104 protein-coding genes, 3 tRNA genes and 1 other RNA gene (1 of these 108 only partly in view) are annotated in these 115,343 nt (G+C 44.4%); 54 read left to right on the top strand and 54 right to left on the bottom strand.

The genetic code is table 11. The features are described 5' to 3' along the window. Together adhP and exaC are read right to left on the bottom strand one after the other, a co-directional pair. Window positions 1–242, bottom strand: partial view of an alcohol dehydrogenase AdhP gene (gene adhP, locus JMY03_RS03925; RefSeq protein ID WP_201601233.1) — the start only. It extends 787 nt beyond the left edge of the window; 242 of the gene's 1,029 nt are visible here — the first part of the coding sequence; its start codon is at window positions 240–242; its stop codon lies beyond the left edge, outside the window. Between the two features lie 100 nt (window positions 243–342). Beyond that, the gene (exaC, locus tag JMY03_RS03920; protein WP_201601230.1) at window positions 343–1,869 is read right to left on the bottom strand and encodes an acetaldehyde dehydrogenase ExaC; all 1,527 of its coding nucleotides are present in this window, start codon (window positions 1,867–1,869) and stop codon (window positions 343–345) included. A gap of 266 nt (window positions 1,870–2,135) precedes the next feature. Here exaC and JMY03_RS03915 point away from each other — a divergent pair, with 266 nt between their 5' ends. From JMY03_RS03915 to JMY03_RS03905, 3 genes are all read left to right on the top strand, one after another. Next, on the top strand, window positions 2,136–4,079 hold the full coding sequence (locus JMY03_RS03915) for an AAA family ATPase (protein ID WP_201601227.1): 1,944 nt from the start codon (window positions 2,136–2,138) through the stop codon (window positions 4,077–4,079). Window positions 4,080–4,204: 125 nt separating this feature from the next. Then, on the top strand, window positions 4,205–5,404 hold the full coding sequence (locus tag JMY03_RS03910) for a type I glyceraldehyde-3-phosphate dehydrogenase (RefSeq protein WP_201601224.1): 1,200 nt from the start codon (window positions 4,205–4,207) through the stop codon (window positions 5,402–5,404). 62 nt (window positions 5,405–5,466) lie between these two features. Next, window positions 5,467–5,557 (top strand) — tRNA-Ser (locus tag JMY03_RS03905). A 128-nt stretch (window positions 5,558–5,685) separates the two neighbouring features. Here the strand turns inward: JMY03_RS03905 and JMY03_RS03900 are convergent. From JMY03_RS03900 to JMY03_RS03880, 5 genes are all read right to left on the bottom strand, one after another. Next, on the bottom strand, window positions 5,686–6,414 hold the full coding sequence (locus JMY03_RS03900; protein WP_201601221.1) for a hypothetical protein: 729 nt from the start codon (window positions 6,412–6,414) through the stop codon (window positions 5,686–5,688). 317 nt (window positions 6,415–6,731) lie between these two features. Beyond that, entirely contained in the window at window positions 6,732–7,064 is a 333-nt protein-coding gene (locus JMY03_RS03895; RefSeq protein WP_201601218.1) for a CopG family transcriptional regulator, read from the bottom strand. 573 nt (window positions 7,065–7,637) lie between these two features. After that, a tRNA-Asn gene (locus JMY03_RS03890) sits at window positions 7,638–7,713 on the bottom strand. Window positions 7,714–8,035: 322 nt separating this feature from the next. Continuing rightward, window positions 8,036–8,111, bottom strand: a tRNA-Asn gene (locus JMY03_RS03885). 303 nt (window positions 8,112–8,414) lie between these two features. Next, entirely contained in the window at window positions 8,415–9,617 is a 1,203-nt protein-coding gene (locus JMY03_RS03880) for a pyridoxal phosphate-dependent aminotransferase (protein WP_201601215.1), read from the bottom strand. 373 nt (window positions 9,618–9,990) lie between these two features. Between JMY03_RS03880 and JMY03_RS03875 the strand changes: the two genes are divergently transcribed. The 7 genes from JMY03_RS03875 (at window position 9,991) to JMY03_RS03845 (ending at window position 17,734) form a co-directional block, all read left to right on the top strand. After that, the gene (locus JMY03_RS03875) at window positions 9,991–10,731 is read left to right on the top strand and encodes an SDR family NAD(P)-dependent oxidoreductase (RefSeq protein ID WP_201601212.1); all 741 of its coding nucleotides are present in this window, start codon (window positions 9,991–9,993) and stop codon (window positions 10,729–10,731) included. Between the two features lie 69 nt (window positions 10,732–10,800). After that, window positions 10,801–12,531, top strand: coding sequence for an NAD(P)/FAD-dependent oxidoreductase (locus JMY03_RS03870; protein WP_201601209.1), 1,731 nt, complete (start codon window positions 10,801–10,803; stop codon window positions 12,529–12,531). Window positions 12,532–12,542: 11 nt separating this feature from the next. After that, entirely contained in the window at window positions 12,543–13,547 is a 1,005-nt protein-coding gene (locus JMY03_RS03865; protein ID WP_227675472.1) for a DUF1365 domain-containing protein, read from the top strand. Window positions 13,548–13,707: 160 nt separating this feature from the next. Beyond that, the gene (locus tag JMY03_RS03860) at window positions 13,708–15,156 is read left to right on the top strand and encodes an SAM-dependent methyltransferase (RefSeq protein WP_201601203.1); all 1,449 of its coding nucleotides are present in this window, start codon (window positions 13,708–13,710) and stop codon (window positions 15,154–15,156) included. A gap of 223 nt (window positions 15,157–15,379) precedes the next feature. Next, complete coding sequence (locus JMY03_RS03855) at window positions 15,380–15,805, top strand: DUF2177 family protein (RefSeq protein WP_201601201.1); 426 nt, start codon at window positions 15,380–15,382, stop codon at window positions 15,803–15,805. A 166-nt stretch (window positions 15,806–15,971) separates the two neighbouring features. Then, the gene (locus tag JMY03_RS03850; RefSeq protein WP_201601198.1) at window positions 15,972–16,541 is read left to right on the top strand and encodes an acyl-CoA thioesterase; all 570 of its coding nucleotides are present in this window, start codon (window positions 15,972–15,974) and stop codon (window positions 16,539–16,541) included. 125 nt (window positions 16,542–16,666) lie between these two features. Further along, complete coding sequence (locus JMY03_RS03845; RefSeq protein ID WP_201601195.1) at window positions 16,667–17,734, top strand: cation diffusion facilitator family transporter; 1,068 nt, start codon at window positions 16,667–16,669, stop codon at window positions 17,732–17,734. A gap of 102 nt (window positions 17,735–17,836) precedes the next feature. On the opposite strand, the gene dps is transcribed toward JMY03_RS03845, so the two are convergent. Then, complete coding sequence (gene dps, locus JMY03_RS03840) at window positions 17,837–18,319, bottom strand: DNA starvation/stationary phase protection protein Dps (protein ID WP_201601192.1); 483 nt, start codon at window positions 18,317–18,319, stop codon at window positions 17,837–17,839. Window positions 18,320–18,780: 461 nt separating this feature from the next. Between dps and uvrB the strand changes: the two genes are divergently transcribed. Both uvrB and JMY03_RS03830 read left to right on the top strand, forming a co-directional pair. Further along, on the top strand, window positions 18,781–20,892 hold the full coding sequence (gene uvrB / locus JMY03_RS03835) for an excinuclease ABC subunit UvrB (RefSeq protein WP_201601190.1): 2,112 nt from the start codon (window positions 18,781–18,783) through the stop codon (window positions 20,890–20,892). A 217-nt stretch (window positions 20,893–21,109) separates the two neighbouring features. Beyond that, on the top strand, window positions 21,110–21,490 hold the full coding sequence (locus JMY03_RS03830; protein ID WP_307833133.1) for a hypothetical protein: 381 nt from the start codon (window positions 21,110–21,112) through the stop codon (window positions 21,488–21,490). A gap of 129 nt (window positions 21,491–21,619) precedes the next feature. On the opposite strand, the gene JMY03_RS03825 is transcribed toward JMY03_RS03830, so the two are convergent. The 3 genes from JMY03_RS03825 to JMY03_RS03815 all read right to left on the bottom strand — a co-directional run bounded on the left by JMY03_RS03825 (window position 21,620) and on the right by JMY03_RS03815 (window position 23,639). Beyond that, the gene (locus JMY03_RS03825; protein ID WP_201601188.1) at window positions 21,620–22,411 is read right to left on the bottom strand and encodes an alkaline phosphatase D family protein; all 792 of its coding nucleotides are present in this window, start codon (window positions 22,409–22,411) and stop codon (window positions 21,620–21,622) included. Between the two features lie 164 nt (window positions 22,412–22,575). Beyond that, window positions 22,576–22,962, bottom strand: a complete 387-nt coding sequence (locus JMY03_RS03820; RefSeq protein ID WP_025646382.1) for a hypothetical protein — start codon at window positions 22,960–22,962, stop codon at window positions 22,576–22,578. 161 nt (window positions 22,963–23,123) lie between these two features. After that, window positions 23,124–23,639, bottom strand: coding sequence for a hypothetical protein (locus JMY03_RS03815; RefSeq protein WP_201557089.1), 516 nt, complete (start codon window positions 23,637–23,639; stop codon window positions 23,124–23,126). Between the two features lie 269 nt (window positions 23,640–23,908). Between JMY03_RS03815 and recJ the strand changes: the two genes are divergently transcribed. Continuing rightward, entirely contained in the window at window positions 23,909–25,750 is a 1,842-nt protein-coding gene (recJ, locus tag JMY03_RS03810; protein WP_201601186.1) for a single-stranded-DNA-specific exonuclease RecJ, read from the top strand. 4 nt (window positions 25,751–25,754) lie between these two features. Here recJ and JMY03_RS03805 read toward each other — a convergent pair whose 3' ends face one another. The 6 genes from JMY03_RS03805 to JMY03_RS03780 form a co-directional block, all read right to left on the bottom strand. After that, entirely contained in the window at window positions 25,755–26,417 is a 663-nt protein-coding gene (locus JMY03_RS03805) for a trimeric intracellular cation channel family protein (protein WP_025646379.1), read from the bottom strand. Between the two features lie 25 nt (window positions 26,418–26,442). Next, on the bottom strand, window positions 26,443–27,078 hold the full coding sequence (locus JMY03_RS03800) for a trimeric intracellular cation channel family protein (protein ID WP_201601184.1): 636 nt from the start codon (window positions 27,076–27,078) through the stop codon (window positions 26,443–26,445). 80 nt (window positions 27,079–27,158) lie between these two features. After that, a complete protein-coding gene (locus JMY03_RS03795; RefSeq protein ID WP_201601182.1) occupies window positions 27,159–28,319 on the bottom strand; it encodes a multidrug resistance efflux transporter family protein in 1,161 nt (386 codons plus the stop codon). A gap of 143 nt (window positions 28,320–28,462) precedes the next feature. Then, on the bottom strand, window positions 28,463–29,194 hold the full coding sequence (gene queE, locus JMY03_RS03790; protein ID WP_201601179.1) for a 7-carboxy-7-deazaguanine synthase QueE: 732 nt from the start codon (window positions 29,192–29,194) through the stop codon (window positions 28,463–28,465). Window positions 29,195–29,663: 469 nt separating this feature from the next. Further along, window positions 29,664–30,485 carry a 2,3,4,5-tetrahydropyridine-2,6-dicarboxylate N-succinyltransferase gene (gene dapD, locus JMY03_RS03785; RefSeq protein ID WP_201557083.1) on the bottom strand — a complete coding sequence of 274 codons (822 nt, stop codon included), beginning with the start codon at window positions 30,483–30,485 and terminating at the stop codon, window positions 29,664–29,666. Between the two features lie 184 nt (window positions 30,486–30,669). Continuing rightward, the gene (locus JMY03_RS03780; RefSeq protein WP_201602122.1) at window positions 30,670–31,611 is read right to left on the bottom strand and encodes an alpha/beta fold hydrolase; all 942 of its coding nucleotides are present in this window, start codon (window positions 31,609–31,611) and stop codon (window positions 30,670–30,672) included. Between the two features lie 373 nt (window positions 31,612–31,984). On the opposite strand from JMY03_RS03780, the gene JMY03_RS03775 reads away from it, so the two are divergent. The 5 genes from JMY03_RS03775 to JMY03_RS03755 all read left to right on the top strand — a co-directional run bounded on the left by JMY03_RS03775 (window position 31,985) and on the right by JMY03_RS03755 (window position 36,732). Further along, window positions 31,985–33,196 (top strand): FAD-dependent oxidoreductase, encoded by a 1,212-nt coding sequence (locus JMY03_RS03775; RefSeq protein WP_201601177.1) that lies wholly within the window; start codon window positions 31,985–31,987, stop codon window positions 33,194–33,196. A gap of 236 nt (window positions 33,197–33,432) precedes the next feature. Further along, window positions 33,433–34,410, top strand: coding sequence for an arsenosugar biosynthesis radical SAM (seleno)protein ArsS (gene arsS, locus JMY03_RS03770; RefSeq protein ID WP_025646373.1), 978 nt, complete (start codon window positions 33,433–33,435; stop codon window positions 34,408–34,410). A 57-nt stretch (window positions 34,411–34,467) separates the two neighbouring features. Then, on the top strand, window positions 34,468–35,289 hold the full coding sequence (locus tag JMY03_RS03765) for a DUF547 domain-containing protein (RefSeq protein ID WP_201601175.1): 822 nt from the start codon (window positions 34,468–34,470) through the stop codon (window positions 35,287–35,289). Window positions 35,290–35,298: 9 nt separating this feature from the next. Then, window positions 35,299–36,009, top strand: a complete 711-nt coding sequence (locus JMY03_RS03760) for a TIGR04283 family arsenosugar biosynthesis glycosyltransferase (protein WP_201601173.1) — start codon at window positions 35,299–35,301, stop codon at window positions 36,007–36,009. Window positions 36,010–36,093: 84 nt separating this feature from the next. Beyond that, window positions 36,094–36,732 carry a TIGR04282 family arsenosugar biosynthesis glycosyltransferase gene (locus JMY03_RS03755; protein WP_201601171.1) on the top strand — a complete coding sequence of 213 codons (639 nt, stop codon included), beginning with the start codon at window positions 36,094–36,096 and terminating at the stop codon, window positions 36,730–36,732. 68 nt (window positions 36,733–36,800) lie between these two features. On the opposite strand, the gene mtnP is transcribed toward JMY03_RS03755, so the two are convergent. The 4 genes from mtnP to JMY03_RS03735 all read right to left on the bottom strand — a co-directional run bounded on the left by mtnP (window position 36,801) and on the right by JMY03_RS03735 (window position 40,045). Then, window positions 36,801–37,697 carry an S-methyl-5'-thioadenosine phosphorylase gene (mtnP, locus tag JMY03_RS03750; RefSeq protein WP_201601168.1) on the bottom strand — a complete coding sequence of 299 codons (897 nt, stop codon included), beginning with the start codon at window positions 37,695–37,697 and terminating at the stop codon, window positions 36,801–36,803. 111 nt (window positions 37,698–37,808) lie between these two features. Next, window positions 37,809–38,282, bottom strand: coding sequence for a GFA family protein (locus JMY03_RS03745; protein ID WP_201601165.1), 474 nt, complete (start codon window positions 38,280–38,282; stop codon window positions 37,809–37,811). Between the two features lie 182 nt (window positions 38,283–38,464). Further along, window positions 38,465–39,508, bottom strand: a complete 1,044-nt coding sequence (lipA, locus tag JMY03_RS03740) for a lipoyl synthase (RefSeq protein WP_025646366.1) — start codon at window positions 39,506–39,508, stop codon at window positions 38,465–38,467. A 117-nt stretch (window positions 39,509–39,625) separates the two neighbouring features. Further along, window positions 39,626–40,045 carry a carboxymuconolactone decarboxylase family protein gene (locus JMY03_RS03735; protein ID WP_201601161.1) on the bottom strand — a complete coding sequence of 140 codons (420 nt, stop codon included), beginning with the start codon at window positions 40,043–40,045 and terminating at the stop codon, window positions 39,626–39,628. 390 nt (window positions 40,046–40,435) lie between these two features. Here JMY03_RS03735 and acnB point away from each other — a divergent pair, with 390 nt between their 5' ends. Both acnB and JMY03_RS03725 read left to right on the top strand, forming a co-directional pair. Then, window positions 40,436–43,039 (top strand): bifunctional aconitate hydratase 2/2-methylisocitrate dehydratase, encoded by a 2,604-nt coding sequence (gene acnB, locus JMY03_RS03730; protein ID WP_201601160.1) that lies wholly within the window; start codon window positions 40,436–40,438, stop codon window positions 43,037–43,039. Window positions 43,040–43,256: 217 nt separating this feature from the next. Then, window positions 43,257–43,703, top strand: a complete 447-nt coding sequence (locus JMY03_RS03725; protein WP_201601158.1) for a PACE efflux transporter — start codon at window positions 43,257–43,259, stop codon at window positions 43,701–43,703. Window positions 43,704–44,246: 543 nt separating this feature from the next. On the opposite strand, the gene JMY03_RS03720 is transcribed toward JMY03_RS03725, so the two are convergent. After that, complete coding sequence (locus JMY03_RS03720; RefSeq protein WP_201601156.1) at window positions 44,247–45,044, bottom strand: enoyl-CoA hydratase/isomerase family protein; 798 nt, start codon at window positions 45,042–45,044, stop codon at window positions 44,247–44,249. Window positions 45,045–45,373: 329 nt separating this feature from the next. On the opposite strand from JMY03_RS03720, the gene JMY03_RS03715 reads away from it, so the two are divergent. After that, window positions 45,374–46,195, top strand: coding sequence for an alpha/beta fold hydrolase (locus JMY03_RS03715; RefSeq protein ID WP_025647436.1), 822 nt, complete (start codon window positions 45,374–45,376; stop codon window positions 46,193–46,195). 42 nt (window positions 46,196–46,237) lie between these two features. Here JMY03_RS03715 and JMY03_RS03710 read toward each other — a convergent pair whose 3' ends face one another. From JMY03_RS03710 to JMY03_RS03695, 4 genes are all read right to left on the bottom strand, one after another. Next, window positions 46,238–47,293 carry an HpcH/HpaI aldolase/citrate lyase family protein gene (locus JMY03_RS03710; protein WP_201601154.1) on the bottom strand — a complete coding sequence of 352 codons (1,056 nt, stop codon included), beginning with the start codon at window positions 47,291–47,293 and terminating at the stop codon, window positions 46,238–46,240. An 86-nt stretch (window positions 47,294–47,379) separates the two neighbouring features. Further along, window positions 47,380–48,543, bottom strand: coding sequence for a cysteine protease StiP domain-containing protein (locus JMY03_RS03705; protein WP_201601152.1), 1,164 nt, complete (start codon window positions 48,541–48,543; stop codon window positions 47,380–47,382). Window positions 48,544–48,557: 14 nt separating this feature from the next. Next, a complete protein-coding gene (locus JMY03_RS03700; protein ID WP_201601150.1) occupies window positions 48,558–49,388 on the bottom strand; it encodes an HAD hydrolase family protein in 831 nt (276 codons plus the stop codon). Then, complete coding sequence (locus JMY03_RS03695) at window positions 49,385–50,647, bottom strand: phosphoribosyltransferase domain-containing protein (protein ID WP_201601148.1); 1,263 nt, start codon at window positions 50,645–50,647, stop codon at window positions 49,385–49,387. The genes JMY03_RS03700 and JMY03_RS03695 overlap by 4 nt, the downstream gene beginning before the upstream one ends. 439 nt (window positions 50,648–51,086) lie before the next feature. Here JMY03_RS03695 and JMY03_RS03690 point away from each other — a divergent pair, with 439 nt between their 5' ends. Further along, entirely contained in the window at window positions 51,087–52,283 is a 1,197-nt protein-coding gene (locus tag JMY03_RS03690) for a sugar transporter (RefSeq protein WP_201601145.1), read from the top strand. Between the two features lie 34 nt (window positions 52,284–52,317). Here the strand turns inward: JMY03_RS03690 and JMY03_RS03685 are convergent, their stop codons facing one another. Next, a complete protein-coding gene (locus JMY03_RS03685; RefSeq protein ID WP_201601141.1) occupies window positions 52,318–53,445 on the bottom strand; it encodes an ATP-grasp domain-containing protein in 1,128 nt (375 codons plus the stop codon). Window positions 53,446–53,684: 239 nt separating this feature from the next. On the opposite strand from JMY03_RS03685, the gene JMY03_RS03680 reads away from it, so the two are divergent. Further along, a complete protein-coding gene (locus JMY03_RS03680; RefSeq protein ID WP_201601138.1) occupies window positions 53,685–54,953 on the top strand; it encodes a TerD family protein in 1,269 nt (422 codons plus the stop codon). A 95-nt stretch (window positions 54,954–55,048) separates the two neighbouring features. Here JMY03_RS03680 and JMY03_RS03675 read toward each other — a convergent pair whose 3' ends face one another. The 3 genes from JMY03_RS03675 to JMY03_RS03665 form a co-directional block, all read right to left on the bottom strand. Next, window positions 55,049–55,660, bottom strand: a complete 612-nt coding sequence (locus JMY03_RS03675; protein ID WP_201601134.1) for a TerD family protein — start codon at window positions 55,658–55,660, stop codon at window positions 55,049–55,051. 115 nt (window positions 55,661–55,775) lie between these two features. Continuing rightward, on the bottom strand, window positions 55,776–56,528 hold the full coding sequence (locus tag JMY03_RS03670; RefSeq protein WP_025647414.1) for a TIGR00266 family protein: 753 nt from the start codon (window positions 56,526–56,528) through the stop codon (window positions 55,776–55,778). Window positions 56,529–56,704: 176 nt separating this feature from the next. Further along, entirely contained in the window at window positions 56,705–57,280 is a 576-nt protein-coding gene (locus JMY03_RS03665) for a TerD family protein (protein ID WP_025647412.1), read from the bottom strand. A gap of 330 nt (window positions 57,281–57,610) precedes the next feature. On the opposite strand from JMY03_RS03665, the gene JMY03_RS03660 reads away from it, so the two are divergent. Beyond that, complete coding sequence (locus JMY03_RS03660; RefSeq protein ID WP_201557054.1) at window positions 57,611–58,276, top strand: 7-cyano-7-deazaguanine/7-aminomethyl-7-deazaguanine transporter; 666 nt, start codon at window positions 57,611–57,613, stop codon at window positions 58,274–58,276. A gap of 140 nt (window positions 58,277–58,416) precedes the next feature. Here JMY03_RS03660 and JMY03_RS03655 read toward each other — a convergent pair whose 3' ends face one another. The 6 genes from JMY03_RS03655 to JMY03_RS03630 form a co-directional block, all read right to left on the bottom strand. Beyond that, window positions 58,417–59,487: a DUF475 domain-containing protein gene (locus JMY03_RS03655; protein ID WP_201557053.1), complete on the bottom strand. Its 1,071-nt coding sequence runs from the start codon at window positions 59,485–59,487 to the stop codon at window positions 58,417–58,419. 339 nt (window positions 59,488–59,826) lie between these two features. Further along, window positions 59,827–60,402, bottom strand: a complete 576-nt coding sequence (locus tag JMY03_RS03650; RefSeq protein ID WP_025647405.1) for a TerD family protein — start codon at window positions 60,400–60,402, stop codon at window positions 59,827–59,829. 182 nt (window positions 60,403–60,584) lie between these two features. Next, a complete protein-coding gene (rlmKL, locus tag JMY03_RS03645; RefSeq protein ID WP_201601131.1) occupies window positions 60,585–62,873 on the bottom strand; it encodes a bifunctional 23S rRNA (guanine(2069)-N(7))-methyltransferase RlmK/23S rRNA (guanine(2445)-N(2))-methyltransferase RlmL in 2,289 nt (762 codons plus the stop codon). 150 nt (window positions 62,874–63,023) lie between these two features. Further along, on the bottom strand, window positions 63,024–64,211 hold the full coding sequence (locus JMY03_RS03640; protein ID WP_201601128.1) for a mechanosensitive ion channel family protein: 1,188 nt from the start codon (window positions 64,209–64,211) through the stop codon (window positions 63,024–63,026). Window positions 64,212–64,321: 110 nt separating this feature from the next. Then, on the bottom strand, window positions 64,322–65,827 hold the full coding sequence (locus tag JMY03_RS03635; protein WP_201601126.1) for a dihydrolipoyl dehydrogenase: 1,506 nt from the start codon (window positions 65,825–65,827) through the stop codon (window positions 64,322–64,324). Window positions 65,828–66,111: 284 nt separating this feature from the next. Further along, complete coding sequence (locus tag JMY03_RS03630) at window positions 66,112–66,612, bottom strand: peroxiredoxin (RefSeq protein WP_025647397.1); 501 nt, start codon at window positions 66,610–66,612, stop codon at window positions 66,112–66,114. Window positions 66,613–66,909: 297 nt separating this feature from the next. Here JMY03_RS03630 and JMY03_RS03625 point away from each other — a divergent pair, with 297 nt between their 5' ends. The 12 genes from JMY03_RS03625 to JMY03_RS03570 all read left to right on the top strand — a co-directional run bounded on the left by JMY03_RS03625 (window position 66,910) and on the right by JMY03_RS03570 (window position 74,150). Then, a complete protein-coding gene (locus JMY03_RS03625; protein ID WP_201601124.1) occupies window positions 66,910–68,280 on the top strand; it encodes a tyrosine-type recombinase/integrase in 1,371 nt (456 codons plus the stop codon). A gap of 37 nt (window positions 68,281–68,317) precedes the next feature. Continuing rightward, the gene (locus tag JMY03_RS03620) at window positions 68,318–68,593 is read left to right on the top strand and encodes a hypothetical protein (RefSeq protein WP_201601122.1); all 276 of its coding nucleotides are present in this window, start codon (window positions 68,318–68,320) and stop codon (window positions 68,591–68,593) included. Window positions 68,594–68,731: 138 nt separating this feature from the next. Then, window positions 68,732–69,505 (top strand): hypothetical protein, encoded by a 774-nt coding sequence (locus JMY03_RS03615; protein WP_201601120.1) that lies wholly within the window; start codon window positions 68,732–68,734, stop codon window positions 69,503–69,505. Between the two features lie 143 nt (window positions 69,506–69,648). After that, complete coding sequence (locus JMY03_RS03610; protein WP_201601118.1) at window positions 69,649–69,888, top strand: helix-turn-helix domain-containing protein; 240 nt, start codon at window positions 69,649–69,651, stop codon at window positions 69,886–69,888. A gap of 2 nt (window positions 69,889–69,890) precedes the next feature. Continuing rightward, window positions 69,891–70,127, top strand: coding sequence for a helix-turn-helix domain-containing protein (locus tag JMY03_RS03605; protein ID WP_201601116.1), 237 nt, complete (start codon window positions 69,891–69,893; stop codon window positions 70,125–70,127). After that, entirely contained in the window at window positions 70,124–70,399 is a 276-nt protein-coding gene (locus JMY03_RS03600) for a hypothetical protein (RefSeq protein WP_201601113.1), read from the top strand. The genes JMY03_RS03605 and JMY03_RS03600 overlap by 4 nt, the downstream gene beginning before the upstream one ends. Next, entirely contained in the window at window positions 70,386–70,535 is a 150-nt protein-coding gene (locus JMY03_RS03595; protein ID WP_201601110.1) for a hypothetical protein, read from the top strand. The genes JMY03_RS03600 and JMY03_RS03595 overlap by 14 nt, the downstream gene beginning before the upstream one ends. Next, the gene (locus JMY03_RS03590; RefSeq protein ID WP_201601107.1) at window positions 70,528–72,621 is read left to right on the top strand and encodes a DUF3987 domain-containing protein; all 2,094 of its coding nucleotides are present in this window, start codon (window positions 70,528–70,530) and stop codon (window positions 72,619–72,621) included. The genes JMY03_RS03595 and JMY03_RS03590 overlap by 8 nt, the downstream gene beginning before the upstream one ends. Window positions 72,622–72,916: 295 nt before the next feature. Next, on the top strand, window positions 72,917–73,432 hold the full coding sequence (locus JMY03_RS03585; RefSeq protein ID WP_201601105.1) for a hypothetical protein: 516 nt from the start codon (window positions 72,917–72,919) through the stop codon (window positions 73,430–73,432). Window positions 73,433–73,440: 8 nt separating this feature from the next. After that, complete coding sequence (locus JMY03_RS03580) at window positions 73,441–73,698, top strand: hypothetical protein (RefSeq protein WP_173240227.1); 258 nt, start codon at window positions 73,441–73,443, stop codon at window positions 73,696–73,698. Further along, window positions 73,688–73,954 carry a hypothetical protein gene (locus JMY03_RS03575; protein WP_201601103.1) on the top strand — a complete coding sequence of 89 codons (267 nt, stop codon included), beginning with the start codon at window positions 73,688–73,690 and terminating at the stop codon, window positions 73,952–73,954. The genes JMY03_RS03580 and JMY03_RS03575 overlap by 11 nt, the downstream gene beginning before the upstream one ends. Next, on the top strand, window positions 73,935–74,150 hold the full coding sequence (locus JMY03_RS03570; RefSeq protein ID WP_201601101.1) for a hypothetical protein: 216 nt from the start codon (window positions 73,935–73,937) through the stop codon (window positions 74,148–74,150). The genes JMY03_RS03575 and JMY03_RS03570 overlap by 20 nt, the downstream gene beginning before the upstream one ends. Before the next feature lie 547 nt (window positions 74,151–74,697). On the opposite strand, the gene JMY03_RS03565 is transcribed toward JMY03_RS03570, so the two are convergent. Together JMY03_RS03565 and queC are read right to left on the bottom strand one after the other, a co-directional pair. Continuing rightward, on the bottom strand, window positions 74,698–75,027 hold the full coding sequence (locus JMY03_RS03565; RefSeq protein ID WP_025647395.1) for a hypothetical protein: 330 nt from the start codon (window positions 75,025–75,027) through the stop codon (window positions 74,698–74,700). Between the two features lie 285 nt (window positions 75,028–75,312). Beyond that, complete coding sequence (gene queC, locus JMY03_RS03560) at window positions 75,313–76,092, bottom strand: 7-cyano-7-deazaguanine synthase QueC (protein WP_025647393.1); 780 nt, start codon at window positions 76,090–76,092, stop codon at window positions 75,313–75,315. 277 nt (window positions 76,093–76,369) lie between these two features. On the opposite strand from queC, the gene ttcA reads away from it, so the two are divergent. Continuing rightward, the gene (ttcA, locus tag JMY03_RS03555) at window positions 76,370–77,497 is read left to right on the top strand and encodes a tRNA 2-thiocytidine(32) synthetase TtcA (RefSeq protein ID WP_201601099.1); all 1,128 of its coding nucleotides are present in this window, start codon (window positions 76,370–76,372) and stop codon (window positions 77,495–77,497) included. 114 nt (window positions 77,498–77,611) lie between these two features. On the opposite strand, the gene JMY03_RS03550 is transcribed toward ttcA, so the two are convergent. The 6 genes from JMY03_RS03550 to ccoN all read right to left on the bottom strand — a co-directional run bounded on the left by JMY03_RS03550 (window position 77,612) and on the right by ccoN (window position 83,468). Beyond that, window positions 77,612–78,196: a FixH family protein gene (locus tag JMY03_RS03550; protein ID WP_201601097.1), complete on the bottom strand. Its 585-nt coding sequence runs from the start codon at window positions 78,194–78,196 to the stop codon at window positions 77,612–77,614. Window positions 78,197–78,346: 150 nt separating this feature from the next. Further along, the gene (gene ccoG, locus JMY03_RS03545) at window positions 78,347–79,759 is read right to left on the bottom strand and encodes a cytochrome c oxidase accessory protein CcoG (RefSeq protein ID WP_201601095.1); all 1,413 of its coding nucleotides are present in this window, start codon (window positions 79,757–79,759) and stop codon (window positions 78,347–78,349) included. Between the two features lie 306 nt (window positions 79,760–80,065). Then, a complete protein-coding gene (gene ccoP / locus JMY03_RS03540) occupies window positions 80,066–81,160 on the bottom strand; it encodes a cytochrome-c oxidase, cbb3-type subunit III (protein ID WP_201601092.1) in 1,095 nt (364 codons plus the stop codon). Beyond that, a complete protein-coding gene (locus JMY03_RS03535; RefSeq protein ID WP_194197257.1) occupies window positions 81,157–81,339 on the bottom strand; it encodes a cbb3-type cytochrome oxidase subunit 3 in 183 nt (60 codons plus the stop codon). The genes ccoP and JMY03_RS03535 overlap by 4 nt, the downstream gene beginning before the upstream one ends. After that, window positions 81,339–81,977, bottom strand: a complete 639-nt coding sequence (ccoO, locus tag JMY03_RS03530; RefSeq protein ID WP_201601089.1) for a cytochrome-c oxidase, cbb3-type subunit II — start codon at window positions 81,975–81,977, stop codon at window positions 81,339–81,341. The genes JMY03_RS03535 and ccoO overlap by 1 nt, the downstream gene beginning before the upstream one ends. Window positions 81,978–81,986: 9 nt before the next feature. Further along, a complete protein-coding gene (ccoN, locus tag JMY03_RS03525) occupies window positions 81,987–83,468 on the bottom strand; it encodes a cytochrome-c oxidase, cbb3-type subunit I (protein ID WP_201601086.1) in 1,482 nt (493 codons plus the stop codon). Between the two features lie 1,129 nt (window positions 83,469–84,597). On the opposite strand from ccoN, the gene JMY03_RS03520 reads away from it, so the two are divergent. Further along, window positions 84,598–84,987: an alkyl sulfatase C-terminal domain-containing protein gene (locus JMY03_RS03520; RefSeq protein WP_025647379.1), complete on the top strand. Its 390-nt coding sequence runs from the start codon at window positions 84,598–84,600 to the stop codon at window positions 84,985–84,987. A 194-nt stretch (window positions 84,988–85,181) separates the two neighbouring features. Here the strand turns inward: JMY03_RS03520 and JMY03_RS03515 are convergent, their stop codons facing one another. Further along, window positions 85,182–86,150, bottom strand: a complete 969-nt coding sequence (locus JMY03_RS03515; protein WP_201601084.1) for a hypothetical protein — start codon at window positions 86,148–86,150, stop codon at window positions 85,182–85,184. Between the two features lie 516 nt (window positions 86,151–86,666). Between JMY03_RS03515 and JMY03_RS03510 the strand changes: the two genes are divergently transcribed. From JMY03_RS03510 to JMY03_RS03500, 3 genes are all read left to right on the top strand, one after another. Beyond that, entirely contained in the window at window positions 86,667–87,905 is a 1,239-nt protein-coding gene (locus JMY03_RS03510; RefSeq protein WP_025647377.1) for a lipoprotein-releasing ABC transporter permease subunit, read from the top strand. Window positions 87,906–88,056: 151 nt separating this feature from the next. Beyond that, complete coding sequence (gene lolD / locus JMY03_RS03505; RefSeq protein WP_201559660.1) at window positions 88,057–88,737, top strand: lipoprotein-releasing ABC transporter ATP-binding protein LolD; 681 nt, start codon at window positions 88,057–88,059, stop codon at window positions 88,735–88,737. Between the two features lie 190 nt (window positions 88,738–88,927). After that, complete coding sequence (locus JMY03_RS03500; RefSeq protein ID WP_201601081.1) at window positions 88,928–89,233, top strand: hypothetical protein; 306 nt, start codon at window positions 88,928–88,930, stop codon at window positions 89,231–89,233. A 22-nt stretch (window positions 89,234–89,255) separates the two neighbouring features. On the opposite strand, the gene JMY03_RS03495 is transcribed toward JMY03_RS03500, so the two are convergent. Then, complete coding sequence (locus tag JMY03_RS03495; protein WP_025647371.1) at window positions 89,256–89,831, bottom strand: DUF2062 domain-containing protein; 576 nt, start codon at window positions 89,829–89,831, stop codon at window positions 89,256–89,258. A gap of 327 nt (window positions 89,832–90,158) precedes the next feature. Here JMY03_RS03495 and JMY03_RS03490 point away from each other — a divergent pair, with 327 nt between their 5' ends. The 4 genes from JMY03_RS03490 (at window position 90,159) to JMY03_RS03475 (ending at window position 96,982) form a co-directional block, all read left to right on the top strand. Next, window positions 90,159–93,296, top strand: a complete 3,138-nt coding sequence (locus JMY03_RS03490) for a ComEC/Rec2 family competence protein (protein ID WP_227675471.1) — start codon at window positions 90,159–90,161, stop codon at window positions 93,294–93,296. Window positions 93,297–93,680: 384 nt separating this feature from the next. Next, window positions 93,681–94,742: a signal peptide peptidase SppA gene (sppA, locus tag JMY03_RS03485; protein WP_201601078.1), complete on the top strand. Its 1,062-nt coding sequence runs from the start codon at window positions 93,681–93,683 to the stop codon at window positions 94,740–94,742. Between the two features lie 457 nt (window positions 94,743–95,199). Then, the gene (locus JMY03_RS03480; RefSeq protein ID WP_201601075.1) at window positions 95,200–96,093 is read left to right on the top strand and encodes an alpha/beta fold hydrolase; all 894 of its coding nucleotides are present in this window, start codon (window positions 95,200–95,202) and stop codon (window positions 96,091–96,093) included. 67 nt (window positions 96,094–96,160) lie between these two features. Further along, complete coding sequence (locus JMY03_RS03475) at window positions 96,161–96,982, top strand: CPBP family intramembrane glutamic endopeptidase (RefSeq protein ID WP_227675470.1); 822 nt, start codon at window positions 96,161–96,163, stop codon at window positions 96,980–96,982. Window positions 96,983–97,078: 96 nt separating this feature from the next. On the opposite strand, the gene dusA is transcribed toward JMY03_RS03475, so the two are convergent. The 3 genes from dusA to JMY03_RS03460 all read right to left on the bottom strand — a co-directional run bounded on the left by dusA (window position 97,079) and on the right by JMY03_RS03460 (window position 101,438). Beyond that, window positions 97,079–98,050, bottom strand: a complete 972-nt coding sequence (gene dusA, locus JMY03_RS03470) for a tRNA dihydrouridine(20/20a) synthase DusA (protein WP_025647362.1) — start codon at window positions 98,048–98,050, stop codon at window positions 97,079–97,081. Window positions 98,051–98,290: 240 nt separating this feature from the next. Next, the gene (locus JMY03_RS03465; RefSeq protein WP_201601072.1) at window positions 98,291–99,592 is read right to left on the bottom strand and encodes an MFS transporter; all 1,302 of its coding nucleotides are present in this window, start codon (window positions 99,590–99,592) and stop codon (window positions 98,291–98,293) included. A gap of 145 nt (window positions 99,593–99,737) precedes the next feature. Beyond that, window positions 99,738–101,438, bottom strand: coding sequence for a phospholipase D-like domain-containing protein (locus JMY03_RS03460; protein WP_449314254.1), 1,701 nt, complete (start codon window positions 101,436–101,438; stop codon window positions 99,738–99,740). Between the two features lie 536 nt (window positions 101,439–101,974). On the opposite strand from JMY03_RS03460, the gene JMY03_RS03455 reads away from it, so the two are divergent. The 4 genes from JMY03_RS03455 to JMY03_RS03440 all read left to right on the top strand — a co-directional run bounded on the left by JMY03_RS03455 (window position 101,975) and on the right by JMY03_RS03440 (window position 105,779). Next, window positions 101,975–103,168, top strand: a complete 1,194-nt coding sequence (locus JMY03_RS03455; protein WP_313884530.1) for an O-succinylhomoserine sulfhydrylase — start codon at window positions 101,975–101,977, stop codon at window positions 103,166–103,168. A gap of 74 nt (window positions 103,169–103,242) precedes the next feature. Next, complete coding sequence (locus JMY03_RS03450; RefSeq protein WP_201601067.1) at window positions 103,243–103,572, top strand: YbaB/EbfC family nucleoid-associated protein; 330 nt, start codon at window positions 103,243–103,245, stop codon at window positions 103,570–103,572. 152 nt (window positions 103,573–103,724) lie between these two features. Beyond that, on the top strand, window positions 103,725–104,318 hold the full coding sequence (gene recR, locus JMY03_RS03445; protein WP_201601064.1) for a recombination mediator RecR: 594 nt from the start codon (window positions 103,725–103,727) through the stop codon (window positions 104,316–104,318). Between the two features lie 147 nt (window positions 104,319–104,465). After that, window positions 104,466–105,779 carry a ribonuclease D gene (locus JMY03_RS03440; protein ID WP_201601061.1) on the top strand — a complete coding sequence of 438 codons (1,314 nt, stop codon included), beginning with the start codon at window positions 104,466–104,468 and terminating at the stop codon, window positions 105,777–105,779. Here the strand turns inward: JMY03_RS03440 and JMY03_RS03435 are convergent. The 3 genes from JMY03_RS03435 to JMY03_RS03425 form a co-directional block, all read right to left on the bottom strand. Continuing rightward, on the bottom strand, window positions 105,769–106,458 hold the full coding sequence (locus JMY03_RS03435; RefSeq protein WP_201557709.1) for an alpha/beta fold hydrolase: 690 nt from the start codon (window positions 106,456–106,458) through the stop codon (window positions 105,769–105,771). The genes JMY03_RS03440 and JMY03_RS03435 overlap by 11 nt on opposite strands. 125 nt (window positions 106,459–106,583) lie before the next feature. Continuing rightward, complete coding sequence (locus JMY03_RS03430) at window positions 106,584–107,420, bottom strand: UDP-2,3-diacylglucosamine diphosphatase (RefSeq protein ID WP_201601058.1); 837 nt, start codon at window positions 107,418–107,420, stop codon at window positions 106,584–106,586. A 171-nt stretch (window positions 107,421–107,591) separates the two neighbouring features. Continuing rightward, on the bottom strand, window positions 107,592–108,104 hold the full coding sequence (locus tag JMY03_RS03425; protein WP_025647344.1) for a peptidylprolyl isomerase: 513 nt from the start codon (window positions 108,102–108,104) through the stop codon (window positions 107,592–107,594). Between the two features lie 336 nt (window positions 108,105–108,440). On the opposite strand from JMY03_RS03425, the gene JMY03_RS03420 reads away from it, so the two are divergent. From JMY03_RS03420 to JMY03_RS03405, 4 genes are all read left to right on the top strand, one after another. Further along, window positions 108,441–110,192, top strand: coding sequence for a glutamine--tRNA ligase/YqeY domain fusion protein (locus tag JMY03_RS03420; protein ID WP_201601055.1), 1,752 nt, complete (start codon window positions 108,441–108,443; stop codon window positions 110,190–110,192). A 288-nt stretch (window positions 110,193–110,480) separates the two neighbouring features. Next, the gene (locus tag JMY03_RS03415; RefSeq protein ID WP_201601052.1) at window positions 110,481–111,119 is read left to right on the top strand and encodes a peroxiredoxin; all 639 of its coding nucleotides are present in this window, start codon (window positions 110,481–110,483) and stop codon (window positions 111,117–111,119) included. Window positions 111,120–111,440: 321 nt separating this feature from the next. Further along, window positions 111,441–112,094: a glutathione S-transferase family protein gene (locus JMY03_RS03410; protein WP_025647338.1), complete on the top strand. Its 654-nt coding sequence runs from the start codon at window positions 111,441–111,443 to the stop codon at window positions 112,092–112,094. A gap of 175 nt (window positions 112,095–112,269) precedes the next feature. After that, window positions 112,270–113,211 carry an META domain-containing protein gene (locus JMY03_RS03405; RefSeq protein WP_227675469.1) on the top strand — a complete coding sequence of 314 codons (942 nt, stop codon included), beginning with the start codon at window positions 112,270–112,272 and terminating at the stop codon, window positions 113,209–113,211. 134 nt (window positions 113,212–113,345) lie between these two features. Here the strand turns inward: JMY03_RS03405 and ruvC are convergent, their stop codons facing one another. Next, the gene (gene ruvC, locus JMY03_RS03400) at window positions 113,346–113,930 is read right to left on the bottom strand and encodes a crossover junction endodeoxyribonuclease RuvC (RefSeq protein ID WP_201601049.1); all 585 of its coding nucleotides are present in this window, start codon (window positions 113,928–113,930) and stop codon (window positions 113,346–113,348) included. A gap of 188 nt (window positions 113,931–114,118) precedes the next feature. Between ruvC and JMY03_RS03395 the strand changes: the two genes are divergently transcribed. Continuing rightward, complete coding sequence (locus tag JMY03_RS03395) at window positions 114,119–114,748, top strand: FxsA family protein (RefSeq protein WP_025647331.1); 630 nt, start codon at window positions 114,119–114,121, stop codon at window positions 114,746–114,748. Between the two features lie 208 nt (window positions 114,749–114,956). Here the strand turns inward: JMY03_RS03395 and ssrS are convergent. Next, window positions 114,957–115,152: non-coding RNA, 6S RNA (ssrS, locus tag JMY03_RS03390), on the bottom strand. Window positions 115,153–115,343 lie beyond the last annotated feature (191 nt).

Genomic DNA, 115,343 nt, shown 5'->3' with positions numbered 1-115,343 from the left:
ACGTGATGGACGTTGTCGCCGACAGAGGTGATGATACCGACGCCTTCGTGTCCAGGGATAAATGGTGGACTTGGTTTGACTGGCCAATCTCCTTCAACGGCATGAAGGTCCGTGTGACAGACGCCTGAGGCCTCCATTTTTACTAAGATCTGACCGGCACCTACGGTTGGGATGTCTACTTCTTCAATCTGTAGCGGTTGATTAAACTCATGTAGGACAGCTGCTTTCATTTTATTAGCCATGTTACTTACTCCTTGAAACTGCTTTATAGATTAATGCTTTATAAACATTAATCAGTGAGGCGCTTTATGGGTTTAATCATAAAGCGCTGTGAACAAGTGTTTAAAAGAAGCCCATCGCTTTAGGACTATAAGAGACCAGCATGTTTTTGGTTTGCTGATAATGGTCGAGCATCATTAAGTGGTTTTCGCGTCCAATGCCGGATTGCTTATAACCGCCGAATGCAGAATGCGCAGGGTAGATGTGATAGCAGTTGGTCCATACGCGTCCAGCTTGAATACCACGTCCGAAGCGGTAAGCTTTGTGTACACTACGCGTCCAAACGCCAGCGCCCAGGCCGTATAGCGTATCATTAGCGATACTCATCGCTTCTTCATCGTCTTTAAAAGTCGTGACCGCAAGTACGGGACCGAAGATTTCTTCTTGGAACACACGCATGTCATTAGTGCCCTCAAAAATAGTCGGCTGTACATAGTAGCCATCGCCAAGATCGCCGTCATGTTTGGCACGCTCGCCGCCGACCAATACTTTTGCGCCTTCTTTTTTGCCGATATCTAAGTAAGATAAGATTTTCTCTAATTGATCAGAGCTGGCTTGCGCGCCAATCATAGTATCGGTATCAAGTGGGTTGCCCATCTTAATGGCTTTGACGCGCTCAACACAGCGTTTGATAAACTCATCATAGATACTCTCATGCACCAGCGCGCGTGAGGGACAAGTGCAGATCTCGCCTTGATTGAGCGCAAACATCACTAGACCTTCAACGGCTTTGTCTAAGAAATCATCATCTTCATCCATGACATCGGCGAAGAAAATATTAGGGCTTTTGCCGCCTAGCTCCAAGGTGACTGGAATGATGTTTTCACTAGCGTACTGCATGATTAGGCGACCGGTGGTAGTCTCGCCGGTAAAGGCGACTTTATTAATACGCGGATTGGAAGCCAGCGGTTTACCGGCTTCAACGCCAAAACCATTCACTACGTTGAGGACGCCTTTTGGCAAGATATCGGCAATGCCAATGGTCTCTAGCATAAATAGGATAGAGGCGGGGGTTTGCTCGGCAGGTTTTAGGACAATGCAGTTACCCGCAGCGAGAGCCGGAGCCAGTTTCCATACCCCCATCAGAATCGGAAAGTTCCAAGGAATGATTTGACCGACTACGCCTAAAGGCTCATGGAAGTGGTAAGCGACGGTATCTTCATCAATTTGGCTGATACCGCCTTCTTGCGCGCGAATGGCGCTGGCAAAGTAGCGGAAATGATCAATCGCGAGAGGGATATCAGCGGCTAAGGTTTCGCGCACTGCCTTGCCATTCTCATAACACTCAGCAATGGCGATGGCTTCAAGGTTCTCTTCCATCTTGTCGGCGATTTTGAGTAGTAGATTAGCGCGCTCAGTGACGCTGGTTTTGCCCCAAGCGTCTTTGGCCGCGTGTGCAGCATCTAAAGCTTTTTCGATATCGGCTTCTTTTGAGCGTGCCACTTGGCAGATGGTTTTACCATCGATAGGACTAGGATTATCAAAGTATTCGCCATCGACTGGTGCGACCCATTCGCCATTGATAAAGTTATCGTATTTGTCGCGGAATTGAACTGGGCTATTTTCAGTATTAGGGGTGTCATATAACATGGAGCTTTCCTTTTTATGAGTGAATAAATCTTCCTGATTTTAGCTATTGCTATCTATCTATCGTACTGAGATTTCACAAGAAGCGATAGCAACTTTTAATACTAATGGTTTTGCGTTCATATAACTTTTGGTTTGTTAAGCTTGCCTCGTTAAAATAGTTTGCAAAGCGTGCGTAGCTGTTATAATTGCTGCCAAACATTTGGCTCCTTGTCGGCCCAAAGCTGCTTATCGAGTCTTTTTTATCTTTTGTTAATTGGTCTAGGTTTATGCGTCAATCTTCTGCTCTTAATATTCTAAAAACCGGTAAGAACGTGTTTTTGACCGGCTCAGCAGGCTCAGGTAAAACCTATACGCTTAACCAATATATTCATTACTTACGTGCGCGCCGCGTACCTGTAGCGGTGACAGCCAGTACAGGTATTGCAGCCACTCATATGAATGGCATCACCATTCATAGTTGGTCGGGCATCGGTATCAAAGATGAGCTGACGGAGCGGGATTTGAGTAACTTGGCGCGCAAGCAGTTTTTGGCCGATAGACTCAAAGACACCGCGGTACTTATCATCGATGAGATATCTATGCTGCATGCCAAGCAGCTCAATCTAGTCAATCAAGTGCTCAAACACGTCCGCAAAAATGATAACCCCTTTGGCGGGATTCAGGTCGTCGTCGCAGGCGACTTTTTTCAGCTGCCGCCCATAGGTAGTAAAGGCGAGAGTAATCGCGATAAGTTCGCTTTTATGAGTGAAGCATGGCTCGATGCAGGCTTTCGCATCTGCTATTTATCTGAGCAGCATAGACAAAAGAGCGCGGCTGCCGATGGTGGTCTTGATTTGGACGATATCTTAAATCAGATCCGCCGTCAGGATGTCAGCTTTGAAGCGATTGCGGCGCTTGAGAACACCTTTGATCAAGACGTCGATATCAAGCGCACGCGGCTATATACCCATAACCTCAACGTCAATAAGATAAATGACAAGGAGCTTGCGGCACTAGAGGGTGAGACGAGACGATTTGAAGCCTCGTCTGTGGGTGAGAGTAAGCTGGTAGATACTCTAAAGAAGACCGTACGCACGCAAGATGAGCTGATCCTAAAAGTTGGCGCGAAAGTGATGTTCATTAAGAATAACAACGAGCTTGGCGTCTCAAACGGTACGATGGGGGAGCTGATTGGCTTTGCGGCGGTAAAAGTCGATGACAGCAAGGCTAAAGATAAAGCCAAAAGTGATGCCAAAGCGGATATGGCCGAAGATGACACGATTGCTATCGACGATGAAGATAGTAGCAAAACAGCAGATAAAGATAAAAAAGGCAAAGCCAACACCAAAGATAAGTCCTCAGCCGCGCCAAAAATGCCAGTGGTTAGGCTGAATTCAGGGCGCGAAGTCATCGCTGAACCAGAAGAGTGGATTATTGAAGATGAGACAGGCGATGTGCTCGCTAGCTATGAGCAAGTACCATTGTGTCTGGCGTGGGCGATTACGATTCATAAATCGCAAGGCATGACTTTAGATGCCGCAGAGATTGATCTGTCGCGCACTTTTGAGTTAGGTCAAGGCTATGTAGCTTTATCGCGATTGAAGTCTTTAGAGGGACTGAAGCTGCTAGGCATGAATACTATGAGCTTGCAGCTAGACCCGTTAGCCCGCGGCGCAGATAAGCGTTTCTTAGAGCTCTCAAATGAGGCGGACGCTAACTATGCTATGCTCGATGAAAAAAGCCTACAGCAAAGTCATGATAAGTTTGTACTTAAATCAGGGGGCACGACTAGTCAAGCAGTGATTGAGGCGTATGCTAAGCTACAAAAAAGACGCCGTGAGCAAGATAAAGCCCAGCAAAATAAAAAACAGAAACTGGGCAACCAAGTCGCCGATAAGTCTGAAGCAACCTTACTCGCGACAAAAGCGCTGTTAGAAGAGAGCCTATCTATCATTGAGATTGCGCAGACGCGAGAGCTAGCACAATCGACGATTATGCGTCATATTAGCGAGCTTAAAGCGCAAGATCCGAGTCTGGCCTGCGATCATCTGCGTCCTGATGATGAGGTTATGACCGCCGTGGGTAATGCCTATGTCGCCATAAAAGTTGCCAATAATCCTAATGACTTCAATGATGATGGTAGCATCAAGCTTAAGCCTATTTATGAGCAGCTCAAGCAAACGATAGACTATAATACGATACGTTTGGCGCTGATATTTATCACGCCGTAGTCTAGATACGATGCTACTCTAGAAACCTCGCAAATCTAGTCATCAACTCAGCTATTACTTAGACTCAGTCGTCAGCTGAACGGTTTAAAGCCACTCTATCTTCTATATTTATAGCGATATTATTTATGTCTGATGTAAAGCCTAAAAGCCAAAACAAAACGCCGCAGACCAAGGCGAGCTTAATAGAAAGTACCAGCGTGCGTAAACGGCCGCTCAGAGTCGCTATTAATGGTTTTGGACGTATAGGACGCAACGTACTGCGCGCACTGATAGAGCGCTTTGAGGTACTTGGCAATGCCATCCATTTGGTGGCTATTAATGATTTAGCGCCGGCTGATACGCTGCTGCACCTACTTAGATTCGATAGCACTCATGGACGTTTAAGTGCCCTTGGCGTTAGTGCTGAGATTATAACCAATACTGATAGGCACAGCGATACTGACACACACAGCGATACTGAGACTCAGCTTTGTATCACAAAACACACTCGGACTTACTGTATTCGTATGCTCTCAGAGGCCAATCCTGAGCAGCTGCTATGGCAGACCTTAGGTATCGATGTCGTGCTAGAGTGTACTGGCCATTTTCGCTCTTATGAGCAGGCTTACCGGCACATTGATGCCGGAGCAAAGCAGGTCATTATTGGCGCGGCTCCTTTCGATGATGTCGAGGCGTGCATTGTGATGGGCGTCAATGCTGAACAGTTGACCAATGATCTTCCTATTGTTTCAAGCGTTTCTTGTACCACTCAGGCGCTAGTACCTTTGATTGACACTTTAGACCAAGCCTTTGGCGTGCGCTCTGCAATGATGACAGAGATACATGCCGTCACCGCTGATCAGACCGTGCTGGATCAAGCGCACCGCGATCTGAGACGTGCGCGTGCTTCTGGGCACAACATTATTCCAACCACTTCTAGCAGTATCGCCGCCACTGAGCGCGTATTGCCTGCTATGGCCGGTAAGATTAATGGTCATTCTATTCGCGTGCCTACTATTGATGTTGCCGCTATTGACGTCACCTTTGTCTTTGACAGTGCAGACGTCAGTATCGATGCGATCAGAGAAGCTCTGCAGACGGCTAGTGACGGATCGTTAATAGGCATTATGGCTTATACTGATGAGCCGTTAGTCTCTAGTGATTTTATCCATCAGCCTGAATCACTGATTATTGATGGTCAGCAATTAATGCAAGTTGGCGACCAATACAAGGTGTTTGCTTGGTACGATAATGAATGGGGCTATGCCAATAGACTGCTAGATATGTGCCTGCATTTGGCGAACACCAACGTCTGCGCGCGCAAGAAACGCCTATGGTTAAAATAATATAGTTTTTTTTGCTTCAGCTATTGCATTTTTATTTGAGGTCGCTATAATGTTGCACCTATGGAGACGTGGCAGAGCGGTTGAATGCACCGGTCTTGAAAACCGGCAAGGGTTCATAGCCCTTCGAGAGTTCGAATCTCTCCGTCTCCGCCAAATTTGTTCTATGTGAACATAAAAGCCCTTATCTGAATGGATAAGGGCTTTTTTTATGGCTACGTTTTACGAATATATTTTTATAAACGTATTCAGTCTTTTTGCAATATCAATGCATTTGACAATGACTATTCTAAGGCTTTATCGAATTCGAATATTTGTCCATCAGTGAGCGTCAAAGTCCCTTCATGAATCTCTATCGTCACATCTTGTGCGTTTCTAATCGCGCGCATAACATTGATATTCTCGATACTTGTTTCGATAATTATCTTGCCTGACTGTTCAGGCTCGATAGGAGTGACGAATTGAGTCAAGGGGACATTGAACGCTTTACCTTCTTTTAACTTAGCGTCTTTCATCAGTAACGAACCCTCAAAGCTCTCGATAGGGGTATCACCATGGTTGGAGAGCATAAATTGTAGCTTGACCTGGTTTAGGCTATCGCTATCGCTGGTCTTAACGGGTAATAGCGCTATAGGATAAGTCTGGGCGTTGATACCAGTGGGCTGATTCGTGGCGACTACAGGGCTTTTTTCGCCAGTTGGGTTATTAGGGTGCAAGCGTTCATACTCGCGCTGTTGTAACAAAGCTTGCCTGATTGTCGTGCGCGGCATCGCTCCTGAATCATAAGCATCACTGAGTTTCATACGTAGCATATAGCGGCTTAGCAGCTGTCTATCGCTTTCAGATAATTGCTCAAAAGTTTTGCCTAGTTTTTTTTGCCATTGATCAGAGTCGGTAGGAATAGTCTGTTTCGTTGGGTCGTTTTGCGGCATTGAGCAGCCGTTGATGACCGGTATGCCTAGTGACACTGTGAAGAGTACAACGGCTAACTTCCTTATTTCTCTCTTGTTCATCACCTCTCTCCTTATAGCGTTTAGTTGGATAGTTATTATTTTCAGATCAGTGAAGGCTATTTAGCTTTAATATACCTTGTTTATGTGCGCTGTGGGTTTAATATCTTTGTTTATCAAAAGCATTTTGCGATAAAGAGTCTGAGAAATTAGAAAAAAGGGTGGTGTTTAGAGGGGGTGAGACTAAAGAGTTGTCAGTCCAAGGATAAATGATCAAGAATATGACATAAAAAAAGCTAAGCGCGATTAAGCAAACTTAGCTTTTTTTGAGTCTTTGAGTAGGCGTTAACGATATCGTCTAACGATAGAGGTCGCTCTCATCACTTATCATTGTCTTGTAGCTCAGATAGAGGATGGGTGATATTGTTATTATGAGTCACCACAATAGCCTCATCGATAATACGCTGACTAACGCCGCGCTTACGTAAGGACTCAATAAACACCTCATCATGCGCCAAAGTATAGTCTTGATGGTCGCGATCCAACCCTTGGCGTATATACAAGCGAATCAGCCCCTGAATGCGCTTAAAGCCAAGCTCTGAAGAGGTAGACTGTAATAGCTCAATCATTTCCTCAGAGAGGCGAATGCTAATCGGACGCATGATTTTTTGGGGATGATCAGAGAATTTATTTTTTATGCGTACAGGTATCATAATAAACCATTACTTTTAGTGAGTAGGAATAATAGGGCGTGTTGAACATTCGACCACGGCACTGACAGAGACTATTTTTTAGGCGATTTGCAGATAAAAATGGTAAGTTTAGTCGTTCTAAGCGTCTATTTTTATCAATAAAACGGCAAAAAATAGTCCTGTCCCTGTTGTTGTAGTAAGGGCTGATGCTAAAATCGCCCTAGTCGTTGCGACTGTTTAAATAAAATCAGCTAGCCGATGCAATAAGCATTACCTGCAATTTTCACTTAGACTAGAACTATTTTAGCGATCAGCAGTGCGCATTTGTGAATGTTCAACACGCCCTAATATTAAGAAAAAAGATAGCCAACTTTAAAGTGTGCAATGCTATAAGTGCGCTGCGCTATTCATAATGGCAATCAGTATATAGGAGTCATCAGCACTAGCAAAAAAGCTCTCTAAAACACGCTATCTAAATAAACCAGCTATCTGTCTTACCATACAATAAAATAGCGCAAAAAAATAGCTAAGCCAGAAAATAACGCACATAAAAAAGCCCCCATCACATCATGATGAAGGCCTCTTTATATAATATGGCTCCTCAACCTGGGCTCGAACCAGGGACACACGGATTAACAGTCCGACGCTCTACCAACTGAGCTATTGAGGAATAAAAGGGTATAACTTTAAACTTAAATTAGCAGTGTTTGCTAAGTAGTTCGCGTTATGTGTGGCACATTTTAGCCAAGTCACCTGAGACTGTCAACCTTTAAGCGCAATATTTTTGAATTCTTTAAACCTCGTCTAAAGTCTCTAGCGATTTGCGTAAAAGCTCAAAAATGTAAGATATCAGTCATAAAAAAACCCTTATCAAAAAGATAAGGGTCTTGGCAAATGCCATAATTGAATCAAAGTGATTCAACAAAACAGATTAGTTGGTCATTAAGATATTCGTAGATAACCAGCTAACGATTGACTAACAGTCAAAAATTTGGCTCCTCAACCTGGGCTCGAACCAGGGACACACGGATTAACAGTCCGACGCTCTACCAACTGAGCTATTGAGGAATAAGCTATGAGTGTTTATGCTCATAACGAGCTTAACAACGACTTGTTTAGACAATGAGTTGCTGCTAAGTGGAGCGTATTCTAGCAAAGATAAAAAATACGTCAAGCCTTTTTTATTTTTTAATGCAAATTTTAGCTAAATTGGCAAAATTAAGGCTTATTCTTCTTCTGACAGCTAGGATACGCTCTAGCGTTGGACACTATTGGCGAGTATGCCGTAGCCACAAAAAAGACGTCTTTAATAGACGTCTTTTTGCTAAATCATCAAATTTGCTCAATGCTGCTCGCGTTTAGATTGGCTAATTACTCTGCAACATCCAAATCAGCAACCGCCGATTCAATACGCGACAGGGCATCTTTTAAAGTCGCTTCATCAGTGGCATAAGAGATACGCATAAAGCCGCCTAAACCGAATGCATCGCCAGGGACTACCGCGACGCCAACTTTCTCAAGCAACCATTCTGAGAACTCGGTGCACGAAGATAGACCAGCTGCTTTAATCAAAGGCTTAATATTAGGATAGACATAGAAGGCACCGTCAGGGCGCAGGCAAGTAATACCCTTAATCGCATTTAGACCGTCGACAACTAAGTCGCAGCGCTTCTCAAACGCATCTACCATAGGCGTTAGGACACTTTGATCGCCGCTAATAGCGGCAGCTGCTGCTACTTGACTGATAGAGGTTGGGCAAGAGGTCGACTGCGATTGTACTTTTTTCATCGCGCTAATCAGCTTGGCAGGACCACCGGCATAACCGATACGCCAGCCGGTCATGGCATACGCTTTTGATACACCATTTAAGATAATCGCGCGCTCTTTTAGCTCAGGTGCGGCGTTTAAGATATTATAGAACTTATCTCCCGTCCAGCGAATGTGCTCATACATATCATCTGAGGCCACATAAACTTGCGGATGCTTTTTCAATACTTCCGCAATGGCTTTTAACTCGTCTAAAGTATAAATCATGCCAGTTGGGTTGGAGGGGCTGTTTAGCACCAGCATTTTGGTTTTGTCAGTGATGGCAGCTTCTAATTGCTCAGCGGTGATCTTGAAATCTTGCTCAGCAGGGCATTCTACGATGACCGGCTTACCTTCAGCGATAAGTACCATGTCAGGATAGCTGACCCAGTATGGTGCTGGAATAATGACTTCATCGCCTGGATTAATAAAGGCTTGCGCTAAATTAAAGAACGACTGCTTACCACCTACCGATACTAGGATCTCATTTGGCTCATAGCTGATGTCATTATCACGCTTGAACTTGTCGATGATGGCTTTTTTTAGCTCAGGCGTACCGTCAACGGCAGTGTATTTAGTAAAGCCATTATTAATCGCTTCAATCGCCGCTTGCTTGACGTGCTCTGGGGTATCAAAATCTGGCTCGCCTGCACCCAAACCGATAATGTCTTTACCAGCCGCTTTTAGCTCTTTGGCTTTGTTGGTAATAGCAAGAGTTGGTGAAGGTTTGATGCCATTAACGCGGTCAGATAGTTGCAGCTCGCTCATAAAAAATCCTTAATAAGTCTGAATAGAAAATAGAGATAGGATAGAAACGCCGTTATTAAATGGTCGTTATTAGAAGTGTCACTATAAAAGTAGAATTATCGCCGTGCCCACGCGCCTCAATAAGCGCGAGTAGCGGCTTTATTGTAGCATGTAGACGGTAGGCTGTCCTACCACACTAGTAACAGAAAATTTATGGTCTTTGGCAAAGTCAGACTATGAATAACCATATCTAAATTTTATTTTACGTTTGCGAAGTTACAACAATAACGATAACTTTTATTTGTATTATTTAGCTATTATAAACTCAAGTATTGCTAAAACAACTATGGGTTAATAGTGAGAATGCAATCATCATTAAAAAGGGACTAGTGTAATGGCAACAACGACTGAAAGACTGCATATTGTAATCACAGGTGCGACCTCAGGTATAGGTATGCAACTCGCAAAAGACTATTTAGCAAAGGATCAGCACGTCTATGCGGTAGGGCGCGATGATGAGGCTTTAGCGGAACTCAAAAGTTTAGGCGCGACGTCCATAGATTTGGACTTGATGGATAGAGAAGCGGTCATCGCGGCTTTTGAGAAGCTAGATACCATTGACCTAGCAATTTGCTGCGCGGGGGCTTGCGAGTACTTAGATATGCCGAACTTTGACAGCGAAAGCTTTATGAAAGTGATGTCAATCAATATGGGCACACTCTCGCACGCTATCGAAGGCGTGCTACCTAAACTTATCGCCTCAAAAGGTCGCCTAGTCGGTTTAGGCTCGGCCTCTGCTTATGTGCCCTTTGCTCGCGCAGAAGCTTATGGCAGCTCTAAGGCGGCGATTCATTATCTTATGAAAACGTTGCAAATCAGTCTTGCACCATTTGATGTCGCGGTCAGCTTAGTTGTGCCAGGGTTTGTCGATACGCCGATGACTGAGCAAAACGATTTTCCGATGCCGTTTTTGCAGACTCCTCAGCAAGCCAGTCAAGCCATTCGTGATGGTATCGAAGCTGAGCACGAAGTCATTGAGTTTCCAAGAAAACTAACTTTGCCACTAAAAACTTTAGGCACTCTGCCTGATATGGCGTGGCAGCAAGTCAGTAAGCAGCTGTACAAAAAGTCATAAGTGAGTCGCTAGAGAGCTACGTACATCAAGACAGTCAAATAGATTAAAAAAGTTTAAAGGATAATAGGCATGCCGTTGTTTCGCCGTAACGCTGTAACCGCCGCACAGATTAGGACTAGCGATGATAATCGCCAAAAGAATGGTAAAACTAAAAAACATATTGCCATTATCGGTTCAGGCGTCTCAGGACTCACTTGCGCGCACTATTTAGTAGAAGAGCACGACGTTACCGTCTTTGAAGCTAATGATTATATCGGTGGTCACGTCAATACTATCGATGTGGCATTACAAGACGGCAGAAAGTCAAAGTCTAGGTTTAGTAAAAAAAGTCAGGTAGAAAAAAGTGCGATTGATACCGGTTTTATCGTCTTTAATGAGCGCACTTATCCGAATTTTTTTCGTCTGTTGCATGAGCTGCAAGTGCCGTTTCAATCGACAGATATGAGCTTTTCGGTCAAAAACGTTGCCCGCAACTTTGAGTATAACGGTCATACCATCAATACCTTGCTATCGCAGCGTAAAAATATCATCAGCCCGAAGTTTTGGCGCTTTGTGCAAGATATATTGCAATTTAACAAGCAGATGAAGCAGCTGCGTCAGGATTTTGAAGCGGCTCGCAGCAATGGCGAAGCGGTCACTCGCTACACTCAGCAAACCTTGAGCGAGTATTTAGCCAGTAAACGTTACGGAAAATTATTTACTGATAACTACCTGCTGCCTATGGTGTCAGCTATTTGGTCAACGAGCTTAGAAGACGTACAAGATTTCCCGTTAGTCTTCTTTGCGCAGTTCTTTGATAATCATGGTCTGCTAGACGTGGTCAATCGCCCGCAGTGGTTCACGATTAAAGGTGGCTCTAAGCAATATGTTAATAAGTTGGTGACGCGTTTTGTTAAAAAAGGCGGGCAAGTGCGAGTCAACTCTCCCGTACAGTCGGTCACTCGTAATAAGGACAACAAAGCTGACAGTACTGACGCTAAAGTGACTTTGAAGATGAGTAATGGCAAGAGTATAGAAAGTTTAGACTTTGATGAGGTGATTTTTGCGTGTCACGCCAATACTGCTTTAAAGATTTTGCAAGATGCGACTAGCGATGAGACTGAGGTCTTAAGTCATTTTCGCTTTACTTCTAACACAGCTGTGTTGCATACCGATACTAGCGTCCTGCCCAATAAGCCATTGGCTTGGGCGAGTTGGAACTACTTGCTTGATGCCGATGGCAAGACGCATAACACAGTCGAGCAAACTTCTGCGAAGCCAGTACTGACGTATCATATGAATATCTTACAAAGACTGACGAAGCAGCACAATTATCTGGTCACGCTTAATCATAAGATTGACCCTGCACAAATTATCAAGTCGATTGACTATAGCCATCCGGTGTTTGACAAGCCGATGATAGAGGCGCAAAAGCAGTGGTCAACCATCTCTAGTAGTGGTTTGCACACGCACTTTTGCGGCGCTTATTGGTTCAACGGTTTTCACGAAGATGGCGTGCGCAGTGGCTTGCGAGTTTGTCAGTCTTTAGGTAGTCAGATTGACATCAAAGACGAGGTTGACGCCAGTCATTTGCCAGATGGTGAGTCGGCGCATACGCCCTTTGTCTATAAAGACATACCAGTCAGAGCGGATAAATCTATGCACAAATTAGACAATCGCCAACTGCTTAGTGCGGAGACCAATCAAGAATTGCTTGCTTATATCGCATCGATAGCAGCTAAGCCTAAAGTTCTAACCGCTGCTAAAACAAAAAAGCACGGTCTGTTGGCTAGAGTCCTTCACAGCAGTAAACATAAATGAAAGAGCGCTTAATGCCTAAAAGAGACCACTCGTCTAATAGTCAATTTACCCATCAGCTGTTTCATGGCACAACGTGGCACAGTCGCCTATTACCGAGTGTGCATAAATTTATCTATCCGTACCGTTATTGGGGCGTCAATATTAGCGCTTTGGCAGCAGGTGATGGATTACCAGAAGTCGCAAGCATGCAGCTTCAAAATAACCATACTCATAGCGCAAAACTGTTCAATAAACTTCCCTTTGGTGCAGCAATTATCAAAGGCTTGCCGATATTTTCAGCGAAACATAAAGCGTTACAGCAGTTTTATGCCGATGACTACTTGCAAGGTTTGCCATTAGATCAGGCGAATCAAGAAATAGCGACTGATGCTAATGTCGATACTAGTGCTGATGCTAATGTTAAAAGTATAGAGGGATTGTTGCAGCGTTTAAATGCTGTCTTTAAAGATAAAACGGGCAGCACGCCGACAGGCGAAATTATTGGTTTAGTAGTGTGCCGCAATGTTGGTGTTTATTTTAGCCCAGTGAACTTTTATATCGGTTTTGATAGTGAGCAAACGCCCACCCATTTACTAGCAGAAGTGTCTAATACACCGTGGGATAAGCGTCACTATTATGGTTTTTTATTAAAAGGCGCGGAGACGGAGCTTTGTCATGATAAAGATTTTCATGTCTCGCCCTTTAATCCTATCGATCAGCTCTATCGCTGGCAGGTCAGCATCAAACCACAACCGTCTAAAAGCAATAAGGCTAATAAAAACGATATTTTTGATATTCGGATAGCGATCAATATCAGTGACAAGCGCGGTGAAGTACTCAAAACGGGCATAAAAATGAGTGGAGAGCCGATGACCCACGAGAGCATCCGCCAAAGCTTAAAACAAAACCCATTGATGAATTTCACCTCACTCACTCGTATCTATTGGCATGCTTTTAAACTCTATGCATTCAAAAAAGTACCTTATATCAATTACGATGAGAAGCTAGCAGATAGTGAGCAGTCAGTAAATAATTAACAAGTAATCACTCAGCCGGCTAAAACTGAGCTGATGTAACAGATCTAGACCATAGTTTTAACGACATAAAAGCTTTGAACAACAGTAGTAAAGAAGAATATTAATATTGAGCGTTGATCCATAGGCGACTCTCTTAAACGGACAAAAGGATACCACCGCGATGCCAGCCCGACCAACCGACCGCCAGCCAAGCAGTAGATTAGAGAAAATCAATGCCCGTTTGAATCAGACTTTAAATGATAGCGCTCTTTTGCGACCTGTGAGTAACGGCGTTAATGCTGTAGCTAGAAAGGCGATATTTCAAGCGTTAAAACGAGTACAGTTTGGCGGTATCACTATGATAGAGGATTATACGTCACAGACGCAAGCATATAGCTTTGGTAGTCAGGCTATCAATAGCAAAAGTAGCTCTGCTATCGGTCGTCATTTTCTACATGTAACCCTCACGATTCATGATATCAGTGTCTATCGTCAGCTGCTTTTTGGCGGCTCTATAGCGCTTGCCGATAGCTACATTAATGGCGAGTGGGATACCGATGATTTGACAGGCTTGATACGCTTGGCGGCGCGTAATCTAGCAGTGCTCAATAAGCTTGAGAACCGCTTTGCCGGTATAAGCAAAGCCTTTGAGAAGGCCAATCATCAGCTGCGTAGTAACGACCAGTCAGGCTCTAAATCCAATATCTTAGCTCACTATGACTTGGGCAATGATATGTATCAGCGTTTTTTAGATGAGACCATGATGTACTCCTCGGCCGTCTACAAAAACCCAGAGGCCACCCTTAGCGAGGCTCAGCAGCATAAGCTTGCGCTTATCTGTCAGCGCCTGCAATTGACTGCCGATGATCAAGTGATCGAGATTGGCACTGGCTGGGGCGGTTTTGCCATTTATGCTGCGAGTCATTACGGCTGTCATGTAACGACCACAACCATATCCGATGCGCAGTTCGATGAAGCACAGGCGCGCATTGACGCGGCAGGGCTGTCTGACAAGATAACTTTACTCAAAGAGGACTATCGCAATCTGTCAGGACAGTATGACAAGCTAGTCAGCATTGAGATGATAGAGGCAGTCGGTTATGAGTATTTGCCCACCTTTTTTGCTAAATGCAATGATTTGCTTAAGCCTACGGGACTAATGGTATTACAAGCCATCACTTTTAACGATCAAAACTATCAAGACTATATTGATTCAGTGGATTTTATTCAGACTCATATCTTCCCAGGCGGCTGTCTGCTCTCCAATCAAGAGCTGAATAATCAGTTTACCCAGCAGACGGATATGGTTATTAAGCAACTGCATGACTATGGCTTTGACTACGCGCATACTTTGCGCGATTGGCGTATTGCCTTTATGTCGCAGCGCGAGGAGATTAAAGCGCTTGGTTATGATGAGGCCTTTATCCGTCTGTGGGAGTTTTATTTTTGTTACTGCGAAGGCGGCTTTTTGGAGCGCACCATTGGCGTTGTCCAACTGACTGCGGTGAAACCTGACAATATCGATATTTTACATTTCTCTGATTCGCCTGTAACTGATGTGATAAACAAGCCCATGGGCAGTACTATTAATCAGCGTAGCGCTTCTAGCATTGCGGCTGCATTTGGCTAAGGATAAGAGGTCTAAAATTAAACTAGTGATCGTGGTAAGGACTTTATAAATGAAAGACACTTTACAATTAAGTTACCTAAAGCCATAACGATTACTAAATCTAAAGACGTTATATTGAAGTACAGTTAAAGCATGGTAGTAAGTCTAATAGATTACGCAAATAAAATAGGCTAGACATAGGGGCAGTGAAAATCTATGTGTAGTATGATAAAAGGATATTATTATGGGCTATACGTTTGTTTATCTCGTTGCTGTTGCTATGTTTTTGGGCGTGGATTTTGTCTGGCTGTCAACGATGAAAGGGCTGTTTTATGAAGAGCGTATCGGTCATCTTTTAGCGAATGAGCCGAATATGATGGCGGCGGCTGTGTTCTATATGTTCTATATCCTAGCTTTATGTATTATTGTTCTTTATCCGCAAATAAAAGCAGAAGCTTCTGTCGGGCATATCTTCTTATTGGGCGGCTTACTTGGCTTAATGGCATACGGTACTTATGACTTTACCAGTTTGGCCTTATTTAAAGGCTATACGCTAGATACTGCCTTGGTAGACTTTACTTGGGGCGGTTTTTTAACGGGTTCAGTCAGTGCAGGCACAGCTTGGTTAGCATATCGTTTTCGCTGGCTAAATAAAGCGGCTACAGCTTAATTTTTTGAGCGATTAATAACGGCGGTTTAACTTAGGTTAAGCCGTTTTTTTGGTTTTATCGATTTGCACTAAATAATCGCCTACTGTATAAATGACAAATAAACTTTGCACAACAAACCACAATGACACTTTCACAATGACTCCCGCACAGTAACTAAGGATCACTATGGCTCAGTACAACACTAGCTCCACTGCAAAAAGAGCACCACTCAATCACGAACTTTATATGTCGATACTGATGACCCCAGACATGGCCAACTTCATCGGTAATGTCCACGGTGGTGACTTGCTCAAAATGCTCGATCAAGTCGCTTATGCCTGTGCCAGTCGCTACAGTGGTAGCTACGTTGTCACGCTATCGGTCGATCAGGTGATGTTCCGTGAGCCTATCTATGTCGGCGAGCTCGTCACTTTTGCCGCTAGTGTTAATTACGTCGGTACCACCTCAATGGAGGTCGGTATTCGCGTTGAGGCCGAAGATGTACGCGCGCGGACGATCCGCCATACCAATAGCTGCTACTTTACCATGGTCGCGATCGACGATAACGGCAAGCCTACGCCTGTGCCGCCGCTAGAGATCAAAAACGAGAGCCAACAGTGCCGCGCTGATGCAGCATTAGAGCGAAAAGAGATGCGTATGCAAAGCGCACATCGTCCTAGTTGCGATATCAGTAAAGAAGTCGGAGAGTTGACCCGCACAGCTGAAAATACGCAGACCAACCCAGAATCTAAGTAACATTGTCAAAAGTTACCATCAGTTAACGGATGGGCTACTGTAAAACAATAACGGTTAATTTATTTTAGTCTAGATAATAATTATGTTTAGCCTTTAAACTTTTAACCCATATTATAGAGTTTTTTATGAGTCTAAAACCCTCCGTCGCCAACCCGCAATTACACTTAGGTGGTCCAGAGCTGACGCGTCATAAACCAAACGCGCAAAAGCCTGAACCAGATCCTGATAATAAAGACAAAAAGTCCAGCTCGGTGATTACGGTTTTGATTGCTATTGGCGCTAACTTTTTGATCGCTATCGCTAAGTCCGTTGCCGCTTTTATCACCGGCTCTGCGTCTATGGTAGCGGAGGCGGCGCACTCATGGGCGGATACGGGCAATGGTGTTTTTTTATTAGTCGCTGAGCAAAAAGCCGTCAAACCTGCGGATAAAAGTCATCCGTTAGGCTATGGTAAAGAAGCTTATGTGTGGTCGATGATAGCGGCTTTTGGCGTGTTTATGGCAGGCTCCATTGTCTCTATTTATACAGGTATTACCGAATGGAATGCACCAGAAGCTGAGACCAATTATACGATCGCTTTTATTATTTTGGCAGTGGCTTTTGTACTTGAGGGCTTCTCGTTAGTGCAAGCTTATTTGCAAAGTAAAAAGCAAGGTCAGGCTATCGAGGTTAGCGCTATTGGTTATGTGGTTGAGACTTCTAACCCCACTTTGCGCGGGGTGTTTTTTGAGGACTTAGCGGCGGTTACTGGTCTAGTTATCGCGGCAGCGGCAATGGGCATGCACGTCTATACCGGGCAGGCTTTTTGGGATGCGTTAGGTTCCATTATTGTCGGTATATTATTAGGGGCAGTGGCGATATTTTTGATCAGTCGTAATCGCGACTTTTTGGTGGGGTATAAAGTTTCAGATAGTACGCATGATTATGTATTAAGCGAGCTTTTGAGACATGAAGGAGTCGATAGCGTCTCTTACTTACATTTAGAATGGGTGGGACCAAAAAAGATATTTATGGTAGCGGCTGTAGATGTCAGAGGTAATCAAAGAGAAGAGAGTATCGAGCAGATCTTTGAGAGCATCGAGAGCCAGTTTCGTGCCAATAAGATATTTCAAGAGGCCATCCTGACGCTATCTGCGCCTAATGCCAAAACCATAGCGCCACATAAAAGCACTCCAGATCCAGTGCGAAGCTAAATAACTCTAGTATCAAACCAAAAAAAGTATCAAACCAAAAAAATCGCCTAGATGGCGATTTTTTTGTATTCTATAACTTAGCAAATAACAGCGATAGAAATATTATTTTTTAGGCGCATTAGCACCGATGAACCAAGCATCTTTATCGATAGTACGGCTAACTTCGGTTAATAAATCCGCAGTATCTTCGTCGCCTGCATCACCAGCTGTATCGATACCTTCACGTAGTGAAGCTGCAATAGTCTTATAACGGTTGGTCAGCTCACGAACATGCTGCTCAACTTCAGTAATGTCAGTTGGGTAAGTTTCTAAAATAGAATCTTCAACGACACGCTTAGAGATACCATTTGCTTTGCCGCCCAAGATGACAATACGTTCAGCGACAGTATCAAAAGCTTCTGTCAGACGCTCATAAGTTTCATCTAATAACTGATGCACCCCGATAAATCCAGTACCTTGTAAGTTCCAATGGCACTGCTTGCTATCCATACTCAAATCAATCAAGTTGGCTAGATTAGAGTTTAACAGCTCAATCATTTTCTTAGCAGTATCATCACTTATACCACTTGCATAACGTTCTCTCATAGATTACTCCATTTTTGATTATATTTAATTGTTATCCAATGACCGACTAAATTTTTAGACTCTTAGTTTAAAGCTCTTAGTCAGCGTTTTCTTATCAACTTTCGATACTAATAATAACAGCTTATTAGAGGTAGGGAACCCATGAGCGTTAGGCTTTATTAGGTGGTCATGTAATGGCTTTGTTAAGCATGAAAAGCTTTGTAAATATAACAGGCTAAAACAAGTCTTATAGATAATCTTTGATTACCTAAGCGGGGCAGCAGCCTTTGATTTAATAAAGTATCTTAATGAGCTTCTTATCAATACTCACTCATAACTGATAGCTGAATATCAGCTTTGATAGTCAGTGATTATGGTCTGTAATTAACACCAAATTACTAGCATCAAGGCCAGCAAATAACCTTTAAAAACAGGCATAAAGCCCCCACATAATTGTAAACTTAAAAAAGAAGAAAGCTAATATGCGTATGCCCGAACCGCGCTCGTCGCGCCAGTTAAATCAATTAGCCACTCAGCTACAAGGCGAAGCTGAGATCAGTGGTGTCAATGCGTCAGGGACGCAAATATCAAGCCGCGCCTTTGAGATGGTCACCGACTTTGAGCCTGCAGGCGATCAACCGCAGGCGATTGAAAAGCTCGTTAAGGGTGTCAATGCTGATATGGATGAGCAGCTGCTGCTTGGCGTGACGGGTTCGGGTAAGACTTATACCATGGCTAAGGTGATTAGTGAGTGCCAGCGCCCAACGATTATCATGGCTCATAATAAAACTTTGGCGGCGCAGTTATATGGCGAGTTTAAAGCCTTTTTCCCGAATAACGCTGTTGAGTATTTTGTCAGCTATTATGACTATTATCAGCCCGAAGCTTATGTCGCGGCTAGCGACACCTTTATCGAAAAAGACAGCGCTATTAATGATCATATTGATCAGATGCGTCTGTCGGCAACGCGGGCATTGCTTGAGCGCCGGGATGCTATTATCGTCGCATCCGTCTCTTGTATTTACGGTCTGGGCGATCCGGAGAGTTATCTGAAAATGCTACTACACGTTGTGGTCGGTGACAAGATCGATCGTACCGCGACCATCAAACGTCTGGTCGAGATGCAATATACCCGCAACGAGCTAGATTTTGGCCGTGGTACGTATCGCTTGCGCGGGGAGCTACTTGACATCTATCCTGCGGAGTCTGAGCAGTTGGCGATTCGTATTCACCTGTTTGATGACGAGGTCGAAAAGATCACTTGGTTCGATCCTTTGACAGGCAAAACCGTACGCAGCGTGCCACGGATTACCATTTATCCCAAGTCGCATTATGTGACACCGCGTAATCGCCTCGAGGCCGCCAGCGAGACCATTCGTGCTGAGCTTGAGCCGCGTCTTGAGTACTTTCGTGATAATAATAAACTGATTGAAGCGCAGCGCCTCAAAGAGCGCACGCAGTATGATCTAGAGATGATTCAGCAGCTCGGCTACTGTAATGGTATTGAGAACTACTCGCAGCATCTATCTGGTCGTCCTTGGGGTGAGGCGCCGCCGACGTTGTTTGATTATATTCCAGAAGATGCGCTGCTGTTTATCGATGAATCGCATGTGACTGTCTCGCAGGTCGGCGCGATGTATAAAGGCGATAGGTCACGTAAAGAGAACTTGGTGAATTACGGTTTTCGCCTGCCAAGCGCGATGAATAACCGGCCGATGAAGTTTGAAGAGTGGGAGCGTATCAAGCCCAAGACCATTTATGTTAGTGCGACCCCTGCACAATATGAGCTTGAGCACAGCGAGCAAGTCGTCGAGCAAGTGGTACGTCCGACGGGGCTGATTGACCCTGAGATTGAGATACGCCCTGTGCTCACGCAGGTCGATGATGTGCTCTCAGAGATTACCAAACGCCGCGAGCTGGATGAGCGCGTATTGATTACCACTTTGACCAAACGCATGGCGGAGGATCTCACCAGCTATCTCAAAGAATACGATATCAAGGTGGCCTATTTGCACTCCGACATCGATACCGTTGAGCGTATGCAAATCATTCACGAGCTGCGTACGGGTGTTCATGATGTACTCGTCGGCATTAACCTGCTGCGTGAAGGGCTCGATATGCCAGAAGTGTCATTGGTGGCGATATTTGATGCCGATAAAGAAGGCTTTTTGCGCTCTGAGCGCTCCCTTATTCAGACCATTGGCCGCGCTGCTCGCCACCTAAACGGTAAAGCGATTCTTTACGCCGATAGTATGACGCCAAGTATGGAAAAGGCGATAGAGGAGACCGATCGTCGCCGCGAAAAGCAAATCGCCTTTAATGTGGAGCATAACATCACGCCAAAAGGCGCGCGCCGTAGTGTCACTGATAAAATCGATACCGGTGAAGAGCTTGATGCTAACGACAATCAAGCGATTCCAGTTAAGAGCAATCTGCCGGATGTCGATATCAGTATACTCAGAAGCCCTGATCTGCTGGCTAAAGAGATCAACCGTCTTGAGAAGCTAATGAAGCAGTTCTCGCGTGACCTCAAGTTTGAGGATGCTGCTAAGACACGCGATAAAGTGCTAGAGCTCAAGGCGCATTTGATTTAGAAGTATGCGAAGCTGAAAACACGATATTTCGATATAACGAAGAGCGGCTATTCTTACTAACTATAAACGCAGTTTTACATTTTTCACCTTAAAAATAGCGAGTTCATTTTATAGAATAAATTAATAAAGTATCGTTTGATAAAGTTAGCTAAAGCCTTATACAGACTTTAGCTAAAAAATAAGATTTTCAATAAATTATTCTAGGAGTATAACCATAGTGGACGTCAAATCGTTATTTAAAAAAGGAATCGAAAAAGAGTTACTCGATGTCGATGATTATATTTTTACGCCGCAGCGTTTCGATATGATGATTGATGAGGGAGAGCTGATTTGTGTGCTAAATAGTGACGGTAGTGTCAATGTGTTTTATAGCAAACAAGGCATTACTGATGTCAGAGCGGCGGCGCGTAAGCATCCCTTTACTGATTTTGAGACTGAGCTGCATCACGGTCTTTATGACGACGTGATTGAAGATCTCATCGATGGTGTTAATGAGATCATAAACACGCATTCTAAGTATTTCCGCCGTAGTAAAGTACTACCGATGGCGGCAGCTGTAGGTCCTGATACGGTTATTACTGATGCAGATAAGCTCTAAGCGCTTGAAGGTTTTAGAGTAGCGTTGTTTAGAGAGTTTCTATAGAGTCTACAAAAAAGAGGTGCACTAATTGTTTAGTGCACCTCTTTTATTGTGACTTGATCGTCGCTTGGTGTTAATACACTCGAATCAAACCGTTTTTACTGCGACAGCTTTGTCTTTGGAGGCCAGAGCGGGTGAGTCCATAATAGCTCGAGCTTGTGAGCTATCTACCAAATGATTCGTTGATGTTTGCGTGACTAAGCCTTTGGCAAAGCGAGTGCTATCGTTGCGCTCTTTTAAGGTATCGGTATAGTACCATTCACAGCCGAAGGCTTGCTCAGTGATATCAAGAAGCATGTAGCCATGATCAACTTGATTATTAAATTTTTGGTGCGGATTGGCTTCTGGGCCTGAGTTTTCCTCAGGCAAAGCTAATGACGTTAAAGCCGGACAGACGAACTCTACCGCCAGCGAGCCTTCTCCAGTGTCTGGATTATAGCTGCTAGGCTCAAAAGGGTTTTTGGCGACATCAAAGGCAAAAGAGGCGTGATAGTCCCCCGTCAACACGACGGTGTTTTTGATGTCGTTATTGTCGATATAGTCTAATAGGCGATCGCGCGCACTGGCATAGCCGTTCCAAATATCACCAGAGTTGGTTGCAGACGCTCCCATAAATGGCGCTAAAATTACTTGCTGACCTAGCACTTGCCAAGCTGCGCCGCGATTTTTACCATCCATTAGGTTTAGATAGAGCCAGTTTTCTTGCTCAAGTCCAAGTAGTTGACGCTCAGGCTCATTACTAGCAGAGGCGTCAAGCTTCTCACGGCCAAAGATACGAGTGTCTAACATATTTAAGTCAAACAGCTTACCAAACTCAAAACGTCTATAAATACGCAGTTGACTATCTAGCTCATTGCTATCATCATCGCGAATCGGCATCCACTCTTACGATAGCTTAGACTGGTTGCTATCAAAACTCTCTACTATCAAAAATAAGAATGCTTTATAAATAAAAAATAGCTTATCCACAATTTATATGAATAAGCTATTTTAAACAATTACTACGCCTAGTTTATTTGCACAATGACGCGGTTTGTAACCGCTTAGCCAACGATGCTGCCATAGCAGCTTTGTAGCGATTTTGCGACGACTCGAGTGACCAGTTGCGTACGATAGCTTGGATCTATTGCCGCATTACCTAATTCAACGAGAGTCACTTGCTGCGGTGCTTGCTCACTGACGCAGCCGCATACCCGAGATTTAACCGCTTCTTCTTGCTCATCACTCATCGCCGCGCTAGCAATACGCCACGCATTTTGGTTTTCGATTTGGCTGCGGCATTGGTTATCAATAGCGGCTTTGAAGACATTCATACCGATCTCATTGGCCGTACCGATAGCATCGCCTGAATTACTAGTAGCGCCAGTAGAAGCGCAGCCTGTTAGAGCAAGAGCCGCTAGCATAGTAGTGGAGAGTACAAGTTTTTTCATTATTTAGTCCTTTAAGCTGAATTTGTAATAGGCAAAATAGCACGACTGGTTTTTAATTCATAGTGGCAAGCTTTATACATGAGATATAAAAAACCAGCTAAGCGACGCTTAACTGGCGATATGGTTGCAAGTATCTAGTCATTAATGATTTAACTGATGGTTTAGACGTTTTTGCTGCTTTGTTTTTGCTGAATCTCTTTGGCAAGTTTGTAGCAATCCTCAACATGATCAGAGGCAATTTTTTTGAAGATAGTGTAGCCCATAGTCGCTGCAACGAGTTGCCCGCCTAATGGTACAAACTTCGTCACTTGTTTTGCTGCGATACGGCCGCCGAAGCCTTGAATGGTCTTTTTGACGATACCGCGAGTGGCCATTAAGCCTGCGAAGTCAACGGTCCGATCTCTGATAGCGCTCCAGTGTACCTCACGCGACTCTAGATCAATGGCTGATTCGCGGTCTTCGATGAGGCCAAAACGCTCACTAATCTCAGGGATGAGCTGAGTGAGCATACCTGCATCAACGGCAACATCAAAAAACGGTACAGGCACAACCGCTACACCGGCTGAAAGCTTCGCGCGTTTTTTGACTAATTTTAAGCACTCTTTTCTGACTTGTTCGAGGTCTAAGTTGGGATCAATAGTGTTAGGAAGTTTTTCAGCTTTTGGCGTCGTTTTCATAAATTATCCTTATAATTGGGTGAATAATAATAGGGTGAATAGTTAAAAGTGGAAACAAAAAAGTTAATTTATAGTTTAAGGAAATATCTGCACTGTACAATCATAGCTTTGTAGCAAATTGCAGAAAAGTAGCGCAAAAATGCACGGTTTTTGTAACTGCTATCATAAGTTTTTCTCTAAAAGCTATGCAGCAGACTATTCAAACGATAAGTGGTCGTAAGATAAAAATTAATATTGTGACCCTCTACTAAAGCCAGTAGAATACCGCTATGCTAAATTTAACTCCTCGCTTTACTGGTACTCGTATCGACGAGCTACCCATCGCGCTGCAAGCGCTCGCTGCTCAGTCTTTCACCCTGGCTCGGTTATATGCCGGCCGAGGTATCATGCAGCCTGAAGAGCTTGAGACTCAGCTTTCAGGTTTGCTGCCTGCTGAAGACTTGCATGGCGTCACACAAGCAGTGCGTTTATTAGATGCAGCTATCGATGAGAGCAAGCGCATTTTAATCGTCGGTGACTTTGACTGTGACGGTGCAACGAGTACGGCGCTGATGATGCGTGCGTTAACTCAGATGGGAGCGCAAGTCGATTTCTTAGTGCCGGATCGCTTTAAGTACGGCTATGGGCTAACGCCTGAGATTGTCGAATTAGGCATTGAGACTTATCAGCCTGATTTGATTGTTACCGTTGATAATGGTATCTCAAGTCATGAGGGCGTTGCACGCGCGCAAGCGGACGGTATCACCGTTATCATTACCGATCATCATCTAACGACCAAAGCGACGCCGCCGGCTGAAGCTGTGGTCAACCCTAATCAGCTAGACTGCAGCTTTGATAGTAAGGCTTTGGTGGGAGTCGGCGTGGCTTTTTATGTCTTAGGCAGGCTTGCAAAGCTTAGACGTGAAGCGGGTAAACCGGCGGTGCAAGTCAGTCAATATCTAGACTTAGTAGCGCTCGGCACTATCGCTGATGTCGGTGTACTCGATAAAAATAACCGTATCCTTGTTCATCATGGGCTAAATGCCATTCGCCAAGGGCGCTGCTGCATCGGTATTTTAGCCTTGCTTGAGCAAGCAGGACGTGACCCTAAGCAGCTGCATGCGCAGGACTTTGGCTTTGTATTGGGGCCACGGATCAATGCAGCGGGACGTATGGACAATATGCGCATCGGTATTGAGTGCTTATTGACCGATGACTGGGGGACAGCCCAGCGCTTAGCACATGAGCTTGAGCGACTTAATCGCAGTCGCCGACAAGTCGAGGGCGAGATGCGGGCGCAGGCTGATCAAATTATTAAGGATTTAGAGAATGATAGCGCAGCTGACAATACTCTAGAGACTGATCTAGAAGGCAGCGATGATACTATTATCGCCTCTACAGTCAAAACAAAACCAACCGAAGGTGCTGGGCCAGCCACTGCTACCAAGCGCAGCTTAGTGCTCTATCAGGACGACTGGCATCAAGGCGTCATCGGTATCGTCGCAGGCCGCCTAAAAGAAAGCCACTATCGGCCAAGTATTGTCTTTGCTCCTGCAGATACCGAACGTACGGGAGACGACGACGCAATCAAAGGCTCGGCGCGCTCCATCGCTGGGGTGCATATTCGCGACGCTATTGAGCAAGTCGCTGAGCAAAACCCCGAGCTTATTACCCACTTTGGTGGTCATGCGATGGCCGCTGGCTTGACGATTAAACGTCGCAATTTTGATGAGTTTGTCATCGCTTTTGATGAGGTTCTGGCGGAGCTGGATCAAGAGGTTTTCGCTGAACAAAAATTCACCGATGGTGAGCTGCAAGCAAGCGACTTTAGCTTATGGTTCGCTGATGAGTTGGCCGACGCGAGTATCTGGGGACATGGCTTTGCCGCGCCAATATTCGATGGCGTCTTTGAAGTATTAAGCTTTAAGATACTCAAAGACAAGCATCTCAAACTCTCCTTACGCTATCCTGGTGTGCAGTATCCTATCGATGCTATTTATTTTAATTTTGATACCGATGTCTGGGATTACCGCGCCGAAAAGGTACATATCCTCTTTGAGCTCGATGTCAATGAATGGAATGGTAAACGCAGCTTACAGCTGATGGTCAAAGATTTGGCTTTAGTAAACTAAGAGTCTAACGCCGCCATTCTAAGGAAGGGAACTGCCAATCGTAGCGAATAGCTAACATACGAATGCTAAAGATAGCACTCATAGTACAGATATCTGCAACCCAAACTGCTACCCCCAAATTGTACAAGGCGAAGTACAAAATACCGCCAGCTAAAGCGGCACTGATATAGATCTCTTGTTGTAGTACCAACGGGATCTCATTACAGATCATATCGCGGATGATGCCACCGACAATGATCGTAATAACACCTAATAGCAAGGCTACGGGCACATTAGCGCCCATGCTATCGGCAACTTTGATACCGATTAGCGTAAAAGCTGATAGCCCAATGGTATCAGTGAGTTTTAAAAACTTATCAACCCGCCTTGAGTTGGGATGAAAAAATATCTGCGTCGTTATAGAAGCTATGGTAATGACTGTCAGATAGCTCATATCCATCATCCAAAATAGTGGATGCCTATCTAAGATCACATCTCGCACGGTACCACCGCCAATCGCTGTGACAATTGAGACCAATAAACAGCCAAATACATCGAAGTTTTTGTGCTTGGCCAAAATCGTTCCAGAAACACTGCACGCAACGATACCTATCATATCGAATAAATATAATAACGAACGCGGGTTAAAAGTAGTGATTAAGGTTGTATCTAAAGCAATGTTTAACATAAGCGCGGCTAAGTGGTTATTAGTATCAATCAACGAGACGAATGGAAGGCAGATGCCAGTCAAACTTTACTGCTAACATACGTACGGCAAAGATAACACCGAGCATAATAAACTCGTTAAGCCCAGGGTTTAGGCCTAAATAGTCGAGCAATAGATAAGTCACGGAACCTGCGATACTCGCGGTGATATAGATCTCTCTTTGCAGCACAAGCGGTATCTCATTGCAGATAATATCACGTAGTAAGCCACCAATAATAGCCGTCCAAACGCCCATCATAATGGCAATCAGAGGCGATATATCTTGATGAAGAGCGACCTTAAAGCCAATAACGCTAAAGGCGGCAAGCCCTATTGCATCAAAGAACCTCAGCGCATTGTCGATTTTATGATACAGATGAAAAAACACTTGTAGGGTAAGGGAGGTTGCGGTGATGACGATGACATAATTGAGATCGGTCATCCAAAATAGCGGGTGGCGATCCAAAGCCATATCGCGCAAAGTTCCGCCGCCAATCGCATTCACCATAGAGACTAAGATACAACCGGCGATATCAAAGCCTTTATGCTGAGCCAGCAAGGTGCCGGCGATAGCGCAAGCAATCACCCCAACCATATCTAGCAGATATAATAAAATATCAGGAAAAATCAAGTCATTAACCATTGTTATGTTTTTCCATGCTGACGGCTCTTTATGGTAGATAGTTAATTATATTCAATAATAAATAAAAGCTTGCTTTGTGGTTAACCGTCTTTAGCAAATAGTATCAGCCCGATAATGATCAAACCAATACCGAGCAAACCCATCGCTGAAGGTACCGAGTTACCCAGTAATAATATCCCACCGATAAGGGCAAATATCACCTCACTGGCTTGGGTGGCATCGACGCCAGCCACTTCGCTTGAGGTCACCGCCTGACCGCGCGCGTACAAAAATATAGTAGTAGCCGCCACCCCGGCCAACAAAGCCACCAGCAATGTATTGAACACTTGTATGCTATCGGGCAACTCGGGTCGCACTATCATGCCCAAAAGTAGCCAAAATGGCAAACTCCCCAGAGTCATTAGCCAAACTTTGTTAAAGGCATTGTGTAGTAAGGTAGTCTCAATCGAGGGAATACGATGGATCAGAGTTTGCAGTAGTGACGGCGCAGGTGCGGCGGCAGGCAGAGCATTTAGAGCGGTGCTGGTGGTATTAGTGTCATATAAAGTAGGCGGCAGATCATAAGCTTCAGAGGTGAGTGGCTCGTCATGGGTGTCGGCAGTGCCAGATACGGCGTGCGACTGATCTGCCAAGTCAGCGGGTAACGCTGGCGTGCGGGAGTTATGAGTGACTTGCCAGACCAACTGATTGCCAATCGGGTAGCTAAAGGCGGCAATAAGGGCGGGCAGTGCGCCATAGAGCAGCATCTGTGCCATAGGGACGGCATGGGCAATATCAGTGTCGGCAAGTGCAGCGGCGTGCAAGCCCTCACTGACATTGACCATCACCACGCCAACAAACACCAAAAGGGCATAAAGGATGAATTTTTTATCAAAACGCTGGCCAAAGACCATCAGCACCAATAAGCTGGTAACGACGGTAAACATAAAGGTCGCCGCGACCACCCAGCCTGCCACATGATCGGCGGCATAGCAGATACCTGCATAAAACAGCCCAAAGCCAATACTGCCTGTGAGGCACCAAAAAACCCAGTGCTGACAAAAGACCGCTGTCAAAGCTTTGAGGCGCCCCATCCCTTGCTGAAACAAGATGATGCCGGTGATTATCAGCCACATAAAGACATAGCGCAGACTCGCCGACCAAAACCAGTGGCCGCCTGCCGCGCTCATCATCTCATTTAAAATAAATGTCGAGCTAAAAAACGCCCCTGCTAATAAGCCGAGTAGTATTAGCTTGATCATCTTTGTGCCCTTATACTTATTTCCGTGTCGTGTGAGCGATTTATACCGTTTTTCTTGTGCTCTTGATACAGCTGTTTAGCTGTTTATGATAACGCCGAGGCGATGTCCTATCGTTATTTGCCTTTTCACTGTTTGCCTTTTCACTATTTACCTTTGGCATCTGCCCAAATGATTTTGTGCAATTGCAGCTGAAAGCGCACTGGCAGGGCGTCGGTCAGTATCCATTCGGCAAGCTCGCGGGCAAGCACAGGCACCTCTGGACTGACCGCGTCATCGATATCATCTGCAACAGTAAACATCGGCGAAAACCAAACCGTGCCGACGCGTTTATCCAGCTGATGCTCAATGAGTGTGGCTTTTGCCCAGTCATAGTCAGTGCGGTTCATAATGACAAACTTAATCTGATCATGCTGGGTTAAGTGGTCAAGATTTGACCAAAGGTTTTTATCAGCTTCGCCTGAGCTTGGGGTTTTGAGATCCATGACTTTGCTGACCGCCGCTGGTACGTCTTTGACACTCAGCGCCCCTGCCGTCTCAAGGGAAATCTCATAGCCATCTCTGAGCAGGCGTTGCATCAGCTCGATGGCATTGGGCTGCGCCAATGGCTCACCGCCCGTCAGACAAATCCGCTTGCACGGATAGGTTTTGATCGTCGCTATGATGGCATCTAATGACTGACGCTCGCCACCTGTAAAGGCATACTCAGTATCGCAGTAGACGCATCTGAGCGGACAGCCGGTTAAGCGGACAAATATGGTCGGTAAGCCTGAGGTCAGCGCCTCACCTTGTAGCGAGTAAAAAATCTCTGTCAAACGCAGACCTGCGCTCGGGTCGGTGACAGGGATGGCGGCGGTGCGTAACGGCGACTGGTTCATAATGGTTTCAAATACAATATAGTTTCAACGACAATTAAGAGCTGATAAGGCGATAGGGTAATAAAGCGCTCGGCGATAAGCTTGTGCAAAAAGTCAGGTCGTAGGTGCGACCGCTTTATGCGAGGATAGCGCAAAAAATCACGGTGAATTATAACGTAACCAATGATATTACGCTGCGGCTAATACATAAAAAATTAAAATATAAAAAAAGATGCTGAAGCCATGCTCCAGCATCTGTATATAAAGTTATTTTACTAGGGCGTGTCCTCATTTTAAAAATGGTGATAAAAATGAGATAAATCGCAGTCAAACAAGGAAGATATCGCAAGTAATATCGAGATATTAGTCAGCTATTTGACACCGTTTGGCCAGATTTAGCCATTTTTAGCCCATTTAGATGGCTATCGATTGAATTGAGGACACGCCCTAAAAACGGTTTGGTACAAAAATCAACGTATACGCGAGCAGATTAGTCTAAGCGTAGCAGCTCATTAACCGCTGTTTTTGCACGCGTTTGCGCATCGACTTTTTTTACGATAATTGCAGCGTACAGGCTATGGGTACCGTCTTCTGATGGCAAGCTGCCTGGAACGACGACTGAACCTGCAGGGACACGGCCGCGATGGATCTCACCGGTTTCGCGGTCATAAATGCGTGTAGATTGACCGATATAGACGCCCATAGAGATGACTGCGCCTTCCTCAACGATAACGCCTTCGACGATCTCAGAGCGCGCACCAATGAAGCAGTTGTCTTCGATAATAGTCGGGTTGGCTTGTAGCGGCTCAAGCACACCGCCGATACCCACGCCGCCTGATAGATGGACGTTTTTACCGATTTGCGCGCAAGAGCCAACGGTCGCCCACGTATCGACCATCGCGCCTTGATCAACATAAGCGCCGATGTTGACGTATGATGGCATCAGTACCGCGCCTGCTGCGACATAAGAGCCTTTACGAGCGACTGCTGGTGGCACGACGCGTACGCCTGCTTCTTTAAACTGCGCCTCACTCCAATCAGCAAATTTGGTCGGTACTTTGTCATAGAACTGCACATGCTCGCCGGCAGCTTGCACATAATTGTCATTGAGACGGAACGAGAGTAGCACTGCTTTTTTGGCCCACTGATTAACGACCCATTCGCCGTCTTTTTTTTCTGCTACGCGCAAGCTGCCATTGTCTAATTGCTCAAGCACTTGCTCGATAGCATCACGGACATCTTGTGGCATATTGGCTGGGCTGTACTCGTTACGATTTTCAAAAGCTTGTTCGATGGTTTGTTGTAATGACATAAAAATTCCTAAAAGTTAATATTCAAAGTACGATAAAGACAGAGCTATCACTTGCTGCTGGTATTGTCGCCAATTTTATAGGTTTTAGCAAATCATGGGCTTTTAGTCAGCTCAATTTGGCAATGACACTTCAGACAGATTCGCTTGATTACATAGTGACTCTATAGCTTGAGAGTAGTTGCTGCTATACAGTGTTGATATGACTATTTATCCAGTCCAAGATGTCTTGATAAACCCTCTGTTTTTCAAGTTCATGCAGTGGCTCGTGACGCATATGCGGATATAGCTTGATGTCCACCTCACTAAAGCTTTGCTCATTTAAGCGGTTGACCACTTTGCGTACGCCTTTGCTCATATTACCCACAGGGTCATTTTGTCCGCTGATAAACAGCATCGGAAAGTCTTTATTAATAGTCGCGGCCCAGTTTTTGTTTAGACCAGATTCCATTAAGTTAAATAGTGTTAAATAACCATTATTAGTAAAGTCAAAACCGGTTAGAGGATCGGCTTCATACGCTTCGATACTGGCTTGGTTTTCGGTTAGCCAAGCAAACTGTGAAGAAGAAATACGATTATTCAGCTTACTATTAAAGATTTTATTCATGATGTTAGCAAACACGGCATTTGGCTTTTTGGGAGCGATTTTGGCGAGCGCTTTATTAATAGGTAAAATAACCTTGGCTAAAGGATCAGTATCAGCGCTACCCATCAAGATCGCACCAGCAAAACTGTGCGCATGATGCTTCATCACCGTACGCACAATAAACGAGCCCATCGAATGACCCATAATAAAGTGTGGCACGTCCGGATACTTCGCCTTGAGGCTATCGGCCATGATAATTACATCTTTTAGCAACGACTGCACTGGGTGCTCTTCACCAAAGAAGCCAAACTCACTCTCTGACTTGACCGTTTTACCATGACCGAGCTGATCATAAGTGGCAACAGCGATACCGTGATCTGCTAAGAACTGCGCAAAATCGCTATAACGACCACTGTGCTCCGCCATGCCATGAACGATTAGTAGGGTGGCGGTTATATCTACCGAGCTGTCTTTTGGCGTAAAGAAAGTATGATGCAAATAATGGCTGGTATTCGATGAAGTAATTTGCTCAGTATTGCTCATAGCAGTATTCATATAAGGGTCCTTGATAAGTTAAATAGTTAATATACAGCCTGTTTATAATATAGTCGAACCACTATTAAAGTGTTACAGCGTTAGACTCGTTTAGCCTACTACTGTAGTACTTGCACTCGTCTGCCTTGTACCACTTTTAATATTGATTGACTATAGTACGGCCTATTGCGCGCTTGCATTGGCCTTAGCGCGATCATATATCGTTTTGCCTTCCTTGATGGTTTTTACGACTTCGATAAATTATTCTTACTATATTAATGGCCAAACATTTTATCCATCCTACAATAGACTGACTTAAAATTATATTAACTTATGTTGTAATCTTAGCGATATTTTCTAATCATCCATAAAAGCCTAAGTTATGAAAAAGCTATTCCCTAAAAAACAGCGCCCGAACAAAAAACTACTGCTCGCTGGAGCAGGGCACGCTCATATAGGTTTGCTACGTAGGCTTGCCCGTAAGCGTTTAGATACTCTTCAGGAGGTAGAAGTAAGCGTGATTACTGAGCATCCGCAGACGATTTATTCTGGTATGTTGCCGGGCTGGATGGCTTCTCATTATAAGCGTAGTGAGATCAGTATCAATATCGCTGCGCTGTGCAGACGTGCTGGCGTGACGCTAATACAGCGACCTATCATCGCGGTCGATGCGGATACTCAAACGGTTATTACTGTCAAAAACGCTAAAGACGCTAAAAACGCTAAAGACGAACGTTTTGATTACGAGCTGCTGTCGCTCAATACAGGCGCAGATACTGATATGACTTGGCTTAATACAGACGGCCTAGTTAATGAAGACTTAATAGATAAAGATTTGGCAGATAAAAATCTAAAGAATACCGTAATTCCCGTAAGGCCCATATTCAATTTCGTCGAGCAGTGGCAGCAGATCCTTAAGCAAGCTGAGCAAGTGAGTGATTATAAAGTTGCAGTAGTCGGAGCAGGCGCTGCAGCAACGGAGCTGGTGATGGCCGCGCAGTTTGCTTTGCAGCAAATTAATCCTAGTCATCAAGCTTATTTGGTTTGCGGTGAGCAGCTGCTATCAGGCTTTGATGCAGGCTTTCGCTCTCGCGTCATCAAGCAATTACAGCGCCGTAATATTGAGATTATCTACGAGCGCGCCAAAGGTTTAGCTGGTGGTAAATTAGCGACCTCTAAGCAAACGCTAGCGGCCGATGCGACTATTGCGGCTACTGGGGTGATGGGTTCGGCGTGGGCCGCGCAGACTAACCTTGAAACGGTAGATAAGGGCTTTATTGCGGTCAATGATAAGCAGCAAAGCACTTCGCATGATAATGTCTTTGCCGTAGGCGATGTGGCGTCACGCGTGGATCGAGAGATGGCACATTCTGGGGTGCATGCAGTATTTGGTGGCAAAGTGGAAGCGGATAACTTACTGGCTTATTTAGTAGGAGATAAGTTAAAAAGCTATCGACCCAAAAACCGCACTTTGTATTTGCTCGCTTGCGGTGACAAGTACGCAATCGGCAGTTGGGGCAATTTCAGCGCGCAGGGACGCTGGATTTGGTATCTTAAGCGCTATATCGACAAGCGTTTTGTCAACGCAAAATAAGTAGAGGCTGCACGAACCACATTAAAGATATTAATTTATAAAACAATAGCTTAGCACTATTGATTATTTAGTTACACTGACTACCACTGCGCGTTACAATAGAATAATTAAACAGTGTAATAATAAATGAGTTAACACTCAAAAAAGCTATTCATCTTTAAATTATTCCTATATTCTGCTTGTATACGCAGCAAATATCAAAGATTAAAACCATTATCATCCAAAGGTCATACGCTATGAAATCCACTATTGAATTGCTTGAACATACGGATTTTCCTGCTATTAAGCGCCGTAAATTAACCACGCTGCAAGTCAATCTAGGGTACCTGTGCAATATGTCCTGCGTGCATTGTCATGTGGCAGCAAGCCCTTATCGTACCGAGATGATGTCGCGCGAGTTGGTTGAGCTGATTTTAAAAGTACTGCAAGCGCAAAATATCGATACGCTTGATTTGACCGGCGGCGCACCCGAGATGCACGACGATTTTAAATACTTAGTCGTCGAGGCTCGTAAACTTGGCGTTAAAGTCATTGATCGCTGTAATTTGACGATCTTGATGGAAGAAGGTTTTGAGGATACGGCGCAGTTCTTAGCGGATAATGGCGTCGAAGTGGTCGCCTCACTGCCTTGTTATTCACTTGAGAACGTCGATAAGCAGCGCGGCAAAGGCGCGTTTGACGACAGTATTTTAGGGCTACATAAGCTTAATGCTTTGGGTTATGGACGTGCAGATACAGGTCTGACTTTAAATCTAGTATATAACCCACAAGGCGCGACCTTACCGCCCAATCAGCAGATGCTAGAGGCGGACTATAAACGTGAATTAAAAGAGCACTTTAATATAGAGTTTAATCAGCTTTTTGCGTTGACCAATATGCCGATTCAACGTTTTGGTGCGGTACTATTGGCTAAGAACGAATTCCATCCTTATATGGATTTGCTCAAAGATAACTATGATGCGGGGAATCTTAAAGAGGTGATGTGCCGCTCGACTATTAGTGTTAATTGGCTCGGCGAGCTGTTCGATTGTGACTTTAATCAACAGCTTGAGATGCCTGTACCCAATAAATCGCGCCAGCATTTGCGCGACCTGCTCACCCAAAATCCTACTGGTGACGATATCGCTATCGGTGACCATTGTTACGGCTGCACAGCAGGGCAAGGTAGTAGCTGCGGCGGCGCTTTAGAAGACGAAAAAGTAAGTGTGGCTTAGAGCTAGTTCTAAGCATTTTGATTTAAAAAACTTATCAGCATTAACGGAGCTCATCTCATGCTTATAACTAAAACTTCATTTTCTAAAGCTTTAACGACCAAAGCCCTTATTGCCGCAAGTCTTATGCTATCAAGCGCTGCCTATGCTGATTTTAATCACAGTACTTGGGATAGCTTATTAAATAAAAACGTCACTATGACCAACGGGGGCAAAGCATCTGTCGTTAATTACAATGGCATGAAAGCGGACCAAAGCAAGCTTGATGGCTATTTGGCAGCGACGGCTACGGTCAGTCGGTCTGAGTTTAACCGCTGGAGCAAAGATGAGCAATTGGCGTTTTTAATCAACGTCTATAATGCGGGTACTGTGGATTTAGTGCTGACTAAGTACCCTAATATAAAGTCGATTAAAGATATCGGCGGTATATTTAGCTCGCCTTGGAAACAAGACTTTGTCAACGTACTGGGTAAAAAGCGCTCGCTTGATGATATCGAGCACAACCTGATTCGCGGTTCTGGGCGCTATAATGAGCCGCGTATTCACTTTGCGGTGAACTGTGCCAGCATTGGTTGTCCTGCATTGTTGGATGATGCTTACACAGGCAGTAAACTCGATAAACAATTAGAGCAAGTCACCCGCAATTTCCTCGCCGATAGTAGTCGTAACCGTCTCAAGGGCAGCACACTTGAGATCTCGCCAATATTTAAGTGGTATAAAGAGGACTTTGAGAGTAATTGGCGCGGCACTAAAGATTTAGAAGGGTTTTTGGCTCGTTATAACTCACCGCTCGGTCTTAATAAATCACAAACTGCTGACTTAAAAAGCGGCAAGACTAAGATCAGTTATACCAATTATAATTGGAATTTGAACAAGAAGTAGTGAGATAGCATGTCCACGGTTTCTATTATCGTTCCTATACTCAATGAGGCAAATAATCTGCCTCATTTGTTTACTCATATCGCTGGGCTAAACCCATCACCGCAGCAAATTATCTTGGTTGATGGCGGTTCAAACGATGATTCCTTCGAATGGGCACAAAAGTTTATTGCAGATTTAAATAACAGTAATCAGTCAGCTATTAATTGGCAAGTGGTTAAGTCACAAGCAGGTCGTGCGCGGCAGATGAACAAAGGCGCGTCCTTAGCAACAAGCGACATACTACTATTTTTACACGCTGATACTGAGCTGCCCACTCACGCTGTTGCAGATATCCAAACCGCTATGCAAAAATCAGAGTGGGGGCGTTTTAACGTTAAGTTAAACAGTCGTCAGCCGATGCTTTGGGTGGTCAGCCATATGATAAACTTACGCTCACGACTCACAAGTATCGCAACTGGTGATCAAGCGATTTTTATTACCCGTAAGCTTTTTGAGCAAGTTGGCGGCTATCCTCAGCAAGCGCTGATGGAAGATGTTGAACTATGCAAGCAGCTTAAAGCAAAGTCTAAACCTGCTTGTCTAAAGACTAAAGTCATTACCTCGGCGAGGCGCTGGGAGCAGCATGGCACTTGCCGCACGATACTGCTGATGTGGCAGCTGCGTTTTGATTATTGGCGCGGCGTCTCGGCGGACAACATTAAAGCGCGTTATTATAAGTAATATAGATAAGCCTAAATCAGAATAATACAGCTATGCTAACACTGGGTTTGTTGTATAGTGGATTAAATATAGAAAACTCTTAATATGACTCAAGAACAAAATACCTGCATTATCCTATTCGCTAAATTCCCTGCTAAAGGCATGGCAAAAACCCGCTTGCAACCTGCGCTTGGCATTGATGGTGCAGCAAAAATGGCAAAGCAGCTATTACTACATAGCGTAGAGCAAGCGTTAGCAACGGGCTTTAGCGTTGAATTATGTGTCAGTCCCCCTCCTAATACTCCTTGCTGGCAAACGCTGAATCTACCAGAGTCATTGACATGGTCAGCACAAGCCGATGGTGATTTAGGAGAGCGTATGTACACGGCTAGTACGCAAGCTTTGGCAAAGTTTAAAAAGGTGTTGTTAATAGGAAGCGATTGTCCCAGTTTGACGGCGGCAGTGATTCAAGATGCCGCGCAGCAGTTAGACAACTTAAATAGCGTCATGATTCCTGCTTTTGATGGTGGTTACGTACTGCTTGGCTTTAGGCAAATAAACGCGCACCTATTTACCAATATGACGTGGAGCGTCAGTGATGTGGCAGCAGTGACTAAGCAGCGTATTAAAGATCTAAATTGGTCATTAGCTTCGCTACAACCTCTACCTGATATCGATGAGCCAGAGGATTTACAATATCTGCCTGCAGGATGGCTTGATGGTTATGAGCTTAAGGATTATTAATTTACGATTATGACAAATGCAAAAGCCATCAACTATTTGATGGCTTTTTTTTGTGATAGAGGTCGATATTACTTGGGCAATAACGCATTAAGCTTGGTCTTAACCTCAATACTCATCGCCTCAATAGGGGTGACTAACGCTTGCGCTAGCGCGGTATGAGCAATAGAGTCAGGCTGCTCGCTGGCAAGTAAAGCCACGGCTTGTTTGACCACTTGCTGCGCGTTATCGGCGTTTTTCATAAGGTTTTGAATCGCATAATCAGCGCTGACATCTTCCTCACTTGGATGCCATGAATCAAAATCTGTCACTAGCGCAAGCGTAGCATACGCCATGCTCGCTTCACGTGCAAGCTTAGCCTCTGGCATATTGGTCATGCCAATGATGTCAGCATTCATCTGTCGATACCAATTGGACTCAGCGCGAGTAGAAAATTGCGGCCCTTCGATACAGAGGTAAGTCGCGGTACTATGACATTGGCCTTCGCTAATATTTGCCTGACTATAAGCGCGCTTTAACACCCCACCAAGCGCCACACATAAAGGATCGGCCATTGCTACATGCGCCACCGCTCCCTCACTAAAAAAGGTACTGGCTCGCTGTTTGGTCATATCGATCATCTGATCTGGAATGACCATATCTAAAGGTTTGAGATGCTCTCGTAGTGAGCCTACCGCTGAGACTGAAATGACATAGCGTACGCCCAAAGTTTTTAGCGCATAGATATTAGCGCGGTAGGGAACTTCTGACGGGCTAAATCTGTGCCCTTGACCGTGGCGGGTCAAAAAAGCGACAGTTACGCCATTTAGCTCACCCATGACAATGTCATCAGATGGCTTACCATAAGGCGTTGAGATTGTTACCTGACGCTTATTGCTTAGCGCTTGCATCTGATATAAGCCGCTACCGCCGATAATGGCAATGTCGGCGGATAAATGAGCGGTGTCTTCTACTAAGGTTGAAATCATATCAGTCCCAGATGGAGGAGTTAAAAACGAGTCATTATAATTATCAGTAACGCTTGTCTTTTAAGATAAAATAGCGATTAAAATACTAAACCGAGCGGTTGACGATAACCATTAGCGTTTGGTAACTCTTTTATACAGCCCTTGAGCCAACTCCTTAACCACCATGCTTTGACTTTGTACAAAGCCTTCGTATTTAGGCAAGTTATCATCCACGTCTCTGATACGGCGATTATAAAATAGGTGCATAGCAGGCTCTGGCAAGGCCGCTTTATCAGGATAATTATCAGTAGGGATTAATACCAGATTGCCGCCTACCGCCGTCTCTATACTAGGCTTATGACAACGCTTACACAGTCCGCGGCTGATATTAGGCGGCATTTTCCAACTACGAAAGCGGGTTTTATCAATCTGCACTTCGCTAAGGTCTGACTTTAGTAAAACCGTCACATCATTATAAGCTTTACCGGTATAGTCCTGACAAATCGTGCAGTGACAAATAAAGCGAGCCATAGGAGTATGGTTGATGGTATAAGTATTGCTATAGCAGGAACAAGAGCCTTCTTGCGGGGTGAAGTCGTCACTCATAAGGTAGTCCTTTTTTATAAAATTAGCGGTAGGTATCTATGAAATTCATTAAGACAAAATATAGCATTTTCTGTATCCGGCAGTGTAGTGGCTTTAAGTAGAGTTGCTAAGGACTTATGCTAATCATTAGCATAAAAAAAGAGACCCAAGCCGGGTCTCCATTTTTTATTATCAATCCATTCTTAACAGCCAAGCTTACCTTCCGCCTCAAGCGCCTTTTTACTACGAATCGGCGCAGGGCAATCTTCACCGTAATACTGGCGATCGGCAAAGTAGCTTGAGCGTACCATGGGACCGGCCCAAATGCTAAAGAAGCCGATCTTTTTGCCATAGTCCATATAGCGCTGAAACTCGTCCGGATGCACATAGCGATCGACAGGAGCATGATTTTTACTCGGCTGCAAGTATTGACCCACCGTAATCATATCGACATCATGCGCTTTGAGATCATCAAGTAGCGCATAGACCTCTTCTTCGGTCTCGCCGAGGCCAACCATAAAGCCGCATTTGGTCGCGATATCAGGGCGACGTTCTTTATAAAGCTTGAGCAGATCGAGCGAGTGCTGATAATCAGAACCTGGACGGAAGGCTTTGTATAGACGTGGCACGGTTTCGATATTATGGTTAAACACATCAGGAGCTGTTTCGGTGAGTAAGTCTAAGGCAATATCCATACGGCCACGGAAATCAGGCACTAAGATTTCGATCAGGCAGTTTGGGCTTAGCGCCCGTGATTCGTTGAGTACTTCGACAAAATGCTGCGCGCCGCCATCTTTTAAATCGTCGCGATCGACTGAGGTGATCACTGCATATTTGAGCTCAAGACCTTGAATAGTCTCGGCGGTATGACGCGGCTCATCCTTGTCTAGCTCATTAGGGCGACCATGACCGACATCACAGAACGGACAGCGGCGAGTACAGATATCACCCATAATCATAAAGGTGGCGGTGCCGTCACCAAAGCACTGCGCAAGATTCGGGCAAGCGGCTTCTTCACAAACAGTATAGAGCTTTTGTTCGCGTAGTTTGGCTTTGATACGCGCCACCTCAGCAGGTGAGGACATTTTTACTCGAATCCAATCCGGCTTTTGCTTCGCTTCGACTGTCGGGATTACTTTAATCGGGATGCGCGCGACTTTATCGTAGCCACGCAGCTTTTCACCTTGAATGGCTTTTTTAGGTTTTACTCTTGGCGCAGGAACATGGGTTTGTACGGCAGTAGTCATAATCAATGATCTCTTAACCCTTTATAGTATAAGGGTTTATGGAATTATCAGTATGCTTTAAAGGTGTCTTTATTATAGCAGATATTGCGCTCAGGGTTTATTATTCAACCCTTTGTGCTATGGCTTTTTGTTTAAGTTATCAATATCTATACCCATCTCCTTAAACACTTCGATAGCCGCGCGAAAAGCCTCTTGGGTAGCAGGCGCGCCGCAGTAAGGCAGGCTGTGCATGAGTACCTCACGAATCTCGGCGACAGTTGCGCCATTGTTAATCGCGCCTCTGATATGACCTTTTAGCTCATTTGGGCTCTTTTGCGCAATCAAAAATCCTAAGGTAACCAAGGAGCGATACTTACGCGGTAAGACGCTATCGTCTTGCCAAGTGGTGCCCCAAGCGTGCTCAATGATCCAATCTTGTAAGGGCTGAGTAAAGGCTGTGGCGGCATCGAGTGAGCGCTTAACGTGAGCCTCGCCCATGACCTCAGTGCGCACTTTTAACCCTTTTTTATAGTTTGAGTGCTCATTATTATTGCTCATTTTATTATCCTTAACTTTTAAAATTGAATCGGAACCGTTCGCCGAGTCGGTCTTGATATTATTTAATGTCATGATGCTATTTAATATAGAATCATGAGTTAATATTGAACCATGAGTTAATATTGAATCGTTAGTTTTCGAGTGCATTGAACTTATATGTCTAATATTTACTCTAGTAGCCACTACTATTTTTATAATAAATATTGAATATGGCTTGATTCTACGCCTTTTGCAGCCTAAGCCATTAACTTTTTGAGCGTTTTAAGCTATCATTGCAGCACAAATATTTCAATGACCACATTCCCTTAATTATTTCCTATAGTGCATCGACGAAGGCAGTCATTCTGACTACTCACGCAATGTACTAGCCCAACTACGAGGACAATTATTGTGTTAGAAGCTTATCGTAAACATGTCGAAGAACGTGCTGAGCTAGGAACTGTACCGCTTCCACTAAATGAAAAGCAGGTAGCCCAGTTGGTTGAGCTACTAAAAAACCCACCAGCGGGCGAAGAAGCGTTCTTAATGAACCTGCTAGAAAACCGTATTCCAGCTGGCGTTGACCAAGCCGCTTATGTAAAAGCTGCATTTTTGGCCGCTATCGTTAAAGGCGAGGCGAGCTCACCACTTATCGATAAGAAAAAAGCGGTTGAAATTCTAGGCACCATGCAAGGCGGCTACAACGTACAGCCATTAGTGGCAGCATTGGATGATGAAGAAGTTGCTCAAGATGCGGCAGAAGCGCTTAAGAAAACTTTGCTCGTATTTGACGCGTTCAATGACGTGACTGAAAAAGCCGAAGCCGGTAACGACATCGCAAAAGAAGTGATTCAGTCTTGGGCTGACGCTGAGTGGTTTTTGAACCGTGACGAGGTACCAAAGAAATCTACTTATACAACCTTTAAAGTCACAGGCGAAACCAACACTGATGACTTATCTCCTGCGCAAGACGCGTGGAGCCGTCCTGATATTCCACTGCACTCGCTTGCCATGCACAAAAACTCTCGTGACGGCATTACTGCTGACGAAGAGGGCGTGCGCGGTCCAATGAACCTTATTGATGAGCTAAAAGAAAAAGGCCATCCACTTGCGTACGTTGGTGACGTCGTCGGTACCGGCTCTAGCCGTAAGTCTGCGACCAACTCAGTGCTATGGCTGATGGGCGAAGATATTCCAAACGTACCAAACAAACGCGGCGGCGGTCTGGTACTGGGTAACAATATCGCTCCTATCTTCTTTAATACGATGGAAGATTCTGGCGCCTTGCCAATCGAAAAAGTAGCTGTCGATAACCTAAACATGGGCGATGTGTTTGACATCTACCCACATGACGGCAAAATCACTAAGCATGACTCAGACGAGATCATCTCAGAGTTCAAACTAAACTCGCCAACGCTACTTGACGAAGTGCGTGCTGGTGGCCGTATTCCATTGATCGTTGGTCGTGGTCTCACTAACCGTGCTCGTGAGTACATGGGTCTGGGTCATTCAGACGTATTCGCCAAGCCAGAAGAGCCAGCCGATACTGGTAAAGGCTTTACACTCGCGCAAAAAATGGTCGGTAAAGCGTGTGGTCTACCAGGCGTACGTCCGGGCATGTACTGTGAGCCAAAAATGACTACCGTTGGCTCTCAAGATACCACAGGTCCAATGACGCGTGATGAGCTAAAAGACTTGGCGTGCCTAGGTTTCCAAGCAGACCTCGTCATGCAGTCATTCTGTCACACCGCTGCTTATCCAAAGCCAGTTGACGTTGAGACTCAGCACACGCTACCTGACTTTATCATGAACCGTGGCGGCGTCAGCTTACGTCCGGGCGATGGTATCATTCACTCTTGGCTGAACCGTATGCTACTGCCAGATACCGTTGGTACTGGTGGTGATTCGCACACGCGTTTCCCAATGGGCATCTCGTTCCCAGCGGGTTCTGGTCTGGTAGCCTTTGCTGCAGCCACTGGTGTGATGCCACTAGATATGCCTGAGTCTGTGCGTGTGCGCTTCGTCGGTGAGCGTCAGCCTGGTATCACGCTACGTGACCTAGTCCATGCTATTCCTTACCAAGCGATCAAAGAAGGTTACTTGACGGTCGATAAAAAAGGCAAAATCAACGAGTTCAACGGTCGTATCCTTGAGATCGAAGGTCTAGAAGACCTAACTGCTGAGCAAGCGTTTGAGCTATCTGATGCCTCAGCTGAGCGTAGTGCTGCCGGTTGTACTATCACGCTATCTGAAGAGTCGGTGACTGAGTACCTAAACTCAAACATCACCCTACTTAAGTGGATGATCTCTGAAGGTTATGGCGACGCGCGTACCATCAGCCGCCGTATCGAGCAAATGCAAGACTGGCTTGCCAACCCAAGCCTGATGCGTGCTGATGCAGACGCTGAATACGCCATCGATATGACTATCGATATGAACGAGATCAAAGAGCCAATCCTATGCTGCCCGAACGATCCAGACGATGCCAAGACTCTAGCAGACGTGGCTGGCGACACCATTGACGAAGTATTTATCGGTTCGTGCATGACCAACATCGGTCATTTCCGCGCGGCAGGTAAACTGCTACAAGACGTCCCAGCGGGTAGCCTGAAGACTCGTCTATGGATCGCACCACCAACTAAGATGGATGCCCGTCAGTTGATGGAAGAAGGTTATTACAACGTCTACGCACAAGCCGGCGCTCGTACTGAGATGCCAGGCTGCTCACTATGTATGGGTAACCAAGCACGTATCGCACCGAAATCTACTGCGGTATCGACGTCGACTCGTAACTTCCCGAACCGTTTGGGTCAAGGCGCAAACGTTTATCTTGCGTCAGCTGAGCTTGCTGCAGTCGCTGCAGTACTGGGTAAACTGCCAACTAACGACGAATACCAGCAGTACGCTGGCATGCTTAACAGCATGGGCGAGGAAGTGTATCAGTACATGAACTTCGATCGTATGGAAGAGTACACTGAAGAAGCGGATAAAATTAATGTTGCTCAGTTGACTTAATCTTGCTTTCAAGCTAATTAATAAGATAAAAAGAAACCCCGTATCAAAATGATGCGGGGTTTTTCGGTTTAAACACACTGGCTGATTTCTCTCACTACCTTCTGTATAATATAAAGGCAGGCGGAAACCGTGGCTCTGCACTTTTTTACTTTTTCTATCTCGGGACGGACCGAGACTTTAATTATGCACTTATCATTTAGGTGCTTTGGAGTCTCGGTTGATTACTTTATCCCCTCTCAAACGTCGCATCGTCTATGTGACTGTCTTTGAAATCATCGCGATTATCTCATCCACTTGTATATTGATGATGCTCAGTGGTAGTGATACCGCAGAGTCTTTGCCAGTGGCGGTGATAGTATCATTGGCTGCTGTGATTTGGAATTTTATATTTAACACTGTCTTTGAAGCTTGGGAGCAGCGCCGGCAAGTGGCTAAGCGCACGTTACTGATACGCAGCATTCATGCACTAGGTTTTGAGGGCGGCTTGGTATTGGTTTGCTTGCCGATTTATATGACTTGGTACGATGTCGGTTTGCTCAAAGCCTTTACGATGGAGGCGGCGTTACTGCTGTTTTTCTTGGTATACACTTTCATTTTTACTTTAATCTTTGACAAGGTTTTTACTCTACCGCATCAATATAAAAGCGCTTCTACTTTTCAATAAATCTTACTGTATAAAATCATTATGAAGCATCTTTTATTTATGAGAATTTAGAAGAGTAAAAGGCTACCTAATGGTAGCCTTTTTGGTTATATAGTCGAACCACTATTAAAGTGTTACGGCGTTAGACTCGTTTAGCCTACTACTGTAGTACTTGCACTCGTCTGCCTTGTACCACTTTTAATATTGATTGACTAGGGCGTGTTGAACATTCACAAATGCGCACTGCTGATCGCTACTAGTTTATCAAAGCTGTGTTCTAGTCGTCGTTAAAATTGCAGGTAATGCTTATTGCATTGGCTAGCTGATTTTATTTAAATAGTCACAACGACTAGGACGATTTTAGCATCAGCCCTCACGATAACAACAGGGACAAGACTATTTTTTGCCGCTTTATTGATAAAAATAGACGCTTAGAACGACTAAACTTACCATTTTTATCTGCAAATCGCCTAAAAAATAGTCTCTGTCAGTGCCATGGTCGAATGTTCAACACGCCCTATATTAAAACTACTAAGGTGTAAAAAACAAACTAAACTAGACGTTTTACTTCCCTTTATAAACCGGCTTGCGCTTTTCCATAAACGCTGTAATCCCTTCCTTAAAATCATCAGTCTGAGCCATGATGTTTTGTTGCTCGACCTCCATGCCTAGCGCTTCATTAAGTCCTGAAAACGCATGAATGTTGATCATATGCTTCATAGAGGCCAGCGCCTTACCCGGTAGTTGGCTTAAGCGTGTGGCTAGGACGTTCACTTCATTGTCAAGTTCCTCGGCGCTGACCACTTTATTGACTAAGTCTAATCTTGCGACGTCATCGGCTTTAAGCTTATCACCAAGCATCACAAGCTCGGTCGTTTTCGCCGCGCCAACCAATTGATTGAGTAAATAAATACCGCCTGCGTCAGGGATTAGGCCGATATTGACAAAGGCTTGCACAAATTTGGCATTATCAGCTGCGATACGAAAGTCACAGGTCAGCGCTAAGTTCATACCTGCGCCCGCCACCGCGCCTTCTAATTTGGCAATGATAGGTTTATGGATATTACGCAACTTTAGGCTGACCTCAGCAACTTCGCGCAGCATAAAATCAAGCTTAGCCACGAGCGCTTCTGACTCCATACCGTTCTCTAGCATCTCGCCGATATGACCACCACTAGAGAAGTTATTGCCGCTGCCTTGTAAGACGATCACGCGTACTTCATTATCTTGATCTGCCTTATCAAGCGCTTCCATAATCGCACCTTTCAACGGCGTACTAAAAGCGTTCAGGGTTTTGGGATCGTTCATAGTGATAGTGGCGATGTGGTTGGTTACTTGATAATCGACAAGCGCTTGTGACATAAGGGTCATCCTTGTAATCGTTAGGGGTTAAGTAAATCTAACTGACTGGCAATGAGCTAACCAATAGCTCAATGCCAGTTACTAATGCTACGGCTAATACTCAAGCTAATTACTATAGCAGGTTAGGGGGCGCTCTAAAATATGATTTAGTGCACCTCTGCGCCATCTTTAGTAGTCGATACAAGCTACTATTTACAAATATCACTACTAAACTTAGGCGTTGTAAATTATGCTAATTATACGAAGTTAGACATAATGATATGCTCATTTGAACATTCGTATAGAGTTACGCATAGATTCAACAGTCACCACATAAACAAGGAAGAGTTATGCCAACGATTACAGTAAATAATGCCGACATTTATTATGAAGACAGCGCGCCCAATGATCATCAAAAGCCCGTAATTGTCTTCGCTCATGGGCTGCTTTGGAGCGGTAGAATGTACGACAAACAAGTCGAGCATTTTAAAAAGGACTATCGCTGTATTACCTTTGATTTTCGCGGACAAGGGCAGTCGCAGATTACCAAAGACGGCTATGATATGGATAATTTAACTAAAGACACCATTGGCTTACTTGACGCTCTAGATATCGATAAGTGTCATTTTGTTGGCTTATCTATGGGCGGGTTTGTGGCGCAGCGTATCGCGATACACCATCCTGAGCGCTTATTGTCGCTATCTTTGCTTGAGACTTCAGCGGATGCTGAGGATCCCAAAAACGTCCCTCAATACCGTAAATTAATGAAAGCGATTCGCTGGCTTGGTATGAAGCGGGTCAGTCAAAAGGTGATGCCGATTATGTTTGGCAGCACCTTTTTACAAGCCAAAGAGCGTAAGGCCGATCGCAAAGCATGGTTATCTATGCTGCAGAGTAATCGTAAAGGCGGCACGGTTAAGGCAACAACAGGCGTAATCGATCGCAAAGGAGTCTATGAGCAGTTAGGCAGTATCCAAACGCCGACTTTGATCATCGTCGGTGACGAAGATGCGGCAACCCCTTATGATAAGTCGGAGCGCATGCACTTTGCTATCGATGGCTCTAAGCTTGCAGTGATTAAAGGTGCGGGTCATACCTCAACTGTTGAAGAGCCTGAGCAAGTCAATAGAGTATTAGGTGAGTTTTTGGATAAGATTGAAGGCTGGTATTAATCAGTTAGGCTACCGCTTCTCAGTTAGAGCCAATTACAGCCGTTAGCTATACTCTGTATTGTTATTATTGATGGTGCCAAATACTTTTGCACGATTAATAATCTCTGTCGCCCAAGCGCGGTGTGTGGCTGGCTCCAGCATAGTATTGTTATATTTAAATACGGCTTTGGCCTCGCTATGGAGTATCGCTTGCGCCTCATCTAAGGTGCTCGCCGGTACGCAATACGCTTGCTGTACTAAGGCAATTTGATTGGGATGAATGACGGTTTTACCCACCAAGCCTAAGCTGACATCGCGAGTCAACTCTTGCATAAATAGCGTAGGCTGGTCTAAGTACTCAAATACCGGCGCGGTCAAATAAAAGCCATGCGGTACAAAGCAGCCAAGCAGCTGATAAGCCAAAGTACCGATAGGAGTGTCATAGACGATACTGTTCTTAGGACGGCGCAGACGTAACGCGGCAAATAGGTCATTACCGCCGATACGCAAAGCAAAAACAGGCTGACTGAACGCTTCTTTAAAGCCAATGGCCAGCTCTTGATTATGATGCGGATTAAACAGCGCCGCTGTCTCCAAAGTCGGCATTAGCAGCTGGTCGGTGCTGAGGTTCTGACAAGCCATGCGCCAATTAGATAAGCTGCACATATCTACCTTTGGCATCACAAAACCATCGAGCAGTTCAATATGCTTATAATGAGCCAGCTTTTGTAGCATCATCGGATTACGCGGACGCACAAACACTAAAGGACGCGTCGGCTGCTCTTGCTTATTGTTCTGAGGCGTCGAAGGATCATTGATACTATCAATATGCGCCGCCCAAGTGTTGAGCAGCTCTTGCAGTCTTTGTAGTGCTAGCTCCACATCATCATGGCTGACGGCGTCCTCAACACAAATAATAATACTATTAATCGTCGGTAATTTATCCCGCTTGATGACTTGCCAGATATCTTGCCGAGTCGCTGGCATATATAAGCTTGCGCCTAACTGATAAGGGTGATGAGTATGCGGCTTTAGCAAAGCGTGGCGCTCAGTGATGAGGTGCTCATAAGACTGCGTGTAATTATATAGGTTTGACTCATTATTAGAATTATCTGGCATAGTCGGTATCATAATTAGTTAAAGAGAGTATAAGGGGTAAGAGAAATCGCGGAAATACAAAGCGCTGAGGTGCTGACACGTTAAGCCTAGCTAATGCGCTTTTTGATAAGGGTAATCGCTTGATAAGGTAATATTTTAGCACCTAATATGCTGATTTCAATGTCTCTATCATGGCATAAGTGTCGTAATAATGTGGTGTCAGGATGATCGGCGCTCGCCAGTAAGATACGGTCAGGATCGCGGCGTAATATAGCGCGAGTCGCCTCGGCTATCGTCGGTTTGATGCGGTTGCGGTTACCGATATTGTATTCCTTGGCTATTTTATCGACAATGCTTTGGGTGCTATATCTAGGCTGCGCAAAGGTCGCTAAATGCTCAGGTGTTGTCGTTAAGAGGTGCCGCGCTGACTCAATATGCTCGATAAAGGCTAAGCTGTGATCGATAGCGACAAAGTTATCATAAAAAATAGCGCGATGTAGACCTGACTTTGGATCAGTATAAAGCGAGCGCGAGATCAATCCAGATACCGTACTGTTTAATAGTCCAGATGGTATCAGCCAGTCCTCCTCGCTCGCAGCTAACCAAGCGACGCCAGCGGGATCGGCAAGGGTAAGTAGCGGTATAACACTCTCACCTTGATGAAAAATGTTAGCAAAGTTGACGTGGTTATCATCATTAAATGGATTCAGGCTACGCGCTAGCTCTTGATAGATAGCGCCCTTGCCGGTCCAACCATCAACGAAAACGATAGGGCTATGAGGATGGCTGTCCAATATGAGCTGCAAGGCGACTGGATCAAGACCACGATCGCGAATGATACTCATGCCATAGTGTTTAGATGGCAAGGCATAAGCGCTATTGGTATCCGCTAAAGCGCGCTGTAATAGCACACCAATAGGCAGTCCGGCTCTGACTAAACTGACTAATATTAATGGGTTTTCGCTACTAACGGTTTGTTTAAAAGTCTGCTGTAAGGAGTAAGCCAAATTAGCAATATCGCTAGCCATGCGCACTTTACCTTGCTCAAGCGCTTGCAGATATAGCTGCTCATGCTTAGCAGTTGGTGCTTGCTCTAAGGTGAGCATATCGGAGTAGTGCCGCTGCCCGCTTTGGATCAGCGCTTCTTTTTTGCTGACCGGTACATCAGCGACCGCGTCTTTGTCAACGACATCTAGGAGCACCGTGACATCATCAGCTAAATAGCTGCCTGAGCCAAATCTCTGTAAGTCTTTTGTTCTAGCTTTCGTCATTGCAGGCTCTATAGTTATTTTAAATGTTGAGGATTATATTGATCATGTAGCTGACCATGATTGGGCATCCCGTACCAGTCTAGTAGCTGCAAAAACGGCAAATCGGCTAAGCTATCACCAAAGCCAAAGCTTGGCCTGCTGCTCTCTAAGTGCTGCTCTAGCAAGAACTCTACCGCATGACGCTTGTGCACAGCATGCGGCAAAATGGCTAAGTTATTTGCATTGACATGCACATAGAAGTCTTGATCAAAGTTTCGTATCAATTTAGGCAACTGCTCAGCGAGCTGTATCAGAGCTTGATGATTTTTTTGCGCGTGTTTGATAGCAAGATAGATGGTCAGTTCTTTATTTTCAGTGCCGTTATTAAAATGATCTTTATGCGCGGTAAACTTTAAATGGCTGTTGTCGCTGCTGCTGTGCTGCGTAAATAACTGGCTTAGCTGCCCCAGCTTCTCCTGCAATGGCGCAAGCTTGCTATACATGCGCTGCTGCCACTGCGTCTCAAGCTTGCCTTCTTGAGTTAAAACAATCGCCCCATGAGTCAATACCTGCCAACTATCAAAGGGCAGTCTCACCCGTTTGATCTCTTTGCGATCGCGGGCAGTGACCACTATCAACTCAGTACTCGCTAATAACCAATTAACAAAGCTTGCTTGTCGCTGACTCATAAAGCTCAGCGGCTCGCCCTGTTTATTGACACTCGCACACACTAAGTTTTCAGCTTTGGACGTTGGCAAATTCCACGCATCTATTTTGCGCTGCGTCTGAAATAGCGTATCGTCTAAATCCATGAGCGCGTAGGGCTTTATTATATCAGGACTCGCTTGAAAGAAAGAGATAGTCATAGATCTGCCCCTACAACCAATACATTATCTAAACCTTGCCACATACTATCCACGCTATCGCTAGCGGTCTCCACACACAGCACAATCAAGCCCCAGTCTTTTGGCTCAACATTATAGACAAAGTTTGTCATACCAAGGCCATAGTTATCATGGAAGCTGAGCATCGTGTGAATAGCGCCACCTAACGCAATGGGCGAGCGCGTTAATGCGCTGAATTTAACCGTTGAATTTTGGCTGACCTCTTTGGTTTTAGCCTCCAGCCACTCGGCTAATAAAAACGGTAACCAGACAAACTCATTGCTGCCTAATACTAAAATCCGCTTGGGTAGCTTACCTTTATCAAAATTCCGCTTATCATCGAAGTATGCAAAAGCTTGCTGGAAACGCTCTAAGTAACCGTCAAAGCCATCCGTACTATCCAATGTTGGAAATCGTCCCCAATTGCCTGTATTACCCAACGGCTGCGAGCCTGCCTCGGTGGTATCGACTACAGGCATAGTGATAGGCTCAGGGTTCGGCGCGTCTGTCCACTGCCAAGCGCCTGATAATAAATGATGACGTTGAAAGTCGATATTAGGCATGCGAGTAGAGATGTGGTCATCGTCGTCAGTTACCTCTTGGTCAGTTGCCTCTTGATTGAGTGACCAATCCACCAAAGTCGTCAGATGCACTTGTTTTAACTGGCTTAGACCAGCGTGACGTAGTGCGGTCACTACATTGACGCAGGTATTACCAGTTGAGGCTTCATCATCGACCATGATTAAGGTTCTGCTGGCGAGGAGCTGCGATTGTATGTTTTTATCGCGACTTTGATAAATCAAATGCTGGCTGGCATGACTATGATCTTCGCTAAAGGTAGTGAATAACGCTTCGTCATTGTCTTCGTTATGCTGAGCGTGACGGGTAGAGTTTAGTAGTAAAGCATCTGGGTAGCGCGTTTGTAGCGCTTGATGCACGCCTGCCGATAGTCCTACCGCTGTTTCTGCCATACCAACGACCAAAATAGGCTCAGGCAGATTATCCGGTACTAAGTTTGCCAAATCGGTAAAAGCGCCGCGCATGATGCTAGGCGCGACAGGAATATGGCGACCTAAGACCTTGGAGACGAATAAGAATGCTCGTTTGGGATTGATCCGCTGCGCAAAGCCAAGCAAGTCTTTGAGCTGATATGTATTATCATTTTTGTTATGAGTCTGATAAGTGAGATCTAGTGCGCCGCGAGGCAGAGTAATGGTCGTACTTTGTGGTTTAGCTGACATTCATATTCCTTAACCTAACTATTTAAAGCGGTTTTTATAGTCGAGATTTTGTCCCATTTATCTAAGGGTTTGATTTCTTATTTAACGGCTTGTTGAAGTGCTTTTTGACTTATCACTACTGCTTACAAATCGTCGTAACTTTGTTTACTAAATTAAGCTTGCTTAGTGACGAGATTACGATTAAATTCCCCTAAAAAAGTAGCTGTTTTTAGCGTTCACTTTTACTCTAAACTCTAAACCAAAAGTATATTGGCTCAGCATTTCTTATCAACATATATCAATTACCAATAGAATGTCACAGTGTTGGTGTTTTTTACAATAGTAACGAAAGAGATGATAGTTCGGTGATGCTATAAGCCTAACGGTCTATCTTCCTTGCGCTATTCCTTTACTTATTGGGCCAATATTACCATTTTGGCTCCCCTATAGAGTAGATTCTATGGAACCCCCTCCAGAGCCCAATTCCGCTTCTCGCCGAAGCAAATATTTTCAAGTGATATTAATGGGGGTGAGCGCCTTTGTCGTCAATACGACTGAGTTCGTGCCTGTGGCGCTATTGAGTGATATTGCTCAAGATTTTTCGATTACGACTGCAGAGACAGGCTGGATGCTGACGCTCTATGCTTGGGTGGTTGCCGCTATGTCTCTGCCACTCATGCTGCTGACCACTCGCCTCGAGCGTAAACGTTTGCTGCTTGCTCTATTTGCTGTATTTATCGCCAGTCACGCGCTATCAGTGTTTGCTTGGAGCTTTAACGTACTGCTCATTAGCCGCGTGGGTATCGCACTCTCGCATGCAATATTTTGGGCGATTACGGCTGCGATAGCCCTGCGAGTCGCACCGCAAGGCAAAAAAGCCTTAGCACTGAGTATATTAGCGACTGGCACATCTTTAGCGCTTGTATTAGGAGTGCCTATAGGACGCATACTAGGTCAATGGTTTGGCTGGCGTACCACTTTTGCAGGTATCGGTATCATCGCTTTTATCGTCTTTATTTTGCAAGCTAAGCTACTGCCAGATCTGCCTAGTATGTTCGATGGCTCCTTTAGTAAGCTGCCTGAGCTGCTCAGAAACCCGCTGCTCATTTGTCTTTATTTATTCTGTTTTGTGGTGTTCACTGCTGACTACGCCGCTTACTCATACATCGAACCTTTTATGAGTAAGATCGGCACTATTAGTGAGAACCAAGTCACCTTTATATTACTCTTGTTCGGCGGTGCTGGCCTTATCGGTAGTTATATCTTTAGCCGCTGGAATGAGCGCTCAACCACAAGGCTTATGCTGATATCTACCGTATTGATACTGGCGGCGATGATGCTGATGTTGTGGGCGGTCAGCTCGATCTGGCTACTGAGTATCGTGACGGTGGTTTGGGGCACAGCGATGATTTTGTTGATGCTAACCATTCAGTCTAAAGTCATCGAGATTGATGTTAATGCGCAAGATATGGTCATGGCGATGTTCTCAGCGATTATCAATTTAGGCATCGGAATGGGCGCGCTACTTGGCGGCTACGCGGTGACTTATATCTCCTTATCGAGCGTGGGCTTTGTCGGTGCGGCGATAGCAGCCCTTGCTCTAATAGTGATGGTATATATGGTTAGGCGCTTTCCTGAGCTGAGTCATAATAGCTGAGATAGTTTATCTTTTTGCAAGCACGCTACTGTCCTTATACGTCTGTTTCAACCTTGACGCTCGTCACGATAGAACGTATCTGACAAGGAGTGATTTGCTCAATACTATCACTAAGTTTTGGCTTGTCGGTTAAGCCGAGCCAATAGCCAAAGCCGATTTGGGTTAGATCGATACCACTATGGGCGGTGTAGCCAATACCGCCAGAGGGGCGAGAGTTAATCTCTAACACACAGTGCTGCCCCTCGTCATTCTGTTTGGTTTGTACGCTGACGATACCATCACAGTTAAAGGCTTTTATGAGCGCAGTGACGACTTCCATCACAGCCTTGTCGTAGCCTATGTGCTGAATTTTGCCCTCTTTGTAGCGGGTGACTGCCGCCAGCACTTCGCCATATTCACAGACCACATCGATAGAATACTCGCGCCCTGATAGATAGGGCATAAGCAACATAGGAATAGGGCGCTTGTGTACCATTTGACTATTGGCGTAAGCGTTGACAAATTGCTCAGTGCTAATCTTTTTGCTGTCGGTGAAGTATAAATGCTCAAAGCTATCGTACTGACAATCGCTATCGAAACCTGCGTCTAGTCGCCAAAATCCTTGCGCGAATATGCCCGTCACAGGCTTTACGCATAGTCTTTGTTGGCTATGTTTAGCGAGCAGGGCTTCGAGCTCAGCGGTCGTATCAAAGCGCCAAGCGGTTGCCACAGGAATGTTGTGTGCAAGGCAGTGCTGCATAAAAGCAAACTTATCATCGATAGTCTCAAGTGCCGTAACGCTAGTGGCTCCGGTTAGTAGCCGGATACCAGCTTGGGTAAATAAGTCTCTATGCACCTCATAATCGCGACTATTGCGGCCAGTCAGCAGTACTTTGACATGGTTTTTCTTAGCCTGTTCTAGTACGAACTGCCAACGCTCAGCAGGGGCTGGGTTGATGCTTATCTCTTTACTGGTTGCTGCTTTATAAGGCTCACGAAAGATAGTATCAGCAAACTCAAATATCTCAGGACGGTCATGGCGATGTGAAGCGATTATGGTGAAAGGTGTTATAGATTGCGCCTTAAGCGCTTGCAGACTCTCAAGCATATCGCGCTGGCTCGATTGTCCTTCAGCAAGCCAAGCCGCTATTATTGGTTCACTGCCATTCACTTTATTAGCCATAACACTGTCCATGATTGTCAAAACTTTAAAAATACTTGTGGTCATTATATACAAATACGCTGACTGATAACTGCTTATAGTGCGCTCATTCTTAAAATAATTTTGCCCAAAGCTAAGCGATAAGTCGCTATAAAACTAGCCTCATATCCGTGCTAGTATATAATCATCTTCAAGTGAATCATCCACAAATGGCTTTCGCAGCTAGCTAAAAAGACGACAAATAGTAAAAGGACAATATAATGAGTCAAACCCAGCCGCAAGAATTAGTAGCGGGTGCTAATGCGCCGCTGCCTAATGACAATATTAGCATTCGTATTTTGAGTCATAACGCAATCGATTGCGCCGCTTATCGCCTAACTAGTAGCGGGAAAGTACGCGGTGACGGTGACATGATTTTTTATGGTCAGACGCGTAGCGATGATGGAAGCGTCAGCTTTCGCGGGCACGATAGCGATGGATTTTTTGATATTAACCTACCTGCACAAGCCAATGAGATTGAAAAAATTGCGCTGGCTTTTTCTAGCAATCAGACGCTCTCGCAATTAGGGGACGTCGATATTCAAGTGCTACAAGGCAGCCAAGTGCTAATAACTTGTCAGCTGAGTAGCGCAGGCCGTGATGAAAAAGCCATTATCTTAGCAGAGTGCTATCGTCGTCAAGGCAACTGGAAGTTTCGATTTATCGCGCAAGGGTTTAACGGTGGCCTGAAACCTTTATCTGAGCATTTCGGAGTAGAGATTGCTGATGAAGCACCTGAACAAAATCAGAGTCAATCACAAGCCATTAACACCCAAAAACCTAATCGCAGTACCCAAAGTAATGGTAATCAAAACACTGCTCAAAGCAATCCGCCGCCGATTCCAGCAAGCCCCTCAGTGAATCTAAGCAAGATTACTTTGACCAAAAATCAATCCAGTATTAACCTTACCAAGCGTGATGACTTCGGTAAGATAGCGGTCAATCTGAACTGGAATCAACGTCCGAATGCTGATAAAGCCGCGCCAAAAAAAGGCCTATTAGGAGATTTATTTAAGCAGCGCGGTTCAGGTGGTATCGATCTCGATATTGGCGCGATGGTGCATTTAAAAAACGGCGAGAAGACCCTAATACAAGCGCTAGGCAATCGCTTTGGTAACTTAAATGGCTCACCTTTTGTATTGCTGCGCGCTGACGATAGAACGGGGCAAGTCAGCGATGGCGAATGGCTTGATATCAACGGTCAGCAGTGGTCGCAAATCCAAGAGGTGTTTATCTTTGCTTTCATTTATGAGGGCGTGCCTAATTGGGCACAAACCGATGGCGTAGTGACGATACATGTGCCCGGGCAGCCGCCAATTGAAACGCGATTGACCGAAGGCGCGGGGAATGCGCCGATGTGCGCAATTGCACGGCTCGTCAATCAGCAGGGCAGTATCAATGTCGAGCGCATTAACCAATACTTCAATGGACACAAAGAGATGGATAAAGCCTTTAACTGGGGTTTTAGCTGGAAGCGGGGTAGTAAATAGTAGTGGGGCAGAGTGAATGTTTGGAGCTGATAAAGCAAACAGCCTAGCTATCTAGTATAGCTAGGCTGTTTTTTTGCAAAAATTCAAATTGACTTTTAGGCATGCGGAGCGATAGCAGGCATTAAGTCATGGAAGGTGCGGCCAGAAGCGGTCTCACCGATAGCATGCATTTTCCACTCATTATTATGGCGATAGACTTTTGCCATAATCATCGCGGTGTGTCCGCCTTGCGCTGAGAGGTTATAACGCGCTACCTCTGAGTTGTTACTAGCATTGACGATACGGCAAAAAGCATTTTCAACAGTCTCAAAAGTCTGACCGGTAAAGCTATTGACCGTAAATACTAAAGAGGTCACAGCAGCTGGAATTTTGGATAAATCAACATTGATGACTTCATCATCGCCGTCGCCGGCGCCAGTACGATTATCACCGGTGTGCAAGATACTGCCATCTTTGGATTGGAGTTGACCGAACCAAATAGCATCGACAGCTTGCTTGTTGCTATCGAACATAATGCACGAAGCATCTAAATCGATAGTGTCGCCCCCGCCGCTACCGCCGCCAAATAATTTACCTAACAAGCCAGTTTTTTGCGCTTGCGGTGCTTGCGCGACATCCCAGCCGAGGCCCAGCTTGACTTGGGTCAGCGTGCCGCCTGCTTCTTTACTTAAGGATATTTTCTGTCCCTTTTGTAGACTTACTGCCATATTGTATTCCTTTTAGTCGTTATAAGTGTGTTTATAAAAGATAATAGCGACTCATAATGTTATAAATAAAGCACTATAGTGAAATTGAGGGCTGCGTCTTGTCTTCAGCTTCGACTTATAGGATATTATCCAAAAAGCCGCCACCGCCGCCGCGACCACCTGCATTGCTACCTAACACGCTTTGAATCCAGCCTTGATAGCTGTCACGGTTACGTGAGCAAATAATGACTTTACCTGAGCCTGAGAAGTTCAGCACCATACCTTCGCCACTGGTGACAGAGTTGATGATATTACCCATAAAGCCTTTCTTCTTACTGGTCGAGACCGAGAGTTTATACTCTAAATTAGAATCCCAGCAGACCACATGACCATTATCAATGATGACATCTTTACCCGGCTCCACTTCAATCTCAAATAGCGAACCAAAGCCTGAGACCACGACTTGGCCTTGACCTTGAGTTTGCATTACCATAAAACCGCCAGTGTCGCCAAATACCGCACCGCCAAGGTTACGCTGAATATTGGCTCTGATATCGACGTCTTTTTGCGCAGCCACAAAAGCGCCGTCGCTTAAGGTATATTGCTGCGCGCCAACATCGAGTATCTGCATGTCGCCGTCGAGCGTAGGGGCGAGCAGACAATCGCCTTCACCGCCTGTGGCCTCAATCTGCTGCTGAAACAGCGATTCATCATTGGCAAAGCGGCGCATGAGCGACTGCATAATACCGCCTTGAAGCTTGCCTTTTAATTCAAGATTGGACTCCATCATGACCATAGCATTGGCTTCACAATAGATCGAATCGCCTTTTTGCAGGTTGCAGTGCAAAAAAGGCTCAATGGTACCTATTAAACTAAAAGTCGCGGCCATAACGAATAAATCCTTAAGCTAGTCGTTTAACTGATCATTTATTTTTGCTATCAATGATATAAAGAAGATGGACGGTTGATGAGTGAATAAAATTAAAGCCAACAAACACGGATAATCATCGCACTTGCTAGCTTTAATAGAGAATACTTGCTGCGTAAAGGTTTGAGAATCTAACCTTAGACGTTCACACCATAAGAAGACGCTAATGGACCTAAACCGCCGCTAAAGCCTTGACCGACAGCGCGGAATTTCCAGTCGCCACTGTGACGGTATAGCTCGCCAAAGATCATAGCCGTCTCAGTACTACCATCTTCTGATAGGTCGTAACGAGCGATTTCGCTATTACCATTGTCATTGACGATACGGATATAAGCTTCGCCTACTTGACCGAAGTTTTGATTACGGGCTTGGCCTTCATAGATAATGGCACAAACGGCGACTTTACTGACATCCGCTGGAATGTTGGCTAAGTTGATTTTGATTTGCTCATCATCACCGTCACCTTCGCCAGTGCGGTTATCGCCAGTGTGCTCAACGGCGCCATTGTCTGACTTTAGATTATTAAAGAAAATAAAGTCTTTATCATTACGCACTTTACCGCCTTCATTGACCAAAAACGCAATCGCGTCTAAGTCAAACTCTTGACCATCGGTGGCGCGAGGATCCCAGCCAAGACCAACAGTAATGTTAGTAAGGCCTGGTGCTTCTTTTGATAAGTTGACGTTACCGCCTTTTGTTAAGCTAATAGCCATAAAGTTGTCCTTTTCGTTATAAATAAATGATTTATTAATGAATTATAAGATGATGCATTATTTGCTAAGCCTAGATGCGATGCTGCTTAGCGTTACGTTTTACTATACTAAGCAGGTACTGACTACGCAAGTCGTATTTTGTGGTTATCTGTTTACAGAGCTGTCTTAAGATTATCTATGTTAAGCATGTTTAGCTTTTCATGAAGGGAGTTTATCTAAAGCCGCGACTAAAACTTTTTTTTACCCTAACGGCTTTAGCTATTATCGCTTTTGCTTTATAATATGCGCGCTCAGGTTCCCTCAACCCTGAATTAAAAAAAGGACTCTTCTATGAGCATCAATTCTATTTCAGCCATTCCTACGCAGTCCATTGATTATAGCCGTGCTTTATTTTGGCTTGTGGGTCTCCACATCTTTATCATCGCTATCAGTAATTATCTGGTACAAATCCCGGTTGGCTTCTTTGGTTTTATCACCACTTGGGGCTCGGTGACTTTTCCGTTTATCTTCTTAGTTACTGATTTGACTGTACGTATCTTTGGTCAGCAGTTGGCCAGGCGCATTATCTTTTTTGCGATGCTGCCAGCCCTAGCAATCTCGTACTATTTCTCTGTGGTATTTGCCAACGGTCAGTTTGTCGGGCATGAGCACTTGCTTGATTTTAATCTGTTTGTATTTCGCATTGTGTTAGCCAGCTTCACCGCGTATGTGGTCGGGCAGCTACTAGATATTCAGGTCTTTAGTAGACTACGCCAGCTTAAAACTTGGTGGATTGCGCCTTTGGCTTCCACACTAATTGGCAATCTAATCGATAGCTTTTGCTTTTTTGCTATTGCCTTTTACAAAAGCCCAGACCCCTTTATGGCGGCAAATTGGGTCGAGATCGGCACGGTAGATTATGTCTTTAAGATGGTGATGGGCGTGCTTATATTTTTACCACTATACGGTGTGATTTTAGCAAAGCTACAAAAGATGTTGTCCGGAAAAGAAAAGTAAGACTGAGCAAAGAAGAAAAGCCGGGCAAAAGGTATCAAAGAGCGGAACCATTAGATAATTCTCACGCATAAAAAGAGCTATAACGAATGATCGCTATAGCTCTTTTTTATTGTCTCAAGCGGCTAAGTTACAAGCTCTGCTTACCCCTTAGGGTTCGCTAGTGCCTCGGTTTTGCGGTACTTAAGCGAAGCTAACAGCGCCCAACCAATAAAGGCAATACCAATCAGACCCGTAATCAGCTCTGGCACATGGAATTTGACCGATAACAACATGATGACAGCAAGTGCACCAATCGCATAATGCGCGCCATGCTCAAGATAAATAAACTCATCGAGCGTGCCTTTATCGACTAAGAATATCGTCATCGAACGTACGAACATCGCACCGATAGCCAGACCCAGCATAATCACAATCACATCGTTGGTAATCGCAAATGCGCCAATAACGCCGTCAAAGCTGAAGGAAGCATCAAGCACTTCTAAGTATAAGAAGCCGATGATCCCGCCTTTCATAATAGCGCTAGTCGCTTGCCCGGTGCTATTACCCTCGCTATCGAGCTCTTCTTCAAGATCGCCCTCTAGCATGCCTGAGATAACTTGCACGCCTAAGTATACTAAGATACCCCAAACGCCTGCGATTAGCACCGCTGCCGCTTGCGCCTCTGCTGCAAAGGACACCGCAATCATCAGCACAATCAGCGCGATAAAGACGCTCATCGCATCGACTTTGGCAAGTTTGGCTAAGCGGCTCTCAAGCCAATTAAACCAATGTACGTCTTTATCATCAAAGACAAAGTTTAAGAAGACTAATAGTAAGAAGATACCACCAAACGCTGAAATCTCAGCATGATGTGCCATCAATCTTGCAGAGTACTCTTCAGGGTTGTTCAAAGCCAAATCGACGACCTGCATCATACCTAAGTCGGCAGTGACAGCGACGATGACGATAGGGAAGACCAAGCGCATACCGAAGACGGCGATCAAAATACCGACGGTTAAGAAAATCATTTTCCAAAAGTCGTCCCAGCCTTTTAGGACGGAGGCATTAACGACGGCGTTGTCAAAGGATAAGGAGATCTCCATAACCGCCAAAATAGCCGTAATCGATAGCGTGGCTATCATTCCGCCTAAACCACCGTTTGAATATCCCCACCAAGCCGCTACCGCCAAGGCAATAGCGGTGAAGATAAAATCTAAATAAAAATGTCTCATGACATATCCTGTCTTATTGCATTAAGCGAATGCTGGGTTAGTCTTGTTTAGTTGGAGTAATAGTCAGTATAAAAGCAGCTAATGATAGCTGCTTTTTTGGGAAAAACTGAGAGAAACATAAAGCATTTTGGACGGTTTGACTAGCAAAAGCTATGCTTTTTTGCCATCCACGCGCTTTCATTCTTAGATTTATTATGGTGGTGGTTCAGCAAAAATAAAGTCACCTCACACAAAATATCAGCAAAAATAGCGCACTGAACGGTACATATTTGGCATCTTAAAAGACACTTTTATGCTTGTTTATGCTTGCGCAACAGCGATTTAAAATAAGCCTTAGAATTAAATATCAACGCCGTACTGATGGCACATTGCTTGCAGACCACCAGAGTAGCCTTGGCCTACCGCACGGAATTTCCACTCGTTATTGTGGCGATAGACTTCACCGAACACCATAGCCGTCTCAACTGAATAGTCCTCTGCTAAATCGAAACGAACCACTTCGGTGCCAGACTCTTCATTGACGACGCGGATAAACGCGTTAGCAACTTGACCGAAGTTTTGACCACGGGCAGCAGCATCGTGAATAGTAACAGTGACGACGATTTTATCAACGTCCGCTGGCACTTGCGTGAGATTGACTTTGATGACTTCATCATCGCCATCTCCTTCGCCAGTACGGTTATCGCCGGTGTGCTCAACCGCGCCGTTGTCAGACTTGAGCTGATTATAAAAGATAAAGTCATGATCGCCGCGTACCTTGCCGGCGTTATTTAGCAAAAACACGCTAGCGTCTAGATCAAACTCAGCACCTGAGGTGGCGCGCTCATCCCAGCCCAAACCGATTAACAGTTTATTGAGGTTCGGGTCAGTTTTGGTTAGCGATAAGTTACCGCCTTTATTAAGTGATAAAGCCATGGAGATATCCTTTTAGTCATTGTTATAGTACATATAAATGGCAATAAATAGCTTAACAGCACGTAGTACGCTGAGGTATCGACTACTTATTGATGCTCTATCATAACAACAAAAAATGACCCAATCAAAGCTGATCAGGTCATCGTTATCACCGTTATTGTTGCTTTATTATTAACTTAAATTTAACGATGACGAATCTCAAAGCTCTGATGAATAGGTTTTTTGATATTATAATCAAAGCCTATCGTCTGATGGGTAATATCAGTCACCTCATAGCGCTCAGTGAGCTGCTCATCAAGCTCAAAACGAGTGAAGTTATTGGAGAAGTATAGAACCCCTCCAGTAGTTAGGCGGTTCATGGCGCGGTTAATAAGCGCCGCATGATCGCGCTGCACATCAAAGGTACCCTGGAACTTTTTGGAGTTCGAAAAAGTCGGCGGATCGATAAAGATAATATCGAACTGCTCGGTATTGTCTTTTATCCACTCAAAAATGTCAGCAGCGACAAACTGATACTTATGACGACTGATATCGAGACCATTTAGCACAAAGTTCTGCTTGCCCCAATCAAGATAATTCTGTGACAAATCAACGCTAGTGACTTTTTTGGCGCCAGCTAAGGCTGCATGCACACTCGCTGTACAAGTATAAGCAAATAGGTTCAGCACGGATTTATCTTTGCTGTTCGCCTTGATGCGCGCGCGCATATTGCGGTGATCGATAAATAATCCGGTATCTAGATAGTCGGTAAAGTTGACATAAAAGTAAGCGCCATCCTCTTTTGCGATATAAAACTTACCTTTTTTCTCACTATTGCTTTGCCTGCTATATTGCTCATTACCTGACTGACGGGCGCGAGTTTTGATAAATACTTGCTCGCGGTTAATGTCTAAAACTTCGCGAATACCCATTAGCGCTAAATTAAAGCGTTTTTTGGCGGTTTCAGGCGGAATGGTCTTTGGCGGTGCATACTCTTGTACGTGCACATAATCGCCATACAGATCTATAGCGACTTTGAAGTCTGGCAAATCAGCGTCATAAGCGCGAATATTACTCACGTTTTGCTTAGCGGCTTGTTTTCTAAGCTTACCTAAGTTTTTTTGCAGACGATTAATAAAGTCTTGACCTTCCTCAACCTTAATTTCACGTTTCTCAAAATCGCTCACCAGATTGCCCGTTTGCCCAGCGATGAGCTGACCGTAGCGGAAATATACCGTTATCGCGCCGTTATGGCAGCGCAGGGTCTTCGGCTCTTTGATCGGCAAGATATCGACTTGCTCGATATGAGCAGCAAGGATACCGAGCATCGGATCGATACCACTACCGGCGAAGCTATCTTGCAAAATAAGCCCTAATGCCTGATAAAGCGGACGAATAAAGTCCTCGTCACCTAAGCGTTCACCATAAGGCGGGTTAGTGATAATTAGCGGATTGCTTAATCGGCCATCTTTGACCATCGGCCGCAAGGTGTGAGTTAATTTATCGAGCGCACGCGTCTCCAGATCGATCAGCGGTAGCAGGTCTTGTAATCCAGCCGCTATTAGGTTTTTCTCAGTTGCTAAGATAGCGCCGCTATCGGCATCAAAACCAAGTATCAACGGCAAAGTATCTGGCTGCTCAAGTGCAATAGCGAGCGCATTACGGTGACGATCTTGCGCCTCGTCAATCATCGTCTGCCATAGACTCTCATCGTGATGCTGCCACTGATAAAAACCAAACTGATTAGCGGCTTTATCGATACCAACGGCATAATCTAAATGCATCAAAAGCGCTTCAATAATAAAAGTACCAGAGCCGCACATTGGATCAATCAAGGCATTGTATAGAGGGGCGTTATTCTCTTTATTCTTTAGATGCCAGTCCGAGCTGTAGAGTAGGGCAGCTGCTAAGTTTTCTTTTAATGGCGCATCAGTCATTGCCACTCGGTAGCCGCGGCGATGCAAGCTGGTACCGGATAGATCTAAATACAGCTCAGCTTGCTTGTCATTGACGGTAGCAAAAATAGCGAAGTCTGGGTTTTTACTATCGACGTCAGGGCGGCTCTCATAAGCTTCGTTAAAGGTGTCGGCAATGGCGTCTTTGATACGTAGCATCGCAAACTGTTGACTGACCGCCACGCGCTTATCAACTGACAGACGTATAGCAAAGGTCTGCTCTAGGTCGAACTGCTGCGTCCAGTCTATGGACTTAGCTAGCCCATAGAGCTGTTCGGCGACATCATAGTCGCTGTTGATATTTTTACGCTTAATCAGCATCAGTACCCGCGATGCTACGCGCGACCAAAGACAAATCGTATACAGATCACGCAAGCTTGCGCTAACACTCAAGCGCCCAGTGCTTTTGATATCGCTTACAATACCGAAGCTTGACAGCTCAGTTTGTAGCGGCAGCTCAAGCCCATCGGCACAGGTGATAATAAGATCGAGCATCAGCGAGGATGAAGGCTGTGCAGAAAAGGTTGGTTCGGTCATACGGATACCTGTAGCTAAAGGGCGAATCAAAGGAAAAAAAAGAGCGTAAAGCAAAAACGGTGATGTCATTTGACCGATAATTTTAACATATTTAGCACTGATATGGTCCAATGACCAAAGCGCTCAGTGCTCTATAATTATCAGTACGCCTTAATCGTTATTCTTAGTCAGAGTTATCTCATCGGAGACCAGTTGCGTGGTGGTTTCAAATGGCTTAGTCGCGATAGGATAATCGACATCCTTTGGCATCAAGAGGCGCATGTGCGGGTAGGGAGTTGAGATATTGGCAGCGTCAAAAGCCACTTTGATTTTTTCTTGCAGGTCCTCTTTTATTTTGGGCATCCGGGCGACAGAGGCCGGCTTAACCCAAAAGCGAATAATAAAGAACACCCCATATTCGCCGATTTCTGCCACAGTAGCTGAGGGCTCAGGACGATTTAGTACCGCATCGGTATCCTTTAGCACTTGCAATATCTCTTCTCGCGCTTTTTCGATATCATCTTCAAAAGCGATACGCATCCGAATATCAAAGCGGATAAAGTTTTTTGAGGTGATATTAGTGACCTCAGAGGAGGCGACGTTTGAGTTGGGAATGATGACGGTGATGTTGTCGCGAGTCAGTACATGAGTGGTACGTAGGGCGATAACCACCACGCGGCCCTCGTTACCATTGATATTGACCCAATCGCCGACCTGAAAGGACTGCTCCAGCAAAATAGTAATACCGGCGATAAAATTAGCAAGCGTGGACTGCGCCGCAAAACCAACAGCAAGACCTGCAATACCTAAACCGGCAACCAAAGAGACAATGTCAAAACCGAACTGCGCCATGACGCTGGCAAGCCCGAGCACCAAAAGTAGTACTGATAGTACGTTTTTGAGTAACTGCTCGATGGAGGCGTTGAGACCATAATGCTGTAGCACTTTATGGATAATCTGTCCGGACGACGTCCATAAGATATAATAAATACCTGCCCAAATACAGGCTTTGGCAGTAGCTTTTACTGTCTCAGGCTCAAAGTTGACTTGACTCATAACGGCGATAAGGCTCGCCACTATCCAGATATAACGCAGCACTGAACGAGCGATTTTGACCCGGCGCTCATTCATGTGCAAGCGCTCACTGTTCCTTTTTATCAGATAAATCGCTAACCAATAAAAGAACCCTATTATAGCCAACAGTATCAGTATCTTAATAGCAGTACTAGCCAGCTCTATAGCATAAGCAGACCAATCTAGATTATCTTCTTCTAATGAGCCACCCAATGCCAAATAAAGACTGGCATGCAAATCACGAATGATTTCCTCAAAAAAATCAGTAATGCTAGCGATGGCCATCTTATTGTCCGTATGAGTGTGTTAATAAAGGCTAGTCTAGGGTCAAACACGCTGCTCTAAAAAACGGCTTAAACCAAGCCACTACCCTAAAAGTGTATCTTAACAGCGCCCTAAAAACCATCTTCTTGCGTGTCGAGTGATTGATAAGGGATAGCCATCTTGTGTTGAACATCTCGCAGCGCCGTACGTAATCCCTCAAGGATAGTAGGATGATAAAAAGGCGTATCAAGCAGCTGTTTTACACAGATCTCATTAGTTATGGCATTGGCTAAAATATGACCGATATATTCAGCGTCTGGGCCAACCATGCTTGCGCCTAATACTTTATCAGTCTCCTTACAACCATAAATGTGCAGCAGGCCGCAGTTGACGCCCATAATACGACTACGGCCTTGATTATCGAAGCTGACTTTACCAATCACGTATTCTAAATCTGGATCGTCTTCAATCTCTTGTTGGGTCATACCGACATTGACGATTTGCGGAGAAGTAAAGACGATGGAAAAAGGAATCGCTACCGGACGAATATAAGCATCGGTATTTTGACTACAGACGATACTACCAGCGCTATAGCCTTCATCACTAGCGACATGTAAGAGTGGAATGTTGGCATTGGCATCGCCAACGATATAGACGTCTAAATCCCCTATCTGACCGGTGTGCTTATCTAAATTTTTGGGTCGGTTTTTATCGTCAAGCTCAACGCCTAAGTTCTCCACACCTAGCTGCTCGATATTATTGCGTCGTCCAGTAGCCACTAACACTCGCTCACCCTGCCAGCGACCTTCATTGCCATCTTTATCCGTATATTCAATAAAAGCCGCTGTCTTACCATCGGTGCTGATCTCGTGACCTATATCATTGATAGTGCTTTTGAGATGCATGGTCAAATCTTCGCTCAAGCAGTCAATAGCTTTGGCATTAATGTCAGCGTCATTTAGACCAGCGACGCGGCTTTCACGGTTGAACGCCGTCACAGCGACTCCCAAACGCGAAAAAGCTTGCGCCAGCTCCAAGCCCACAGCGCCCGTACCAATTACCGCCATAGAGTCAGGCAAATCAGACAACTCAAACACACTGTCAGAAGTCAGTAATGTCTCACCTAGCTTATCAGACCAGCCGTCAGGGACAAACGGCTTACTGCCAGTTGCAACGATGATCTTGTCCGCCTTAATACGCTCATCATTGACTTCAATCAGACCTTCTTTATTAATGTAAGCGCGCCCGTCTATTTTTTTATCATCCGGCCAGCTTTCGACTTGCTTTTCAATATAGCTCTTAAAATGACTGCGTTCTGCTTGCACCCGCGCCATGACTTGCCTGCCATTGATGGTCACCTCACTATGGATACCAAACTCTTCTGAGTATTTAGCATCGTGAGCACGATCAGCGGCGGCAATGAGCAGCTTGCTTGGCATACAGCCGACCGTGACACAAGTCGTGGTCCAAAACCCCTCATTAATAATCACGATATCTTTCTTAATTTTACTCGCTTGGCGAAAGGCGTTTTGCCCTGCAGTACCTGCGCCAATAACAGCGACTGAAACACTGCGCGTGACGCTATCGGAGCTTTGTTTAGACGGTTTATCAGTGAGGTTCTCAGACGATTGGTTCATAATTCTTCCTATTATCAATAATTATAATTTAACAAATTTTCTCACGGCTAGTATCAATACTGACTCTGTTCTTTCAGCTGCCTTTAGAAATGCCTATAGCTGTCACTTGATGACTGATACTCTATGTTCATCCGCTAGGGTAAGATAATCTGTACCAAAGCGCAGCAGGATAAGCGTAGCGAGCTGTTGCAAAAATGTTGAGTTACCAATATTTAGTTATTAACGATTAGTTACCGAAGGCAGGCTAGTGTACGCCTTCGACTAAAAGTTATTTTAAAGATTTATTATTGAGGGGCTAACAGAGACAAGACACGCTCGGCATAGCCTTTGGCACGCAGGTTGCGCTGAGCATGAGTGAGCGTGCCTTCGCTATTAAATATAAAAGCGGAGCGCACCAGACCGATGGTTTTTTTGCCATACATGTTTTTTTCTTTGATAACCTCAAAGTATTGGCAGAGCTTCTCATCGCTATCACTAATTAGCGGGATTTGTAAGTCGTATTTTTCAATAAATTTTTTGTGCGATTCGGCGCTGTCACGAGAGACGCCAATGATATCGTAGCCCAAATCATCGAAATCGTGCAGATGGGCGGTGAAGTCAGTGGCTTGAGTGGTACAGCCAGGCGTATTGTCTTTAGGGTAGAAATAGAGGATTAGGCCTTTTTGTCTGTTCGCTACTAGCTGTTGTAAGCTGATATCCTCTTCAATGAAGTTTCCGTCTAGTAGGCGCACGAGCGTCACTGGAAAATCAGGTAAGGCGATGTTTTCGGTCGTTGGCTTAGCCATAATAAGTTCCTTTTCAGTTGAGATTGGCAAACATTAATGGTAATCATCAAGGCTCAGTTTTGCACTTTGTGCGTTCGTTGGCAACTCATCCACAAAAAAAGACTGACAACCGCCAGTATTTTTAATATCAACATATTCATACTTCAATAAATAATAGACAATAAAAAATATTAGAATAACACCCTAAAGCCTTGATATATATTAGCCTTAGCTATATGATAGCTTACAACGTACAACATTAACCTACAATGTAAAGCGTTTTAAGTGGCTACCAAAGTGGCTACCAAATGTTAAAAAATGGCTACCAGATTGGCTACCAAAAAATGGGGTATAGGCGACATGACAAAGAAAGCGATCAAATTAGACTCGCAAATTCAAAAAGCCGTTAGGGAAACTATTCAAGCTAGCAAAACGACCAGTTACCCCATAGCTGGCTATAAGGGCTTAGAGTTACGCATAAGACCACACAAAAACGGCTTAGATGCTGCAATAGATTTTAGACACCGTTACACCCACCCCATGACAGGTAAACGCCCTTACATGACATTAGGACAATACCCAGCTTTAGCGCTTGCTGATGCTAGGGATATGTACAGGGATAACATGGCATTGCTAGCCAAAGATATAGACCCTTTAGAGCATAAAGAGGCCGAAAAGCAAAAGGAGCTACTAGATAGATTAAACACGCTCGATCACTTCATTAGTGAGTGGCAAGAGCTGCAAGCCAGTAAAAACTTAACTGCAAAAACGCTATATAACAATCAAGTGCTACTAAAACCTATTCAAAAGCATTTAGGGGCTATGCGAGTGACAGACATAACCCCAAGCATGGTTATAAAATTTATTACTGACATTCAAAAGAAAACCCCATCTAAGGGCTTACAGGTCAAATTCTTATTAAAGAGTATTTTACAGCTGGCTAAAAGGCATAGGGTTATAGAATACAATCCAGCCAGCGACCTACAAGGCACACTCATAACGCATAAAAAAACACACTACCCATCATTAACAGACCCCATAAACTTTGCCAAACTGTTAAACGATATTGAGCAGCTAGACGATGCAAGCCAGCTATATAACAAACGTATATTACAGCTATTAGCTTTAACTTTTACTAGGGTTGGCGATGTTTGCGCTATGCAGTGGGCTGATATTAATTGGCTCAGGAAGCAATGGGAACTTAAACCACAAAAGGCAGGTAATAGGGGCGATATGGTGGCAAGCATTGTTATACCACTAGCACCGCAAGCCCTAGCTATATTAGAGCAAATGCGAAGCCTGACAGGCGATAGCGAGTATGTATTTCTTAACCCTAGACGCAAAAAAGCGCCTTATCAGCATACGCAAGCGATCAACAAAGTGTTAAACAGTGATTTAATGAACAACGGGCAAGGCTATAAAGGTATTCATAGCCCACATGGTTTTAGAAGTAGCGCAAAAACCATGCTAATGGAAAGGCTAGGCTATGACGAACTGATAACCGAACTGGCACTAGGTCACCGCATGCTTAACGCCTATGGCACGGCATACAATCGCATGACAGGCTTAGAGCAAAGAGCCGAAATGATGACAGCATGGGCGAACTACCTAGACGATATTAAAGCAGGTAAGTTTGACAATGTTATTCATGCTGATTTTAAGAAAGCAGCCAAACAGAACCACGGCTAAAACCTAACCAACAAAACCCACCAATGGAGAAGTAACAATGATGACACTAGACACCAAACCAACACGCCAGCAATTAGATGACCGCGCATTTTGGGATAGTTTACCGCCAGATGGTGCAGAATATGACGGCTTGAAATACGCACCTATTTACTCAGTATTAATTAATGGGGAGCTTGTCAAATATAAAACTGACCACGGGAAAAAGCTTAATAATTCATTTTTCTATGATGTTGCTATAAAAGAAGTAGAGCGACTATCAAATGATCGTGAAAATGTTGATCTAAAGATAACAGGCTATTGGCAACAGTTATGACCATATTTAGCGACTAAACACCGCTACAATGACCATGCAAGGCTAGGACTAATTACCCGAACGGCTGCAATTTACACACCTTAAAGCAGCCAGCGCCTTGCACCTTCTTCTATACAAAGGTGTGTAAAGGTGTGATTTATGGTTAAGTCTAGAAAGGATTTTTCAGATGCTGATCTTGAAAAAATTCTTAAACAAATTGAACAGACGGAGTTTGAAAGACTACAGCACAGAACGACTATACCCACAGTATTTTTAAAAGAATTACTAGATAGCCCACCTAACTTCTTACTAAGTCGTAATTTTTTTGACGTAGGTTATAAGGATAGAAAGAAAATAACAATCATTCATGAGCTGATAGAAAAAATAGAGAATATTGCTATTGAAGACTGCAAAGAACTTTTAGAAGAACAGAGTTATCGTGTAGATTTTTATCAAGAAGAACCTATTATGTATCGAGGTTTATCTGTTCATATTATGCTCAGTAACGAAAATATTTACTTAGAGTCAAAGGAGCTTAAATGCTTAAACTTTCATAAACTATGTGACTGTATCAATTTAAAAGCTTTTGCTAGACTTTATTTTGAGAACCAACAATATGAAGCCAGTTTTTACTGTATCAACTTAGCCGGCTATGTTTTTGGTGCAGGAACGAATGAGGTTAGAGGCGACAATGATTTTCAAAAAAAACTATCAAAGTCTAACAAGTCAAAGGCAAATAAAAGATGGTCAAAGCACAATCAAACTAGACCTGAAAAAAAGAAACGATATCTACAGATCATGGACGAACAGAACTTCACTACTTTTGCAGAAACAGCCGAATATATAAAGCAGAATATTGAAACAGATAAAAAGCCGTCTTATGACACTATCAAACGATGGCTAAGTCAAGCCAGCAAAGGCGATTTTTCATAACCTATCATACTGTGGTATGCAGGCATACAACACGCTATGCAGGCATACCATGCGCTATACACGCATAAATATTCCTTACAACGCCTACCTACAATAGCATGTCCTTAACGACTTCAATCCATAACCGTTAAGGAGTTAAGGCAATGCCTAACACTACCCACGCACACCCCACCAGCAAGTTAAGCCTAGCTGACCTATTGGCGAACCCAAAAGAGCTTTATCAGGTTAAGCAAATAGCCGAAGTATTCCATAAGCACCCCGAAACGATTAGACGATGGATTAAAACGGACAAGATCACAAAGCCGTTATCTATCAATGGCGTTTACTACTTTAAAGGTAGCGATATTGTGGAATATTTAAACGCTACTAATGAGGGGGCTTAGTCATGGATAAGCCAAAACGCAGCCAAAACCAAATAATCAAAGACCATCTTTTAACTGGTCAATCAATCACACGCTGGCAAGCTATCGAACTTTATAGAATAGCCACGCTACCCACTCGCATTAATCAGCTAGAAAATACAGGCTTAACCATACAGCGCAAGCGAGTAGATAAAGACGGCAAGCATTGGCACGTTTATTGGGTTGATACCGATCATCTGGCTAATGAGGTGCAATTATGAGTAATGACGAACTGGTCAACGAAGTAATGAGCAGGCTCAAAGAACAGGGCTTTTTGATGATAAACGAAGATTTTATAGATCAGCTCATTATTACCTTACACGCTAATGTAACCATTATTAATACTATGACAGAGCTTGCAGAGCTAGAAACCAAGATACTAGGCAGCTTACTACCTACAGGCAGTCGACAAGTGGAGTCACTAAAAAATCTATCTGTAAAAATAGCAGAAATAGCCTTTAACGTGGAGGACTTAAGACATGAGCAAAGATAACAAGATCAGTCTATTAACAAACTTCGTTAAGTTTATGGCATGGGTAATAGTGATTGGTTTATTACTATCACCGCTCGCATGTACCGTGCAGATAAGCGATGACACTAATGAGCATCAAGGGGGCGATTATGAATAACACAGACAAAACAAAGCCCCAAGCTGATGACAAGGGGCTAAGCAATTTACTAGGCAGTACAAAGCAAACTACAGTTGAAATTATAGCAGATGATGAAACGATAGCTAGCCTAATCGCACAAGGTCAAGGCGATAAGCTAAGACAGTTTGTTGAACCCTTTTATATATCTGGTGATAGAGTCGATACCGCCGGCAAGGTAGCATTGATATTAAGCGACAATATGCACCAGCCAAACAATATAGGGCTTTATACGCTCAATAGTGATACACCTATTGAAGTGACCGACCCAAACCAGCCTAGCGCGTTTATTATCGGTAATCTAAGCCCAGATAGCGACTGGTACGCGGTAAAGAGCCTAGCTGATGGTACAGCCTTAAAGAGAGAATTTGATAGCCAAGGGCTAAACGTGACTATCTTAGTCAGTGCTAACCCTTTTCATTTTAATAATATGGTCAAGCATTTTGCTGAGGTTAAGCAAGTGATCGTTACTGCTACCATTGATAAAAAAGACGAGATCACAAAGCCACTGCTAGGGGTAAACGTCAAAGCCATACTAACTATTTTTGACTTGCTGCTATCGTTTGATAATGAACAGACGCTAGATGACGTTTTAAGCGACCCTGAAACAATAGTCAAAGACTTGTTAGCTGATGCATGGGGAGAGCCTGAGACACTGGCAACCGATACCAGCAAACCTACCCCATACCCTATAGACGCATGGGACGGACTATTAAAGAAAGTGATTATCGCAGTATCATACTATGCACAAGTACCGCTTGCTATGGCTGGTCAATGCGTTTTAGGAGCATTGGCGCATATAGGCCAACAGTTTGTTAATGCACCGCATGGAGACAGACACAACCCAGCCAGTCTTATATTAGTAACAGAGGGCGAAAGTGGTAGCGGTAAAACTGAAACTATGAACTTAACCCATTTAAAAATAGATGAACACGAAAAAAGACAATATCAGTTATATTTAACGGACTTAGAGACATGGGAGAAAGACAAGGCAAGTTTGACAGGTAAAGAAAGACAAGCATTTTTAGACAATACCCCAAAGCCTTATAACCCTGAAACCGTCTTTAAAGATGCCACTATAGAGACAATACTAGATAAATACGTCAATTTAGAGATCATTAACGCATCATGGGCAACCGATGACGCAGCCCAATTCTTTAATGGTCACTCGATGACAAGTAAGACCGCTGGCAATGCCTTAACCAGTTTTACTGATCTATATAGTGGTGGTGTGGTCAATCGGTCAAGGTCACAAAAAAATGCTTTTGCTAATCCACGAACCAAAGCTTTTAATGCACGATTGACACTTATGCTTATGGCTCAACGCATTATATTAGAGCCAGCATTATCCGATCCTTTATTGAATGGTCAAGGCTTTTTAGCACGTGCTTTAATTGCTTGTCCTGAGGACTTGCGAGGTTATCGAACATGGAACGACCCCAAGCGCAAAGACGATAAAGCCCATAATAATCCTGACCTAATTGCTTACTGGTCACGCTGTGAAAGCTTACTTAATCCGTCACCAGCTAATCTACCTATAGCCCCGAATGGTGAGCCTGAACGCATCAAAATACAATGGGCTGATAGCAGGGCAAAGCAAGTCTTTGATGACCATAAGCAAGCTATTGAGAATAGACAGCGTAAAGGGGGAGTTTTTGCAACATTGAAAGCTTACGCATCACGTATGGCAGAAAATGCTAGTCGTATAGCGTCATTGATAGCCTTCTTTGATGAACGTACTTCGATAACAGTAGATGACGTTACAAGGGCTTTTATGTTGGTTGAGTATTCAACAGCCGAACGCTTGCGCTATCTTGATGCAACGCCTACAGGTGAACAGAACGATAGCGAAAAGTTAAGTAGCTGGCTAGTGGATAAGGCTAAGGGCAAAAACCCGATGATCTTAAACCGTACTTATATCTATAATGGAGCGCCTAAACCCATGCGTAAAAATAATAAGATACTGCAAAGCGAACTCGATAACCTAGAAAGTATGGGGCATATTAAACAAGCTGATGAAGGTAAGAGAAAAGTAATCTATATCAATCCTAAACTGATAACAGCATAGGCACACGCTAAAACGTGCCTTTATGCCTAAATGCCTTCTATCCTATATGGTTAGAGGGCTTTATTTATTAATGGCTTTTGCCTTTACGTGCCTTTATGCCTAAATATTATCTTCAATGCTACCTATCTACGACAATTTAGGCAGTTTAGGACGGCTTAGGATAGGTTTATTAATAGGATAACCCTATATGATACAAAGCTTACAAGTGATTAAGGCAGTTTAGGCACACTTTATAAGTATCTTTTCAATACTAAGAATAATTTAGGTTAATAAAATTCACGATGATATAATAAAGATGAATTTACCTAATGATTTAGATAACATGCCAGCACTTGCCACTACTCACAGCCTGAGCGACTACTTAAAATTACCTATCTCACGCTATCGAGATCAGCTTAAACAAGGTAGCGCTAAATATATCGAAGTCAGCTACACCCATCGCAATAAACCTTATAACTATTCTATTCAGCTATCAAAATCAGCTTGTCACTATGGCGGTTATCGCTATTGGTGGCTATGCCCTAAATTCTCGCAGCGTGTCAGTGTTTTATATTGCGCTGGCGTGTATGTATGCCGTCATTGCATAGGCGCAAATTATGGCAGTCAGCTACAACAGCCGATAGATAGAGTGTTTAGCCGTATAGCAGCCATTAGAGCGCGTTTAGGTTGGCAGCAAGGCGTTATTCATGGCGTAGGAGCTAAACCGCGTTACATGCACTCAAAGACGTTTGATAGGTTAGTAAACGAGCATGACAAGCTTAGCGCTCAAGTTTGGCAGCAAACACTAGATAAACTAAATTGCACTCACTGAGGGATTAAATGCGATTACCTGACCTTAACGACTTAATGCAAGATTTACAGCTCGCTAAGCAAATGGCGATAGATGACCACAACCCAAACGCGCTAGTAGTCGCTACTATTGCACAAGCGAAGTTACTAGGACTGGATAAGCCGATTAAAGACGTAACGGCAAACAATGATGAGTCAGTCGTTTTTAATATCACGGGTGTATCGCCTGAACCATTAACGCCTGAGGTAGCGCTCGCTATTAGTAAGAGGTTAGAAGATGAGTATTGAGATAATGAGCAGATTAACGCTAGATGACTTACTCGATCAAGTAGAGGAAGCTAGGCAAATGGCAATAGAGGAGCGCAAGCCTACCGCTATGATACAAGCGACTGTTACCACAGCAAAGCTACTAGGACTCGATAAGCCAGTAATTAAAGATGTGAATGCTGGTGAGGTGCAGACCATTAGCGAGCTGATGAATGAATTGGCAAACGATGACCAGTTGCTAACTCAAAGGATAAGCCATGCAAAAAATGAGTATTGATGACCTGATGACAGAATTAGACGATGCCAGGTTGACCGCTAAGGAGAATGGCCAAGCGTCTGCTATGGTTGCTGCTACCATGTCAAAAGCAAAGCTGCTAGGGCTAGATAAGGGCGTTACTGATGATAACGAGGTGCAGCCGATAAGCATCATTGTCCGAACCGTTGACGCTCGCAAACCTGAAACAGTCTGCTAGTTTTTGGACACGTTAGAGGGGGGTATTGTTTGATATATTTACGCTCGAACCAACGGACACCGCCACTATCCACACGCGCAAAATAAAAACCGTTTCAAAAGTAAGTTAAAGCCGTGAACCTAGCCGAACCCTTATAGCGTATAACTTAGCGTCTATAAATGGTTAAAGCGGGCAGGTTAAGAAGTTAATAAAAGTTAAAGGAGTTAATGAAAAGTCAATGGGCTAAACTTTTAATTTTGCGGACGCATAAAAATTACTTAGGCAGCGGTCACCGCTAATAAAGACCTAAACAATTATAACGCCCTATGGCTACAATCAAGCATAGGTAGTTATAAAAATGGCTACCAAAGTGGCTACCATTCAATATACTATTTCAATAATTATCAATATAAACAATAGCTTATAGATATAAAAAAGACTGACAACCGCCAGTCTTATCTTATGTTTTATATGAATTTAATAGGATAGAGTCAATATAATAAAAGCTTTGACAAGCCTATAATTCATTACTTTATATTGATACGGGTCAAAATGGCTGTATGCTGTATTAAGAGGGTTTTTGTGGCTGCTTTAAGTCTAAACCTTCAGTACATTGCTGTAAGTCTCGCTGCATTTTTTTTACATAAGGTAAGCTAGAAGGGTCTTTTTTGTCTTGCGCGTAACTCTCAATTTCCCACATTTGACCGATGGTCATGTTACTACGCACATTAATAGTGCAGTTACACAGCTTAGAGGCGGTATTTCTATCGGCAACTTTGTATTTAACCGCGCCACTAATACATTGATTGATATTATCTTTTTTAATGTCAGTAGCGTTTGCTTGCGGCATTGCGAACGCGGCAGCTAAGGCTAGGGGGAGTAATGGCAATAACTTCATAAATATCCTCTTGCAGGTAGTGTCAATTTTTGACTCTGGTATTCAATGTGATTTTATAATCAATAGACAGCTGGATCACTGATATGTGAGTGACTGAATCATCGGTGATATCTCATGTAACCTATATTATATATAATCTATTCAATTGGCAAAAATGATTGTCCATACCATAGCAAGTATGGTGATAAAAATACAATGGCGACGTGCTGTGTTAATGCAAATGAATGTTTCGCTAATGTTGATTGATGCCGCCGGTTCAGGCCACATTCATCAAGCCTATCTTGCTTAGCCTGCTTGATAGTGAGTAGGGTCAGTGACGCCAGCTTGAGCAAAGCCTTGGCGACGTAGCGCACAGCTGTCACAAACGCCGCAAGCAAGTCCGTTCACATCGGCACGGTAGCAAGAAATCGTTTGTCCATAATCAACGCCCAATGATAGACCAAGCTCAATAGTTTGAGCTTTGGACAGCTTTTGTAGTGGGGTTTGGATAGACAAGCGATGACCGGTAACGCCCGCTTTTGTCGCCAGATTGGCCATGTGCTCAAATGCTTCGATATACTCTGGACGGCAATCAGGATAGCCCGAGTAGTCAACTGAGCTGACCCCAATGACGATATGATTGGCATCAGTCACTTCAGCGACGGCTAGAGCATAAGACAAAAAGATTGTATTACGTGCAGGCACATAAGTATTAGGGATAGCATCGTTATCGATTTCATCGTGCTTTTTATTAGGGAATTTGTCGGTATCGCCGTCTGGTACGATCATGCTGTGATCGGTGAGTGATGAGCCACCAAGCTGGGCGATATCAATGTCGATAATTCTGTGGTTGACGCCTGCTGTCTCAGCAATGCGCTTTGCTGCGACAAGCTCACTATTATGACGTTGCCCATAGTCAAAGCTGACCGCTGTCACCGAGGCATAGCGTGCCTTTGCCCAATACAAACACGTCACCGAATCGAGACCACCTGATAAAAGCACCACGGCATTTTGGTTTTTGTGAAGAGTATCGTTGCTGTTGGACGCTTGATTCATTGAGGGATTCTGCAAAGTAACGTTAGTCATAGTAGTATCTATTATTGGTTTACGAAAACGCCATTTTAGCAAAAATACGGTTATTACAGAACCATGAAGCGATCAATCACGCGTCACAAAGGCGACAAAGCCATATCCAATAATATCCTGATAAAATACAGTCTGTATTACTGTCATCTTTTCAATCTGTTAGCATTATTTGTTATAATCGCAGCTTTTAAAGCAGCGACCATCTCGCATCATTGACGGTGCTTTATAGCAAATCGCTTTATAGTAAAATCATCCTTATAAAGATATTGAGTAACTTATGACCACAGCAACCTTGTTTACGCCAGACAACCCTTCTCAGACCAACGATGTGTCTGATGATATGTCTAATGAAGCAGGTTTTAATCGTTATAGTATAGAGGCCGATGCTGAAGAGGATAGTAATGAGGATAGGGCTGCTGACTCACAAGCACCGACTGAATCAGCGCACTTTCGTAAGCTACAAAAAAAGCTACGCCGGCAAGTGTCTGCAGCGATTCAAGATTTTAATATGATAGAGGACGGCGATGTAGTCATGGTCTGTGTCTCAGGCGGCAAGGACAGCTATACTTTGCTCGATATTTTACTGCTGCTAAAACGTGTGGCGCCGATTCATTTTGATGTTGTCGCCGTCAATTTGGATCAAAAGCAGCCAGGCTACCCAGAGGAGGTGTTGCCTAATTATCTAAATGAGCAAGGGATAGCGCATTATATCTTAGAAAAAGACACGTATAGTATTGTCAAAAGCGTGGTACCAGAAGGCAAGACTTACTGTTCAGCGTGCTCACGCTTACGTCGCGGCTCGCTTTATGGCTTTGCCAAACAAATCGGCGCGACCAAAATCGCTCTAGGTCATCACCGCGATGATATGCTAGCGACTTTCTTTTTGAACCTCTTTCATGGCGGCGCGCTAAAGTCTATGCCGCCCAAGCTTCTCAGTGATGACAAGCAAAATGTTTTGATCCGGCCGCTGGCTTACGTACAAGAAAAAGACATCATCGACTATGCGGCGCTAAAGGAGTTCCCGATTATTCCTTGCAATCTATGCGGCAGCCAAACCAACCTGCAACGCGCTATTATCAACGATATGCTACGCGAATGGGATGATGCTCATCCGCAGCGCTTGGCTTCTATTTTTAAAGCTATGCAAAACGTTGCGCCGTCACAATTAGCCGATCGCGAGCTATTCGATTTTGAAACGTTGGCCAGTGAGCGCGATGATAGCGAGCGCTTATTTGAAGGCGATAACATTCAAGTCGGGCAGCAAAGCAGTCTTGATGAGATAGGCTTGCCGACTGAGCCCAAAAAACAAGCTTTTAGCGCCAGCAACCCAGATAAAGAGCATTCGATAGCGACAAATCAAAGCCAGCAAAGCACAAAGATTCCTACCATTAATCCAGTATTATAATTTGAATAAATGGTGGTTAACTTAATAGTATTTATAAACAAGCTAGCATTCATAAGAAAGCCAGCTAACCGTGCAAGTTAGCTGGCTTTTGCTTTAAGGATTTTAATAACTCTATTAAGAAGTTTTTTCAAACACCGGTAGCGGATCGAAGCTGACCTCCGCACGCGGCAGTTTTGCCACATCTTGCATACGCCAATCATCACTGCCTTCGTTACTGACTTGTAGATAGTATTTGGCTTTTAAAGGGTCAATGTCCGCTTGCGCGGTATATTTATTAGCGCCTTGATGCTCTAATACCACATCACGATCTTTTTTGATGTCCGTGGCATGAGATATGGACAAGTTCAGAGTATCAGGATAAGTGACTGGCTCACCGTTCAATAAGGTGCCTGATTGTAGACTCTGCTCGGGATAATTCAAATAAAAAACGATCTCGCCTGTGTCAGAGAACTGCATTTGACCATGCAAATCTAAATCGTAAGTGAGCTTATCACGTGAGACATCGTGATACAGCGTCTTGCCATCCATGTACCAGTCATCACGTACTACGCTATCACGGATTTGATAGGAGTAATACACAAAGAAAATACAAGCCACTACCACAAACGCCGGTAGACCAATAACAAAAATAACCACCATGTAATTCTTGTACCATGGCTGGCTATCTTGATGTTTAAAGTTCGAGGAGGAAGTAGACATAAAATACCTATTAATAAAATAGCGTTTAATACATAGATAAATGTCCTACATAAGATAATAGCCACTTATCGAATATAAGACATGCAGTAAATTTAAGCAAAAGATCAGCGCTATGTGAATCATCTTATTGGAAGCGCTGACCCTTATTGGCTACAACTGACCTTGTGTGGTAAAGACATTGTCTTTACTGACTTTATATTGACCATCTTCGCTCTCAACATGCAGCGTCACAGGCGTTTGTCCTGGTTCGACAACTTCTGGGTCCCCATAAATGCTAACGGGCATATCAAAGCTTTCACCAGGCGCTAAAGGAACATCATTGAAGCGTAGCTGCAAACTCAGACCGTCTTCAGGCGCTAAAGTAATCTTGTAAGTATGCTCATCCTGCGTTTTATTGGTGAGTTTGACCACGTAGCTGTTTTCAATCATACCTTGCTGATTTAAGGACGACAGCTGGTTACGGTCGCGGCGTATATCGATCTCTAGTGGCACCCGATCGGTTAGCGCAAAGATTAGACCGCCGCACAGTATCGTCAGCAATGCCAGATAAGCAAATAGGCGCGGACGCAATACACGGCTCGGCTCTTTCTCGGCCAATTGCCGCTCGGTTGTATAACGAATCAGCCCGCGTGGATAGCCAACTTTGTCCATAATCTCATTACAAGTATCAATACAGGCGGCGCACTGAATACAAGCAACTTGCAGACCATCACGGATGTCGATACCGGTAGGGCAGACCTGCACACACATCTGACACTCGATACAATCGCCTAAATCATCAGGATTGGTGCCTTTTTTACGCGCGCCGCGTGGCTCACCACGCTCATAATCGTAAGAGACAATAAGCGTGTCTTTATCAAACATGACGCTTTGGAAGCGGCCATAAGGACAAATATGTACACACATCTGCTCACGCATATAACCGGCATTGGCATAAGTGGCAAAGGTAAAAATAAATACCGATACCCATATCCATGTTGGCCAATCAGGGAAGGGGATAAACCCTATTGTCTGCCAGCTTTGATAAATATAATCAGTACCAGCCACATAGCTAACAAAGGTAGTTGCTGTAATCACTGAAAAGACAAACCAGATAAAGTAAATCAGCGAGCGCTTAAGGATCTTTTGTGGGCCCATTGGCGACTTATCGAACTTGATACGCTTGTTACGATCACCGATTACCCATTTTTCGACATGCTGATATAGATGTGTCCAAATCGTTTGTGGGCAAGCATAACCGCACCACACTCGGCCGGCATAGACCGTCACCATAAATAGCGTAAAGGCAGCAATGATGGCAAATATAGCAATAAAATAAAAATCTTGCGTCAAAAATGTCATCCCAAAGATGTAGTAGTGCTGCGAGGGTACATCGAACCAAATAGCTTGCCTGCCGTCATAACGTAGCCATGGTAATAACAAAAACAACGCCAAAAAGAAATACATACTAATGACGCGGATATTTTGATAAAAACCAGTAACAAAGCGAGGATGCACTCGATGTTTAGTCGCATCGAGGTCTATTTGTTGTACAGGGATCTTATTAGGTTGTGGAGCTGACATAAACTTGCCTCTTTTTAACAAAAGAATCAATTCGCAGTCTGATTAGACGCTATAGAAAATGTTGTCATAATCATGTTGTTATAACCTAAAATAAACACTAAGCTTTAGAGATGACTATTTTAACATTTCCCCTAATATAAATGGGGGTATAAGCGCAAATAGCAATATCGGTAGCACCATAACCTAAAGATATTCAAAGCGCTTGAGTCACAAAAACGAGTGGACTGCTAACTAAAAAAGGAGAACTGCATTAACAGTCCTCCTTTAGTAAAATGCTATTATTTCTAAACTTGCGTTATGATTGGCTTAATTATTGCTCGTGTTAGGAGTAGATCTATCCGAAAGCGAGTAAACATACGCGGCTAGAAGCATAATACGCTCGTTTCCTAACTTAGTCTCCCACTCAGGCATCACACCGGCACGGCCATAACGTAGAGTATCTCGTACTGTCTCACGCTCACCGCCGTATAACCAAATATCATCGGTTAAGTTTGGCGCGCCAGTAGAGATCATACCTTTACCCTCTGGACCATGACATAGCGCACAGTTCTGAGTAAAGATTGCTTCACCTTGTTTGACCATAGTTTGATCTAATGGACTATTGGCTTCGCTACCCTTTTTGGGTGATAAAGATAAAACATACTCTGAAGCAGCGCGAACGCCATCTTCACCGATCTGATCACGCCAAGCTGGCATACCGCCAACACGGCCTTTATGCAAAGTAGTCAAGATGTGTTCAGGTTCGCCGCCATACAGCCATTCGTTGTCAGTTAGATTCGGATAGCCTACCGCGCCTTTGGCATTAGAACCATGACAGACCGCGCAGTTTTGTAAGAATAAGCGACTACCGACTTTTAACGCATTCGGATCTTGCGATAGCTTCTCAACCGCAGGCGCAAGCGCAGCGATTCTATCATCAATCTGAGTTTGCAGATCTGCAGGCGGCTCTTCACTACGACGCAGTGTCGTCTGTAAGCTGTTAAGCTCGTCCAAGACGGCTGTCGCATCACTCGCACCAGCTTTTGCTAAGATGCTTTGCTCAAAGTTATCAGTGAAGATCTTATCGTTAGCTTCAAGCTCACTATACAGCTCGTTCTTAGAGGTCCAAGGCACTGTTTCGCCATCGACTTCTACGGTTGCGATACCTTCCCAGTGTTTAGGGAACATGGCTGGGAAAAATACCCAATAAGCAACGCCCCAAATAATTGAACCAAAAAATATCACTAACCACCATTTAGGGAGTGCTTTGTCGTATTCTCGGATGCCATCATACTCATGACCAGTCGTACCGTCGTCTTCTAGGCTCGGTTTGTATTTGATAACAAACAACAAGACACCAAGAATAAAAGCCCAGCAGCCGATACTGAGTATGGTAATCCAAGAACTCCAAAAAAATGTCATCGTTTATCCTTATTGCGCTGCTCTTCAGACAAGGATTTAATATCCTCGTCATCAAGCGCAAGTTGTGCATCTTCTTCGAAGCGTTTTTTGTTTTTTGGCGAATACGCCCACCATGCAACGCCTACGAAGGCAATAAAGGCAGAAACGGTCGCAATTGTTTGTAATTCACCAATACCCATTAGCGCTGTCCTTCCATTGCGGTACCTAGCTGCTGTAGATAGGCTACCAAAGCGTCAAGCTCAGTGGCACCAAGTACAGCATCTGGAGCACCTTCGATGTCTTCTTCAGTGTAAGGAACACCAAAACGATCGCGGAATAGACGCATTTTAGCTTGAATGTCTTCACCATCTACTTCATTTTCAGCAAGCCAAGGGAATCCAGGCATCACTGATTCAGGCACTAGCGAACGTGGCGCAATCAAATGCTGCTTTTGCCAGTCTTCAGAATAACGACCACCAACACGTGCTAAATCTGGTCCAGTACGTTTCGATCCCCAAAGAAAAGGGTGATCCCACGTTGACTCAGCGGCACGCGAATACGGTCCATAGCGTTCGACTTCTGCGCGTAGTGGACGAACCATTTGCGTATGACAAACGTGACACCCTTCACGGATATAAATATCACGACCTTCGAATTCAAGCGCTGTCCAAGGCTCCATAGCAGGTAGGGGAGCATTCACCCCGCCTTCTTCAGGGCCTTTGTTATCATAGATCAATGGTACGATTTCAACCAGCGTTGCAAAACTAATAGCAATCACGATACCAATGACTAACAAGCCTGTATTTTTTTCAATAATTTCATGCGGTGTACCAGCCATGATCGCTCCTTATACGTTAGCTGTCGAAGTTTGGTCAACACTAGGTTCATGATCCGTTGGATCAGCGACATCTACAGGCTTACCTTCTGGCATCTTAATAGTACGATAGACGTTATAGGCCATCACAAACATACCCGATACATATAATAGACCACCAAATGCACGGCCGATATAAGGGAAGTGTGAGAACTCAACCGTATCGACAAAGCTGTATACCAAAGTACCATCAGGGTTAGTCGCAAGCCACATCATGCCTTGACCGATACCTGAGATCCACATAGATACGATATAGAAAATAGTACCTGCAGTCGCCAGCCAAAAATGCGTGGTGATCAAGCTAATAGAGTACATCTTTGGTTTGTTATAAATACGTGGTAACAGTACATATAGCGAACCAATGGTAATCATACCAACCCAGCCAAGTGCCCCTGAGTGTACGTGACCAATTGTCCAGTCCGTGTTGTGCGATAGCGCATTGACTGTCTTAATAGACATCATTGGCCCCTCAAACGTCGACATCGCGTAGAACGATAAAGCGACAATCATAAAGCGAATAATCGGGTCAGTACGTAGCTTATCCCAACTGCCAGACAAGGTAAGAACACCGTTAATCATACCGCCCCAAGATGGCGCGAATAGAATGATAGAGAATACCATTGCCAATGACTGCGTCCAATCAGGAAGCGCTGAATAATGCAAATGGTGACCACCAGCCCACATATATGCAGCAATCAACGCCCAAAAATGCACGATAGACAAACGATACGAATAGATAGGACGACCAATCTGTACAGGAACGAAATAATACATCATTCCAAGGAAGGCGGCCGTTAAGTAAAAACCTACCGCGTTATGCCCGTACCACCACTGCACCATCGCATCAGTTGCACCGCCAAATAGCGAGTATGATTTAAACGCACTAACCGGAATTGCCATGCTGTTTACGATGTGTAGTAGGGCAATCGTAATGATGAAAGCGGCAAAGAACCAGTTAGCGACATAAATGTGTGAGGTTTTGCGTTTGATAAGCGTGCCAAAGAACACGATAGCATAAGAGATCCATACCAAAGCAATCAAGATATCGATAGGCCACTCAAGCTCAGCGTACTCTTTACTTGTGGTCAAACCTAGCGGTAGGGTGATGATGGCTGCGACAATAACTGCCTGCCATCCCCAAAAGGTGAACCACGCCAAATACGGCGCGAATAAGCGTGTCTTACAGGTACGCTGGACGATGTAATAAGAGGTTGCGAACAGGGCAGAACCACCGAACGCAAAAATCACTGCATTGGTATGCAGTGGTCTTAAATGACTAAAGGTCAGCCATGGAATGTCAAAGTTAAGTGCTGGCCACGCCAATTGTGAGGCAATGAAAACACCGAGACTCATGCCGACGATGCCCCAGATGACAGTCATAATCGTAAAGAATCTTACGATAGTGATTTCATACTCGCGGTCTATAGGGGCGACTGCTGTGTTTTGTAAACTCATTGGATGATTCCTTTACAGCCTAAATTATCAACAGAATTAACTAAAGCTTTGCGATATCCAAAAGATAGCAAGGTTAAGAGGCGATGCTGTCTTTTGGATAGGGATTGCGGCGCATGCTACTGTCAGGCGTATCTATCACTGTAACGAGGTATTAACTAGTGAGCCAAACTCTTGCTATCTCAGCGTTGACTGAGCGGAAAAATAGCCATAAAGGCCAATAATACTATTGAGCAAAGTAAGGATGATTAATATATCGTTAAAGTTAATAAAACCTTGTCATACTCAGACCGTAATTATTCAATTGAATGACTAATTTGGGTTGCTAAGTCTGATTATTCAGTTTAGTCGCTAATATTAACTACTAAAATCAGTGGTTAGTTCAATGATTAACTTAGTAGTTATCGTAGTGAGTATCTAAGTATTAAGCTACAGTAACTGGGCTCGTAAATATCGACTAGATAACGATTGACCGAGTATAGACTGAAATATAAGTGGACTTTTATCTCTCTTATAAGCTAATGAAAAGTAGATATACGCTAGCGACTGCTGACAAAAAACATGCTCAGGTAACGTTTAGTTAAAACTCCCGACTCTGTTTAAGGGTATTGTAACGCAATCTTAATCAAATATCATCAAGCTGTTGCCCCAAAATACAAACTCTTTGGTAAATAATTTATCGGACAACTTATCTTAATGGGCTCTTGAAACACAAAATAGCGGCGCGACCTCAGTACTGTTTAAGTCTATTAAGCGCATACTGGCGCTGTTATATTTGCATGGGTAAAATAGCGTTAAGTGTTGAAGGTATCTGGTTTTTGGCTGATGCCACAAGTAAGACCTGCTAAATAAAAGCTAAGCTATCAATTTTGTAACTATTTGGTCATTAACCATGAGATTGGGTTTTACTTCTAGTCAAACTCACCCTTATAATAAAGGCGTATAAATAGTTTTATGACAATAACTACCACTCAATATACTTGTGTAGACGCTGTTTATATCAATGTCTATGTTTATAGATTCGATGCGTAGCTTGGGGTCAAATCAGTAAGATGACCTCTGTGTCTATTAGCACCGATGATAAGATAAATATAATAAGTATCAATAATAAGTATTCACTAAGGATAAGAATATGGCGGTTTTTTTAACGGATAACTGGTTTGAAGAAGTAGAAAAAATGGGCAATGAAGCCGGTGAGCTCAACCTTCCTCCTGCACTAGAGAACATGGTCATTAACCTAAAAGTCACAGACGGCGATGAGGTGATAGAAAGTCATTTCGCTAATGGCTTATTGCATAAAGGTTTGAATGCTGAGGCAACGACAACTTTGCTGCTAGACCGTAATACTTTGCAGTCGATCATCACGGACTTCGATATGAATGAGATTATGGGTGCCTTTATGAGTGGTAAAATTCGCGTCGAAGGCGATATGTCACAGCTGATGGCGCTACAAACCGCTCGTCCAAGCGATGAGCAAAAAGCACTATTTAAAGATATCAAGTCAATGACGACGCTGGCTTAGTTTTTAGCGTGGTTTTTAACGTGATTTTTAGCGTGTGCTACGCGCTAAAGGGTGTTGAGCGTTATGAGTAATACGTTGCAACTATAGCTCTTTAAAGTCGAAGCCCCTGACAATATTAATCTTTGAAAGTATAAGTTAAAAAAACCCCAAACGTCATGTTTGGGGTTTTTTTATGAAGCATTATTAACGGTGTTTTAGCTGGCTGATTTTACTTGTTCGTGCTGATTTTCTTTATAGATCGCTGCTTGTAGCCAGATATTTGCTTGCACATAGTCGTGTACTGCAATCGCTTTTGTCTCATCGGTCTCACAAGCACCAATACGAACCACAAAAGGATCGGCGTCTTGTTCACGCAGGATCACAACATCAAACAAGATAATAGGCTTACCATTAAAGACAGTTTGCTGCTTGCCTAGCACTTGCCCTTGACACCAAGCTTCATCTTCTTGACCTAAAGTGTCGCCGAATAAATAGGCGCACATATGACCTAGATTAATCTCTACGGGTGCCATCTGCTCTTTTGTCTCAGGTTGCCACTCTGCGATTTGCTGCTGCAGATCGTCAGGCATTTTGCCGTCGTTAGCGGCGACGATATCGTTAAAAGCGCGATGATAGCGAATGGCTTCCTCGTCTTCGACTTTAATCACCTCGTTTTGTTCGCTAATTGAGATCTCATGCGCCCAAGCACTAAAGTTTATAAAGTATGAGGTGCCTTGCTGGTATTGGTGACGGTTGGCAGTATAGAGTTGATCAAACGCATAAATGATACTGCCATCACCGCTACGTAAACGCAGTACGGCATCGTGCGAGTTGTCATTGGCAATAATACGCTCGATTTTGCAGTTCAGTCCATAGGGGCTATCGACGCACGGGTAGGCGTTGATGAAGCGCTCTGGTCGACCCTCTTTCATAGCTAAAACTTGATTGATATGGCAGGGCTGATCTTCAGACAATAAGAGACAGCTGTCTGAGGCGCTCACATTGCTATTAAGGCCTTTTGGGATAGCTGCATGCTCAATCATTTGCTGTAACCATTCGGGCACATCCTGACTCATATCATCAGTCAAGATACGCCAATGATCAGCATGACCAGCAGTCTGTTCGTCGGATAAGGTGGTTTTGGTAGGGGCTTGTACGTTTTTATACTGATAATTAATGGTCATGAGAATACTCAAACTTAAAACAGTGATAAGGTTGGATAGTGAGCGCTAAGTATTATGTCATGCATCCAAGCGCATAGAGCACGATATGTTGATATCAATAATATTTATATTATAGTTAAGCGATGCTGGCTGCAATGTCGTCACGCTATCCGTTATACCACAATGATGGGTTAATGACATTTGTCTTTAGCATACAATATATAGGTATGATGGCAAACAATAGCAAGCCCCTGCCAAAAAATAATCATAAACCAAGCGGTTTTGCCAAAAAACCCCATTAGTTTATGCTAATCATTGGCACATATTCATAAAATTGTGTCAAACTATCCCCTTTTTTTGGCAGTCTTATTACTCTATCAGGGTGTTGATGGAGTAAATACCCAGCAGATCTGTCTAGAACCCTATTTATATGCCTGTTTATTTGGTTACAAAGCTTTATTCGTCCTATTCGCCTTATTGGTGTAAGGCTGCGGTCACGATAGAGAAGCGCATATAAATAAGATAAAGAGTTTGACTATGTTTCGTCCTTTAGCATTATTTATTGGCTTGCGTTATACCCGAGCTGAGCGCAGTAACCGCTTTATCTCCTTTATATCTTTGATCTCCATGATAGGTTTGACCTTGGGAGTAGCTGTCCTGATCACGGTACTATCAGTGATGAATGGCTTCGATCGAGAGCTAAAAACCCGCATACTCGGTATGGTGCCGCAAGCGACCGTTACCTCATCTGAGGTGATTAGTGATTGGCAGCCATTAGCTGATCGTATCAAGGCTGAAGATCCAGAAGTGGCAGCAGTGGCCCCCTTTATCCAGCTACAAGGTATGCTAACAGCGAACGGTCAAGTCGCGGGTATTATGGTCACGGGTATCGAGCCTGAGTATGAGAAAAACGTCTCCATTATTAATAATCATATGATGGAGGGGGATATTGATACCCTACAAAGCGGTGATTTCAATATCGTTTTGGGTGAGGAGATGGTGCAATCGCTCGGTCTGAGTATCGGTGATAAAGTCACTTTGGTGCTACCAGAGGCTTCGCCATCACCAGCCGGCGTTATACCTAGGTTTAAACGCTTTACTTTGACGGGTATCTTTAATATTAGCCCAGACGTCAATACTTTAGCTGCCTTTATACCGATGAATGATGCAGCAAAGCTATTACGACTACCGGATGGCGCGCAAGGTATTCGCTTGAAGCTTGATGATATCTTCCAAGCGCCCACAGCCGCGCAAAAGGCGGCTAGCATAGCGCCGCCTCAGCTGTATCCTAGTGACTGGACCCAAACCCATGGTAACTTGTTTGGCGCGATCCAAATGGAAAAAGCGATGGTCGGCTTATTGCTGTTTTTGATTATTTTAGTAGCGGCTTTTAACATCGTTTCAAGCTTAGTGATGCTAGTAACAGACAAAAAAGCCGATATCGCTATCTTAAAAACCTTTGGCGCGTCGCCGCGGCTGATTACGCAAGTATTTATGGTGCAAGGCGTAGTAATTGGCGTTATTGGTACAGTCGCTGGGACGATACTAGGGGTGATATTTGCACTGACGGTTAGCGATATCTTGGGCTTTATCAATCAAGCTTTTGGTCTGCATTTATTCGATGCTTATTTTGTCAATTATCTGCCTTCACAGCTACGTATAGTCGATGTGGTATTGATTACTGGTGCTTCGTTTATCCTGAGCTTCTTAGCGACTATTTATCCGGCGCGCCGAGCAGCTAAGATTCAGCCAGCCCAAACATTGCGCTATGAGTAATCGCGGCAGTATGCAACTGTTACAGGATTGTCGATTGTCTAGATTATAGTTTGATTTAAATACAAATAATGATACAAACCGGACGCTATATTAGCCTAGACATCAGTGTCGATATAGAAGCGGTAAGCTATTAAAGAATAAAGGAAGCGCTATGTCAGTTATTTTGAAGGCAAGCAATATTAACAAAATCTATGATGATGGAGCGGTACACACCCAAGTACTCACGGGTCTGGATCTCAATATCAGCGCCGGCGAGCGTGTGGCTATCGTCGGTACTAGTGGTTCGGGTAAAAGCACTTTGTTGCACTTATTAGGCGGCTTAGATACGCCCACTAGCGGTGAGGTGTGGCTACATGGTCAGCGTCTTAACGATATGAATGAGACAGAACGCGGTGCGATGCGTAATCAGTATCTGGGCTTTATTTATCAGTTCCATCATCTGTTAGCTGAGTTTACCGCTATCGAAAATGTCGCTATGCCGCTACTGATGCGCCCAAAAGTATCGACTACTGAGGCGCGTCAGCAAGCGATTGAAATCTTAGAAAACGTAGGCTTAGGTCATCGTTTAGAGCATCGGCCTGGCGAGCTATCTGGCGGCGAGCGTCAGCGGGTAGCGATTGCTCGTGCACTGGTAACTAAGCCATCGCTGATTTTGGCCGATGAGCCGACGGGTAACTTAGATTATGATAATGCGCAAAGCGTGTTTGGGTTGTTATCAGAGCTGCAAAGCACAATGAAAACCGCGCTGCTTATGGTGACTCATGATCGCAGCTTAGCCGCGCTTGCCGATCGTCAGCTGTTATTGCGTAATGGTCATTGGGAAGACTATTAAGGTTCTCGTTTATTAAGTTATTAATTTACTAAGTCATTAAGTTGCTAAGTTGCTCGTTTACTAAGTTATTAGGTCATATCGAAGCAACTTAGCCGCCAGAAAAGCTACGATAGCAATAAATAGTCGCTGTTGTTTTTAACATAAATCGATAGTATCGTTTTGCTATTATTTACTTTTGAGGAGTGACATTATGGATAAGGGAGATGACCCAATTGCTGCTTTTGGTAGTGCAGAAGAGGGAGATGAGCCTTTACTGCCTTATATCGATGCTCAAGCATTTGAGCAAGTCGATAGAGAGACACAAAAAGAGCAATTGGCTGCAATTTTTGATGCGATTACTTTAGCGGGGGTGGATTATTATTTAGAAGTACAGCAAACGCCGACAGCTAAGCAATATACCTTAACCAAAAATGACAAGGCCGTCACCACGCAGGTAATGGATAATAATTTTAAAGATAATATCCTCGAGGCATTGGACGAGCATCAAAACAATTAGCATGATTTAAAGCATTAGTACATCAAGGTTTAGGCGTCTTGTCGGTTCGCAGGCGTTGACGCTTCTGCCAACTGCTGACAGTCTTATAACGCCAAATGCCTTTGAAGGCTAAGCCGCAGATAATACTACTAACAATAGCTAAGATAGTCAGACCAAGACAAAACGCAGTAATCGATACTGCACCTTTATAAGTGATAAAAGGATTGGCACCGTCCGACAATACCCATAGACTAAAATCAGCAATCATCCTACCAATCAGCCGTAAGCTAATCATCGGCACATCAATAATCTTTGCGCCAATATAATAGCCTGTGTAAAAGATGGGCAGCGTCGTCAGCGGGTTAGTAATCCAAGTCAGACCCAGCGCCATAGGCACATTTGCGCGAAAAATAAGCGCACCGATTAAGGCCAGTAGCATCTGGCCCGGTAGCGGGAAAAAAGCGCTAAGCACGCCGATATACACCGCTTTATTTAAGCTGTGGCGATTGAACTGCCACAATCTAGGGTCGCCTAAATGCGGCGCAAAGAACTTTAAGCTGCGGCTTTGTAAGATTTGTTCAGGAGTAGGAAGTAGGTTCTTCAGACGTTTTTTTGACACATGCCTGCCTTTAGTCGTTAATTACAGCCCGCTGCTAAAAAATAAGCCAATCGGTAGGCAATTACGTTTTAAGTCAAAAGTATATCATTATTAATAGTGCTATGATGAGGGGATAGCGACTGAAAGCTTATGAATAAGCTGTTGATAAGTGTTTTTACAGCGATACTTTATTACAAATTTTTTATTATAGCGATTTGGTTATAAAATAGTATAAGGTAATCGTAATAAAGGCACAAATGCTATGGTCAGCGCCAAGCTTAGATAGCGAACCGCTATTGCATCGGCTCTATGCTTAATCCTAGCATAAATTCACATTAGCGAGCGAGGATGTCAATGTATTGGGGAGTTGGCGCGCTAATAATAAGTGTGATGGCAGCTGTATTGACCAAAGCTGCGACTATACCCTTGCCGCAGAGCTTCGCTTTCTTAGATACTAGTCACTATCTGCTTTTACCTAGTCTACTTATCATCATTACGATTCTACTCATCTTATTAAATCAGCGTCTAAGCTTACCTTCATCAGATACTTCTGTTAACAGTCCCCCAAAACTATCTTCAATATCAGCCTCATCAACTGCTCGTATACTTAGCTTGCTTCAACCGCTGCGCTATCTAATTGTAGCAATCTTGGCACTAGCCTTAATCGTTGGTAGCTTGCTACAAGCGCTTACTGCTCATCAGCAGTTAGAGCGTACCAAGATAACAGCGTCCGAGCGCGTGCAAGCTTGGGTGACCATTGAAGGCATCAGTGATAGCGTGTACGACGCGACGATGAATAGCGGCTATCGGCAGGTCGCGACTTTAAGCGAGATAGTGCCGTTAACCGACGATCTTAGCGCTGAACAGTTGGCTAAAAAAAGCGCTGAGAGTAAGGCGGATGATATCCTGCAGTCAGGTGGCGCATCATCGAATCAGCGGGTACTGCTAAGTTTATATCCCAATAAAGCCAATGATACTGCTAGTGTCGCTAGGTTAAATCGCTTACAGCCGGGCGAGCGCATATTGATGAGCTTAACGCTTGCGCCATTAGCCAGCTCCGAGCAAGCGCTCAATAACCCAACTGGCTTTGATAGCTATCGCTGGCTACGTGCCCGTCACATCGATGGGACTGCGACGATTATTGCGCTCAGCTCAGCCGCTACTAGCTATTCGAATCAGTCGACGAGTGCCGCTAGTACTGTTAGTGATTCGGCCTCTAGTTGGTCGCGGCTGCGTAACACTATTGATAACTGGCGTTTGCAGTTACGTCAGCACTTTTATCAAGACTGGTCTACTAAAAGTGCTGCGAAACAACAAGCAGATGCAGTGACGTTGAGTTTGCTGACCGGCGATCGCAGCTTAATCAATCGCGAAACCAAAGATCTGTATCAGCTTGCTGGCATCTCGCATCTATTAGCGATCTCAGGGACCCATGTGCTGTTTTTGGCGATTATATTAGCTGCTATGGTAGTGATGCTGGTCGAGCGCTTTTATCCGGCACTTTATCGCTTGCTGCCGCGCTGGCAAGTACGCTGGTGGGTGATGATAGCTTCCGCTTTTATTTATGCCTTATTTACTGGCTTTGATGTGCCAGCGGCGCGCACCGCTTGGATGTTATTAGCGATAGGCTTAGTACGTCTGACATTAGTGCCGGTCAGTACTCTGCAGGTATTGTTAGCTCTAGCTATCCTAATGGCTTGGCTAGATCCGTATGTGTTATGGCAAGCCGGCTATTGGCTGTCGTTTATTGCTGTTGCGCTACTGCTGAGCTATGAGGATAAGCTGACAAATCAGACTTCGGCCGCGACTAGCTCCTCGTCCTCCGTTATGGCAGCTCAGTCAGTTAAGATCGGCTATAGCTCCAATAGATTAACTGATATGCACAGTAAAGGTTGGCTATTATTTAAGCGTCTCTTTAGATTACAGTTTTGGTTATTTATAGCGCTACTCCCCATTACTTTATTACTGTTTGGCAAGGCATCGTTATGGGGTCTTGTCATTAACCTATTTGCCATTGGCTTATTCGGCTGGATTATTGTACCGCTGAATCTTTTAGCAGGTTTGTGCTATTTAATCTTACCAAGCAGTGCTGATGGCATTTGGGCAGTAGTCAGTGCCATTGTCTATCACTTACATCAATTAATCGAGTGGCTGACGACGCTGCCTGTGCTAGGTAGCGCTTGGTTATACACCCCCGTTAACTTCGCTATGTTACTAATGGCAGCACTCATGCTTTTGCCTTGGCTATTACCGCGAGGGCTTATAAGTCGCTGGGTGTCCTTAGTACCGCTGACGCTTTTATCGATGACAATCTATAGTAATCAGCAGTCTTTCTTGCAGACGCCAACGCTTTATATACTACCGACAGGCGATCGTTACATAACAGCGGCGGTATTGCTTTATCCCGCTGATAAAAACCAAGCCGAGCAAAACGATGCTAATAAAAAATCATTAGATCAAGATAAGATAAGTTGGCTGTTTTTGGCCGATCATAGAGCGCAAGGCAAGCGCACTAGGCCAAGTACGCTGAGCGCTGAAAAATTAGCAGGGCAGCTAGAGCAGCAACTGCGCACGCTAGCGATTAAAAGTCTAGACGGTATTGTTGTCCAAAGCAGCATGGTCCAAAGCAGCGCGGCCCCTATGACGACTCGTATGTCTTCTACATCGGTAGCAAGTAGTCGTCAGTTAGCTTCGCAAGAATCATCTTTGTTACCTTTGAGCGTAACACTATTAAGCCAACAGCTACCGACAGCGCAGTATTGGCAGGCAGGTCGCCATGAGCGACTGCAAGCGCGACAAAGCGTAGCAACAACAACTGACGATAACCGAATTATCAGCGCGCAAGACTGTCAGCAAGGTAAGCAGTGGCAAGCGCCAAACGGTCAATTAAGACTGCTGGCGCTCACTGGTTGGAATGAGATTGATGACGCTAGCATTTGGGATTGTAGTCTAGCTATCGTCAGTCAATCGCCGATTACCGTTGTGCATTATAATGCTAGCAACCCTCAGCAGCCTATTAAAGCGAGCGTGCAGATGCTTGCCAATGATAAAGCCTTATCTGATTTGTCTGATTTGTCTGATTTGTCTGGTTTGTCTGGTTTGTCTGGTTTGTCTGGGACTGCTGGGAATAATAGGATTTCCAATAATGCTATTTCAAGAAATACTGTTTCGAACAATACTGAATTGAATGATGCTGTTTTAAATAGTACGGTTTTAAATAGTACTGAAACTGAAGACACCGCTTTATCACGACTCATTCTCGATGTCGCCACCCATAAGCGCAGTTGGCAACTGTGGTCACTATTATGCGCCGCTGAGCCTTTAGCCTTTAATATGAGCCAAGCAGATTTTAGTGCAACAACTTGGCTTAGTCATAGTCGCTCTGCGGTAACGGCACCGATATTAATAGCGCAGCAGACTAAGCAAGTACTGACTTATGATGAGCAGCCCTTGGAGGTGGCGCTAGTAATTGAGGCTAGTAACTGAGGCTCATGAATGACTATAGTCAAGAGCTAGTGAATAGTTAGTCAGTAGGCAGTGAATAGCGAAACCATTAGGCAGACTATAACAGTATCGCTGCAAAACGCTGCAATAAGGTCACATTCTACTATTGAACCTCAGTGACAATGTCACCATACTTAGCAAACCCTCAATCAGTTATAATTCGACGCGCTTTTATAGACGATATAGTTAAATCACTTTAAAATCGATGCAGTGCATCTAGGATAATTTTGCGCAGCCTCTGGCTGCAACGACACAGCACGCAAGGAAAATTAATACCAGTTGCACGTTAATATTGAGCGTATCGACTTTATTTTGAACTGACTATAGTTGTATTTTGCTCTTGATCAATCTCACCTAGGAAGTTATATGCCCAACTGGCCACCAGACCCTAATAAACGTCCTGAAAATTCGGCAAATCAGCCGGCACCGCTGCAGCAAGTACCGGCCAATCAGCCCAGCGGACAAGAATGGCGTCTTATCGAAAAAACCTTATTAGCTAGTGTTGAAGAGCAGCGCCGCTCAAGGCGTTGGAGTATCTTCTTTAAGCTGCTTACCTTTGGTTATATTTTATTATTATTCTTCACTTTTAGCCGCGGTTGTAGCACCAAAGCGCCTACTGGGCTAGAAGGCATGGATACCAGCTCACCGCATTTGGCGGTAGTAGAGCTGCAAGGCGTTATTAGTAATGCCGATATTGCCAATGCTTATGATGTGAACGAAGCTTTGACCCGCGCATTTGAAAACCCCAACTCGAAGGCCGTGGCTTTAGATATTAACTCTCCTGGCGGCTCGCCGGTACAATCAGATGAGATCTGGCAGACGATGATAGATTTGCGCGCTGAGTATCCTGATAAGAAGCTCTATGCCGTCATCGGTGATATTGGTGCTTCTGGCGCTTATTATATTGCTTCTGCAGCTGATGAGATCTATGTGAATCCTTCAAGTCTAGTCGGCTCTATCGGCGTCATTATGCCAAGCTACAATATCGAAGGACTAATGGACAAAGTAGGGGTGGAAGATCGCACTATTACTGCTGGCGAATACAAAGATATCTTAAGCTTATCGCGGCCGCTGACAGATTATGAAGAGCAGCACGTCGAATCGGTGTTAGCCAATACTCATAAGCACTTTATCAATGCAGTAAAAGAAGGTCGCGGCAATCGCCTCAAAGACCCTGAAGCCAATAAACTATTTTCAGGGCTGTTTTGGACCGGCGAGCAGTCTATTGCTTTGGGGCTAGCAGACAAAAAGGGTGGTATCACAAGCTTAGAGAAGCAGCTTGAGCTTGATAACGTAGTCAATTACAGTCCTGTAGACCCGTTTCAGTTATTTATGGATCGCTTTGCAGTGAAACTAGGCGCAGGGGTCGGCTCAAGTATTAATCTTGATGTATTAGGGCAGCAAGAAGGCAATGCTGAGATGCGCTAAGGATTTGTATATTAACTTAGTTTTGACTCTATCAGTATCCGGGCTGAGCTAGTAAATAGCTCAGCCTTTTGCTATAACTAAGTTTGGTTTTAGTCGTTGTAATCCACCATCCTATAAATATATTTTAGGGCGTGTTGAACATTCACAAATGCGCACTGCTGATCGCTACTAGTTAATCAAAGCTGTGTTCTAGTCGTCGTTAAAATTGCAGATAATGCTTATTGCATTGGCTAGCTGATTTTATTTAAACAGTCGCAACGACTAGGGCGATTTTAGCATCAGCCCGCACTACAACAACAGGGACAGGACTATTTTTTGCCGCTTTATTGATAAAAATAGACGCTTAGAACGACTAAACTTACCATTTTTATCTGCAAATCGCCTAAAAAATAGTCTCTGTCAGTGCCAAGGTCGAATGTTCAACACGCCCTAATAATCAAAATAATAGAGAGCTTACATGAATGAGAATGACCACAAGGCGCAGAGATTTGCCTCCTTGCCCGTATCAAAGCTAACCCAAAAGCCAGTGCTGCATTTCGCGCATGCTAATGGCATGCCAAGCGCCGTTTATGCGCCTTTTTTTGACGGACTTGCTGAGTTTTTCACGATTGAATACATCCCTATGCTAGGAGAGACAAGCGGCTATCCGGTAGACAATAATTGGCGCAGTCTGACCCAACAGGTCATCGATAGTGTGGCAGAGTCGTGCAAGCGTCATGGCGTCACACAAGTCGTGGCAGTTGGCCACTCTTTGGGCGCGCTGTGTACGTTGCAAGCGCTGTACCGAGCGCCTAAACACTTTAATCAAGCCGTGCTGATGGATCCGCCACTGATATATGGGCGGAGTAGTTTTTTGATGCATGTGGCAAAGACGCTAGATAAAGTGCCGATGATGAACCACCGCTTGATGGACAAAATGTCACCTTCCGGTATCTCAAAACATCGCCGCGATGTTTGGGACAGCCGTGATGACGCTTATGAGCAAATGCGTCATAAAACCTTCTTTAAGAACTTTGACGAGCGTAGCTTTCAGGGGTATATCGAGCACGGCTTACACGAGCGCGCTGATGGCAAAGTAACGTTAGCGATCTCCAAAAAGAATGAGGTGGCAGTGTTTCGAACCAATCCATCCATGTATTGGCTGACTCCTAATGAAGGACCTAAGCCGCCTGCTCAGCTCATCATTGGTGAGGAGAGTATATTTTTGAAACGTAAATTCCCCCAACAAGTCAAAGCGCGTTTAGGGATAGACTTTCAGACGCATGCTGGCGGTCATATGTTCCCGCTTGAGCACCCAGAGTCCGTATCAGCATTGGTGCTTGATATCATTGAGCAGCAGCTGCCTCAATAGCAGTATATCTTAATACTTAAGCTGTTTTATAAAATGGCGTCGCTTATTATTTTTTGAGCTCTTATCTATGTCGAAATCTGCAAACTCACTAGACGCTATACCGCAAACAGCAAAAACGCCGCTATTTTCTTTATGGGAAGCGTTAGCACTGCTGGTGGCAATGGTGTTTGCTTTTTTTGGTAGTCAGCTATTAGGTATCTATATCGCCGGCAAGCTATTACTACCTTCTACTAAATCCCAAACAGCGGCTGACTTGTTTTATTTTGCTAGCGGCAATGGCACCATCGTTAGTAGCTCGATTGTCTTTAGCGGTGTATTTTTGAGCATTTTAATAGCGCTTATTATTCGCTTAAAAGGCGCGCAAGTTAGTGATTATTTAGCGCTCAAGTCGTTCTCACTAAAAGTCGCTATCGGCAGCTTTGGGCTACTATTACTGTTTATGATTGGTAGTCAAGCGCTGACATACTGGTTGGATAAATCCCCTTCGTTGTTCGTTGATCCTTTGTATGATTCGGTCAGCTCGGTATGGCTGTTAATCATTGCGATGGTGGTGATCGCGCCTATCTATGAAGAGCTCGTGTTTCGAGGTGTTATTTGGTCTGCGCTCAAGGAGCAGTTTGCCATAAAGTTCGATAAAACAGAGCTATCAAAAGCTGACGGTCTAGCACAGTCAGAAGCGCACGGCGCACTGATGGCAAGTTTGATTACCAGCTTAGTGTTTGCGGTGATGCACTTGCAGTATGGGCTATATGAGATCAGCACTATCGTCGTGCTCGCCTTAATATTTTGTTATGCGCGCTACAAGTCAGGGTCTCTTTTTTTGCCGATAGCGCTGCATATCTTTAATAACGGCTTGGCGATGTGGCAGTATCTAGCACAAGCTGCTTAGCTTGATGCGCTTTTATGACTGATTTAGGTTCTAGCTTAACGAATGCTAAGGTTAGTTTTTATCAGCTGATAAGCTTTTACGCGTACGTAACGCTAATTAAATTCCAGGATTTAGCGCGAGCACTTCCGTGGCAGCTCGTTCAATATCCTCAATCGTCAAGCTAGGTTTACCACTCAAAGCCTGTCGCCATCTGCGCGCGCCACTTAAGCCTTGAAACAGACCCAAATAATGCCGCGCCATCGTCGGTAGTGCTTCGCCAAGCTCGATCTGCTGACGCAAGTAAGGGTACATCTCAGCCAAGATATCAGAGCGTTTTGGTGCAGGCTCGCCCCATAAGCTATTCGCTTCTGCGAGCAAATAAGGGTTTTGATAAAAAGCGCGGCCGATCATCACCCCATCGATGTACTTTAAGTGCTCTGCGATATCATCGACGCTTTCGATACCGCCATTAATCTCAATATCAAGCTCAGTAAACTCTTGCTTAAGCCGGTAGACATCCTCATAGCGCAGTGGCGGTATCTCGCGGTTTTGTTTGGGGCTCAGACCTTGTAGCCAAGCGGTACGCGCATGAACGATAAAGCGAGTACAGCCTGCCGCTGCTACAGTTTCAACGAATTCTTTCATAAACTCATAACTATCAAAGTCGTCGATACCGATGCGATGCTTGACTGTCACTGGGATATCGACCGCTGCTTGCATATGCTTGACTAAATCTGCGACCGTAGCGGGCTCTGCCATCAGGCAAGCGCCTATCTTGTTATGCTGCACGCGATCAGAGGGACAGCCCACATTGATATTGACTTCATCATAACCATGCTGCTGAGCAAATTCGGCGCATTGGGTCATATCCGCATTATCAGCGCCGCCAAGTTGCAGAACAATAGGATGTTCGCGCTCATCAAAACGCAAGTGCCGCGCGCGGTTCCCGTATATGAGCGCTCCTGTGCTGATCATCTCGGTATACAGATAAACGTGCGGATTAAACAGGCGCGCAAAATAACGATAATCAGTCGTTGTCCAGTCAATCATAGGGGCAACGGATAAGCGTTTATTGGTCATATCTATCATAACTATAGAACTCTTTTTTAAAGCATTTTTGAAGCATTTTAAAGCATTGCAGCGATGTGTATGATTTTAACTAGGTATATAGTAGGTTGTCGGGCATATTATCCGGCGCAGCACTCATTTTGATACGGTTATTTTAATCAAGCATTGAGGCCTGCGTCATAGCACTCTATTTATTTCAAATCGAATCTATGGTAGCGTTGACATCATCGGTAACATTCACAGCCAAAGTATATAGCGCTATTAAATCACTCGGTTCAGTTGTTTCGATTCTGGTAGATGATAAAAATATAAACCAACCATAATACTCATCGCACCGATAAAAGCGATGTACAGAGCAGGCGAGATGCTGATATAAAAGGTGGCATAACCGAGTGCAAAAGGCAGCAGGCCGCCCACGATCGCATACATCACATTATAAGACAAAGCGAGACCCGTCAGGCGTACATTAGTCGGAAATAACTGTACAAGAATAGCCGGTATCATGCCTACAATGCCAGCAAAAAACCCAAGTAGAGCGTACATAATCAAGATGTAATCGCCGCCAGTTTGCAGGTGATAATAAAAGGCAAATATCTGGCCGATTAATAAAATTGATCCGAAAACCAAAATTTTACCAAAGTTTTCGTGGTTGGACACAATGCCATAAAAGACACAGCCAAAAATCATAAAGACAATGCCCAAACTATGCGAAAAAACAAACAGATCATTATCTAAACTAAAGCTTAACTCGATCAGGCTTGGCAGTAGTAAAGCCACTACCGTCGTGATGCTAGCAATCATGAGGCTGAGTAAGAGGCCCAAAAAGATAGAATGCTTGCAGTACTTAAATAATAAAGTGAGCGGCTGCCTAACGCCTCGTAAAGGTTTTCGGGTTTGCATTTCAATAAAAAACGGTGATTCGTTAATGAAGCGCCATGCCAGTAAAGGCAAGAAGCTTAGCAGAGCAGCGACAGCAAAGGGTACACGCCAGCCATAATCCAAGAGCTGAACAGGCGTCATCGAGCTGTTTAGCCAGACAAAAAAAGCGTTAGAAAATAACACGCCCACAAAAAAGCTTGCTGTCACATAGCTACAGGCCACTGACAGATACTGACGCGGGACTTGCTCAGCAATATAAATCCAAGCCAAAGGTACATAAACGCCAAACGCCATTCCCTGTATTAGGCGCAAAATAATAAATAAGCTCGGGGCTATTACGCCCCACTGAGCATAAGTCGGTAGTATTGCTATACCTACCATACAAAGCGCGGTTGCAAGCATACTTATAAGCAATAAGGGCTTACGTCCCTTCATATCGCCATAGCGACCAAACAAAATGCCGCCAAGCGGACGAGCCAAATAACCGACAGCAAATAACCCAAGCCCTTGTAGGCGAGTCATGCCAGAATCGATATTGGCTGGGAAAAAAGCAGAAGAGATATAATCTGCCATATACAAGTAGATCAAAAAGTCAAAAAAAGTGATAGCACTCGTCAAGCAGACAAAAATCACCATGTTTTTATCTTTACCAGACATGAGCGCATATTGAGGACGAGAAGGCATGGTCGATTATTTTCCCATATACAAGCAAAGCATTACAACGGTCATCACAATGGCCGTTGACGATAAATAAAAAGTTAAAATTGTGCGAAAATAAAACAGAGGGTAGATAAAAGGGTGTTGTACATTATTTTAGATTAAAGCTTATTTATAGCAGCCAATCGATAGGTAACCACGACATAATAGTTAGCCAAATATGATCGGATAAGTCCACTCGCGGCTCAGCTTCATAGACCTTTTTCTCACCATTTTCCATAGTGTGCCACTGCAAATGATTGTCATCGGTTAATTTGACTTCATAAGCTTGGCTTAATAAGTCGTCACTGAGCGCTTCATGCAGCTGCCGCGCCAGCTCATCGTCATTGATGATAACGCCCATCTCTGTGTTAATATTCGCTGAGCGGGGATCGACGTTATAGGAACCAATGAAGACTTGATGATCATCAATAGCAAAGGTCTTAGCATGCAAGCTAGTTGAGGACTGACTGCGCGCTTTCCACAGCTTGTTTTCGCGATCCTCTTCACTAGCAGTAGATTTTAGCTCATATATCTTGATACCTGATTTGAGTAGCTTAGGTCGCCATTGACTATAGCCAGAATGTACAGCGGTGACATCGGTGGCATCAAAAGAGTTGGTCAGTATCTTAATATTAATGCCAGAGTCGGCCAGCTCTACTAACGTATCGACACCATCTTTGGTGGGAACAAAGTAAGAAGAGATGATCGTCAGCTCTTTATCAGGGCGCCCAAGCAAGGTACGTAGCTGCTGCACTAGATTAGTATCGGCAGGGACAGACTTGGTCAGCTTACCGACATCGTCACTCAAAAACTGCATATCCGTCCAGCGAAAAGGAATGTGCTTATTTAATAAATCAGTATCGATAGAAGAGTCCGCAATCGCTGACTTATATACCGATAAGCTGCTTTGGTTATCACTTTTCTCATTGGTACCGAGCTGATCGAGTCCCTCGATAAAGTCCGTCGGCCCATCTTCATCTAAAGTTACTAACGTCTCGATATCGTAAGAGATAGGCGCGGACCAGTAACTGCCAAAGCTATTATCAATATCTGCGACTACTTTACCAATAAGCAGCACATCTAAATCAGCAAATTGGCTGTTTTGATCATTACTTAAGTATTCGTTACCAATATTGCGGCCACCGATGATAGTGATTTGCTTATCAAAAGTCATGCTTTTATTATGCATGCGCCGGTTGATACGAGGCAGACCAGTGACGAAGTTGAGCGCTTGAAACTTACGGTGCATCAAAGGGTTAACAATTCTGACCGCTGTATTAGGGTGGCTTGAAAAACGTAATAACTGCTGATCAAGCGCAGCGCTGCTATTAAAGTCGTCTATTAATAAGCGCACGATAACGCCGCGCTCAGCCGCTTCCCATAAGTCTTTTAGCAGCAGTTGACCGGCCTGATCATCATGCCAGATATAATATTGCGCGTCGATGTTGCGCGTCGCCATATCGGTCAATATGCTACGAGAGGCAAACGCATTGGCGCCTGTGACAATTGGATGATACCCTGATAAATCAGGATGGATTTTATTTTGCTCACTAATGGTCGCGACTAAGTCAGTATCATTATTGGCATTGGCGGTATCATCAGTTTCGGTATTGACGTTGCTATCTTCTATACCTGAGTCCAAACGTGAATCTGGAGTGATTGGCTCATCTTGAGCCTTTGTCTTATTAGTATACATAGCATTAACCCGCTCAGAGAGCTCTTTGCTCTGTGCTAAGTGCGGCTGCTGCGGTAAGCTTTGACAGCCAACCAAACTCAATGACAACCCAAGAGTAAGGCTCATCGTCAATTTACTAGAATAAACATCCAACATCGACATCATAAGATGGCCTCAATACACTCAAAAGATTGGCTGAGCGGTCTACACCGCGGCTTTAATTAATAGTAATACGCAGTAACAGCAACATCAGTATTAATATCAACATCAACACTGTACTAGTATGACGCTACAGATAATCATATCTTGCTTAGCAAATATATTGTTGGAACAATCCGCACAAATATTTTTGCCAAGCTTAGCAGGTACAAAGGTATCTGCCTATAAAAAATACGTTAAATTTTTTAATCCGTAGCAGCGGCTGGTGAATAACCAAAAGTTGGAGCCTAGTGACAAAAAAAAGCGTAGTAGGTGTCTGAAAAGCGCAGTCATGATATGATATTGTGCAGTTTAAAACGTTTACCAATAGTAGTATCGATTCTCCTTGCAGCCTCAACCCTCACTACGGAATACTTATGAGCCAATCGCCAGCACAACAAAATAGCAACGTTAGTAGTTTGGAAAGTAGCAACGACAGTGGTTTAGATAGTAACTGGCGCTCAGATGCCTTAGATTTAAGCCTCGATTATGGTATGCAAACCGTCGCCGTACGTGCCGGACAGCATCGCACCGATGAAGGTGAGCATTCTGAGGCTATCTTTACCACCAGCTCCTATGTCTATGAGTCGGCGAGTGATGCCGCCGCACATTTTAATGGTACTAAGACGGGTAATGTCTATTCGCGCCATACTAATCCAAGCGTGCGTACCTTTGAGCGCCGCCTAGCTGCGCTTGAGAATGGCGAGCGCGCAGTCGCCACCGCCTCTGGCATGGGCGCTATTTTGACTATGTGTTTGGCTTACCTAAAAGCAGGCGATCACTTGCTGGCAGCCAATCAGCTGTTTGGCTCGTCTATTGGACTGTTCAATAATTATATGGCTAAATTCGGCGTCGAGGTCAGTTACGTTGACTGCTTTGACAATGATGCTTGGGCCGCGGCCGTGCAGCCAAATACAAAGCTCATCTACTGCGAAAGCCCGAGTAACCCGCTAGCGCAAATCTGCGATATTGGCTTTTTAAGCACGCTCTCAAAGGCCAACGATGTGCTATTGGTTGTTGATAACTGTTTTGCCTCTCCTGCTATTCAGCGCCCGCTAGACTTAGGCGCGGATGTGGTGATTCACTCAGCGACTAAATATCTAGATGGACAGGGCCGCGTGTTGGGCGGCGCTTTAGTCGGCAGCGACAAGCTGATGCAGGAGGCGTTCACAGTAGTGCGCTCAGGTGGTATCAGTATGAGTCCTTTTAACGCTTGGGTATTTACCAAAGGTCTTGAGACGCTCAAACTGCGTATGCAAGCTCACTGTCATAATGCCAATCAGGTCGCTGAGTTTTTGCTGAATCATCCAAACGTTAGCACTGTGCATTTCTCTGGGCTAAAAGACCACCCAGCGCACAAGCTTGCAACACGCCAGCATCATATGGCAGACGCTTATGGCGCGATTATGGGTTTTGAAGTCAAAGCGACCGATTCTGCTAATGGTACGCAAGATGGCAAAGCCGCTGCTTGGCAAGTGATAGATGCGACACAAATGGTATCTATCACCAACAATCTAGGCGATGCTAAGACGACAATCACCCACCCTGCGACGACGACGCACTTTCGCTTAACTGCTGAGGCTCGCGCTGAGGCAGGAGTTAATGATAGCCTAATTCGACTGTCTGTAGGGCTGGAGGATGCTGAAGATATTATCAAAGATTTGGCTCGCGGCTTAGACAGTTTATAAAGATAACGCTATAATTAGCTTAACGTTTTATTTTTATCTAAATTCACCCGGATTACAAAGACAAAGAGAGTATTATGAATATTCAAGCCTTGATGCAACAAGCACAATCCATGCAAAAGAAAGTCGAAGCCAATGTTGAGTCAGCCAAAAAAGAGCTGGCCAATAAAGAAGTGCAGGCAGAAGCGGGCAGTGGCCTTGTCAAAGTGACGATGACCGGTCGCCATGTGGTTAAGCGTTTATCTATCGACCCTAGTCTTTTAGAAGATGAGCCTGATATGATCGAAGATCTAATCGCCGCCGCTATCAATGATGCTGTTCGTCAGGCCGATGATCTGTACGAAGAGACAATGGCTGGCGCGACCTCAGGTATGGGTCTACCACCAGGTATGCAAGGTATGTTCTAAGCGATAACTCATTGCTAAATAACATAAAAAGCGTATAAATACTGACTGTAGTAGTCAATAGATGGGGTTGTTATCGTCACGATACGACCCCATTTTTATAACTATAGATTAAGTTATAACGTCCGTTTTTATAATTGCAAAAGGATAATAATTTGCTTACTGCCAAATTCGATCAGCTAGTCAAGCAGCTGCGTGTATTGCCTGGTGTCGGTCAAAAAAGTGCTCAGCGTATGGCACTGTATCTGCTGAGCAAAAAGCGCCCGCAAGGCATGGCACTAGCACAAGCTCTAGATGAAGCGATGCGTGAGATTGTGGAGTGTCAGCGCTGTCATAGCTTCAGTGATGAGAGTATCTGCCCGCTGTGCCAAGACCCAAGACGTGATAATACCCAGCTATGTGTGGTCGAGACTGCCGCCGATGTGATGGCTATAGAGCAAACGGCGGGCTATCGCGGATTGTACTTTGTATTGGGTGGTCACTTGTCGCCTATCGATGGCATTAGCGCCGATGATCTCAATATCGATCAGCTGGTCTGGCGGGTCAAAGACGAGCCGGTAGATGAGCTGATACTAGCGACTGGCACGACGGTAGAGGGGCAGACGACGGCGCACTTTATTAGTGAAGCGGCCAGTCGCCATGTCAAAAAGGTCACTCGCTTAGCACAAGGGGTGCCGATGGGCGGTGAGCTTGAGTATCTCGATAGTATGACTTTAGGCCAAGCGCTACAAAACCGCTCTTTTTTATAATGCAGCGTTTTTTATTCGTTGACGACTCAATAGACTAGGCGTTATGCCTAGTTTTTTATTTTTGAAATAAATGACACTCGCCCAATTAATACGCCGATATTGTTATAATCGGCTCATTAACTTTTCAATTTAAGCAGGTATCTGCCCGTGTCTAACTCCTCTTTGACAACGCTAACCACTTCGCAAGATGATATAGCTACTGATAATAACACTATAGAGCCGCTTGATAATCCAGCCATTTTTGCATCAAACGCCTTGCCTACAAAGCCTGATATTGATGCTTTACTTGATAGCGCTGATGAGCTACCGGTGACTTGGATCAAAGAGCAGTCCCAATTGACACCCGTCATTGAGGCTTTGAAAAGCTGTGGTCGGGTGGCACTGGATACGGAGTTTATCAAGCGCGATACTTATTATCCGCGCTTGGCTTTGGTGCAGATAAACGTAGGCGAGCATATCTATTTATTAGATGCCCCGCAGTTACAGTTACAGGACGTCTGGCAAGCGCTAAGCGCAGTTGATGTCGCCATTTGGCACGCTTGTGGCGAGGATTTAGGCATTTTTTACTTACTATCTGATTGCCCGCCGCTGACCAATATCTTTGATACGCAAATTGCGCTATCGTATTTAACCGGTCAGTTGCAGATGGGCTACCAGCAAGCGCTCGATGATCAGCTAGATATGCATATTGATAAGGAACAAAGTCAGTCCGACTGGCTGCGTCGGCCGCTATCTGATGAGCAAGAACAGTACGCGATAGATGATGTGCGTTTTTTGCCAGCGCTATATTTGAGCTTAGAGTACGAGCTAAAAAAGCAAGGCCTGTACGAGTATGTCTGGGCGGATTGTCAGCTCTATGCTCAAGAGCTGTATGACTCGCAGCAGGTTGCTGATGAGGATATGTACTTAACCATGGCGGACTATCGCTACGATACGCAGCAAATGGCAATACTGCAAGCGGTGGCCAGTTGGCGTGAACAGCTAGCGCGTGCGACCAATCAGCCGCGCACCTTTGTGATAAAAAAACAAGCGGTACGCGAGATTATCACTGAAAAGCCCAAATCTATGCGCGAGCTTGCGCACAAGACCACTATGCACCGTAGTATGCTCAGACTCTATGGTGAAGAGCTACTCAAGGAGATTAAGCAGGCTGAGCAGTTAGCGCCTGCCGAGCGTCCGCCGAGACTGCCTGCGCCTTATCGCTCCAAGAACAAAGCGCTGTCAAAAGCCGTTCAACATGCGACCCAGATACAAGCAGAGAAAATCGGTATACCAGCGAATGTATTGATGCGCAAAAAGTGGCTGCATCAGCTATATGAAGTCATTGCTTATGAGAAAGACTTAGCTGATCTGCCAGAGGGCTTACAAGGTTGGCGTCATGAGTGGGTGATGCAGACTTTGATACCTGTGATTGAGGAGCATAAAGCCGAGCTTAAACAAGGTATGGGCGTTAAAGGTTAATCGCTATATGCTTAAACCGCCCATGATCCAAAAACCAAATCACTTGCCGAGCGACTTCTGTACTCATTAGCATGCCAGTATGAGTGACGGGCAAGATGATATGGTCAGTAGCGCCGGCGAGCTGAGTCTCAGTGACATATACAGTGCCGTCATGAGCTAAGCTTTTGTCTTCTATGTCGCTATCAGCCTTACGCCGTTTACGATTGTGGTAGCTCAAAATCGGCTGACCTAATCCCTGTGCTTTATTACCAGCGATTACACCAAGCTCAATATCGTCAGGCAAAGACGCAACCGTGCCGTCTAAAGCTTGCTCGTATGATTTACCGACAATAAAAGGCGCTAATCGCCAACTATAATCACCACTGACGCTGCCCAAATGGGGCGTACCTAAAGTCACACAGCGTCCAATCTGCCACTGCGGATAATGAGCGACAAAATCGCGGATTATCAGCCCGCCTAAGCTATGACCAACCAGATCAATTGGCTGATCAGGGCGATGATGACTCTCAAGCCAAGTGTTTAAGCGGGCACTGTTGGTTTTGATATCGTCGCGCATGCTGCGATAGCCAAATTGATGAGTATCAAACCCTCGTGCTTGCAAGCGTTTGGCCAGTGGCCGCATAACAAAGGCCGCTTGATGCAGACCGTGAATAAGAATGACGAGATTAGGTTGAGGCATAGTATTTACTAGGGCTATGTTTACTGTGACGATATTTGTGATGAGTATCCATTATTATAGATGTCAGTTATTATAGTTAGGTTTTGCTGCACAAAGCGCTCTTTATACGCTTATACCAGCTGGGTTTATACTGAGTAGACAAACTCAACTAAGCTAAATTCAGCCTCTGCTGAGTGCGTCTCTGACACAACCGCTCCAATCACTGCGCTCACCTTTGGCAGGCGCGTTTCGGTATCGATATGCCGCCAATCACCGAGCACGTAACGCGTTTTACCATTGATCGTTGTATGAACGTTGGGTCTATGGGTATGACCATGTAGCAGCGCATCGTTATCAGCGACCGCTTGCGTGACCGACTGCTCATTGACATCCATGATATAGGCGTCTTTGGTGCGGTTATTGAGCTTACTCTTCGCGCGCATATTATCAGCGATGGCTAGGCGCCTCGATAGGGATTTATTGAGTAGATACCATTTGCTCAGCCGGTGACGTATCACCTTTCGAAACCATTGATACTTTCTATCATCGCTGCATAGCGCGTCGCCATGCTCTAAGCGATAGCTTTGTTTACCAACGTCTAGGCTATAAGGTTCATCAATCAGCTCACCGCCAAATAAATTGAGAAAACCGCGATCTAACAAAAAATCACGATTACCGTGCATGACTAAAATTTCACAACCTTTGACTCGTAATTGTTTGAGCTTATTAATGAGCGGCGTGAGCCAATGCGCTTGCCTATCGTCATCTGCCAATGACAAATAAACATCATCGCCAAGCCAAACCTCAAACCAGTCGCCTAAAATAAACAAGCGTTTGAGATTCGGCAGAGCGAGGCAGTCATCAAGCAGCGCCAAAAAAGCCTGCACAAGGGCAGGCTCGTCTAGCGATAAATGCAGATCACTAATTAATACTTGCCGTACATCATGCGGGCGAGTGGTTATTAGATGATTAAAGGTTTGCATTTATAATTATCCTAATGAGTGTTTCTAATTATATTTTAGCGCGGAACTGGTATAAATTTTCCTAGCGTGCTGTGCCTACGCTGTTTCGATGTTGCACAAAATTAATTCCAGTTCCGCTGGATCGCTTTTATACTGATATTACTACAGCTATCTTTCTCAGCTAGCGTTTGCTTATTGAGAAACGACTTTAGCAGAGTTGATAGTGATAGGCTCGTTTGGCACATCAGCATGCATACCAAAACGGCCTGTTGCAACGCTGCGCATTTTTTCAATCACATCCATACCGTCGGTGACTTTACCAAATACCGTGTAACCCCAACCTTGCATGTTTTTGCCCGAGTGGTTCAAGAAGTCGTTGTCTTTGACATTGATAAAGAACTGGCTAGTGGCTGAATGCGGGTCTTGAGTGCGCGCCATAGCGATAGTGCCTTTATCGTTCTTAAGGCCATTATCCGCTTCGTTTTCGATTGGTGCGTTGGTTTTTTTCTCATTCATTTGGGCGTCCATGCCGCCGCCTTGAATCATAAAGCCATCAATAACGCGGTGAAAGATAGTGCCTTCATAATGACCTGAGTTGACGTAGTTTAAGAAGTTTTCTACGGTTTTTGGTGCTTTTTCTTCATTGAGTTCAATAGTGATATCACCCATTGACGTCTCTAACTGTACTACTGGCATATCGCTCATGGTTGTCTCCTGATTGTTGGTGTTGGAAAGTGAATTGGGCTGAGTGTCTGAAACCATTGTGTTGTTAGTATTGGTGCTGGCACAACCTAATATAAACAAAGGGGCAAATAAGCTGGCAAACCCGAATGTTTTGATAGCATGCATAGATATTCCTTTTCGCTCATAAGAGGCAGTGTTAATTTAGAGGTCAGTCTAACGGCTTTTTTGCCTGATGTCATGTATCTAGCTGTTAATGAGTTTGCAAAAGCTGATAGAATAACGCAACTCTACCTTTATTCTTAATTTTATAATTATTTTAATTCAAGCCGCTAATAAGTGGCTTAGGAGCAATAGTTGATGAGTGCTAAACCTAGTAATAACGCGAGCAATGATGTCAAAAAAGATGAGCCGAAAAACGACTTTATTCGTAATATTATTCGTGAAGATATAAAAGAGCAAAAATACGAGCAAATCGTGACCCGTTTCCCGCCTGAGCCTAACGGCTATTTGCATTTAGGACACGTCAAGTCTATTTGTCTTAATTTCGGGGTGGCTGAAGAGTTCGATGGCCTTTGTCATTTGCGTTATGACGATACCAATCCGACCGCTGAAAAGCAGGACTATATCGACAATATAGAAAAGGACGTCCAGTGGTTAGGCTTTGAGTGGGCAGGCGAGGCGCTACATGCATCGAGCTATTTTGATCAGCTGCATTCGTGGGCGGTACAATTGATCGAGCAAGGCGATGCATATGTCGATTTGCAAACCCCTGAGCAAATCCGTGATAACCGTGGCTCTTTTACCGAGCCTGGCAAGCCCTCGCCGCAGCGCGATGCTAGCGTGCAAGACAATTTGCAGCGCTTCGCCGATATGAAAGATGGCAAATTTGCCGATGGCGAAGCCGTGCTGCGTGCCAAGATCGATATGTCTGATGCCAATATGAATATGCGCGATCCTATTATCTATCGGGTCATGCATCAAGAGCATCATCAAACGGGCGATAAATGGTGCATCTATCCGATGTATGATTTTGCCCATCCTTTGTCGGACGCTATAGAAGGTATTACTCACTCACTCTGTACACTAGAATTTGAGGATCATCGTCCCTTTTATAACTGGATTATCGAGAAGATTGGCTTTGACATACCGCCGCATCAGTATGAGTTTAGCCGCTTAAATGTCGATCATACTTTGACCAGTAAGCGTAAGCTTAAGCAGCTCGTCGATGAAGGCATCGTTGAAGGTTGGGATGATCCGCGTATGCCAACAATAGCGGGTATGCGTCGCCGTGGCTATACGCCAGAGGGGCTACGTGATTTCTGTGCTCGCGTTGGTATCGCCAAAGCCGATGGCGTCACTGACATGCGCCTGCTCGAGTTCAGTATTCGCCAATCTTTGGAGACGACCACCGCACGCGGTATGGCAGTACTCAAACCGTTAAAAGTCACGATTACCAACTTCACCGAGGCGGTGAGCCAGTGGCAAGATTTAAAAGCTGATAGCGTCGCCGCGCGCTTTGATGAAGACAGTCAAACCTTATGGCTGACTCAGCCCAAGCATCCTAACGTCGAGATGGGCGCGCGCGAGATTCCTTTTACCCAAACCCTTTATATCGATCAAGGCGATTATGAGATCGAGCCGCCGGCGGGTTATAAGCGCCTATCCCCAGAAAAACCTGAAATTCGTTTGCGTAATACGTATGTGCTTGCGGTCACTGAGCACATTACCGATGATAATGGCGACGTGGTTGAGCTCAAAGCAACTATTGACCCGGCGACACTAGGCAATAATCCTGAAGGCCGAAAAGTCAAAGGCGTCATTCATTGGGTCTCAGCCGATCAAGGTGTGCCAGCAACGGTACGACTCTATGAGCCTTTATTTAGCGCAGAAGATCCCAGTAGCGTAAGTGATGTGCATGAGGCGCTGAATCCGAATTCTTTGACGGTGTTAAATGCGGTCGTGGAGCCATCGCTTGCGAACGCGGATGCTGGCACGCGCTTCCAGTTTGAGCGCGAAGGTTACTTCATCTCAGATAGCGAAGAGCACAGTAGCGATAAGCCAGTATTCAATCAAATCGTCAGCTTACGTGATAGTTATAAGCCCGCTTAGGTATTGATCTTAACTATCAACATGAACTATCAATATTAGTTTGCAAATGAGCCCATTTCTAGTAATCTAGGAGTGGGCTTTTTGCTTATCACTAAACAGAATAAGCGCATTACAATATCTTACAAGACATTCATAACTGTTTTGGTAAACTTAAGAAGCTTGTTTACTAGATATAGCTATATAGTTGTACAACGTTATATAGCTATGATAACAATACAGCGTGGCAGCCCTGTAGGCGCTGACGCTGAAACATTAATAATTTCAAACACTAATAACAAGGATACTATTATGGCAGTTTTACGTTTAGGTGACGACGCTCCAAATTTTGATGCAGTCACAACCGAAGGCAGTATTAATTTTTATGATTGGGCAGGTGATAGCTGGGTGGTGCTTTTCTCACATCCTGCAGATTACACGCCAGTTTGTACGACAGAGCTGGGCCGTACCGCAGCGCTAGGCGGCGAGTTTCAAAAACGTAATGTCAAGCCAATCGCCTTGTCAGTAGACGGTTTAGATGATCATAAGGGCTGGGCGAAGGATATTGAAGAAACTCAAGGCACTGCCGTGAATTTCCCTATCATTGCCGATTCCGATCGTAAAGTGGCTGATCTTTATGACATGATTCACCCCAACGCTGATGATACTGCCACAGTCCGTAGCGTATTTATTATCGATCCAAATAAAAAGGTGCGCTTAACGCTGACTTATCCAGCCAGCTGTGGCCGTAACTTTGATGAGATCGTGCGCGTCATTGATGCTATGCAATTATCGGATGAGTACAATGTAGCCACGCCTGTTGATTGGAAAGAAGGCGATGACGTTATCATTCCACCGAGTGTTAAAAACGAAGATATCGCTGCTAACTATCCAAAAGGCCATACTGAAGTGAAGCCTTATTTGCGTACCACTCCAGCGCCAAACAAATAAGCGGCTTTGAATTAAGTTACTTTAAGACGTTACTGTAATACGTGGCTTTAATATGTGGTTTTAATAAAAAGTAACTTAATAGCCAGTATTCAATAAAAGCTCTATGACATAAAGTTGTAGAGCTTTTTTACTATTCGTAGCAAAAGTTTTAATCAAGTTTGCTATGATAAGCAAAGTAGGTTGACCATTAGGCAGCGTTACATAAAGCTAAAATAAATATTATTTAGTACGGTTAATGAACAGTGCGAATTAGTCATGCTAATTAACCATACTAAAGCTCTTACAGTCAACCAAAACTCATTCACTTACAGGGAAGTTACTATGAAAAAGCTATATATTACGCGCACGGCACCCAATCCACGTAAAGCGATTATTCTATTGGCCTCAAAAGGCATCGATGTTGACGATATGAATGATCTGAGTGTGGTGGATATTGACTTTGCTCGCAATGAGCAGTTCTCAGAGTCTTTTACTGATATCAATCCAATGCAAACTGTGCCAGTGCTGACTTTAGGCGATGGCACTGTGCTCAATGACTCGCAGGCAGTCTGCGAATATCTTGACCGCGTTTATGGCGAGCGCTCGGTGATGGGTAATGATGTGGTACAGCGCGCGCAAGTCTGTGCTATGCGCCGTATTGCTGAGTTTGAAGTACTGTACAATTATATGCTAGCGTTTCAGCATAGCCACCCTTCTAAAGCTCAGCGGGTCGAGCAAGTACCAGAGTTTGTAGCGCCGTCTATCGCTCGCGCTGTTAAAGCGTTACCTTACTTTGACAATGCCCTTGAAGGCCGCGACTATTTAGTCACCGATCATCTCACTTTTGCTGATATCGTACTGTATTTAGGTCTTGATTTCGGTAAGGCTCTGAAAGTCAATCCTTTAGAGCAAGGCGACAATCTTGCACGCTTTTATAACAGCATGCATGAGCGTTTTAGCATTAAGGTTATGGCAAAGCCTAAGTCTGACTCTTAAATAAGATATATAAGCCCTAAGATATATAAACAATAAACGGCTCAGTCTATACTGGTATAGTCGTTTATTGCGATAAGTGTGATGAATAATTATAAATAGTATCCACGTAACGTAAACCCTAAAAAGTAACGTAAACCTGTAAAAATTTAGACTTGTTTTAAAAGAGAGATTGCCTATGCTAACGACGACGAACCCACCAGCTGTGAGAACCACGTTAAAAACGGCTTTTTTGCCCAGTTTGCTAGCAGCGGCAATGACTTTGAGTGCTTGTAGTGACAACGCTCCAGTAGCAGATAATGAGGATGCTAATGCTGCGGCTACTGAAGAGCGTGAAGTGGCAGCAGAGGTTGATGCTAATGATAGCGTTAGCACTGCTGAGTCAATAAGTGCTGAGGATCAGCTATTGACCAAGCTTAGTGATTACCGCTGGGTATTAGCGACAGCGACGGATAATAACGATCAGCCGATTACCTCGCTTACGCCTATCAAAGAACAAGTGACTTTGCTGGTTAATTCGCAAAACAATGATATCTTGAACTATAGCGTTGGCTGCAACACGATGGGCGCATCTTTTGCGCTCACAGGTGATACATTGACGATTAGTGAAAGTATGAGTACCAAAATGTCTTGTGGCGAGCTTGATAAAGCGGAAACCAAGCTTAATCAGCTTATGCAAGGGGAGAGTCAGATCAGCATATCAGCTACGGCCAGTAACGCTGAAACCCCAATGTTAACGCAAGTTACTAGCGATGATAGTACTTTAGTTTGGAGAGGTAGACTGACATTACAAGCCAAGTACAATAGTAATGGCGAGACTATATTTTGGGAAGTGGCAGCGGAATCAGCGCCGTGTCAGGATAATGAGACGCAGATGTGCTTGCAAGTACGGCCAATCACTTATGATGATCAAGGCTTAAAGACCAGCGAAGGGCAATATATGGACTTTGCAGGCAGCATTGATGGTTATCAGCATGATGGTCAGCATAATGAGATATTGCGTCTGCAGCGCTTCAAGACAGATACTGATACCGTATTAGTCGATAATGCCGATTCACAATACGCTTATGTACTAGATAGAGTGATCGAAAGTACGTTAGTGGACAATAGCTCTGAATAAGTAGTGGTCTATCTAAACTAGAACCTAACAAACCTGTACCGCCATATCGTAAAAACGCGCTGATATTAGCGCGTTTTTTTATTACAAAATTTTTTATAGCTTTTGATCTATTTATTAGAACATAACTGATACTGTCAATTTAGGTTGCCTAAATCCTCTTCGTTTAAACGCCAGCGACCCTTTTTCTTAGAGGAGCTGCGGCCTCGTAGTGCGCTATTGAGAATGAGCTTATTCATTGAGTGGCTAGAGTGCGCGTGACAAATGGCGCAGGCGAGACCATCAGCGGCGTCTTGCTGCGGCACCACCTCTAAGGTCAAAATACGGCATACCATATCTTGCACTTGTTCTTTAGCTGCCGCGCCATAGCCGCAGACTGATTGTTTGATTTGCCGAGCGGTATATTCGGATACTTCTAGATCTAGCGCCACCATAGCGGCGATAGCGGCGCCGCGTGCTTGCCCTAATTTAAGCGCTGAATCTGGGTTTTCGGCCATAAATACTTGCTCGATAGCGGTATAAATAGGCTCATCAGCGTATTTGAGGTAATGCTGAGTGATGCGAGTTAAACCATTGAAGATACGTTTTAAGCGTTCAGGCATCTCTTTGGTATCGGTGCGAATGGTGCCGGCATCTATATAACTCAGCTTGTCGCCTGTTTGCCGTATGATGCCATACCCTGTCATACGTGAGCCCGGATCGATTCCGATGATAATTGCCATAACTCTCCACTATCTTGATTGTTTTGCTAGTGATTACTGTCTTCGCATCTAGGTCAATATAAAGTCATTTATCAGATGACTATTTACTTAAAAATGCGCTACAAGTTTGATAGTATAGCAAGCCATCCCCATATACATCATATGTTAGCCATTTTAATTTTTTAAGTTTATTTTAAGGACGACACGTCATGGGTCAGATAGTTGGGATTGCCATTGTTTGGTTTATTATTGAGATGCTGGTTTGGTATTTGATTGCCCAGTTCACCAGTGGCTGGCTTGTATTTATGTGGTTTATTATTGCCGCAGTGATCGGTATCTCGCTTATACGTAAAGGTATGGTAGCTCTGAACCCGATGGCGCAGCAGATGAAAGCTGGCGGTATGATGAACCCAGCTATGCGCCCGCAAGAATCTACTATGCTAAAAAGTGTCGCGATGGCGGTTGCTGGCATCTTACTATTAATACCTGGGGTCATTAGCGACGTATTAGCGCTATTGGTCGTCCTGCCGCCAGTGCAAAAGCTGCTCAAAGATAAAGCCAATAATTATGTTATGAATAATCAGCAGAAGATGATGGAGATGATGGCTAAGCAAATGGGCGGCGCTGGTGGTATGGGCGGCATGGGTGGTCAAAACCCGTTTGGCGGTATGGGCGGGCAGAACCCGTTTGGCGGCATGAACAATCAACAAAATCCATTCGGTCAACAGCAACAAAACCCGTTCAGCGATGTGTTTAAGCAGCATACGACAGTAGATGGCACGGCCAAAAATGTACCTAAAGATGTCAAAAAAATCACTAAATCGGCTAATGACGAATAGCCAGTAATGCTCAATCTCTTATAGTGCTAGGTTTTTGTATCGCTTTGGGTGGTCTTTAAGATTGTAGGGTCTTTAAAAATTTTAATTTCCTATTTTGAACGTCCATAAAAAAAGCCCCTATCTGCATAAGATAGGGGCTTTTTGGTGGTTGGTGCTCTCTTTATTGAATATTACTGTATTCGCTATAAATAAGAACACCTAACCGAATGTAACAACCAAAGTGTCGCCGTAAGATGGTAACCCATGAACCGTGAAGTTCAGGGCGGATGTGTCATTACCTCGGCAGGTTTCCTGATACACTGCAAGCAGTGCAGGCATACACAATGAAGCAATAGGTAGCACATCCTGGTAAAGCATTATCGGCTCAGGGAATAAACATCTACTAGCCAACACTTCAGAATAGTTTTATCTTAACCAATGAAATTAGGTATTGCAAGTCTGATTTACAGATTGATACCCTTTGTTATTTACACGAATAGTTGCCATATATCAGTAGAGAGGAAGATAAAAAGCCGATTTTTCAGCAATTTCAAGATGTGTGCTAATATAGACCACTTTATATTGTCTGAATCAATAAAGCCCAGTTGCGTATATG

Origin of the sequence: Psychrobacter submarinus, from assembly GCF_904846685.1 — a bacterium.
GTDB classification, from domain to species: Bacteria; Pseudomonadota; Gammaproteobacteria; order Pseudomonadales; family Moraxellaceae; genus Psychrobacter; species Psychrobacter submarinus.
This window is presented reverse-complemented; position numbering and strand designations above follow the sequence as displayed.

What these genes read in the sequence shown, in the direction of transcription:
- exaC (WP_201601230.1), bottom strand. Translation starts at nt 1,869, where the DNA reads ATGTTATATGACACCCCTAATACTGAAAATAGCCCAGTTCAATTCCGC.
- JMY03_RS03915 (WP_201601227.1), top strand. Translation starts at nt 2,136, where the DNA reads ATGCGTCAATCTTCTGCTCTTAATATTCTAAAAACCGGTAAGAACGTG.
- JMY03_RS03910 (WP_201601224.1), top strand. Translation starts at nt 4,205, where the DNA reads ATGTCTGATGTAAAGCCTAAAAGCCAAAACAAAACGCCGCAGACCAAG.
- JMY03_RS03900 (WP_201601221.1), bottom strand. Translation starts at nt 6,414, where the DNA reads ATGAACAAGAGAGAAATAAGGAAGTTAGCCGTTGTACTCTTCACAGTG.
- JMY03_RS03895 (WP_201601218.1), bottom strand. Translation starts at nt 7,064, where the DNA reads ATGATACCTGTACGCATAAAAAATAAATTCTCTGATCATCCCCAAAAA.
- JMY03_RS03880 (WP_201601215.1), bottom strand. Translation starts at nt 9,617, where the DNA reads ATGAGCGAGCTGCAACTATCTGACCGCGTTAATGGCATCAAACCTTCA.
- JMY03_RS03875 (WP_201601212.1), top strand. Translation starts at nt 9,991, where the DNA reads ATGGCAACAACGACTGAAAGACTGCATATTGTAATCACAGGTGCGACC.
- JMY03_RS03870 (WP_201601209.1), top strand. Translation starts at nt 10,801, where the DNA reads ATGCCGTTGTTTCGCCGTAACGCTGTAACCGCCGCACAGATTAGGACT.
- JMY03_RS03865 (WP_227675472.1), top strand. Translation starts at nt 12,543, where the DNA reads ATGCCTAAAAGAGACCACTCGTCTAATAGTCAATTTACCCATCAGCTG.
- JMY03_RS03860 (WP_201601203.1), top strand. Translation starts at nt 13,708, where the DNA reads ATGCCAGCCCGACCAACCGACCGCCAGCCAAGCAGTAGATTAGAGAAA.
- JMY03_RS03855 (WP_201601201.1), top strand. Translation starts at nt 15,380, where the DNA reads ATGGGCTATACGTTTGTTTATCTCGTTGCTGTTGCTATGTTTTTGGGC.
- JMY03_RS03850 (WP_201601198.1), top strand. Translation starts at nt 15,972, where the DNA reads ATGGCTCAGTACAACACTAGCTCCACTGCAAAAAGAGCACCACTCAAT.
- JMY03_RS03845 (WP_201601195.1), top strand. Translation starts at nt 16,667, where the DNA reads ATGAGTCTAAAACCCTCCGTCGCCAACCCGCAATTACACTTAGGTGGT.
- dps (WP_201601192.1), bottom strand. Translation starts at nt 18,319, where the DNA reads ATGAGAGAACGTTATGCAAGTGGTATAAGTGATGATACTGCTAAGAAA.
- uvrB (WP_201601190.1), top strand. Translation starts at nt 18,781, where the DNA reads ATGCGTATGCCCGAACCGCGCTCGTCGCGCCAGTTAAATCAATTAGCC.
- JMY03_RS03825 (WP_201601188.1), bottom strand. Translation starts at nt 22,411, where the DNA reads ATGCCGATTCGCGATGATGATAGCAATGAGCTAGATAGTCAACTGCGT.
- JMY03_RS03820 (WP_025646382.1), bottom strand. Translation starts at nt 22,962, where the DNA reads ATGAAAAAACTTGTACTCTCCACTACTATGCTAGCGGCTCTTGCTCTA.
- JMY03_RS03815 (WP_201557089.1), bottom strand. Translation starts at nt 23,639, where the DNA reads ATGAAAACGACGCCAAAAGCTGAAAAACTTCCTAACACTATTGATCCC.
- recJ (WP_201601186.1), top strand. Translation starts at nt 23,909, where the DNA reads ATGCTAAATTTAACTCCTCGCTTTACTGGTACTCGTATCGACGAGCTA.
- JMY03_RS03805 (WP_025646379.1), bottom strand. Translation starts at nt 26,417, where the DNA reads ATGTTAAACATTGCTTTAGATACAACCTTAATCACTACTTTTAACCCG.
- JMY03_RS03800 (WP_201601184.1), bottom strand. Translation starts at nt 27,078, where the DNA reads ATGGTTAATGACTTGATTTTTCCTGATATTTTATTATATCTGCTAGAT.
- JMY03_RS03795 (WP_201601182.1), bottom strand. Translation starts at nt 28,319, where the DNA reads ATGATCAAGCTAATACTACTCGGCTTATTAGCAGGGGCGTTTTTTAGC.
- queE (WP_201601179.1), bottom strand. Translation starts at nt 29,194, where the DNA reads ATGAACCAGTCGCCGTTACGCACCGCCGCCATCCCTGTCACCGACCCG.
- dapD (WP_201557083.1), bottom strand. Translation starts at nt 30,485, where the DNA reads ATGTCATTACAACAAACCATCGAACAAGCTTTTGAAAATCGTAACGAG.
- JMY03_RS03780 (WP_201602122.1), bottom strand. Translation starts at nt 31,611, where the DNA reads ATGAGCAATACTGAGCAAATTACTTCATCGAATACCAGCCATTATTTG.
- JMY03_RS03775 (WP_201601177.1), top strand. Translation starts at nt 31,985, where the DNA reads ATGAAAAAGCTATTCCCTAAAAAACAGCGCCCGAACAAAAAACTACTG.
- arsS (WP_025646373.1), top strand. Translation starts at nt 33,433, where the DNA reads ATGAAATCCACTATTGAATTGCTTGAACATACGGATTTTCCTGCTATT.
- JMY03_RS03765 (WP_201601175.1), top strand. Translation starts at nt 34,468, where the DNA reads ATGCTTATAACTAAAACTTCATTTTCTAAAGCTTTAACGACCAAAGCC.
- JMY03_RS03760 (WP_201601173.1), top strand. Translation starts at nt 35,299, where the DNA reads ATGTCCACGGTTTCTATTATCGTTCCTATACTCAATGAGGCAAATAAT.
- JMY03_RS03755 (WP_201601171.1), top strand. Translation starts at nt 36,094, where the DNA reads ATGACTCAAGAACAAAATACCTGCATTATCCTATTCGCTAAATTCCCT.
- mtnP (WP_201601168.1), bottom strand. Translation starts at nt 37,697, where the DNA reads ATGATTTCAACCTTAGTAGAAGACACCGCTCATTTATCCGCCGACATT.
- JMY03_RS03745 (WP_201601165.1), bottom strand. Translation starts at nt 38,282, where the DNA reads ATGAGTGACGACTTCACCCCGCAAGAAGGCTCTTGTTCCTGCTATAGC.
- lipA (WP_025646366.1), bottom strand. Translation starts at nt 39,508, where the DNA reads ATGACTACTGCCGTACAAACCCATGTTCCTGCGCCAAGAGTAAAACCT.
- JMY03_RS03735 (WP_201601161.1), bottom strand. Translation starts at nt 40,045, where the DNA reads ATGAGCAATAATAATGAGCACTCAAACTATAAAAAAGGGTTAAAAGTG.
- JMY03_RS03720 (WP_201601156.1), bottom strand. Translation starts at nt 45,044, where the DNA reads ATGTCACAAGCGCTTGTCGATTATCAAGTAACCAACCACATCGCCACT.
- JMY03_RS03715 (WP_025647436.1), top strand. Translation starts at nt 45,374, where the DNA reads ATGCCAACGATTACAGTAAATAATGCCGACATTTATTATGAAGACAGC.
- JMY03_RS03710 (WP_201601154.1), bottom strand. Translation starts at nt 47,293, where the DNA reads ATGCCAGATAATTCTAATAATGAGTCAAACCTATATAATTACACGCAG.
- JMY03_RS03705 (WP_201601152.1), bottom strand. Translation starts at nt 48,543, where the DNA reads ATGACGAAAGCTAGAACAAAAGACTTACAGAGATTTGGCTCAGGCAGC.
- JMY03_RS03700 (WP_201601150.1), bottom strand. Translation starts at nt 49,388, where the DNA reads ATGACTATCTCTTTCTTTCAAGCGAGTCCTGATATAATAAAGCCCTAC.
- JMY03_RS03695 (WP_201601148.1), bottom strand. Translation starts at nt 50,647, where the DNA reads ATGTCAGCTAAACCACAAAGTACGACCATTACTCTGCCTCGCGGCGCA.
- JMY03_RS03690 (WP_201601145.1), top strand. Translation starts at nt 51,087, where the DNA reads ATGGAACCCCCTCCAGAGCCCAATTCCGCTTCTCGCCGAAGCAAATAT.
- JMY03_RS03685 (WP_201601141.1), bottom strand. Translation starts at nt 53,445, where the DNA reads ATGGCTAATAAAGTGAATGGCAGTGAACCAATAATAGCGGCTTGGCTT.
- JMY03_RS03680 (WP_201601138.1), top strand. Translation starts at nt 53,685, where the DNA reads ATGAGTCAAACCCAGCCGCAAGAATTAGTAGCGGGTGCTAATGCGCCG.
- JMY03_RS03675 (WP_201601134.1), bottom strand. Translation starts at nt 55,660, where the DNA reads ATGGCAGTAAGTCTACAAAAGGGACAGAAAATATCCTTAAGTAAAGAA.
- JMY03_RS03670 (WP_025647414.1), bottom strand. Translation starts at nt 56,528, where the DNA reads ATGGCCGCGACTTTTAGTTTAATAGGTACCATTGAGCCTTTTTTGCAC.
- JMY03_RS03665 (WP_025647412.1), bottom strand. Translation starts at nt 57,280, where the DNA reads ATGGCTATTAGCTTAACAAAAGGCGGTAACGTCAACTTATCAAAAGAA.
- JMY03_RS03660 (WP_201557054.1), top strand. Translation starts at nt 57,611, where the DNA reads ATGAGCATCAATTCTATTTCAGCCATTCCTACGCAGTCCATTGATTAT.
- JMY03_RS03655 (WP_201557053.1), bottom strand. Translation starts at nt 59,487, where the DNA reads ATGAGACATTTTTATTTAGATTTTATCTTCACCGCTATTGCCTTGGCG.
- JMY03_RS03650 (WP_025647405.1), bottom strand. Translation starts at nt 60,402, where the DNA reads ATGGCTTTATCACTTAATAAAGGCGGTAACTTATCGCTAACCAAAACT.
- rlmKL (WP_201601131.1), bottom strand. Translation starts at nt 62,873, where the DNA reads ATGACCGAACCAACCTTTTCTGCACAGCCTTCATCCTCGCTGATGCTC.
- JMY03_RS03640 (WP_201601128.1), bottom strand. Translation starts at nt 64,211, where the DNA reads ATGGCCATCGCTAGCATTACTGATTTTTTTGAGGAAATCATTCGTGAT.
- JMY03_RS03635 (WP_201601126.1), bottom strand. Translation starts at nt 65,827, where the DNA reads ATGAACCAATCGTCTGAGAACCTCACTGATAAACCGTCTAAACAAAGC.
- JMY03_RS03630 (WP_025647397.1), bottom strand. Translation starts at nt 66,612, where the DNA reads ATGGCTAAGCCAACGACCGAAAACATCGCCTTACCTGATTTTCCAGTG.
- JMY03_RS03625 (WP_201601124.1), top strand. Translation starts at nt 66,910, where the DNA reads ATGGCTACCAGATTGGCTACCAAAAAATGGGGTATAGGCGACATGACA.
- JMY03_RS03620 (WP_201601122.1), top strand. Translation starts at nt 68,318, where the DNA reads ATGATGACACTAGACACCAAACCAACACGCCAGCAATTAGATGACCGC.
- JMY03_RS03615 (WP_201601120.1), top strand. Translation starts at nt 68,732, where the DNA reads ATGGTTAAGTCTAGAAAGGATTTTTCAGATGCTGATCTTGAAAAAATT.
- JMY03_RS03610 (WP_201601118.1), top strand. Translation starts at nt 69,649, where the DNA reads ATGCCTAACACTACCCACGCACACCCCACCAGCAAGTTAAGCCTAGCT.
- JMY03_RS03605 (WP_201601116.1), top strand. Translation starts at nt 69,891, where the DNA reads ATGGATAAGCCAAAACGCAGCCAAAACCAAATAATCAAAGACCATCTT.
- JMY03_RS03600 (WP_201601113.1), top strand. Translation starts at nt 70,124, where the DNA reads ATGAGTAATGACGAACTGGTCAACGAAGTAATGAGCAGGCTCAAAGAA.
- JMY03_RS03595 (WP_201601110.1), top strand. Translation starts at nt 70,386, where the DNA reads ATGAGCAAAGATAACAAGATCAGTCTATTAACAAACTTCGTTAAGTTT.
- JMY03_RS03590 (WP_201601107.1), top strand. Translation starts at nt 70,528, where the DNA reads ATGAATAACACAGACAAAACAAAGCCCCAAGCTGATGACAAGGGGCTA.
- JMY03_RS03585 (WP_201601105.1), top strand. Translation starts at nt 72,917, where the DNA reads ATGAATTTACCTAATGATTTAGATAACATGCCAGCACTTGCCACTACT.
- JMY03_RS03580 (WP_173240227.1), top strand. Translation starts at nt 73,441, where the DNA reads ATGCGATTACCTGACCTTAACGACTTAATGCAAGATTTACAGCTCGCT.
- JMY03_RS03575 (WP_201601103.1), top strand. Translation starts at nt 73,688, where the DNA reads ATGAGTATTGAGATAATGAGCAGATTAACGCTAGATGACTTACTCGAT.
- JMY03_RS03570 (WP_201601101.1), top strand. Translation starts at nt 73,935, where the DNA reads ATGCAAAAAATGAGTATTGATGACCTGATGACAGAATTAGACGATGCC.
- JMY03_RS03565 (WP_025647395.1), bottom strand. Translation starts at nt 75,027, where the DNA reads ATGAAGTTATTGCCATTACTCCCCCTAGCCTTAGCTGCCGCGTTCGCA.
- queC (WP_025647393.1), bottom strand. Translation starts at nt 76,092, where the DNA reads ATGACTAACGTTACTTTGCAGAATCCCTCAATGAATCAAGCGTCCAAC.
- ttcA (WP_201601099.1), top strand. Translation starts at nt 76,370, where the DNA reads ATGACCACAGCAACCTTGTTTACGCCAGACAACCCTTCTCAGACCAAC.
- JMY03_RS03550 (WP_201601097.1), bottom strand. Translation starts at nt 78,196, where the DNA reads ATGTCTACTTCCTCCTCGAACTTTAAACATCAAGATAGCCAGCCATGG.
- ccoG (WP_201601095.1), bottom strand. Translation starts at nt 79,759, where the DNA reads ATGTCAGCTCCACAACCTAATAAGATCCCTGTACAACAAATAGACCTC.
- ccoP (WP_201601092.1), bottom strand. Translation starts at nt 81,160, where the DNA reads ATGACATTTTTTTGGAGTTCTTGGATTACCATACTCAGTATCGGCTGC.
- JMY03_RS03535 (WP_194197257.1), bottom strand. Translation starts at nt 81,339, where the DNA reads ATGGGTATTGGTGAATTACAAACAATTGCGACCGTTTCTGCCTTTATT.
- ccoO (WP_201601089.1), bottom strand. Translation starts at nt 81,977, where the DNA reads ATGGCTGGTACACCGCATGAAATTATTGAAAAAAATACAGGCTTGTTA.
- ccoN (WP_201601086.1), bottom strand. Translation starts at nt 83,468, where the DNA reads ATGAGTTTACAAAACACAGCAGTCGCCCCTATAGACCGCGAGTATGAA.
- JMY03_RS03520 (WP_025647379.1), top strand. Translation starts at nt 84,598, where the DNA reads ATGGCGGTTTTTTTAACGGATAACTGGTTTGAAGAAGTAGAAAAAATG.
- JMY03_RS03515 (WP_201601084.1), bottom strand. Translation starts at nt 86,150, where the DNA reads ATGACCATTAATTATCAGTATAAAAACGTACAAGCCCCTACCAAAACC.
- JMY03_RS03510 (WP_025647377.1), top strand. Translation starts at nt 86,667, where the DNA reads ATGTTTCGTCCTTTAGCATTATTTATTGGCTTGCGTTATACCCGAGCT.
- lolD (WP_201559660.1), top strand. Translation starts at nt 88,057, where the DNA reads ATGTCAGTTATTTTGAAGGCAAGCAATATTAACAAAATCTATGATGAT.
- JMY03_RS03500 (WP_201601081.1), top strand. Translation starts at nt 88,928, where the DNA reads ATGGATAAGGGAGATGACCCAATTGCTGCTTTTGGTAGTGCAGAAGAG.
- JMY03_RS03490 (WP_227675471.1), top strand. Translation starts at nt 90,159, where the DNA reads ATGTCAATGTATTGGGGAGTTGGCGCGCTAATAATAAGTGTGATGGCA.
- sppA (WP_201601078.1), top strand. Translation starts at nt 93,681, where the DNA reads ATGCCCAACTGGCCACCAGACCCTAATAAACGTCCTGAAAATTCGGCA.
- JMY03_RS03480 (WP_201601075.1), top strand. Translation starts at nt 95,200, where the DNA reads ATGAATGAGAATGACCACAAGGCGCAGAGATTTGCCTCCTTGCCCGTA.
- JMY03_RS03475 (WP_227675470.1), top strand. Translation starts at nt 96,161, where the DNA reads ATGTCGAAATCTGCAAACTCACTAGACGCTATACCGCAAACAGCAAAA.
- dusA (WP_025647362.1), bottom strand. Translation starts at nt 98,050, where the DNA reads ATGATAGATATGACCAATAAACGCTTATCCGTTGCCCCTATGATTGAC.
- JMY03_RS03465 (WP_201601072.1), bottom strand. Translation starts at nt 99,592, where the DNA reads ATGCCTTCTCGTCCTCAATATGCGCTCATGTCTGGTAAAGATAAAAAC.
- JMY03_RS03460 (WP_449314254.1), bottom strand. Translation starts at nt 101,438, where the DNA reads ATGTTGGATGTTTATTCTAGTAAATTGACGATGAGCCTTACTCTTGGG.
- JMY03_RS03455 (WP_313884530.1), top strand. Translation starts at nt 101,975, where the DNA reads ATGCAAACCGTCGCCGTACGTGCCGGACAGCATCGCACCGATGAAGGT.
- JMY03_RS03450 (WP_201601067.1), top strand. Translation starts at nt 103,243, where the DNA reads ATGAATATTCAAGCCTTGATGCAACAAGCACAATCCATGCAAAAGAAA.
- JMY03_RS03435 (WP_201557709.1), bottom strand. Translation starts at nt 106,458, where the DNA reads ATGCCTCAACCTAATCTCGTCATTCTTATTCACGGTCTGCATCAAGCG.
- JMY03_RS03430 (WP_201601058.1), bottom strand. Translation starts at nt 107,420, where the DNA reads ATGCAAACCTTTAATCATCTAATAACCACTCGCCCGCATGATGTACGG.
- JMY03_RS03425 (WP_025647344.1), bottom strand. Translation starts at nt 108,104, where the DNA reads ATGAGCGATATGCCAGTAGTACAGTTAGAGACGTCAATGGGTGATATC.
- JMY03_RS03420 (WP_201601055.1), top strand. Translation starts at nt 108,441, where the DNA reads ATGAGTGCTAAACCTAGTAATAACGCGAGCAATGATGTCAAAAAAGAT.
- JMY03_RS03415 (WP_201601052.1), top strand. Translation starts at nt 110,481, where the DNA reads ATGGCAGTTTTACGTTTAGGTGACGACGCTCCAAATTTTGATGCAGTC.
- JMY03_RS03410 (WP_025647338.1), top strand. Translation starts at nt 111,441, where the DNA reads ATGAAAAAGCTATATATTACGCGCACGGCACCCAATCCACGTAAAGCG.
- JMY03_RS03405 (WP_227675469.1), top strand. Translation starts at nt 112,270, where the DNA reads ATGCTAACGACGACGAACCCACCAGCTGTGAGAACCACGTTAAAAACG.
- ruvC (WP_201601049.1), bottom strand. Translation starts at nt 113,930, where the DNA reads ATGGCAATTATCATCGGAATCGATCCGGGCTCACGTATGACAGGGTAT.
- JMY03_RS03395 (WP_025647331.1), top strand. Translation starts at nt 114,119, where the DNA reads ATGGGTCAGATAGTTGGGATTGCCATTGTTTGGTTTATTATTGAGATG.